This window comes from Vogesella indigofera (genome assembly GCF_028548395.1).
Classification (GTDB): Bacteria; Pseudomonadota; Gammaproteobacteria; order Burkholderiales; family Chromobacteriaceae; genus Vogesella; species Vogesella indigofera_A.
In genome coordinates this window covers 1-110,738 of the sequence record NZ_JAQQLA010000004.1, presented here as the reverse complement: position 1 = coordinate 110,738, position 110,738 = coordinate 1, and the positions used below count along the sequence as shown (strand labels likewise).

The window sequence follows — 110,738 nt, the reverse complement described above, 5'->3', positions numbered from 1 at the left end:
GGTCAGTTGCTGTTGTGCTCTGGTGGCATCATTGTGCCGTGCTGCATGGCTGCTTCCAGCCGGCTGTCCAGGTAGTCAGCCCAGTGCTGCATCATGTCCCGTCGTTCTTGCATGTATTGCGCACGGTTGTAGGCCGCGCGGACGGTGTTTTTATCGATGTGGGCCAGCTGGCGCTCTACGGCGTCGGGGTTGAATCCGGACTCATTCAGGATGGTAGATGCTGTAGCGCGAAAACCGTGAGTAACGATGTGGCCATGTTCCTTGTTGGCGCCGCCGTAGCCCATGCGTTCCAGCGCTTTCAGTGGCGTGGCTTCGTTCATGTGTTGACGTGGCCGGCGGAAGCTGGGGAAAACATACGGGTTGTTTGGCCGGGCATGCTGGCGCAGCTGCAGGAATACAGCGACGATCTGGCGCGGCAGTGGTACCAGGTGCGGGTTAGCCATGGCTTTTAGCTTGGATTTCAACTTGCGGTTCTCGGGCGGAATAGTCCAGATACCGTTTTCAAAGTCAATGTGGGTCCACTCGGCCCTGACGGTTTCCCCCACCCGTGTGAAGCAGGTCATGAGTACCTGAAACAACAATCGCGTTTGCAGCAGCATTTGTGGGGCATCGTGCAACATAGCTAGAAAGCCCGGTAGCGCGTCGTTGCTCAGTGCCGGCCTAGGTTTGCTGACCGGTGCCTTCAATGCTTTAGTGAGGTCGGCTGCAGGGTTAAAGGTGCATAGGCCCGAGATGATGCCCAGCCGGAAAATGCTATTGCAGCGTTCGCGCAATCGCTTGGCGGTATCCAGCTTGCCGGTGGCCTCTACTTTGCGTAGCACCTCCAGAAGTTCGAACGGTGTGATCTCGCTTACCGGCCGGCGCCCCAGCGACGGGAACAGGTAGCTGTCCAGGCTTTTCAGTACCGATGCGGCATGGCGTTCAGTCCATTCTGCAGCACTAACCCGGTGCCATTCTCTTGCCACCATTTCAAACGAGCCGCGCTCTGCTTTGAGCCGTGCCATGCGGTCGTTTCTGCGCTTTGCGCTAGGGTCGGTGTCTTTTGCCAGCAGGCGGCGGGTGCTGTCCCGCTTCTCTCTGGCATCTTTCAGCGTCAGGTCGGGGTAGCGACCCAGTGCCAGCATTTTCTCTTTGCCATCCCAGGTGTACTTGAAGCGCCAGACTTTGCTGCCTGTTTTCAAGACCCACAGATACAGCCCTTGTCCATCGTATAGCTTGAGCGGTTTTCCGTCGTCCCGAGGCTTGGCCTTGTCGATCTGTAGCTTGGTAATGGGCATGTCCTCTCCTGTAGAGGGTGGGGTATCACGACACTCTACTACAGAAAGATACCCCAGTTGGTACCCCACTTTTACGCCGGATTCTGGCGGATTTTCTCGGACTTGTCCGGATATAAAAAAACCCGCAAAGCCTTTAGCCATGCGGGTTATAGCGGATTATGTCGGATTACTGCGGAAGTGTCTCAAGGCGCATCTGCGGGAACAGGATGACATCGCGGATAGAAGGCGAGTCGGTCAGCAGCATCACCAGACGGTCGATACCGATACCGCAGCCGCCGGTCGGTGGCAGACCATATTCCATGGCACGGATGTAGTCGGCGTCGTAGTGCATTGCCTCGTCGTCGCCGGCGTCCTTCTGCTCGACCTGCGACAGGAAGCGCGCGGCTTGGTCTTCCGGATCGTTCAACTCGGAGTAGCCGTTGGCGTGTTCGCGGCCAACGATGAACAGTTCGAAACGCTCGGTGATCGACTGGTCGGCATCGGAGCCGCGCGCCAGTGGCGACACTTCTACCGGGTAGTCGACGATGAAGGTCGGGTTCCACAGCTGGCCTTCGGCACACTCTTCGAACAGCGTCAGCTGCAGGCTGCCCAGGCCCGGTGCCGGTGGCAGTTTGCCGCCCAAGCGCTGGATCTCCGCGGCTACCCACTCGGCATCGAACAGCTGCGCGTCGGTGTACTGCGGGTTGTAGTGCTTGATGGCGCCAACGATGGTGAAGCGGTCGAACGGCTTGCCGAGGTCCACTTCCTTGCCGTGGTAGGTCACGGTGGTGTGGCCGGTGGCGGCGATGGCGCACTGGCGGATGATGTGCTCGGTCATCTGCATCATGCGCTGGTAGTCGCTGTAGGCCTCGTAGAATTCGATCATGGTGAACTCGGGGTTGTGGCGCGTGCTCATCCCCTCGTTGCGGAAGTTGCGGTTGATCTCGAACACGCGTTCCAGGCCGCCGACCACCAGACGCTTCAGGTATAGCTCCGGGGCCACGCGCAGGTACAGCGACATGTCCAGCGCGTTGTGGTGGGTCACGAACGGCTTGGCGGTGGCGCCACCCGGGATCGGGTGCATCATCGGGGTTTCCACTTCCAGATAGTGCTGGGCGACCATCACTTCACGGATGGTCTGCACGATCTTGGAGCGCTTGATGAAGGTGTTGCGGCTGTGTTCGCTGGTGATCAGGTCGACGTAGCGCTGACGGTATTTCTGTTCCTGGTCGGTCATGCCGTGGAACTTGTCCGGCAGCGGGCGCAGCGATTTGGTCAGCAGGCGCAGCTCGCTGACGTTGACCGACAGCTCGCCCTTGTTGGTCTTGAACAGGGTGCCGCGCGCGGCGATGATGTCGCCCATGTCCCAGTGCTTGAACGCGGCGTGGACTTCCGGACCGACGCCCTGGTCGTTGATGTACAGCTGAATCTGGCCGGTCACGTCCTGGATGGTGGCGAAGCTGGCCTTGCCCATCACGCGCTTGAGCATCATGCGGCCGGCAACGGCAACCTGCACGTTCAGCGGCTCCAGCTCTTCCTTGCTGTTGTCGTTGTAGCGGGTGTGCAGATCGCCGCTGAAGTCTTCGCGCTTGAAGTCGTTGGGGAAGGCAACGCCGGCTTCGCGCAGCGCTTTCAGTTTGTCACGGCGCTCGGCCATGATGTGGTTTTCGTCGTGCTGCGGCTGGCTGGATTCGTGTTCCGACATGGTATCTCCATCAATGTAAAAGGTTGGCCGCATCGCGTGCGGCCAACCTTGGGTATCGTTTAAACGCCCTGTTTCAGGCTGGCTTCGATAAAGCCGTCCAGATCGCCGTCCATCACGCCCTTGATGTTGCCAACTTCATAGCTGGTACGCAGGTCCTTGATGCGCGACTGGTCGAATACGTAGGAGCGGATCTGGTGGCCCCAGCCCACGTCCGTCTTGCTGTCTTCCAGCGACTGCTTGGCTTCGTTGCGCATTTTCAGTTCGCGCTCGTACAGCTTGGCGCGCAGCATCTGCCACGCTTCGTCGCGGTTGCGGTGCTGCGAGCGGTCGTTCTGGCACTGCACCACGATATTGGTCGGGATGTGCGTCAGGCGCACCGCCGAGTCGGTCTTGTTGATGTGCTGGCCGCCGGCACCGGAGGCGCGGTAGGTATCGGTGCGCACGTCGGCCGGGTTGATGGTGATCTCGAAGCTGTCGTCCACTTCCGGATACACGAACACGGAGCAGAACGAGGTGTGGCGGCGGGCGTTGGAGTCGAACGGCGATACCCGTACCAGGCGATGGACGCCGACTTCGGTGCGCAGCAGGCCGTAGGCGTACTCGCCCTCGATCTTGATGGTGGCGCTGGAAATGCCGGCCACTTCGCCTTCCGACTCTTCCAGAATGTCGACCTTGAAGCCCTTGCGTTCGGCGTAGCGCACGTACATGCGCAGCAGCATGCCGGCCCAGTCCTGGGCCTCGGTGCCGCCGGCGCCGGCCTGGATGTCCAGGAAGCAGTGGTTGGGGTCCATCGGGTCGTGGAACATGCGGCGGAATTCGAGCTTGGCCAGCTTGGCCTCGACCTCGTCCAGGTCGGCCTTCACCGCCAGGATGGTGTCGTCGTCGCCTTCGGCGCGGCCCATTTCAAACAGTTCGGCGCAATCGGCGAGGGTGGCGGCGATGCCTTCGATCACCAGTACCACGTCTTCCAGCTGCTTGCGCTCACGGCCCAGTTCTTGTGCCTTCTTGGGGTCGTTCCAGATATCGGGATCTTCGGTCAGGCGGGAAACTTCTTCCAGACGGTCTTTTTTACCGTCGTAGTCAAAGATACCCCCGGATATCAGTGTTGCGGGTAGCCAGATCGTCGATCTGTGCCTGAATTTGATTGAGTACTTCGGCTTCAATCATGGTGTTTCGACCTCCAAAAAGAGCGGGATTGCGTTGTGATTCGGTAATTCGGTAAAGACAAAAAGCGCACCTTGCGGTGCGCTTTTGCCGGAACGCTCAGTCATCAACCCAGCAGGTGGGCAACGCCGGCGCGTTCTTCTTCCAGTTCGTTCAGGGTGACATTGATGCAGTCACGGCTGAACTGATCGATTTCCAAGCCTTCGACCATCTTGTACTCGCCGTTTTCGCAAGTCACAGGGAAACCGAACATCACGTCTTTAGGGATGCCGTAGGAACCGTCGGAAGGGATACCCATGGTAACCCACTTGCCGTTGGTGCCCAGTACCCAGTCGCGGATGTGGTCGATGGCAGCGTTGGCGGCCGAGGCAGCCGAGGACAGACCGCGTGCTTCGATGATGGCGGCGCCACGCTTGCCCACGGTCGGCAGGAACACGTCGCGGTTCCATTCGTGGTCGTTGATCATGTCTTTTACCGACTGGCCATCGATGGTGGCGAAGCGGTAGTCGGCGTACATGGTCGGCGAGTGGTTACCCCACACGGCCAGTTTCTCGATGGCAGCAACCGGCTTGCCGGTCTTGGCGGCAAGTTGCGACAGTGCGCGGTTGTGGTCCAGACGCAACATGGCGGTGAAGTTTTTCGGATTCAGGTCCGGTGCCGACTTCATCGCGATGTAGGCGTTGGTGTTGGCCGGGTTGCCGACTACCAGCACCTTGACGTTGCGGTCAGCCACCTTGTTCAGGGCGGCGCCCTGCACGGTGAAGATTTCAGCGTTGGCGGTCAGCAGGTCCTTGCGTTCCATGCCTTTGCTGCGTGGACGGGCGCCAACCAGCAGGGCAACCTGTACATCCTTGAAAGCCACTTCCGGGTCGTCGGTCGCAACCATGCCGGCCAGCAGCGGGAACGCGCAGTCTTCCAGTTCCATCATCACGCCTTTAACGGCGGTCTGGGCTTGTGGCAGGTCCAGCAGTTGCAGGATGACTGGCTGGTCCTTGCCCAGCATTTCACCACTGGCAATGCGGAACAACAGGCTGTAACCAATCTGACCGGCTGCACCAGTGACGGCGACGCGAACGGGGGCTTTCATCGATGTACTCTCCTTTAGAACTTTGGAATGACTGCTCTTTGGATGCTGCTTTGCAACAGTTTCAGCGAGTTTAGCATGCTGCACCGCCTTTGTGCTGCCCTTGCACCGCTCTGTGCAATCAGGACGTGACTTTTTGTCTTATGTCTTATATAAGACTAGTGTTTACCTTGATCGCGTTTGGTGTTAAAAAGTCCATGAACAGCAAGAGTCTCAATCGTATCCCTTTGTATAGACAGGCAAGACAGCAGATTCTGGAGCGTCTGTGCGACGGGGAGTGGCAGGTGGCGGAGTCGCTGCCCAGCGAGTGGGAGCTTGCCGAACAGCTGTCCGTCAGCCAGGGCACGGTGCGCAAGGCGCTGACCGAGCTGGTGGCCGACGGGGTGCTGTACCGGCAGCAGGGCAAGGGCACGTTTGTGGCGCCCGGTGCCGATGACTGGGCCGGGATGTCGATGATCTCGCCGGGGCTGTTGTCGGAGAGTCCGGACCGTCTGCAGCGCGAGTTTCTCGGTATCGCGCGCGGCAATGCGCCGGACGATGTGTCGGCGGCGCTGGGTTTGCGCCGTGCGGCGCCGGTGTTCCGCATTCGCCTGTTGTGGCGGCTGCGCGGGCAGGCGGTGGCGCTGGACGAGGTGCTGTTGTCGGCCGAGCGTTTTCCGGCGCTGGATTCGCGCTGGCTGCGCCAGTCGCCCGGGGTGTGGGCAGTACTGCAGCAGCACTTCGGCGTCCGCCTGCGGGTGGCCACCGAGCAGTGGCGGGCGGTGGTGCTGGAACGCGACGAGGCGCAGTTGCTGGCGATGGTGTCCGGCACGCCGGTGCTGTCGCATCTGCGGCTGGCGGTGGATGTCAACGGCGCGGCGGTGGAGTGGCGGCAGCGCTTGTGTCTGACCGATAGGCTGGCGTTGACGCTGCAGCATTTGCCGGCATGACGATGTGTCGCAAACGCGGTTCTATGTGTCGCATTTCGGATAGCCCGGTCGGCAGCGACGCGCAGATTTGGTAGAATCTTCAGATTATGTTGCACGTGCAGCATCGTGCAGCATGATCTTGATGGATCAGGGGTGGCCCCTGGCTCCTAACGGCGACGGCAGTTTTCGGGCCGCCGCTAACGTAAAAAACCACTTGGTTCATGCACATCCAAGGAAGCTATATGCAGAAGCAACGACCAAAGCACTTAGATCTGAGCAAGATCAGACTGCCCGTGCCGGGCATTGTCTCGATCCTGCACCGGATCAGCGGTGTGGCACTGTTTTTCTCCCTGCCACTCCTGATTTACCTCCTCAGCGGTTCGCTCAGTTCCGCCGACGCCTTTGACAGCTACCGTGCTGTTGTCGCCCATCCCCTGGTGAAATTGATCCTGATCGGCTTGCTGTGGGGCTTCCTGCACCACGTCGCCGCCGGTATCCGTTTCCTGCTGCTGGATATCCACAAGGGACTTGAGCTGCAAACTGCCCGCGCTACCGCGAAAATGGTTCTGGCCGTCAGCCTGAGCCTGACCGCCATCATCGGAGGCATCCTATGGTAAACCGTCAAGTTGTCGGTGCTCACTACGGCCTGAAAGACTGGATCGTCCAGCGTGCCACGGCCGTAATCATGCTGGTGTATACCGCCGCGCTGATCCTGTTCCTGCTGGCGATGCCTTCCGGCTATGAAGGCTGGAAGCTGCTGTTCGGCCAGACCTGGGTAAAAGTGCTGACTCAGACCACCTTGATTGCGCTGTTCCTGCATGCATGGGTAGGCATTCGCGATCTCTGGATGGACTACATCAAACCGGTTGGCGTGCGTTTGACCATGCACACCCTGACTGCGGTTTGGCTGGTGTCCTGTTTTATTTATTCGCTTAAGGTTGTATGGGGGCTGTAATGACCATTCCCGTTCGTCGATTTGATGCAGTAATTGTTGGCGGCGGTGGCGCAGGTCTGCGTGCTGCCTTGCAACTGTCCGAGTCCGGCCTGAAAACTGCCGTACTGTCCAAAGTATTCCCGACCCGTTCGCACACCGTTGCCGCACAAGGTGGTATCTCCGCCTCGCTGGGCAACGTGCAGGAAGACCGCTGGGAATGGCACATGTTCGATACCGTGAAGGGTTCGGACTGGCTGGGTGACCAGGACGCCATCGAATTCATGTGCCGCAAGGCGCCTGAAGCCGTGATCGAGCTTGAGCACTTCGGCATGCCGTTCGATCGTCTGGAAAACGGCAAGATTTACCAGCGCCCATTCGGCGGCCACACCCAGAATGAAGGCGAAGCGCCAGTGCAGCGTGCCTGTGCCGCGGCCGACCGTACCGGTCACGCCATGCTGCACACCCTGTACCAGCGTAACGTGCGTGCCAACACTCAGTTCTTCATTGAGTGGATGGCACTGGACCTGATCCGTGACGAAGACGGTGACGTGATTGGTGTGACCGCACTGGAAATGGAAACCGGCGAGGTTTACAACTTCCACGCCAAGGGCGTGCTGTTCGCCACCGGCGGTGCCGGCCGTATCTACGCCGCCTCCACCAACGCCTTCATCAACACCGGTGATGGCCTGGGCATGAGCGTGCGTGCCGGCATCCCGCTGGAAGACATGGAATTCTGGCAGTTCCACCCGACCGGCGTGGCCGGCGCCGGCGTGCTGATTACCGAAGGCGTGCGTGGCGAAGGTGGCATCCTGCTGAACAGCAACGGCGAGCGTTTCATGGAACGCTACGCGCCGAACCTGAAAGACCTGGCCCCGCGTGACTTCGTGGCCCGCTCGATGGAGCAGGAAGTGCTGGAAGGCCGTGGTTGCGGCCCGAACAAGGATCACGTTCTGTTGAAACTGGACCACCTTGGTCCGGACATCATCAAGCAGCGTCTGCCTGGCATCCGCGAGATCGCCATCAAGTTTGCCGGTGTCGACCCGATCAAGGAACCGATCCCGGTGATCCCGACCTGCCACTACATGATGGGCGGTATTCCGACCAACTACCGTGGCGAAGTGGTCATCCCGAAAGGCGACAATCCGGAAGCCCGCGTCAACGGCTTCTACGCCGCCGGCGAATGCGCGTGCGCCTCTGTGCACGGTGCCAACCGTCTGGGTACCAACTCCCTGCTCGATCTGGTGGTGTTCGGCAAGTCGGCCGGTGACAGCATGGTCGAATTCATCAAGAACGAAATGCCGACCTGGAAGCCGTTGCCAGCCAACGCCGGCCAGATCTCGCTGGATCGTATCGCGCGTCTGGACAACCAGACCGGCGGCGAAGAAGTCGCCGACGTACGTGCCGCAATGCAGCGCACGGTACAGGCTCGTGCCGCCGTGTTCCGCAACTCGGAAAACCTGGCGCTGGGCGTCAAGGAAATCCAGGAAGTGGCCGAGCGCGTGAAGCGCACCCAGATCAAGGACAAGTCCAAGGTGTTCAACACCGCCCGCGTGGAAGCGCTGGAACTGGAAAACCTGATCGAAGTGGCCGTGGCGACCCTGATCTCCGCCGATGCGCGCAAAGAGTCCCGTGGCGCCCACGCCCACGCCGACTTCCAGGAGCGCGACGACGAAGTCTGGATGAAGCACACCCTGTACTACGGTGAAGATCGTCGTCTGACCTACAAGCCGGTACACACCAAGCCGCTGTCGGTTGAGTACATCGCACCGAAAGTGCGTACCTTCTAAGCGCCGGCCGGAGACTTATATGAAAACAGCACGTTTTTCCATCTATCGCTACGATCCGGACAAGGATGCCAAGCCTTACATGCAGGATTACGAGGTCGAGCTGTCGCCGACCGACGTGAAGCTGCTGGACGTGATCGTCAAGCTCAAGGCGATGGACGACACCCTGTCGTTCCGCCGCTCCTGCCGCGAGGGCATCTGCGGCTCCGACGCGATGAACATCAACGGCAAGAACGGTCTCGCCTGCGTGACCAACGTCGCCGACCTGAAACAGCCGATCGAGCTGCGTCCACTGCCGGGCCTGCCGGTCATCCGCGACCTGATCGTGGACATGACCCAGTTCTTCAAGCAGTACCACTCGATCAAGCCGTACGTGATCAACGACACGCCGCCGCCTGAGCGCGAGCGTCTGCAGTCGCCGGAAGACCGCGAAGAGCTGGACGGCCTGTACGAGTGCATCCTGTGCGCTTGCTGTTCCACATCCTGCCCGTCGTTCTGGTGGAACCCGGACAAGTTCGTCGGCCCGGCCGGTCTGCTGGCGGCGTATCGCTTCATTGCCGATACCCGTGACCTGGCGACCAACGAGCGTCTGGACAACCTGGAAGACCCGTACCGTCTGTTCCGCTGCCACACCATCATGAACTGTGTTGACGTATGTCCTAAGGGTCTGAACCCGACCAAGGCCATCGGCAAGATCAAAGACCTGATGGTCAAGCGTGCGGTATGACCGATTTTGATCCGATCGAACTGAAACGGATCCGCTGGCGCTCGCGCCGTGGCCTGCTTGAACTCGACCTGGTGCTGGAGCGTTTCCTCGCCAACGGTTTCGAGCAGCTCACCACGGCCGAGCTGTTTGCGTACCAGAAATGTCTGGATCTCGGCGATAACGACTTTCTGGACTACGTGAACGGCAAGGCGGAAGTGGATGATCCCGAGCTGGCGCACATCATCGGGATCTTGCGGGCAGCCTGACGCCCGCAGCAGCAAACAATTATTACAACGACCACAAATTAGACTGGGAGTATTGCTGTGGAAAACAATCGTAAAGTGACGCTCACCTACAACGACGGCAAAGACACGCTGGAAATGCCGGTCCTGAAGGGCACCCTGGGTCCGGACGTCGTTGATATCCGTGCCTTCTCCAAGACCGGCATGTTCACCTTTGACCCGGGCTTCCTGGCTACCGCCAGCTGCGAATCCGCCATCACCTTTATCGACGGTGATATCGGTCAGCTGTACTACCGCGGTTACCCGATCGAGCAACTGGCCGAAAAGAGCGACTACCTCGAAGTCTGCTACCTGCTGCTGAACGGCGAACTGCCGACCGCGGCACAGCGTGCCGAGTTCGAACGTGGCGTGATGCGCCACAACATGCTGCACGACCAGATCATCAGCTTCTACAAGGGTTTCCGTCGCGATGCGCACCCGATGGCCGTGATGGTGGGCGTGGTCGGCGCGCTGTCCGCGTTCTATCACGACTCGCTGGACATCAATAACTCCGAACATCGTCGCATCTCCGCGCACCGCCTGATCGCCAAGCTGCCGAACATCGCGGCCCAGGCCTATCGCTACAACAAGGGCCTGCCGTTCTCCTATCCGAAGAACGGTCTGACCTACGCCGAGAACTTCCTGCACATGATGTTCTCCACCCCGTGCGAAGAGTACAAGGTGAATGCGGTGACCGCGCGCGCGCTGGATCGCATCTTCACCCTGCACGCCGACCACGAGCAGAACGCCTCCACCTCCACCGTGCGTCTGGCCGGCTCCTCCGGTGCCAACCCGTTCGCATGTATCGCCGCCGGTATCGCCTGCCTGTGGGGCCCGTCGCACGGCGGCGCCAACGAGGCTGTGCTGAAGATGCTGGACGAAATCGGCTCCGTGGACAACGTGGCCGAATTCATGCAGGGCGTGAAGGACAAGCGTTACAAACTGATGGGCTTCGGCCACCGCGTGTACAAGAACATGGACCCGCGCGCCGCCATCATGAAGAAGACCTGCGACGAAGTGCTGACCGAACTGGGCCTGCAGAACGATCCGAAGTTCAAGCTGGCGATGGAACTGGAAAAGATCGCACTGTCCGATCCGTACTTCATCGAGCGCAAGCTGTACCCGAACGTCGACTTTTACTCCGGCATCGTGCTGTCCGCGATTGGTATCCCGGTGTCGATGTTCACGCCGATCTTCGCGCTGGCACGTACCGTGGGCTGGATCTCGCACTGGACCGAAATGATCGCCGACCCGGCGATGAAGATCGGCCGTCCGCGCCAGCTGTACACCGGTGCTCCGCGTCGTGACTTCATCGAAGAAGGCAACCGCTAAGCAGTAGACAAGGTTGGCCGCAGGCTTGCGGCCAACCTTTTTCTGCCCGCCGGGGCAGGGCAGAGCGTTCTGTCAAAGGGAGCGGGGGTGTCAAGCGCCCACTCTCTTTGTCAAAACGGTTTTTGCAAAGCAGCAACGCAGACAAAAGGGTCGAATAATGATGCAATCCATGTACAGTCATTCCTACCTGTTTGGTGGGAATGCACCGTTCATCGAGGATCTCTACGAGCAGTACCTCGCTGATCCGACAGTCGTTTCGCAGGAATGGCGGGACTACTTCGACAAGCTTTCTACCGCGCCTGGTGCTGCCGACCGTGATGTCGCTCACCAGCCGATCCAGGAATCCTTCATCCAGCTGGCCAAGCGTCCGCCGGTAGCACCGCGCAGCAGCGCCGCGACCGACTGGGAGTCGATGCAGAAACAGGTGGCGGTGCTGAAGCTGATCTCGGCCTACCGCGTACTGGGTTCGCGCCAGGCCAACCTCGACCCGCTGAAGCGCATGGACCAGGCGACGCTGCGCGAGCTGGATCACGCCACTCACGGCCTGACCGATGCCGACATGGCGGTGCACTTCAATGTCGGCTCGCTGGTGGCCCCGCAAAAGCTGCCGCTGTCCGAGATCATTGCCCGTCTGAAGCAGACCTACTGCGGCAATATCGGCGTTGAGTACATGCACATCACCAACTCCGAAGAAAAGCACTGGGTACAGAAGCGCTTCGAGGGTGATCTGTCGACCCCGCACTACAACGCCGACAAGAAAAAGCGCATCTTCAAGCAGATCACCGCTGCCGAAACGCTGGAGCGCTACCTGCACACCAAGTACGTCGGCCAGAAGCGTTTCTCGCTGGAAGGTGGCGAATCCGCCATCGCCGCGCTGGACCACCTGATCCAGAACGCCACTTCGGTCGGCGTGGAAGAGCTGATCATCGGCATGGCCCACCGTGGCCGCCTGAACGTGCTGGTCAACACCCTGGGCAAGCAGCCGCGCGACCTGTTCGCCGAGTTCGAAGGCAAGGCGGCGCAGGAGCTGGCCTCCGGCGACGTGAAGTACCACATGGGCTTCTCCTCCGACATCCCGACCGCCAACGGCCCGATGCACGTGTCGCTGGCGTTCAACCCGTCGCACCTCGAGATCGTCAACCCGGTGGTCGAGGGTTCGGTGCGGGCACGCCAGGATCGCCGCAAGGACAGCGAGCGCAAGGCCGCGGTACCGGTGCTGATCCACGGTGACTCCGCCTTTGCCGGTCTCGGCGTCAACCAGGGCACCTTCAACCTGTCGCAGACGCGCGGTTACGGTACCGGCGGCACGCTGCACATCGTGATCAACAACCAGGTCGGCTTCACCACCTCCGATACCCGTGACATGCGTTCCACGCTGTACTGTACCGACGTGGCGAAGATGATCGAAGCGCCGATCTTCCACGTCAACGGCGACGATCCGGAAGCGGTGTGCTACGTGATGCAGGCGGCGCTGGACTTCCGCATGAAGTTCAACAAGGACGTGGTCATCGACCTCGTCTGCTACCGCAAACTGGGCCACAACGAGGGCGATGACCCGTTCCTGACCCAGCCGATGATGTACAAGAAGATCGCCAAGCACGGCGGCGTGCGCGCGATGTACGCCGAGCGCCTGGTTGGCGAAGGCGTGCTGACTGCCGCCGAGGCTGACAACTTCATCCAGGCCTACCGCGACGCGCTGGACAAGGGCGAACACGTCGAGCAGACCGTGCTGTCCAACTACCGCCGCGAACACGCGCTGGACTGGTCGCAGTACCAGGGCACCCACTGGGCACACCCGACCGACACCTCGCTGCCGCACGCCGACATCCAGCGTCTGGCCGAGAAGTTCACCTCGGTACCGGAAAACTACAAGCTGCACCCGACCGTGAAGCGGGTGCAGGATGCCCGTCGCGCGATGGCTGCCGGCGAGCAGGCGATGGACTGGGGCATGGCCGAAACGCTGGCCTACGCAAGCCTAGTGACCAACGGTTACGGCGTGCGCATCTCCGGTGAAGACTCCGGTCGCGGTACCTTCTCGCACCGTCATGCCGTCGTGCACGACCAGAATCGCGAGCGCTGGGACCAGGGCACCTACGTGCCGCTGCGCAATATGTCGGACAACCAGGCCGACTTCCTGGTGATCGACTCGATCCTGAACGAAGAAGCGGTGCTGGCCTACGAGTACGGCTACGCCTGCTCGGCACCGGACCAGCTGGTGATCTGGGAAGCGCAGTTCGGCGACTTCGCCAACGGCGCCCAGGTCGCGATCGACCAGTTCATCTCCTCCGGCGAAACCAAGTGGGGCCGTCTGTGCGGCCTGACCACCATCCTGCCGCATGGCTACGATGGTCAGGGTCCGGAGCACTCCTCCGCACGTCTGGAACGCTGGCTGCAGCTGTGCGCCGAGCACAATATGCAGATCGTGATGCCGTCCGAAGCCAGCCAGATGTTCCATGTGCTGCGCCGCCAAGTACTGCGTCCGTTCCGCAAGCCGCTGGTGATCTTCCTGTCCAAGCGCCTGCTGCGCTACAAGGATGCGATGAGCCCGCTGGAAGACTTCACTTCCCACAGCTTCCGTCCGGTGATCGGCGATGCCGGCATCAGCGACGCCAAGGCAGTGAAGCGCGTGATCCTGTGTTCCGGTCAGGTCTACTATGATCTGGTCAACGGCCGCAAGGAACGCGAGCTGGACAGCGAAGTGGCGATCATCCGCGTCGAACAGCTGTATCCGTTCCCGACCGAACAGCTGCAGGCCGAGCTGGCACGCTTCTCCCACGTGAAGGAAATCATGTGGGTTCAGGAAGAGCCACGCAACCAGGGCGCCTGGTACCAGATCCGCCACCGTCTGGAGGCGCTGCTGGGCGCCAAGCAGACCCTGCTGTTTGCCGGTCGTCCGTCGTCGGCATCGCCGGCCGTGGGTTACATGAGCAAGCACGTTGCGCAACTGAAGGGCTTCATCGAAGAAGCCATGTCGGTTAACAAATAACACCTGTAGAACAAAGGGCGGCTGCCAGCCGCCCCAAAACGGAGAAGAACATGGCCATTATCGAAGTGAAAGTGCCGCAGTTGCCGGAATCGGTTTCCGAAGCCACCCTGATGTCCTGGCACAAGAGTGTCGGTCAGGCAGTTGCCCGTGACGAAAACCTGATCGATCTGGAGACCGACAAGGTCGTGCTGGAACTGCCGGCACCACTGGCCGGCGTGATCGTCGAAATCATCGAGCAGGATGGCGCGACCGTGGTTTCCGGTCAGCTGATCGCCCGCATCGACACCGCGGCCACCGCCGGCGATGCCGCACCGGCCGCAGCAGCAGCTGCCCCGGCCCCGGTTGCCGCAGCACCGGTACAGGCTGCAGCGCCAGGTGGCGCGGCGATGCCGTCGGCTGCCAAGCTGGCTGCCGAAAGCGGCGTGGACCTGGCTGGCGTGGCCGGCTCCGGTCGTGACGGTCGCATCCTGAAAGAAGACGTGGCCGCTGCCGCCGCCAAACCGGCTGCCGCCGCTGCTGCCAAGCCGGTAGCTCCGCTGCCACCGGTTGCTGCCGATGCTTCCGGCCGTCCGGAGCAGCGCGTGGCGATGTCCCGCCTGCGCCAGCGCGTGGCCGAGCGCCTGCTGCAATCGCAGCAGACCAACGCGATTCTGACCACTTTCAACGAAGTGAACATGAAGCCGCTGATGGACCTGCGCGCCAAGTACAAGGACAAGTTCGAGAAAGAGCACGGCGTGAAGCTGGGCTTCATGGGCTTCTTCGTCAAGGCCGCGGTAGCCGCGCTGAAGAAATTCCCGATCGTGAACGCCTCGGTTGACGGCAACGACATCATCTATCACGGCTACTTCGACATCGGCGTCGCCGTTGGCAGCCCGCGTGGTCTGGTCGTGCCGGTGATCCGCAACGCCGACCAGCTGTCGCTGGCCGACATCGAGAAGCAGATCGCCGAATTCGGCAAGCGTGCGCAGGAAGGCAAGCTGACCGTGGAAGAGCTGACCGGCGGTACCTACACCATCTCCAACGGCGGTACCTTCGGCTCGATGATGTCGACCCCGATCATCAACCCGCCACAGTCCGCCATCCTCGGCATGCACGCGACCAAAGAGCGTGCGGTAGTGGAAAACGGCCAGATCGTGATCCGTCCGATGATGTACCTGGCGCAGTCCTACGACCACCGCATCATCGACGGCCGCGAAGCGGTACTGTCGCTGGTGGCGATCAAGGATGCGATCGAAGATCCGGCCCGTCTGATCCTCGACCTGTAAGCCTGTCCGGGACGGCTGGTCCCGCTTTCCCGGTTGCGGCCAACCTTGCGAGGTTGGCCGCAATGAATACAAGGAACAATCATGAGTCAACAGTTTGACGTGGTGGTCATCGGTGGCGGCCCAGGCGGCTACGTCGCCGCCATCCGTGCTGCCCAGCTGGGTTTCAGCACCGCTTGCGTGGACGCCACCAAGAACCCGGAAGGCAAGCCTTCGCTGGGTGGTACCTGCCTGAACGTCGGTTGTATTCCGTCCAAGGCGCTGCTGCAGTCGTCGGAAAACTTCCACGCGGTACAGCACGACTTCCAGAAGCACGGCATCAGCGTCGACGGCGCCCAGATGGACGTGGCCAAGATGCTGGCGCGCAAGAACGACATCATTACCAAGAATGCCGGCGGCATCGCCTTCCTGTTCAAGAAAAACAAGGTGGCCAACGTGCACGGTCTGGGTAGCCTGAAAGGCCGCCAGGGCGAGAAGTGGGTCATCGAAGTGACCGACAACGGTGCCGTGGTCGACACCCTGGAAGCCACGCACGTGATCGTGGCAACCGGCTCCAGTCCGCGTCAGCTGCCGGGCCTGCCGACCGACAACCAGATCGTGCTGGACAACGAAGGCGCGCTGGCGCTGGCAGAAGTGCCGGCCCGCCTGGGCGTGATCGGCGCCGGCGTGATCGGCCTGGAAATGGGTTCGGTATGGAAGCGCCTCGGCGCCGACGTCACCATCCTCGAAGCGATGCCGACCTTCCTCGCCGCTGCCGACCAGCAGATCGCCAAGGAAGCGTTCAAGACGCTGACCAAGGATACCGGTCTCGACATCAAGCTGGGCGTGAAGATCGGCGAGATCGTCAAGGGCGACAAGGGCGTGACCGTGAACTACGAGCTGAACGGCGAAGCCGTGAAGGCCGAGTTCGACAAGCTGATCGTGTCCATCGGCCGCCTGCCTCACACGGCTGGCCTCGGCGCCGAAACCGTCGGCCTGCAGCTGGACGAGCGCGGCTTCGTGGTGGTCGATGACCACTGCCAGACCAACCTGCCGAACGTGTGGGCGATCGGCGACGTGGTGCGTGGCCCGATGCTGGCGCACAAGGCGTCGGAAGAGGGCGTGGCGGTGGCCGAGCGTATCGCCGGCCAGAAGCCGCACGTGGACTTCGGCGTGATTCCGTGGGTGATCTACACCTCGCCGGAAATCGCCTGGGTCGGCAAGACCGAAGAGCAACTCAAGGCCGAAGGCATCGAGTACAAGAAGGGCACTTCCGGCTTTGCGGCCAACGGTCGCGCGCTGGGTCTGGGTCAGGCACAGGGCACCGTCAAGCTCCTGGCCTGCGCCAAGACCGACCGCATCCTCGGCCTGCACATGATCGGCCCGATGGTGTCCGAGCTGGTGACCGAAGGCGTGGTGTCGATGGAGTTCAAGGCGGCCAGCGAAGACCTGGCCCGCATTGTCCACGCCCATCCAAGCCTGTCCGAAGTGGTGCACGAGGCAGCGCTGGCTGCCGACAAGCGCGCGCTGCACGGCTAAGCAAGCTGCACGATTAAACAAGACCGCCCGCACCGCGGGCGGTACAATCGCAGAATTACAGGCATAGCAAGGTTGGCCGCAAGGCTTGCCGACTATCCAACCGAAAGGAAACTCAATGAACCTGCACGAATACCAAGCGAAAGAGCTGCTGGCCAAGTACGGCCTGCCGGTGCAAAAGGGCATCCTGGCGAACACGCCAGAAGAAGCCGCTGCTGCTTACGACACTCTGGGCGGCAAATTTGCCGTTGTTAAGGCCCAGGTCCACGCCGGTGGCCGTGGTAAGGCCGGTGGCGTGAAAGTGGTGAAAAGCCGCGAAGAAGCCGCTGCCGAAGCTCTGCGCCTGATCGGTACCAACCTGGTGACCTACCAGACCGACGCCGCCGGCCAGCCGGTAAACAGCGTACTGGTCTGCGAAGACATGTACCCGGTGCAGCGTGAACTGTACCTGGGCGCCGTGGTTGACCGTGGCTCCCAGCGCGTGGTGTTCATGGTTTCCACCGAAGGCGGCGTGGAAATCGAAAAAGTAGCGGAAGAAACCCCGGAAAAAATCATCAAGGTGGAAGTGGATCCGCTGGTCGGCATGCAGCCGTTCCAGGCACGCGATTGCGCGTTCGCCCTGGGCCTGTCCGGCAAGCAGATCGCCGAGTTCAGCAAGCTGATGCTGGGCGCTTACGATGCCTTCGTTGAAAACGATTTCGCGCTGTTCGAAGTGAACCCGCTGGCACTGCGTGAAAACGGCGAACTGGCCTGCGTCGACGGCAAGATCAACCTCGACTCCAACGCCCTGTACCGTCACCCTGAGCTGCTGGCACAGCGCGACAAGTCGCAGGAAAACGAGCGCGAAGTGAAAGCTTCCGAGTTCGACCTGAACTACGTGGCTCTGGAAGGCAACATCGGCTGCATGGTGAACGGCGCTGGCCTGGCGATGGCCACCATGGACATCATCAAGCTGAAAGGCGGCCAACCGGCCAACTTCCTGGACGTGGGCGGCGGCGCGACCAAAGAGCGCGTGATCGAAGCGTTCAAGCTGATCCTGGCCGATACCTCGGTCAAGGGCGTGCTGATCAACATCTTCGGCGGTATCGTTCGTTGCGACATGATCGCCGAAGCGATTATCGCTGCCGTTAAAGAAGTGAACGTGACCGTTCCTGTCGTTGTCCGCCTGGAAGGCAACAACGCCGAACTGGGCGCCAAGATCCTGGACGAATCCGGTCTGAAACTGACCTCCGCCCAAGGCCTGAACGACGCAGCCGAGAAGATCGTTGCTGCCGTTGCCGCGCTTTAATCACCTGCACCGCATAAGGATTTCAAAATGAGCGTATTGGTAAACAAAGATACGAAAGTGCTGGTGCAAGGCTTCACCGGCAAGAACGGTACTTTCCACGCCGAACAGGCGCTGAAAGTCGGCACCAAGGTTGTCGGTGGCGTGACTCCGGGCAAGGGCGGTTCCGAGCACCTGGGCCTGCCGGTGTTCAACACCATGAAAGACGCCGTACGCCAGACCCAGGCTGATGCCTCGGTCATCTACGTACCGGCAGCTTTCGCCAAGGATTCCATTCTGGAAGCCATCGATTCCGGCGTGAAGCTGATCGTGTGCATCACCGAAGGCGTGCCGACTCTGGACATGCTGTACGTGAAGAAAGCCGTCGACGAAGCCGGCATCCGCCTGATCGGCCCTAACTGCCCAGGCATCATCACTCCGGGCGAGTGCAAGATCGGCATCATGCCGTGGCACATCCACAACCCGGGCCGCATCGGTATCGTGTCCCGTTCCGGCACCCTGACTTACGAAGCCGTGGCACAAACCACCGCACTGGGTCTGGGCCAGTCGACCTGCATCGGTATCGGCGGCGACCCGATCCCGGGCACCAGCCACATCGACGCGCTGAAACTGTTCCAGGACGATCCGGATACCGACGCCATCGTGATGATCGGTGAAATCGGCGGCTCCGCAGAAGAAGAAGCGGCCGAATTCGCCAAAGCTTACGTGACCAAGCCGGTTGTTGGTTACATCGCCGGTGTGACTGCCCCTAAAGGCAAGCGCATGGGCCACGCTGGTGCCATCATCTCCGGCGGCAAGGGTACTGCCGAAGAGAAGTTCAAGGCTTTCGAGCAGGCAGGCATCGCCTACACTCGCAGCCCGGCCGAAATCGGCAAGACCATGTTCGAACTGCTGAAAAGCAAGGGCATGATCTAAGTCGTCAAGACTGCCTGATCCAAGCACAACGCCACCGTTCGCGGTGGCGTTTTTCATTGTGTCGTGGAAAAGGCGCGGTGACTATGGTGCGGCGCGGGCGCGCTCGTGTTGCGACAGCAAGGTTGGCCGCATGCCTTGCGGCCAACCTTGCGATGTCCGTGGGCCGGCTGCGGTGCGCGGCTCAGTGTCCCGGCAGCAGGATTTCGCGGGTCAGCGTGATCCAGGCGCGGGCGGCGTGCGACAGGTAGCTGTCCTTCTTCCAGATCAGGCCGATGTGCCACATGATGCGCTCCTCGTCGACCGGCACCACATCGAAGCGGTGCGGCTCCAGGTGGCTGGCGACCACCTCCGGCAGCAGCGCGATGCCGAGCCGCGCCTCCACCATCGCGGCGATGAAGTCCCAGTGCGCACTGCGCCCGGCGATGTGCACGCTCTTGCCGAGCAGGCGGAAGGCGTCGGTGATGCGCGCGCTGAGCGAGAAGTCCTCCGGATAGAACACCAGCGGCCGGTCGGCGATATCGAGCAGGGTAACGCTGCTCATGCCGTGCCACGGGCTGCCGGTGGGGGCGATCAGGCACAGCCGGTCGCGTACCAGGCTCAGGCTTTCGAACACGCTGTTGTCCACCGGCAGCACCGCGGCGCCGATTTCCAGCAGGCCGTTGCGCACGCTGCTTTCGATGGCGCGGGCGCCGTCTTCCACCATCTTCAGCTCGACATTGGGATAGCGGTCGCGGAAGGCGCCGACCACCGGCGCGAAGAAGGCGCCGCCGGTCATCGGCGGCAGGCCGACCACCAGCTCGCCGCGCGCCAGCTCCGCCAGTTCCGCCAGCTGGCTGTTGAGGCGTAGCTGTGCCGCCAGCACGTCCTGGCCACGCTGGTACACCACGCGCCCGGCGTCGGTGAGGTGAAAGCTCTTGCCTTCGCGGATCAGCAGCGGGCTGCCGATCTCGTCCTCCAGCTGTTTCACCATCTTGCTGATGGTGGGCTGGGTGACAAACAGCGCCTCGGCTGCGCGGGTGAAGTTCTGCTGGCGCACCAGCTCGGTAAAGTAACGCAGCGCCTTGATGTCCATCTTGACTATTCTTTAATGGAATTGATTTGATAATTTTAATTCATTTCCAGAATGGACGGGCGCTCCCTATACTGCAATCACTCTCTGTGTTGTGTTGTGGCTCGTAACGACAACCGAGCGCTGGCATCCAGGCTGCAGAACGGATTCTCCTCCCGACTCGCGCCGCCAGTGACAGGTTGTGACAGTGGTAGCGATACCGCTGAAAGGCATCAGCCGAGTGCTGAATCAGAATTGACTGATGCCTCGTACATCCGGGGATTGTGTACGAGGTTTATTCCTTGGATTCCCCTTACGAGTATGTTAGGCCGGCTACTTAGCCGGCTATTTTTTTGCCTGCCGTTTATTGATTCCGTATTGGAATGATTTTGATAATTTTAATTCATTTCCGGAATGGATAACGCCTGCTTATACTGCACTCACTCTCTGTGTTGTGTTGTGGCTCGTAACGACAACCGACCGCTGGCACCCAGGCTGCAGAACGGATTCTCCTCCCGACTCGCGCCGCCAGTGACAGGTTGTGACAGTGGTAGCGATACCGCTGAAAGGCATCAGCCGAGTGCTGAATCAGAATTGACTGATGCCTCGTACATCCGGGGATTGTGTACGAGGTTTATTCCTTGGATTCCCCTTACGAGCATGTTAGGCCGGCTACTTAGCCGGCTATTTTTTTGCCTGCCGTTGTTTGATTCCATATTGGAATGATTTTGATAATTTTAATTCATTTATGGAATGACTAACGCCTGCGTATACTGCACTCACTCTCTGTGTTGTGTTGTGGCTCGTAACGACAACCGACCGCTGGCATCCAGGCTGCAGAACGGATTCTCCTCCCGGCTCGCGCCGCCAGTGACAGGTTGTGATCAGTGGTAGCGATATCGCTGAAAGGCATCAGCCGAGTGCTGAATCAGAATTGACTGATGCCTCGTACATCCGGGGATTGTGTACGAGGTTTATTCCTTGGATTCCCCTTACGAGCGTTGTTAGGCCGGCTTTTTAGCCGGCTATTTTTTTGTCCGTCGCCGGCGGATGGCAGACGCAGGGCTCGCCGCTGGAGGCGTCTTCCAGCGTCTTCAGGATGCCGCAATCGGCCAGCGTGTGCGGACTGTGGCAGCGCCCGCGCAAGGCCAGCAACTGCTGCTCCAGCTGTTGCAGCGTCTCGATCTGGCTGTGCACGCGGCGGATCTGGTCGTCGATCAGCGCATTGACGCGGTCGCACGGCTCCGGTGCCGGATGCTGGTGGTAGTCGGCCAGCTGGCGGATGTCGGCCAGCGACATGCCCAGCGAGCGGCAGTGGCGGATGAAGTTGAGCTGCTCGACGTGGCCCGGTTCGTAGCGGCGATAACCGCTGGCGCTGCGCGCCGGTGCCGGTAGCAGCCCCTCGCGCTCGTAGTAGCGGATGGTTTCCACCTCGCAGCCAGTCTGTCTGGCCAATTCCCCGATTTGCATCAGCCTGCTCCCGCCATCATCAATTCGTGTTTGACCCTATAGTAGCTACAGGGTGTGCAATACACGAATGAAATCTGCGGGAGCCCGCCATGTCCTCTTGTTGCAAGCACCAGCCCGATGCCGGCGCGGCCGTATCCTGCGCCACGCCGGAACACGCCGGCCACGATCACAGCGGTCACGATCACACGGGCCACGATCATGCAGCCCATGACGAGACGCCGCCGCCGGCCAACGCTGACGGCACCCGCCTGCAACTGGCGATCCCGGCGATGGACTGCCCGACCGAGGGCCAGCTGATCGCCAAGGTGCTGCGGCCGCTGGCCGGCGTCAACGACCTGTCCTTCAACTACATCGAGCGCACGGTGACGCTGTACCACGACGGTGTGGTGGAGACCGAGGTGCTGGTGGCGCTGTCCGCGATCGGCATGCCCGCCACGCGGCACGAGAGCGCCAGCCCCGCCGCCGCAACCGCGCGCGGACAGGCCGGCTGGCAGCTTTGGCTGGCCGGCGGCTTGGCGGTGCTGGCCGAGGCGCTGGCCTTCGGCGGCGCCGGCGACGCCAGCTTGCCGGTGGTGGCCTGCGCGGTGCCGTCCATGCTGCTGGCCGGGCGCAGTACGGCGCGCAAGGGTTGGTTCGCGCTGAAGACGGCGACGCTGAACATCTATTTCCTGATGAGCCTGGCGGTGCTCGGCGCGATGCTGCTGGGGCAGTGGCCGGAAGCGGCGATGGTGCTGTTCCTGTTCGCACTGTCGGAAAAGCTGGAGGCGCGGGCGCTGGCGCGCGCCGGCGACGCGGTGAAGGCGCTGATGGCGCTGCGGCCGGAAACCGCCTGGGTGCAGCAGGACGGTGGCTGGCAGGAGGTGGCGGTGGCGACGGTCAAGGTTGGCCGCATCGTGCGCGTGCGCCCCGGCGAGCGGGTACCGCTGGATGGCGAGATCAGCGCCGGCCACAGCCAGTTCAACGAGGCGCCGATCACCGGCGAGAGCCTGCCGCTGGACAAGGGGCCGGGCGACGCGGTGTTCGCCGGCGCCATCAATGGCGGTGCACTGGTGCAGCTGCGCGTCACCGCGCCGGCCGACGGCAGCGTGCTGGCGCGCATTATCCGCAGCGTGCGCGAGGCGCAGGCCGGCAAGGCGCCGACGCAGCGCTTCATCGACCGCTTCGCCGCGCGTTACACGCCGCTGGTGGTGGCGCTGGCCGTGCTGCTGGCGGTGGCGCTGCCGATGCTGGGGCTGCTGGGCTGGCAGGCGGCGCTGTACAAGGCGTTGGTGCTGCTGGTGATCGCCTGCCCCTGCGCGCTGGTGATCGCCACCCCGGTGACGCTGGTGTCGGCGCTGGCCGCCGCCGCGCGCCACGGCATGCTGATCAAGGGCGGTGCCGCGCTGGAGGCCGCCGCGCGCATCCGCACCGTGGCGCTGGACAAGACTGGCACCCTCACCAGCGGCACGGTGGCGGTGACGCGTGTCGAGCCGCTGGCCGACGGCCACGACGAGGTGACGGTGCTGGCGCTGGCGGCGGCGCTGGAGCAGCACTCCACCCATCCGCTGGCGCGGGCGGTGTGCCAGCGCGCGGCTGCCGCCGCCGTGCTGCAGGGCGCGGTGACGGAGTTGCCGGGGCAGGGCATGCTGGGTTGCGTCGGTGGTCGGCGTCTGGCGCTGGGCAATCGCCGTCTGGCGCTGGCACAGGGCGTGGCGGCGGCACAACTGGACGCGTTGCTGGCGCCGCTGGAGGCGCAGGGCGAGGGCTACTTGTTGTTGCTGGCCGATGGTGTGCTACTGGCGCTGCTGCACGTCAATGACACGCTGCGGCCACAGGCCGGGTACACCATGGCCGCGCTGCAGGCGCAGGGGCTGCGCGTGCTGATGCTGTCCGGCGACCAGCCGGCGGTGGTGCGCCGCGTCGCCGCCGAACTGAAGCTGGACGAGGCGCACGGCGGGCTGTTGCCGGACGACAAGCTGCAAAGCTTGGCCGCCGCGCAGCGCCACGGCTCGGTGGCGATGGTCGGCGACGGCGTCAACGACGCGCCGGCGCTGGCGCAGGCCGAGCTGGGGATTGCGATGGGCGCGGCCGGATCGGATACCGCGCTGGAGACGGCGCAGGTAGCGCTGATGGACGACCGTCTCGACAAGCTGCCGCTGCTGTTTGCCCACGCACGGCGCAGCATGGCGGTGCTGCGCGCCAATATCGTGATCGCGCTGGCGGTCAAGCTGCTGTTCTTCGTGCTGGCGCTGGCCGGGGTCGCCACACTGTGGATGGCGGTGTTCGCCGATGTCGGCGCCAGCCTGCTGGTGATCGGCAACGGCCTGCGCCTGGCGCGGGCGCGGCTGGGCGACAAACATGAGGAGGTGACACCATGATGCGCTGGCTGGAGTGCCGTATCCCGCCGCCACTGGTCGGGCTGATGTGTACCGCGCTGATGGCGGCGCTGACGTGGTGGCGCGCTGGCTGGCCGCCGCCGCCGGCGCTGTCGTGGCCGCTCTGGCTGCTGCTGGTGCTGGCCGTGCTGCTGGACGGCAGCGCGGTGCTGGCCTTCGTGCGCCAGCACACCACCGTCAATCCGCTAACGCCGCAAAACAGCTCGGCACTGGTGGTCAGCGGCTTCTATCGTGTCAGCCGTAATCCGATGTATCTGGGCATGCTGTGCCTGTTGCTGGCCTGGGCGTGGTGGCTGCAGCAGTGGCCGGCGCTGCTGGGGCCGCTGCTGTTCGTGCTGTGGCTGAACCGTTTCCAGATCGCGCCGGAGGAGCGGGCGCTGGCGGCGCATTTCGGCGAGGAGTATGCCGCCTATTGCCGCCGCGTCAGGCGCTGGTGCTGAGCAGCAGCCCGCTGGGCAGCGGCTCGTCGGCGCGGTAGGCGCGTTGCAGCCTGGCCTGTTGCGAACTGCCGCCGGTGGCGGACTCGCTGGCCCGCAGCTGTAGCTCGGCCTGCTGTGCCATGCGGGCGGCCTGCTGCGCGACGGCGAGATCTTGTGCCGACGGCTGCGCCGGTGCCAGCGCCGCGTTGCGGATGGTGCGCGCCTTGTCCAGCGTCTGCTGCGGGGTGCGGCCGGGGCTGACCTCGATGCTGACCTCGCCGCCGACGGCGTAGCGCTTGCCGTCCGGCCCGGTCTGGTACTGGTAGCTGGCGCCGCCGCGCGCCAGCCCGCCGCTGGCGGCCAGATGCGCCTGCTCGTGGCGGCGGACCTCGTCGTCGCGCTGTTGCAGCCGGCTGAGCTGCTGCTGTTCGGCGCGGCTCAAGGGCTCGCCGGCGCGGTTGCGGCCAACGTTGGCCGCAACGGTCGTAGCCTGGCGCTGGCAGGCCGGGCACGGACAACCCGCCGCGTGGCGGGCGAGGCTGCTTGCCGAATAGGGGATGCCGGAGCCGGAAATGTCCATGAGCGCTGCCCGCCAGATGGAGACCGGCTTGCAGTATAGAAAACAGCCCGGCGAAATGCCGGGCTGTTGTCATGGAAATAGCTGCCGGATCAATGGCTTGCTGTGCGTGGTGGTTTACGCAGTCTTGTCGGTGCTGCGCTCGCCGGTCTGCAGCCGCCACAGCGCGGCGTAGCTGCCGTCCTGCGCCAGCAGCGTGTCGTGGGTGCCGGATTCGATCAGGCGGCCGTGCTCCATCACGTGGATGCAGTGCGCGTGGCGCACGGTGGACAGGCGGTGCGCGATCACCACCGTGGTGCGGCCGCGCGACACCACGTCCAGCGAGCGCTGGATGGCGGCTTCGGTCTCGTTGTCCACCGCGCTGGTGGCCTCGTCCAGGATCAGGATCTTCGGGTCTTTCAGGATCGCGCGCGCCAGTGCCAGCCGTTGGCGCTGGCCGCCGGACAGCTTCTGGCCGCGTTCGCCGATCGGCGTGTCGTAGCCCTGCGGCAGGCGGTCGATGAACTCGTGTGCCTCGGCGGCGCGCGCGGCGGCGACGATGGCGTCGCGGCCAACTTCCGGCATGCCGTAGGCGATGTTCTGCGCCACGCTGCCGTCGGTGAGGAACACGTCCTGGCTGACATAGCCGATGGCGCGGCGCAGGTCGGTCAGTGCCAGCTGGCGGATGTCCTGGCCGTCGAGGCGGATCTCGCCGTGCTGCGCGTCGTAGAAGCGCAGCAGCAGCTTGACCAGCGTGCTCTTGCCGGAGCCGGTGGCACCGACAAAGGCCACCGTGCGCCCCGGCGGGATGGTCAGCGAGATGTCGTGCAGCACGGTGAGGTCGCCGTAGCCGAACGACAGGTGGCTGAAGCTGAGCTGGCCGCTGACGCTGTCGTGCGGCAGTGCACGGCCGTGGTAGTCGATGTGCAGCGGCGCCTGCAGGATGTCCAGCACGCGGTCGATGGCGGTCATCGAGCGCTGGTACAGGTCGGCGATGTCGGCCAGCCCGGTCAGCGGCCACAGCAGGCGCTGGGTCAGGAAGACCAGCACCGAATAGCTGCCGACGCCGATGGCGCCGGTGAGTGCCAGGTGGCCGCCGTACACCAGCGTCACCACGAAGCCGGACAGGATCGCCATGCGGATCACCGGGATGATGGCCGACGACAGGCGGATGGCGGCGGCGTTGGTGGCGCGGTAGTGCTCGCTGGCGTCGCGGATGTGCGCCGCCTCGAATGCCTCGGCGGTAAATGCCTTGATGGTGGCGACGCCGAGCAGGTTGTTGTTGAGACGGCCGCTGATCACCGCCGCCGCCTCACGCACCGCGGCGTAACGCGGCGCGATGCGGCGCTGGAACCAGAAGGTGCCGTACAGGATCAGCGGGATCGGCGCCAGCGCGATCACCGCCAGTGTCGGCGCCAGGTAGAAGAACACTGCACTGACCATCACCGTCGAGCACAGCACCTGGATGATGCTGTTGGCGCCGCCGTTGAGGAAACGCTCCAGCTGGTTGATGTCGTCGTTGAGCACCGACATCAACTTGCCGGTGCTCTTGTCCTCGAAGTAGGACAGCGGCAGCTTCTGCATGTGCTGGTAGGCATCCAGCCGCAGGTCATGCTGCAGGTTCTGTGCCAGGTTGCGCCAGCGCAGCTGGTACAGGTATTCGAACAGCGATTCGCCGCCCCAGATCAGCACCGTCAGCAGGCCCAGCCACATGAGCTGGCTGAAGGCATCGGTCACGCCCAGCGCCGCCAGGAACGACGCGTCGCGGTTGACCACCACGTCCACCGCCACGCCGATCAGCACCTCGGGCAGGATGTCGAAGAACTTGTTGACCACGGAAAAACAGCTGGCCAGGTACACGTCGCGGCGATATCGCCGCGCGTACTGGAACAATCGGGACAGGGATGACATGATGGCGACAGCACAAACAAGAGGGCGGGCAACGATTGTACGCTGCCGTGCCACAAAAATGCATAAAGGATAGGAAGCAATGCTTGAACACACTGTAAACCAGCGCGAACTCACCATGTCGGTGCTGATGACGCCGGATATGGCCAATTTTTCCGGCAACGTGCACGGCGGCGTGCTGCTGAAACTGCTTGACCAGGTCGCCTACGCCTGTGCCAGCCGCTACGCCGGCTGCTACGTGGTGACGCTGTCGGTCGACCAGGTGCTGTTCAAGCAGCCTATCCACGTCGGCGAGATGGTGACCTTCCTCGCCAGCGTCAACCACGTTGGCCGCACCTCGATGGAGGTTGGCATCAAGGTGATCGCCGAGGACATCCAGAAGCGCAGCGTGCGCCACACCAACAGCTGCTACTTCACCATGGTGGCGTTCGACAACGGCAAGGCGATGCCGGTGCCGGCGCTGTCGCTGGACAGCGATACCCACAAGAAGCGCTTCCGCGAGGCGGAAATCCGCAAGAAGATGCGCATGGAAGCGGAACAGCACATGCAGGCCGCCGCGCAGTGAGCCACGGCGGCGCGCTGCAGCCGCTGCTGGCTGGCGAGCAGCCGGCCGCCTACGCGCTGTACCGCGACGCGATGATGGCCGGGCTGCGCCGCATCGCACGCTGGGACGAGGCACTGCAACGGCAGCGCTTCGCCGCCAGCCATCAGGCAGCGTCGCTGTTCTGGTTTCATCATGACGGCGCCAACCGCGCGCTGCTCAGCCTGCGGCGTGACGATGCCGGCCTGATCGTCGATCTGCTGGTGGTGCCGCCGGCACAGCAGCGTCGCGGCAGCGGCCGGCGCGTGATGCGGCTGGTGCAAGCGCTGTGCCGCCCCGGCGAGCAGGTGCGGCTGAGCTGTTTGCGCCGCGACCGCCGCGTGCGCGCCTTCTATGCCGCGCTCGGCTACCGCATAGCCCACGCCGACGCCGATTTCCTCGAACTGGTGTGGCAGGCGCCGGCCTGAGCCGTTGCGGCCAACCTTGTTCCGCTCGCGCACCGCTAGCCGTACAATGCCCCCTTGCCGCCCACCCCTTGTCCCCGACCATGACCGCACCGCTTGCTGACTTCCAACTCACCGCGCCCGAACTGCCGCCGGCGCTGCCGATCGCGCACGTGTTCGGCCAGCCGGTACTGGAAATCCCGCAGGACCTGTTCATCCCCCCCGACGCGCTGCAGGTGATCCTGGACAGCTTCGAAGGCCCGCTCGACCTGCTGCTGTACCTGATCCGCAAGCAGAACCTCGACGTGCTCAACATCCCGATGGCCGACGTCACCGCGCAGTACATGGGCTATGTCGAGGTGATGAAGGCAGGCCAGTTCGAGCTGGCGGCGGAATACCTGCTGATGGCGGCGCTGCTGATCGAGATCAAGTCGCGGCTGCTGCTGCCACGGCCGCCGGTGGAAGGCGAGGACGATCCGGACGACCCGCGCGCCGAGCTGGTGCGCCGACTGCTGGAATACGAGCAGATGAAGCTGGCGGCGCTGGCGCTGGACAAGCTGCCACAGGCCGACCGCGACTTCGCCTGGCTGGCGGTGCTGGTGGAACAGTCGGCGGAGCAGCGGCTACCGGAAGTCAGCGCGCTGGACCTGCGCCAGGCGTGGCTGTCCATCCTGTCGCGCGCCAAACACAACCGCCACCACAAGGTGAAGCAGGACGAGCTGTCGGTGCGCGAGCAGATGAGCTGGATCGTGCGTTACCTCGACGGCCGCGACTACGTGGCCTTCGAGGAGCTGTTCGACATCGGCAAGGGTGTCGCCCACCTGGTAGTCAACTTCATCGCGGTGCTGGAGCTGGTGAAGGAGGGTATGGTCAGGGTCAGCCAGGACGAGCCGTACCAGCCTATCTACGTGCGGTTGGCGTTGGTGTAGGGTGGGTATCTAACGTTCGAATTAAGGGGCGCCGTTAGGCGTCCTTTTGAATGAAGGGTTAGCCTTTAGGGAGCAAGAAGAGATTCATCAAACCAAACATCCTCATAGTTTGGTGCTAGTAGTACGCGCCAGCCTGCGGGTAATGCTAAGTACTTCTGGATGCCCGGGACGTACTCATCAAGATGCGATACATGTATTGGCTGAAAGAAATCGGGGTCCTGATGTAATGTCCCTCCTCCCCAAATGTACCAACCACAGGTTCCATTTTCAGCTTTATGGCGCACTGCGTTCAGTGGAAGCAGATGTAAAGTTACAAGTGCGATGCCTACTTTTTCTTGAGGAAATGGAAATTCGACTTGTACATTGAAGCGTTTGCATATCTCAATAGCTTCATATTTTGGATAGTTCATGGTGGTTTACGGGTTGGATGGTGTGCTTAATTTAGGCTTGTCATGTCAATCACCATGCAACATCAATAGGTTGCGGCATGCCTGAAAGTATCATAGGTTGGGCTGAGCTTGCGGGGTCCAACGTTTGCCGCATTTATTCATTCAGATACTGCATCCTTTTGCTCAAGAGTAGTCGAGCTGACCTGCCCCACTTCCCAAGGCAATGACAGCATGCGGCCAACTTGGGTGCGCGCTGAATGTTGAGCTTCATTGCATTCAGCTCAACATGCCGTGCTTAAGCATAACCCTCAATTACTCAAAATATTTTTCAATAAAACAAAATTAAAAACCTATTGGCAACACTCAAGGAAATAGGAATAATTTTTCAAATTAAGCTTTGTAGGTATTTTTTTCTCAAAATAACAAACTGACAAATCATTATCGATTGGATAAACATGGCATATAGGGTCATTTTCAGACAAGTTAAGAATATTTCTTAGTTCACCAATATCAAGTTGGCAATCAACCTCATAGTCGCCAACATGTTCTTCAGTTTCTTTATCAAACCAACTAATGACCCACTTCATAATCACCTCTCAATCTATGGATACACGTGACCTTTAGGAGCCGTTGGCTTTGTTTGCTCTCAAGTTTTAGGATCAAACTCACCCATATGTCGACCTCGGTTATTATGCATTTCTAATGCTCCATGCTGGCTATCCCACTTGTAGATATTACCATCTTGGTCCTTGAAGCGATTTCTCATCTCCCCTCCACCTTGCACAGGTGTTTTAGGCTTCATTTTAACCATATCAGCGAGCCGTCACTGAATCTACCCTTGGCCAAGTTCATAACCAGTAACTCCAGAATAACCACCACGATTTGCATAACGTTCCATTGCTGCTCCTTGAGGCTGAAGTGAGATAAACACGCACCAAGGGCGTATAACTGGTTGGGCGGAGTGCCCAATGCGGGTCTGTCATGTGAATTGCCATGCAACATCAACAGATTGCGGTATAGCCCTTCCTTCGGTGAATGAGCTTTTGATGATAGTAAAAAATGCCATGTGGGCAATTTGATTTTTCTGGTCGTTTGTTTGGCATCAAGGATGCGGTCAACCCTGTAGCAGGAGCCGCGCATCACGCGCCAGTTTCCGTCACGTTGTGGCATCATGCCGCCCCATCGCAAGCGACGTCGCAGGCAAACAAGGTTGGCCGCAAGCGCAGCGCCATACCGGCCGTAGCAACGGCTTGCCATCGCTCCTGCAATCAACACGACATCAGTAAAGGACACCCCATGCACACCTTCGGCCTGTTCGTGCTGACGGCGCTGGCCGAGATCGTCGGCTGCTATCTGCCGTGGCTGTGGCTGAAAAAAGGCGGCTCGCCGTGGCTGCTGCTGCCGGCGGCGATGAGCCTCGCGCTGTTCGCCTGGTTGCTGACCTTGCATCCGGACGCGTCGGGGCGCATCTACGCTGCCTACGGTGGTGTTTACGTCAGCGTGGCGCTGGGGTGGCTGTGGGCGGTGGATGGCGTGCGGCCAACCTTGTGGGATGTGGCTGGGGTCGGGCTGTGTCTCGCCGGCATGGCGGTGATCATGCTGGCGCCGCGCTCATGATTTATTCCGCTCGCGGGCAAAAAATCGTGTAAAATCCGCACCTTCCGTTCTGTTGTGCCCGTTGTTTCGGGGCTGTCATGTCGACCATTACCGACCTTAATTACCTCAAGATCGTGCTGGAAACCGCGCTGTTGACCGCGCAGGAGCCGCTTACCGTCGGCCAGCTGAAAAAGCTGTTCACCGAAGATGTGAAGGCGGCGCTGATCAATGACATCCTCGACGAGATCCGGCAGAACTGGAAGGGCAGGGGTGTGGAGCTGGTCAAGCTCGCCTCCGGCTGGCGCTTTCGGGCGCGCGCCGAGTTCACCCCCTACCTTGCGCGACTGACGCCGGAAAAACCGCCGCGTTATTCGCGTGCCGTGATGGAAACACTGGCCATCATTGCCTATAAACAGCCGGTCACCCGCGGGGATATCGAATCCATCCGCGGCGTGTCGGTGTCGACCAGTGTGATGCAGACCCTGCTGGAACGGGGCTGGATCGAAGTGATCGGGCATAAAGACGTGCCCGGCCGGCCTGGGCTGTACGCCAGCACCCACAAGTTTCTCGATGATCTGGGTTTCAACACCCTGCGCGACCTGCCGCCGCTGGCGGAGCTGGGCACGCTGGTGTTGCCGGAGCAACTTGCGGCCAACGTGGATGAGGACGGTGAAGTGCCCCTCGCTGATGAGGCGCCCCAAAATACTGAACAGGAATCATGATGTCTAAAGGACAACGCAATCACGCGCGCCAACCCGTCGCCCGCGTCCGTGGCCAGGAATCCGGCCAATCCCGCAACCCGTCCAGCGATCGTCCGACCTTCGGCGGCAAACCGCTGCAGCCCAAGGCCCCGGCCAGCTTCAACCCGCGCAGCACGCCTGCTGCGGCACCAAGCGGCAAGCCGCTGCCGAAAACCGTGATGAAAACCCGTCGTGACGGCAGCACCTACCCCGCCGATGCCCGCAACGTGGCCCCGGCCGCGCAGAGCCGCCGCGACGCGAGCGCGCCCGATAGCCGCCGTGCACCCGCCACCAGCCGCCGTGACGGCAAGCCGCTGGACCCGGATACCCGTCCGGCCACCCGCCGCGATGGCCAGGCCTTCCACCAGGACGACCGCCGCAATGCCGGCCGTGGTGAAGCCGCGTTCAAGCACGAGCGCCAGTTCGGCAACAAGAATTTCGCGGTTCCGGGCGGCGCACCGTCGCCGGACGGCCGTGGCAGCAACGAATTCGGCAAGGCGCGCCGCGAGGCGCCGGCGGTGAAGGTACCGCGTGCCAAGAAACTGGCGCTGCGTGCGCCGAAGCAGGAAATCGCCGAGCGTTCCGCCCGCCTGCGCGAAACCCGCGTCGACTACAGCAATATCGAGCCGGTGCGGCTGCAGAAGGCGCTGGCCGCCTCCGGCGTTGGCTCGCGTCGCGAGATGGAAGAGTGGATCGAGGCCGGCTTCATCACCGTCAACGGCAAGAAGGCGGAGCTGGGCGACAAGGTCGGTCCGCAGGACCGCGTGACCGCCAAGGGCAACCCGATCAAGCTGAAGTGGGCCGACCGCCTGCCGCGCGTGATCATGTACCACAAGCAGGAAGGCGAGATCGTGTCGCGTGACGACCCGGGTGGCCGCATCACCGTGTTCGACCGCCTGCCGCAGGCCAAGTCCAGCCGCTGGGTGGCGATCGGCCGTCTCGACGTCAACACCTCCGGCCTGCTGCTGGTGACCACCAGCGGCGAGCTGGCCAACCGCATGATGCACCCGAGCTTCGAATTCGACCGCGAGTACGCGGTACGGGTGCTGGGCGAGCTGACCCGCGAGCAGATGAAGGAAATGACTGCCGGCATCGAACTGGAAGACGGCACCGCCCACTTCCAGCGCATCAGCGAGCAGGGCGGCGCCGACGAGGGTGCCAACCGCTGGTACAAGGTAGTGATCCGCGAAGGCCGTAACCGCGAAGTGCGCCGCATGTTCGAGCACTTCGGCATTACCGTCAGCCGCCTGATCCGTGTCCGTTTCGGCAATATCGGCTTGCCACCGCGCCTCAAGCGCGGTCAGTATTACGAGCTGAACGAAGCCGAAGTGGCGGCGGTGATGAAGTGGGCCGGGCTGACCTCCACCGGCCAGGTCAAGGTACGCGGCGGCGACGCGGCCAAGTAAACCTGTTGCCGACCATCAACGCCTCCTGCTCCGGCTGGGGGCGTTTTTTATTCCGGGATCTCCATCATGAGCAAAGCCTTTACCCGCGAGCAGGACGACGAACACGACGACGAGCTGCCGGCGGAACAGCGGCTGCCGGCCGCGAGCAAGAACTACATCACGCCGGCCGGCTGGCACCGCCTGCGCGAGGAGCTGAACCAGCTGGTCAAGCACGAGCGCCCGCACATGACGCAGGTGGTGAACTGGGCGGCCAGCAACGGCGACCGCTCGGAAAACGGCGACTACCTGTACGGCAAGCGCCGCCTGCGCGAGATCGACCGCCGTATCCGTTTTCTCACCAAGCGGCTGGAAATCGCCGAGGTGGTCGATCCGGAGCTGCGCGAGGCCACAGACCAGGTGTTCTTCTCGGCCACGGTGCTGATCCAGCGTGGTGACGGCAAAGAGCAGCTGCTGCGCATCGTCGGCGTCGACGAGATCGATCTGGCGCGCGGCCACATCAGCTGGATTTCGCCGATTGCGCGCACGCTGATCAAGGCGCGCGAGGGCGACACGGTGTTCTTCCGTGGTCCGGACGGCGAGGAGGAAATCGAGATTCTGGAGGTGCGCTACGAGCGCATAGCCTGAGGGGCGGGGAGAGGGTGCTTGCGGCCAACGTTGGCCGCATGGCGTGTCAGCTGCGCGGGATGTCGGACTTGCTGAGCAGGCTCATCGCCTGGTTGACCTTGAGCCAGCCTTCGGTGGCATCCTGGCCGGCCTCGGCGAATGCCTGCATCAGCAGGCGCGCCTGTTCGCGGTGCAGTGCCTCTTCCAGCTTGCGGCCTTCCTCGGTCAGGCGCAGCTCCTTCACCCGCTTGTCGTGGCTGGCGGTGTCGGTGGCGATCAGCCCCATCTCGATCAGCTGCCGTAGCGGGATGTTGATCGCCTGTTTGGTGACGTCGAGACAGGCCAGCAGGTCCTTGATCGACAGCGCGGGATACAGTGCCACGAAGAACAGGATGCGGTGATGCACCCGCGCCAGGCCGCGCCGCGCCAGCATTTCGTCCGGCTTGTCGGTAAAGGCCTGGTAGGCATGAAAAAACGCCTTCATGGCGTCGCGCAAAACAAAGGAATCTGGCAAGGAAATCATGGTTGACGTAAAGGTCATTAAGCGTTAAGTTGGTCAAACAATTTGACTAATAAAAACCTGTCTTCCAGAGGAGAGTAACATGTTTTCAGAGCGCGTCGAACGCCTGTCCGGTTCACTGATCCGCGAGATCCTGGCTGCGGCACAACGCCCGGAAGTGATCTCGTTTGCCGGCGGCCTGCCGGCCGCGGATTGCCTGCCGGCACTGGATTTCAAGGGCGTACCGCCAGCACTGGCGCAGTACGGCACCAGCGAGGGCGAACCGGAACTGCGCGAGCAGATCACCCGTGAAGCGGCCCGTATCGGCCTGCAGTGCGACCCGTCGCAGGTGCTGGTGCTGTCCGGCTCGCAGCAGGCGCTGGACCTGGCCGCCAAGCTGTTCATCGATCCGGGTACACCGATCATCACCGAAGGCCCGACCTATCTCGCGGCACTGCAGGTATTCAAGCTATTCGGTGCCGACATCACCACCGTGCAGCAAGTAGACGGCCAGCTGCCGGCGGCCACGCTGGCCGCGGCACTGGACAGCAGCAAGGCCCGCCTTGCCTACCTGATCCCGACCTTCCAGAACCCGTCCGGCGCCTGTTACAGCGTGGACACGCGCCAGGCGCTGGCCGAGGTCATCGATGCCGCCGGCACCGTGCTGATCGAGGATGACCCGTACCGCGCGCTGTCCTACGACGGCGACGCTCCGGCACCGCTGGTCACCCACCTGAAGTCGGCGTCGTGGATCTACTGCGGCTCCTTCTCCAAGACGCTGGCACCGGGCTTGCGCATCGGCTACCTGATCGCCTCGCCGGATCTGATGCCCTACCTGCTGAAGCTGAAGCAGGCGGTGGATCTGCACTCCAACCGTCTGGGCCAGTGGTTCATCAGCGAATGGCTGAAGAGTGGCAACTACCCGGCGCATCTGGCCGGGCTGCAGGCCAAGTACAAGGTTGGCCGCGACGCGATGCAGGCTGCGCTGGAGAAACACTTTGCCGATCTCGCCGACTGGCAGGTGCCGCAGGGTGGCCTGTTCTTCTGGCTGAAGCTGAAAACCACGCGCGACACCCGCGAGCTGCTGAAGGTGGCGCTGGGCGAGCACAACGTGGCGTTCATGCCCGGCGAGCCGTTCTACGCCAACCAGGCCGACGGCATCGGCCGGCTGCGGCTGAACTTCAGCCACGCCACGCCGGATCGCATCGAGGAAGGCGTCGCCCGTCTCGCCAAGCTGATCCGCGACACGCAGTAAGCACTAGCCTCGCCGCCACGGCGGCCCGCAAAAAAGGCACCCGTCAGGGTGCCTTTTTCATTGCGGCCAACCTTTGGCCATGGCCGCGGGCGGCTTATTCCTCGTCGTCACCGTGGTGCAGTGCGGCGTCCACTTCCTTGCGGTGCAGGTGCGGCGCGAACAGCTCGATGAAGGTGTAGGCGTAGCCGCGCAGGTAGGCGTCCTTGCGCAGTCCGATCTTGGTCACCGAGGCGTCGAACAGGTGGCTGGCGTCGCGCGCCTGCAGCCCGATGTCGCGCTCGGTCTCGAACGCCATGCTGGCGATGATGCCGATGCCGAGGCCGAGCTTGACGTAGGTCTTGATCACGTCGGTGTCGATCGCGGTCAGCACCACGTTCGGCGTCTTGCCGATGCTGGTGAAAGCCTGGTTGATCTTGGAGCGTCCGGCAAAGGCGAAGTCGTAGGTGATGATCGGGTGGGCGACGATGTCGTCCAGCGTCAGCGGCCGCTGCAGCGCCAGGAGCGGGTGGCCGTCCGGCGCCACGATGCTGCGGTTCCACTCGTAGCAGGGCAGCATCGCCAGTTCCTTGTATAGCGAGATGCCTTCGGTGGCGATGGCGAGGTCGGCCTCACCGGACACCACCATGTCGCAGATCTGCGTCGGGCTGCCTTGCTTGATCGACAGCCGCACTTTCGGGTAGCGCTGCACGAATTCGGCGATCACCTTGGGCAGCGCGTAGCGGGCCTGGGTGTGGGTGGTGGCGATGGTGAGCGCACCTTCCGCTTCCTTGGAGAATTCGTCGCCGACGCGCTTGAGGTTCTGCGCCTCGCGCAGGATGCGCTCCGAGATGCGCAGCACTTCCTTGCCCGGCTCCGACACCGCGACCACGCGCTTGCCGTTGCGGATGAACACCTGGATGCCGAGTTCGTCTTCCAGCAGGCGGATCTGCTTGGAGATGCCCGGCTGCGAGGTGTGCAGCTTTTCGGCCGCTTCGGACACGTTCAGGCCCTGCTTGGCGACTTCGACCAGATAGCGTAACTGCTGGAGTTTCATCGTGCGCTCCTTAAAACCTAAAGTAATTAAATACTAACACAATATTCTTTTCGGCTTTAAAGGCTTTCGCTACCATGGCAGACTTCAGACCGAACGCCCATGGAGGCCCCACGATGAGCCTTGCCGACAAGCTAGCGCATACCGAAGCCCTGCTCGATACCATCGCCCGCGACCACGCGCCCGTTGCGCTGGCCAACAGCTTTGGTGCCGAAGACATGGTGCTGATGCACCTGATCGCCAGCCGCAACCTGCCGATCGGCATTTTCAGCCTCGATACCGGGCGCCTGCCGGTGGAAACCTACACCCTGATGCAGCAGGTCGGCGAGCGCTACCCCAGCCATCCGATCCGTGTTTACTATCCGGATGCGACGGCGCTGGAAGCCTACGTCAACCAGAACGGCATCAACGCTTTTTATAACAGCGTCGAGCTGCGCAAGTCCTGTTGCCATATCCGCAAGATCGAGCCGCTGAAACGCGCGCTGGGTGGCCTGTCGGCGTGGATCACCGGCCTGCGCCGCGAACAGTCGCCGACGCGGCAGGATCTCACCGATCGCGAGTTCGACGCCGACAACGGCCTGATGAAGTTCAACCCGCTGATCGAGTGGACCGAAAAAGAAGTGTGGGAATATATCCGCGCTAACGACGTGCCCTACAACAGCCTGCACGACAAGCATGTGCCGTCCATCGGCTGTGCGCCCTGTACCCGGCCGATTTCCGTCGGCGAGGACATCCGTGCCGGTCGCTGGTGGTGGGAAAACCCGGAATCCAAGGAATGTGGCCTGCACGTGAAGGCCAGTCCGCTGAAACGCCCGAATGCCTGACAAGGTTGGCCGCAGCCAGTGCGGCCAATACCGCTTGAGGAAACAGAAGCATGTACAAGTACGATGAAGTGGATCACCGCCTGGTGCGCGAGCGCGTCGAGCAGTTCCGCGACCAGACCCGCCGCTACTTGGCCGGCGAGCTGTCGGAAGACGAATTCCGCCCGCTGCGGCTGATGAATGGTCTCTATGTGCAGCGCCACGCACCGATGCTGCGCGTCGCCATTCCCTATGGCCACCTGTCCAGCACCCAGCTGCGCAAGCTGTCCCACATCGCCCGTACCTACGATCGCGGCTATGGCCACCTGACCACGCGCCAGAACATCCAGTTCAACTGGCCGGCGCTGGAGCGGGTGCCCGACATCCTTGCCGAGCTGGCCGAGGTTGAGATGCACGCGATCCAGACCTCCGGCAACTGTGTGCGCAACACCACCACCGATGCCTTTGCCGGTGTCGCCGCCGACGAGTACCTCGACGGCCGCGCCTACTGCGAAATCATCCGCCAGTGGAGCACGCTGCACCCGGAATTTGCCTACCTGCCGCGCAAGTTCAAGATCGCCGTCTCCGGCAGCGCCGACGACCGTGCCGCCACCCAAGTGCACGACATCGGCCTGCACGTAGTGAAGAACGACGCCGGTGAAGTCGGCTTCAAGGTCATCGTCGGCGGCGGCCTTGGCCGCACCCCGCTGGTGGGCAAGACCATCCGCGAGTTCCTGCCGACCCGCCACCTGCTGACCTATCTCGATGCCGTGCTGCGCGTGTACAACCGCTTCGGCCGTCGTGACAACAAGTACAAGGCGCGCATCAAGATCCTGGTGCAGGCGATGACGCCGGAAGCCTTCGCCGCCAAGGTGGAAGACGAGTGGGCGCACCTGAAGGACGGCCCGGCGACGTTGCGCGACGAGGACGTGGCGCACTACGCCAGCTTCTTCACCGACCCAGCCTACGAGCAGCTGGCCGCCAACCCGGAAGCCTTCACCGTGCCGCTGGTCAGCGATGCCGCGTTCGCCAAGTGGGTGGCGCGCAATACCCGCAGCCACAAGCAGACCGGCTACCGCTCGGTGGTGCTGTCGCTGAAGAAGACCGGCGTGCCGCCGGGTGATATCACGGCCGAGCAGATGGACGCCGCCGCCGACTGGGCCGACCGTTTCGGCTTTGGCGAGCTGCGCGTGGCGCACGAACAGAACCTGATCCTGCCGGACGTGAAGGAAAGCGACCTGTACGAGGTGTGGCAGCTGGCACGCCAGCACGGTTTCGCCACCCCGAACGTTGGCCTGCTCACCGACATCATCTGCTGTCCGGGCGGCGACTTCTGCTCGCTGGCTAATGCCCGTTCCATTCCGGTGGCGGAAGCGATCCAGTTGAAGTTCGACAACCTCGACTACCTGTTCGACCTCGGCGACATCGACTGCAACTTCTCCGGCTGCATGAATGCCTGTGGCCATCATCACATCGGCAACATCGGTATTCTTGGCGTTGATAAAAATGGCGAAGAGTGGTACCAGATCACCCTCGGCGGCAGCCAAGGCAACCACACCGCCATCGGCAAGGTGATCGGGCCGTCGTTTGCCCAGGCCGACGTGCCGCTGGCGTTCGAGAAAATCATGAACCTGTATGTCGAGCAACGCCTGGCTGGCGAACGCTTTATCGAGACCGTACGCCGTATCGGGCTGGAGCCATTCAAGGAGCGCGTGTATGCAAAATCTCATTAAGAACGACGCGGTTACGGAAGATGCATGGCGCCTGATCCGCAGCGAGGACGAGAGCTATGACGCGGCGGAGGATGTCATCCTGCCGCTGGCCGCTTGGCTGGCGGTCGATCCGGCCGCCCGCAGCGGCCAGGCCGCGCCATGGCTGGCACCGGATGCCGACCTGAGCCTGCTGCGGCCGGTGCTGGCGCAGCTGCCGCTGATTGCCATCGACTTCCCCGCCTTTACCGATGGCCGTGGCTATAGCCTTGCCCGATTGCTGCGTGAGCGCTACGGTTATCAGGGAGAGCTGCGCGCCATTGGCGACGTGCAGCGCGATCAGCTGGCGTACCTGGCGCGGGTCGGTTTCACCGTGTTCGCGATCCGCGACGACCGTCCGGCCGAGGCGGCACTGGATGGCCTGCGCGATTTCAGCGACCAGTACCAGGCCACCGTACTGCAGCCGGAGCCGTTGTTTAAAAGACGCACTCAGCGCTAAATTGTTGCTTGTTAGCAACTGAAAGTGTGGTGTTTCGATAGAATGGTCCGCTTTTGTGTTGCTTTTTTTGTCGCATTCCATTGAGCTAAAGTTGACATGGTGGTGATCGACTACCTATAGTCACTCCAACTATCTGGCAACGGATGAATTTCGCGTTTGTCTTAAAGCTTGACGTGCTGTGCTTGTCATGAGCAGTTTTGCGAAGCTGGTAGACTTATCCAACAAAGAGGAAATGCTATGAATAAATCGATCAAACTGAGCGCACTGGTTGTTGCCATGATGCTGTCCAGCGGCGCTTTCGCTGCCAAGGCCGGCTACGCGACTGACGGCGTGCTGGATAACGTGGCTCGCAACGCCTACGGCGAATGCTGGAAAGACGGCTACTTCAACAAGGAAGCCAACGGTCTGGTTGAGTGCGGCGACAAGGAAGCTCCTAAGCCAGTTGCGGTAGCACCTGTTGCTCCGGCTCCTGCGCCAGTAGTTTCCCAGATCAAGTCCTTCTCCCTGTCGGCTGCCGGCCTGTTCGCCTTCGACAAGACCGTGATCACTTCCGGCAACGCGGCGCTGGACGGCGTGGTTGCGGAACTGAAGGGCGACAAGTACCTGAAGTCGGTTGCCATCGTTGGCCACACTGACTCCATGGGCGCCGAAGCCTACAACCAGAAGCTGTCCGAGCGTCGTGCCAATGCCGTGAAGGACTACCTGGTTGCCGGTGGCATCCCTGCCGAGAAGATCACTGCTTCCGGCGCTGGCGAATCGCAAGCCAAGATGACCGAGCAGTGCTCGAAGATCAAGGCTCGCAACCAGCGCATCGCCTGCATGGAGCCGGATCGTCGCTTCGAAGTGACTGTAGAAACTGCCAAAGAAGTGAAGATGTAAGTCTCGCTTCTTGCCAGAAAGCCCCGGCTCCTGCCGGGGCTTTTGTTTTTTGGCTTTGGGCTGGCGCGGCTCAGGGTGGCTGGTTAAAATCACCGTTTGTTTCTTTTCGAGCACGACTGTCCATGCGAGCGTTTCTGGGCGACCCGCGTCGCCATGACTTGTTGCCCTGTGCGCTGACCATCGGTAACTTCGACGGTGTCCACCTCGGCCATCAGAAGATGTTGGCCCGCTTGCGGCACGAGGCTGCCGCCCGTGGCTTACCCACCGCGCTGCTGACTTTCGAGCCGCATCCGCGCGAATTCTTCGCCCGCAGCCAGCCACCGGCACGGTTGTCGGTACTGCGCGACAAGCTGCAATTCCTGGCGGAGGAAGAACGGGTCGACTATGTGTTTGTCTACCGCTTCAACCACGCCTTTTCGCGCATGCCGGCCGAGTTGTTCATGCGCGAAGTGTTGCTGCAGCAATTGCAGACCCGTTACCTGCTGATCGGCGATGATTTCCAGTTCGGTGCCGACCGCAAGGGCAATTTCGAGCTGCTCAGCGCCTGTCCCGATTTCGTCACCGAAGCGATGCCGTCGGTGCTGGTGGCCGGCGAGCGCGCTTCCAGTACCCTGGTGCGCGATACCCTGGCCGCCGGTGACCTGCAACGCGCGGCCGAATTACTCGGACGGCCGTACCAGATCAGTGGCAAGGTGATGCACGGCCAGAAACTGGGGCGCACCATCGGTTTCCCGACCGCCAACGTGCACCTGCCGCATCTGCGCCCGGCGCTGCAGGGGGTATTCGTGGTGGAAGTCGATACGCCGCAGGGGCGGCTCGGCGGTGTGGCCAGCCTCGGCAAGAACCCGACGGTCACCGACAGCCAGCACTACAAGCTGGAAGTGCATTTGTTCGATTTTCACGGTGATCTGTATGGCCAGCGTGTTTCGGTGCACTTTCTGAAAAAATTGCGCGATGAAGCGCGTTATGATGATTTGAACGAGCTGGTGGCGCAGATTGAACGCGACGCCGCCAGCGCCAAAACCTATTTGACCAGTTTGCAACGAGATCAGGCATGAGCATCGACTATCGCAAGACCGTAAACCTGCTGGATACCCCGTTCCCGATGCGGGGTGATCTGGCCAAACGTGAACCCGCTTGGCTCAAGCGCTGGACCGAACAGCAGCGCTACCAGAAACTGCGTAAAGTCGCTGCCGGCCGTCCCAAGTTCATCCTGCACGACGGCCCACCGTACGCCAACGGCGACATTCATATCGGTCATGCCGTCAACAAGGTGCTGAAGGACATCATCGTCCGCTCCAAGACGCTGTCCGGCTTCGATGCGCCCTACGTGCCGGGCTGGGACTGCCACGGCCTGCCGATCGAGCTGATGGTGGAAAAACTGCACGGCAAGGACATTCCTGCCGCCAAGTTCCGCGAACTGTGCCGCGAATACGCGCACGAGCAGATCGCGCGCCAGAAGAAGGACTTCATCCGTCTGGGCGTGCTGGGTGACTGGGACAACCCGTACCTGACCATGGATTTCAAGACCGAGGCCGACATCGTGCGCACCCTCGGCAAGATTTACGAGAACGGCTACCTGTTCAAGGGCGAGAAGCCGGTGCACTGGTGCATCGAGTGCGGTTCGGCACTGGCCGAGGCGGAAGTCGAATACGAAGACAAGACCTCGCCGGCGATCGACGTCGGCTTCAAGGTGCTGGAAGGCGACAAGTTGGCCGCAGCCTTCGGTCTGACCGGCAGTGTGGATGATGCCTGCGCGGTGATCTGGACCACCACGCCGTGGACGCTGCCGGCCAACCAGGCGGTGTCGGTCAATGCCAAGCTGGTGTACCAGCTGCTGGACACCGCCAAGGGCAAGCTGATCCTGGCCAAGGATCTGGCCGAAGTGACCCTCAAACGCTACGGCGTGGACGGCACGCTGCTGGCGGAAACCAGCGGCGACAAGCTGGAACTGATCCGTCTGCAGCATCCGTTCTACGACCGTCAGGTGCCGATCATCTGCGGCGAGCACGTCACCACCGACGCCGGTACCGGTCTGGTGCACACCGCGCCGGCGCACGGTCTGGAAGACTTCCAGGTCGGCCAGCAGTACGGCATCCCGGTGGACAATCCGGTGGCTGACAATGGCCGCTACAAGTCCACCACCGAGCTGTACGCCGGCCTGTCGGTGTGGGAAGCCAATCCGAAAGTGATTGAGACACTGGTCGAGCAGGGCGGGCTGATCCATCAGGAAAAGCTGCTGCACAGCTACCCGCACTGCTGGCGTCACAAGACCCCGATCATCTTCCGCGCCACCGCGCAGTGGTTCATCGGCATGGACAAGTCCGGCAAGGACAGCGAGGTGCTGCGCGAGCGTGCCAAGCACGCGGTGGACAGCACCGAATTCTTCCCGGCCTGGGGCCGTGCCCGTCTGGAAGCGATGATCAGCAACCGCCCGGACTGGTGCGTGTCGCGCCAGCGTAACTGGGGCGTGCCGATGACCTTCTTCGTGCACAAGGAAAGCGGCGAGCTGCATCCGGACTCCGCCTCGCTGCTGGAACAGGTGGCGCTGCGTATCGAGCAGCAGGGTATCGAAGCCTGGTTCAGCCTAGATGCCGCCGAACTGCTGGGCGACGATGCGGCCAACTACCGCAAGCTCAGCGACACGCTCGACGTATGGTTCGACTCCGGCTCCACCCACTTCGCGGTGCTGAAACAGCGTCCGGAACTGGCGTGGCCGGCCGACCTGTACCTGGAAGGCTCCGACCAGCACCGCGGCTGGTTCCAGTCGTCGCTGCTTACCGGCTGCGCCACCATCGGCCGTGCGCCGTACCAGCAATTGCTGACCCACGGCTTCGTGGTCGACGGCAAGGGCCTGAAGATGTCCAAGTCCAAGGGCAACGTGGTTGCGCCACAGAAGGTCAACGACAGCCTGGGCGCCGACATCCTGCGCCTGTGGGTGGCGTCCACCGACTACTCCGGCGAGCTGGCGATCTCCGACGAGATCCTCAAGCGCGTCACCGAGAGCTACCGCCGCCTGCGCAATACCTTCCGCTTCCTGCTGGCCAACCTGTCGGACTTCGATCCGATGGAGCACGCGGTGCCGTTCGGCAACCTGCTGGAGATCGACCGCTACGCGCTGCTGATGGCCAAGGAAATGCAGGAGAAGGTGACCGGCGAGCTGTATCCGCGTTACGCCTTCCACCACGCGGTGCAGGAAATCGTCAACTACTGCTCCGAGGACCTGGGCGCCTTCTACCTCGACATCCTCAAGGACCGCCTGTACACCACCAAGGGCAACAGCCACGCGCGCCGCAGTGCACAGACCGCGCTGTACCACATCACCCGCAGCCTGCTGCTGCTGGTGTCGCCTATCCTGTGCTTCACCTCCGACGAGGCGTGGGAAGTGCTGGTCGGCAGCGACGAGGAGTCACCGCTGTTCCACGTGTGGCACGAGTTCCCGCTCACCGGCGAACAGCAGGAAGCGGACCTGGTCGGCAAGTGGCAGGCCATCCGCGCCTTCCGCGCGCAGCTGAACAAGGATATCGAGGCGCTGCGCAGTGCCGAGCAGCTCGGCTCCGCGCTGCAGGCCGAGGTCGATGTCGTGGCCGACGAAGTGCTGTTCCCGCTGCTGGCCAGCCTCGGCGACGATCTCAAGTTCGTACTGATGGTGTCGCGCGTCAGCGTCAGCGAAGGTACCGCGCTGAGCATCACCGTCACGCCGTCGGCGCATGCCAAGTGCGACCGTTGCTGGCACTACCGCAGCGACGTCGGCAGCCATGCCGGTCACGGCAATGTCTGCGGCCGTTGCGTCGACAACATCGATGGTAAAGGTGAGGCCCGTGTCCACGCCTGACGTTGAACTGCAAACGGCAGGGCCGGCCACGGCCCTGCGTGACAGCCTGAAGTGGTTCGCGCTGGCGCTGCTGATCATCGTGATCGACCAGCTCAGCAAGATCCATTTCAATTCCACTTACCAGTTCGGCGAGTACCGTGCGGTGATCCCGGGTTATTTCGGCTTCACCCTGCTGTATAACCCGGGAGCGGCGTTCAGCTTCCTCGCCGATGCCGGGGGCTGGCAGAAGTTCTTCTTCACCGCGCTGGCCTTCGCCGTCTCCGGCTGGCTGGGCTGGCAGATGGTGAAAGGGCGCTTCAGCACGGTGATGAGCCTGGCGGCGTCGTTCATCATCGGCGGCGCGCTGGGCAATGTGATCGACCGCCTGCTGCACGGCCACGTCATCGATTTCATCCAGGTGCACTACTACAACAGCTGGTACTACCCGGCGTTCAACCTCGCCGACAGTTTCATCTGTGTCGGTGCCGTGCTGATGGTGATCGACAGCTTCCGCCACCCGCAACCATGACGACAACGTTGGCCGCAGCCTTGCGGCCAACCTTTTAGCTACTGAAGGATACCCGATGACGAAGACCATCATGCTGGCCAACCCGCGCGGTTTCTGCGCCGGCGTCGACCGTGCCATCGCCATCGTCGAGCGTGCGCTGGAAATCTACGGCGCCCCGATCTATGTCCGCCACGAGGTGGTGCACAACCGCTTCGTGGTCGACAACCTGCGCGACAAGGGCGCCATCTTCATCGAGGAGCTGCAGGACGTGCCGCCCGGCGCCACCCTGATCTACTCGGCGCACGGAGTGCCGCAATCGGTGCGCCAGGAGGCGGAAGCCCGCGGCCTGACGGTGTACGACGCCACCTGTCCGCTGGTGACCAAGGTGCACGTCGAGGTCAAGCGCATGCACCAAGCCGGCATGAGCATCATCATGATCGGCCACAAGGGCCACCCCGAGGTGGAGGGCACCATGGGCCAGGTCGAGCACGGCATGTACCTGGTGGAGACGGTCGACGATGTCGCCACGCTGCAGCTGCCGGACGAGTCGCGGCTGTCTTACGTCAGCCAGACCACGCTGTCGGTGGACGAGACCCGCGACATCATCAACGCGCTGAAGGCTCGCTTCCCGCAGATTACCAGCCCGAAGAAGGACGACATCTGCTACGCCACGCAGAATCGCCAGGATGCGGTGAAGGTGCTGTCCGACGAGTGCGACATCGTGATCGTGGTCGGCTCGCCGAACAGCTCCAACTCCAACCGCCTGCGTGAAGTGGCGGGCTTGCGCGGCGTGACCGCCTACATGGTCGACAACGCCACCCTGCTGCAGCAGGCGTGGTTCGACGGCAAGCAGCGTGTCGGTGTCACCGCCGGTGCCAGCGCACCGGAGGTATTGGTGCAGGCGGTGATCGAGCAGATCCGCCTGTTCGGCGCCACCAGCGTCAGCGAGCTGAACGGGGTGGAGGAAAGCATCGTGTTCGCGCTGCCGCCCGGCCTGCGCGAGAAAAAGGACGGCGCCGGCGCCTGACGCAGGCGTCCGCCAACCCGAAACCCGGCCACCGACAGGTGCCGGGTTTTTTCATGGCTGCGGCCGGTCGCACCGGCCGGCTCTTGAAGAATCTGCGCCTGCCGCCATCTTGTCCTCTGTTATCAACTCTTCATTCAGACATAGCCATGAGCGCACAGAAAGAAACCCTGGGTTTTCAGACCGAAGTCAAACAGCTGCTGAAACTGATGATCCATTCCTTGTACTCCAACAAGGAAATCTTCCTGCGTGAGCTGGTGTCCAACGCCAGCGATGCGGCCGACAAGCTGCGTTTCGAAGGGCTGAACAATGCCGCCCTGTTCGAGAATGATCCCGAGCTGAAAATCCGCATCAGCATCGACCAGGATGCCAAGACCATCACCATCGCCGACAACGGCATCGGCATGAGCCGCGACGAGGTGATCGCCAACATCGGTACCATCGCCAAGTCCGGCACCAAGGCCTTCTTCGAGCAGCTGTCCGGTGACGCCAAGAAGGACGCTAACCTGATCGGACAGTTCGGTGTCGGCTTCTACTCCGCCTTCATCGTCGCCGACAAGGTGACGTTGACCACCCGCCGCGCCGGCGCCGCCGCCAGCGAAGGTGTGCGCTGGGAGTCGGCCGGCGAGGGCGACTTCACCCTGGAGCCAGTGGACAAGGTTGGCCGCGGCACCGAGATCGTACTGCACCTGAAGGATGGCAACGACGACTTCCTCAACGACTGGTCGCTGAAGCGCATCGTGCGCACCTATTCCGACCATATCTCGATCCCGATCGAGATGAAGAAGGGCAACAGCTACGGCGAGAACGGCGAAGTGATCGTCAGCGACGATTTCGAAGTGGTCAACGAAGCCTCCGCGCTGTGGACGCGCAGCAAGAACGACATCAGCGACGAGCAGTACCAGGAGTTCTACAAGCACGTGGCGCACGACTTCACCGCGCCGCTGGCGTGGAGCCATGCCCGCGTCGAAGGCCGCCAGGAGTACACCGAGCTGCTGTACATCCCGTCGCGCGCCCCGTTCGACATGTGGGACCGCGACCGCAAGCAGGGCGTGAAGCTGTACGTGCGCCGCGTGTTCATCATGGAAGACAGCAACAAGCTGATGCCGCAGTACCTGCGCTTCGTGCGCGGCGTGATCGACAGTAACGACCTGCCGCTGAACGTGTCGCGCGAGATCCTGCAGGAGTCGAAAGACATCGACGCCATCCGCGCTGGCTGCGTGAAGAAGGTGCTGGGCCTGCTGGATGACCTCGCCGCCAACGACAAGGACAAGTACGCCGCGTTTTGGCAGGAATTCGGTCAGGTGCTGAAAGAAGGCGTCGGCGAAGACTTCGGCAACAAGGAGCGCATCGCCAAGCTGCTGCGCTTCGTGTCCACCGCCAGCGAAGGCGATGTGCCAGACGTGTCGCTGGCCGACTACGCCTCCCGCATGAAGGAAGGCCAGGACAAGATCTACTTCATCACCGCCGACAGCCTGTCCGCGGCGCGCAACAGTCCGCATCTGGAAGTGTTCAAGAAGAAGGGCGTGGAAGTGCTGCTGCTGACCGACCGCGTCGACGAGTGGGTGACCGGCTCGCTGACCGAGTTCGACGGCAAGCAGCTGCAATCTGTCGCCAAGGGCGCGCTGGATCTGGGGGCGCTGGAAGACGACGCCGACAAGGAAGCGCAGAAGCAGGTGGAAGAAGCCGCCAAGCCGGTGGTGGAACTGGTGCAGAAGGCGCTGGGCGAGCGCGTGAAGGACGTGCGTGCCACCGCGCGGCTGACCGACAGCCCGGCCTGCCTGGTGGTGGGCGAGCACGAGATGAGCGCGCATCTGGAGCGCATGCTGAAGGCTGCCGGCCAGCCGGTGCCGGAAGGCAGCAAGCCGACACTGGAGATCAATCCGGAGCACGTGCTGGTCAAGCGTCTGGCTGCGGAAAGTGACGACAGCCGCCGCGAAGACCTGGCGCACGTGCTGTACGATCAGGCATTGCTGGCGGAAGGCGGCAAACTGGAAGACCCGGCCACCTTCGTGAAGCGGATCAACAAGCTGATGCTGGAGTTGTCTGTCTGATCCGGAACATTGCGGCCAACGTTGGCCGCAGTGGCTTGCCCGTTACAAACCGTCCTGCCCAGTGGCAGGGCGGTTTTTTATTGGGGTGCCATCCGGTAGTAGGCGCTGCGCTGGCAGCGTGTGGCAGTCGGCGCGCTTAGCGGGCCGCGGCGATGTAGGCATCGCCCTGATAGTGTGCACTGGACAATCCCAGTGCCGAGTTGAAAGTCACCATGAAGCGGCGGCCAACCTGGCGGATGGCAATGACTTCGTAGGCAACAGTGTGGTCAAGACGTTGTTCGGTGATGCGATCACCTGGTTGCAATTCCTGGATTTTCATTAAATTCCTTGTTCAATTCTCAATATCAGCGGCGGTAGTGCTGCGGAGCACCTTCCGGACGCGCTGTCGGGTGGCGGAAGTTGATCCGTCCCTTGCTCAAATCATACGGTGACATTTCTACGGTGACGCGGTCACCCATCAGCACGCGGATGCGGTGCATGCGCATTTTGCCGGAGCCGTAGGCGAGGATTTCCACGCCGTTATCCAGCAGTACACGAAAGCGCGATTCAGGCAGCATTTCGGTAACGACACCTTGCAGTTCGATCATATCTTCTTTAGACATTGTATTCTTTCGGGTAGCTGGTTCCGTGCCCGGTCATCAGACCATGCACCAAGGCCCGTTCATAAGCGGCATGAACGGGAAAGAAATGTGAAACCGTGTTGGGGAGTGTCGCCTGCGAGGTAGGGCAGGGCAGGCAAAAACAGACGGCAGCAGTACGAAAACTGTGCCAGCAAGACGGAAACAGACAGTACTATACCGCTAAATCCATGATTTGTCAGTTTTTTCGTGCCACAGGACGACAAGCCCCAGTCAGCGATCGCAGGTCAGCTAAAAAGCAGGCGGATGCCGCACTGGCATCCGGCCGCTTTTGACGGACTGGCTTTAGCTGGATAGCTGCTTCATTGCACTGCGAAAGCGCGCATGCGCGCGTGAAACGGTAGAGAGACTGATATCGAGTTGGCGCGAGGCGGCATAACCGGTCATGCCGTCGATCTCCATCAGGCAGACTGCTTCACGGGACTTTTTCTTCAGGCCGATCATGTCCGCGATGCGTTTCATTTGTTCCAACCGCATGATGATTCTCCTTGCTGGATAACAGGCGACAGCGCATGCCTGATATAAGCTTAGACCGTATTGCCCGAATTACCATGCTGCATGGCACCAGCCGCTTAGGGCCTGTTCACGAGCTGCCGCAACTTGATCTCAATGGGGGATACGGCGTTAAAAACGGCGTCGAAATGCTTGTTTATCTCCAGATAAATGCCGCTTCCTCAGCCGTTTTCGCCTTGTCTCGCGTGAGCATGCGAGATCGTAAACACGCTCTTACGCCGGTGGCAGCGTGTCGCTGAAGCTGGCGCGCTGCTGCAGGCGCAGCGCCAGACTGGCCAGGTTCGGATGCAGCGTGCGCCAGTCGAAATCGGCAAAGCGGAAGTCGAGGTAGCCCAGGCAGCAACCGACGCTGATGTCGGCAATGCCGTAGCTGTCGGCGCAGCACCAGTTGCGCTCGCCGAGGTCGTGCGCGAGGGCGGCCAAGCCGCGGATAATCTTGTCGTGCTGGCGGTTGATCCAGTCGGCGCTTTGCAGTGTCGGCGGGCGGCGCCGTTCGATCACGATATTGGCGGCGGCATCGCAGATGCCATCGGCCAGCGCCTCCCAGCGGCGGGCTTCGATCAGCTGGCGGCGTTCCTGCGGGAACAGCCGTGCTACCGGGGAAATGCTGTCCAGATACTCGACGATGACGCGGGAATCAAACAGTGTGCTGCCGTCGTCCAGCAGTAATACCGGCACCTTGCCCAGCGGGTTGAACTCGGCGACCCGGCTGCCGGCCTCCCAGGGCATGTCCAGTTCCAGCGGGCAGTCGATCTTTTTCTCGGCCAGCACCACGCGCACCTTGCGGGCAAACGGGCTGGTCAGTGAGGCAATCAGTTTCATGATGGTGTGTGTGCTTGGCGGCTTGTTTCGCGGGAGTGCGATATTGTAAGCGCAGTATCAGCAACGGCGGGATGAGCGTCAATCTCGCCGTTGCCGGACACGGTCTTATTGCAGCTCGATGCGGCCGCTGACATTGAGCTGGATGGTGCTTTTACCCGGTTGCCATTCCGGCGTAGTCACCTCGGCCACCGCATCGGCCGTCATCGTCTTGGCGCGCATCAGCATCGGTGGCATGTTCGGCTGGCTTTCGCCGATGGTCAGCTCGCGCACCTGCTGTTGTGGCTTGCCCAGTGCCTTGCCGGCAGCGGTGGCCTGGTGCTGCAGCAGGGCAATCGCCTCCGGAATCAGCGTCTGCTCTGTGGCCTTGCGCGTGCTGTCGGCAACGCTGAACTGCACGCCCTCCAGCAGCATGTATTTCTGCAGCTGTGCGATCAGCTCGGCGGCGGTAGTAAAGTCGCGGCTGTGCAGGCGGATGTCGGCGCGGCCTTGCCAGCCGTTGATCTTGCCGTTCTTGTCGTAGCTGGGCCAGCTATTGTAGTTGCCGCTGCTGATGGTCACTTTCGGGTAGCCAGCGGCATCGGCCTTGGCTCGGTTGAGGGCGCGGTTCAGCTTGTCGGCCAGCTGCGCTGCCTGTGGCTGCCGTTCCTGGATATAGAGCGTTGCGTTCAGCTGGTCATTCGGCAACTCGCGCTGGGCACTGGCGCTGAGATGGAGGATGGTGGCGGGCTCGGCCGCCTGGACCGGTGCCAGCTGGCTCAGCAGCAGGGTGACGCCGAGCAGCAAGGGACGGGAAGAACGCAGGAATAGGGACATGATGGGGCCTTTCGCGGTGAAAACAGCGCTGTGACTGTGGCGATGCGTGATGGTTGCAATCGTACCGGCTAATTATGGCTGTTGAATGTAACGCTGTCGCGCGGCGGGCGAGCCGGCATGAAAAAGCACGGCCCGCGGGCCGTGCTGTCGGGAGGGCTCGCCGGCTTCAGCCCAGTAGCAGCGCGTCGTCGTCGATCTGTTCGCCGCGGGTCTTCTCGAACATCGCTAGCAGGTCGCTGACCTGCATCTGCTTGCGCTGCTCGCCGCTGACATCCAGCACCACGCGGCCCTGGTGCAGCATCACGGTACGGTGGCCGTGATCCAGCGCCTGGCGCATGGAGTGGGTGACCATCATCGCGGTGAGCTTGTTTTCCTGCACGATGCGGTCGGTCAGCTCCAGCACGAAGGCGGCGGTTTTCGGGTCCAGCGCCGCAGTGTGCTCGTCCAGCAGCAGGATGCGCGACGGTTGCAGCGAGGCCATCAGCAGGCTGACCGCCTGGCGCTGGCCGCCGGACAGCAGGTCGATGCGGTCGGCGAGGCGGTTTTCCAGCCCCAGCTTCAGCATCGCCAGCTTGTCGCGGAACAGCTCGCGCTGCTCGGCGCGGATGGCGCGGCCAAAGCCGCGGCTACGGCCACGGTGCCACGCCAGCGCCATGTTTTCCTCAATGCTGAGGCCTTCGCAGGTACCGGCCATAGGGTCCTGGAACACGCGCGCCACCATGCCGGCGCGCTGCCAGGCCGGTACGCGGGTGACGTCCTGCTCGTCGATGTGCAGGCTGCCGTTGTCGACGAACAGGTCGCCGGAGATGGCGTTCAGTAGCGTGGATTTGCCGGCGCCGTTACTGCCGATCACGGTCACGAACTGGCCGGATTCGATGGTCAGCGACAGGCCGCGCAGCACCGGATTCTCGATCGGGGTGCCGGGGTTGAAGGTCTTGAACAGCTGTTCGGCGCGCATCATGATGCTTTACCTCCTTTACGGCGCAGTTTGGCTTTCAGTTGCGGCAGCACCAGCGCGCCACCGACCAGCAGCGCGGTGATCAGGTTCAGATCCTGCGCCTGCAGGCCGATGAAGTCGGCGTTCAGCGCCACCGCAATCAGCAGGCGGTAGAGCAGGGCGCCGATGATGGTGGCCAGCGTGATCACCCACAGCTTGCGCGACGGCAGCAGGGTTTCGCCGATGATCACCGCGGCCAAGCCGACCACGATGGTACCGACGCCCATGGAGACATCCGCGCCGCCCTGGGTCTGCACGTACAGTGCGCCGGCCAGCGCGATCAGCGCATTGGACAGCGCCATGCCGGACAGCACCATGCGCTCGGTGGCCACGCCTTGGGCGCGCGCCATGCGCGGGTTGGCGCCGGTGGCGCGCATCGCGAGGCCGGTCTGCGACGCAAAGAACAGGTCCAGCGCGATCTTGGCGGCGACGATGATCACCGCCAGCACCGCCGGCTGCACCAGCCAGCTGTTTTCCAGTGCCTCGCCGATGAACGGGGCAAACACCGTCGGCGAGCCGATCAGCGGCATATTGGGCGCGCCCATGATGCGCAGGTTGATCGAGTACAGCGCGATCATCACCAGGATACTGGCCAGCAGCTGCAGGATGTTGAGGCGCACGTGCAGCCAGGCGGTGACCAGGCCGGACGCGGCGCCGGCCAGCGCGCCGAAGCCGCAGGCCAGCCACGGGTCGTGGCCGCCGGCGATCAGGGTGGCGGCGACGGCGCCGCCCAGCGGGAAGCTGCCGTCGGCGGTAAGGTCGGGGAAATCAAGGATGCGGAAGGAAATCAGCACGCCCAGCGCCACCAGCGCAAAGATCAGACCGATTTCCAGGGCACCCATCAACGCGATTGGGGTCATGGCTTACCTGCAATAACAAGCGCTCCTGTGCGCCAATCGGTAATCGGGCATCGCGGAGCGCGGGGTGAACAAGGTTGGCCGCAACGGTGGCTGCGGCCAACGTTGGCATTACTTGATGATTTCCTTGGCTTCCTTCAGCAGCGCCGGCGACAGGGTGACGCCCTGTTTCTGCGCCGCGCCCTGGTTCAGCGTCAGCGACAGCTTCTCGCCGACCTGCGGCGCGATGGCGGCGGCTTTCTCGCCCTTCAGGATACGCACCACCAGCTTGCCGGTCTGGCGGCCGATGTCGTAGTAGTTCTGGCCCAGCGCTGCGGTGGCGCCACGCTTCACCGAATCGGTATCGGCGGCCACCAGCGGAATCTTGGCCTGTTGTGCCACGCCGACCAGCGACTCGTAGGTCGACACCACGTTGTTGTCGGTGCTGGTGTAGATCACGTCGACCTTGCCGATCAGGCTCTTGGCCGCCGGGGCCACATCCACGGTGCGTGCCGCCGGTGCTTCCACCAGCGTCATGCCGCGCTTGGCCAGCTCGGCCTTCAGTTCCTTGGCCACGATCACCGAGTTGACTTCACCCGGGCTGTACACCATGCCAACGCGCTTGGCGCCCGGCTTCACCTTGCTGATCAGGTCAACCTGCGACGACAGCTTCAGCATGTCAGAGACGCCGGTGACGTTGCCGTTGCCGGCTTTCCAGCTTTTCACCAGCTTAGCGGCGACCGGGTCGGTGACCGCGGTGAACACCACCGGAATGCTGCGGGTGCCGGCGACGGCGGCCTGCGCGCTCGGCGTGGCGATGGCCACGATTACGTCCGGACCGTCACCGATGAACTTGCGGGCGATCTGCGCTGCGGTGGCCGGGTTGCCCTGTGCGCTCTGATACTGGTACTTGATCTGCTTGCCGGCCTCGAAGCCGGCGGCCTTCAGTTCGTCTTCCACGCCCTTGCGCGCGGCATCCAGCGCCGGGTGATCCACAATGGCGGTGACGGCGACCGATTTCATGTCGGCGGCAGTGGCGAACGGGCTGAGGCTGGCGGCCAGCAGCGCGGCCAGTACGGTGCGGCGAGGGAAGTTCATCATGGCGATACCTTTGTTCTGGATGGTATTGTTGACTTGGTAATGCAGCTTTTGCGCAATGATATTGCAAAACATCGCTTATTTCAGTTTGTGCAAAGCAATAATATTTCAAATATTGTATCCATGAGAAGCAATCTGCCACCGCTTGGTGCATTGCGAAATGAAAAGGCCCCATAACGGGGCCTGGGCGCTGTTTGCTATCAAAATGAGCAGGGCGGCGGCTCAGTCCAGATATTCGTTGCCGGGCAGGGTCAGGAAGTCGATGAATTCGTCGCTGCTGATCAGCAGGTCGAACAGCTGCGCCGCGTCCTCGAACTGGCGGCGCCAGCGGCTGCCGTACTCGGCGCGCAGCTTGTTGATCTCGTCGGCGGCCAGGTCGCGGAACAGTCCCAGCGTCACCTTGCGGCCGTCGTCCAGCACCCCTTTCGGGCTGCGTATCCACTGCCAGATCTGCGAGCGGGCGATCTCGGCGGTAGCGGCCTCTTCCAGCAGGTTGTGGATCGGCACGCAGCCGTTGCCGCTGAACCAGGCGCCGAGATACTGGATGCCGACGTTGATGTTGTTGCGCAGGCCGTGCTCGGTGATCGGCGTTTCCGGCTGGAAGTTGAGCAGGTCGGCGGCGGTGATCAGCACGTCGTCGCGCTGGCGCTGCCACTGGTGGACGGCACTGCCCAGCACGCTGCGGAAGGCCTCGTGCGCTAGCGGCACCAGACCGGGATGGGCGACCCAGCCGCCGTCGTAGCCGTCGCGCGCGTCGCGCTCCTTTTCGGCGCGGATTTCGGCCAGCGCCAGCTCGTTGCTGCTGGGGTCGTGCTTGATCGGGATCAGCGCCGACATGCCGCCGATGGCCGGCGCGCCGCGCTGGTGGCAGGTCTTGATCAGCTGCAGGGTATAGGAGCGCATGAAGGGCACGCGCATGGTGATGCGCTCACGGTCGGCAAGACAGAACTCGCGATTGTGGCGGAAGTGCTTGATGCAGCTGAAGATGTAGTCCCAGCGGCCGGCATTGAGTCCGGCGCTGTGCTCGCGCAGCTCGTACAGGATTTCGTCCATCTCGAAGGCGGCGAGGATGTTCTCGATCATCGCGGTGGCCTTGATGCTGCCGCGCGGCAGCTGCAGCAGCTCTTGGGCGTAGATGAAAATATCGTTCCACAGCCGTGCCTCAAGGTGCGACTCCAGCTTGGGCAGGTAGTAGTAGGGCGCACGGCCAACCTTGTGCAGGGCGGCGGCACTATGAAAGTACGACAGCGCGAAATCGAACAGGCCGCCGTTGACCATCTGGCCGTCGACCAGCAGGTGTTTTTCCGGCAGGTGCCAGCCGCGCGGGCGCACCATCAGCGTGGCGATGTCGTCATTGAGGCGGTAGTGGCGGCCGTCGTGGCCGTGGTAAGCCAGCGTCTTGCGCCAGGCGTCGCGCAGGTTGATCTGGCCCTGCAGCTGGTTGTCCCAGCTCGGGCATTGGGCATCCTCGAAATCGACCATGAACACGCTGGCGCCGGAGTTTAGCGCGTTGATCATTACCTTGCGCTCGGCGGGGCCGGTAATCTCGACGCGGCGGTCGTGCAGGTCGGCCGGCAGCGGCGCGATCTGCCAGTCGCCCTGGCGGATGGCGGCGGTTTCCGGCAGGAAGTCGGGCAGGGCACCGGCATCGAGGCTGGCCTGGCGCTGCTGGCGGCGCTGCATCAGCTCGCGGCGTTGCGGCTCGAAGCGGCGGTGCAAGGCGGCGACCAAGGCCAGCGCCTCGGGGGTAAGGATGCTGGCAAACGAGCCGGTGACCGGGGCGTTGATGTCCACGCCTTGCGGCAGTGCCTGCGTCATGGATGTTCTCTCCTGTGCTTGTCGGGTGGTGGCGGCAAGTTTCTGTTTTTATTTGCGATCTTGCTTAGCAACTGCTTGCTTTGTGGTGGCAGTTTAGCATGTGGCAGTGTGGGAAAATCCGGTAATATCGCGAAACATATTTTACTTTTTGTGAGGTAATGCCGGTGCTGAAGCAGATGGAAACCTTTGTCGCGGTGGTCAATCTGGGCAGCCTGTCGGCGGCGGCTCGGCAGGAGGGGGTGGTGGCGGCGATGATAGGCCGGCGGCTGGATGCGCTGGAAGAGCGGCTGGGCGTCAAGCTGCTGGTACGCACCACGCGCAGCGTGACGCTGACGCAGGAGGGCACTGCCTTTTTCGAGGACTGCCAGCGCATCCTGGCCGAGCTGGCCGAGGCCGAGGCGGCGGTGGCCTCCGGCAGCGGTCGTGCCCGCGGCCACCTGCGGCTGTCGGCGCCGGCCGGTTTTGGCCGCCGCCACGTCGCGCCGCACATCGCCTCCTTCCAGCAGGCGCATCCCGATCTGCGCGTCACGCTGGACCTGTCCGACCGGCTGGTGGATCTGGCGCGCGACCGCATCGACTGCGCCATCCGCATTTCCGATCTCGCCGATTCCTCGCTGGTGGCGGTGCGGCTGGCGGAAAACCGGCGCGTGGTGGTGGCGGCACCGGCCTACCTGGCACGGCACGGCATCCCGCGCACGCTGGAGGACCTGGCCGGCCACAACTGCCTGTCGCTGGGCGAAAGCCAGAGCCGCGGCTGGACCTTCAAGGTCGACGGCGAGCTGCTCAACCTGCGCGTGCGCGGCGTGCTGGAGTGCAATGACGGCGCGGTACTGCACGACTGGGCGCTGGCCGGGCTGGGGCTGGCGTGGCGTTCGCTGTGGGAGGTGAAGGACGACCTGTCCGATGGCCGGCTGGTGACGGTGCTGGAACGCTTTTCGTCGCCGGATTACCCGGTGTACGCGGTGGTGCCGCAGCGGCGTTTCCTGCCCGGGCGGGTACGGCTGTTCATCGACCACCTAAAGGCCCGCTACAGCAGCCCCGGCTACTGGGACTAGCGGCGCCGGCTTGCGGCCAACCTTGGGGGGACGGGTCCGCGATTGGGGTGCGTAGTCAGGGGCGGGGGGGGCGCGACGGAGGATGAGCAGGGCGGCTGGCACTGGCGCGGCCGCCCGTCAGGCAGGGCTAGGGCGTTTCCGCCGATAGGGTGCGGTTCTTGCCTGCCAGCTTGGCGCGGTACATGGCGCTGTCGGCGCGTTCGATCACGTCGGTATCGCACTCGCCGAGATGCCACAGCGCGACACCGGCGCTGAAGGTCACCACCAGCCTATCCTGGTTGGCGAGGTAGAAGTTCTTGGTCAGCTCGCGCTGCAGGCGTTGCACCAGCTCGACCGCCTCGTTGATGCCGGTGTCCGGTAGCAGCACCACGAACTCCTCGCCGCCGAAGCGGGCGACGATGTCGGAGCTGCGCATCGAGCGGTGCATCAGCTCCACCAGATACTTCAGCACGTCGTCACCGGTAAGGTGGCCGTAACGGTCGTTCAGCTGTTTGAAGTTGTCGACGTCGATCAGCGCCACCGACAGCGGCTGGCCGCTGCGCTTGGCGCGGCTGATCTCGCGCTCGAAGTGTTCTTCCAGGCCGCGGCGGTTGTAGGCGCCGGTGAGCTGGTCTTCCTTGATCTTGGCACTGGCCGCTTCCAGCGCGTGTTCCAGCTCGCTGATGCGCTGCTGCGCGCTGTGCACCTCGTTGCGGGCCGCCAGCAGTTCGCCGTGTGATTCGCTGAGGTTGGTCTGCATGTTGGCGGTATCGCTCAGCAGCAGTTGCAGGATGTCGTTCAGCTGGTTGACGTCCTGAGTGCCGCGGATGCTCTCGCTGTGGCTGTGCAGTCGTTGCTGGAAGTCGCCGGTGCTGTTGCTCATCAGCGACAGCTTGTCGAGGAAGGTGTCCAGCAGCGCGCGCAGCGAGCTGGTGGCCTCGTCCAGCGAGTGTTTCAGCGTACCCTGCTTGTGGATCACTTCCTTGAGGCTGGCTTCCAGCTGGTAGATGTGCTGGATCGAAATGTTCGGCTGCGCCAGGATCTGCTGCAGGCCGCTGATCTGGCCGAGCAGATAGCTGTCGGACTGGTTCAGCTCGGCGACATTCTGCAGCATCAGCTGCATCAGGTTGGACAGGCCGGTGACCAGCCGTTCGTCGTCCTGCGACTGCAGCTCGAGGCGGATCAGGAAGCTGCGCAGCTGCGGGAAGAAATTGTCGACATCGTGGCTGTTGTGGATGCTGCCCAGCGCGCTGCGGGTGTCGCTGAAGTGCTGCGACAGTTCCGGGTAGTGCACCAGTCGCGGCTCGATGCCGAACTTGAGGGTGTAGTCGAAGACATCCTTCCACACCTGGCAGCGGTCGCCGTCGTCCGCCTCGTCGCTGGCGGCTGCCGGGCTAGGCTCCGGCGCGCTGCCGGCGAGCGGGGTGTCGGCATCCACTTGCGCGGCCTGGCTGGTTGCCGGCTGCAGCCAGCTTTTCACCAGGTTGTGCAGCTTTTCGTTGAGTTCGTCCGGGGTGTTGCCGAAGGACAGCAGTACCCGTTCCAGTGCCGACTGCTTGTAGTTCTGGCTCAGGGCCGGATTGCGGATTTCCCAGGCCTTCATCAGGTCCTGGATCAGGCTGCCCCAGTTTTGCGCCAGCTGGCGGTTGCGGCCGTTGAGTTCGGCCAGCTCCAGCGTCAGCTGTGGTACCAGCTCCCATTTTTCATCGTCGATGGCACGGCGCAGCTTGGCGATGGCAATCTTGCTGCTCGCTTCTTCCGCCGGGAGGCTTTCGTAAGCGCGCAGCAGCAGGTCGGCCAGCTTGTTGGTGCGGGCCTCGGCCGGCACGCCCATGATTTCGCTGTAAACGCGTTCGAAATTGTCCGGTGTCGGGAGGAGTTTGCGCAGAGTCAGCTGTTTCAGCGTCTCGCGCGCGGTGTCGATTGGATTGTGCGTCGTCATGGACCAGACCCGGGAGCTTTTATGAGCAGCCATTATGTTTTTTTGAGCCTGCAGTGAAGGTCAGAACCGATGCGGTTATGGCGTCTCCGAGGCGGTGCTATTGTCCAGTAGCTGGAAAAACACCTCGTTGTTCCGGATCATACCAAGTTCATTACGCGCACGCTCTTCGATTGCGGCAGAACCTTGCTTCAGGTCACGCACTTCGGCGTCGAGTGCGGCGTTGCGGCCAACCAGGACTGCGTTGGCCGCACGTTGTTCCTCGACCTGGGAGTCGAGTTGCCAGACCCTGAGCCAGCTGCCCTTGCCTAGCCAGAGTGGCCATTGCAGGGCAGCGATCAGGACAATCAGCGTCAGGGTCAGCCAGCGCATTGCTTATTTCAGGTGGTAGAAGGCGGCACGGCCCGGGTACCAGGCGGCATCACCCAGCTCTTCTTCGATACGCAGCAGCTGGTTGTACTTGGCCATGCGGTCGGAACGCGACAGCGAGCCGGTCTTGATCTGCATGCAGTTGGTGGCCACGGCCAGGTCGGCGATGGTGCTGTCTTCGGTTTCGCCGGAGCGGTGGCTCATCACGCTGGTGTAGCGCGAGCGCTTGGCCAGGTCGACGGCTTTCAGCGTTTCCGACAGGGTACCGATCTGGTTCACCTTCACCAGCAGCGAGTTGGCGAGGCCGCCTTCGATGCCTTTGGCCAGGATCGCCGGGTTGGTGACGAACAGGTCGTCGCCGACCAGCTGCACGCGGTCGCCCAGGCGCTCTGTCAGGATCTTCCAGCCGTCCCAGTCGTGCTCGCTCATGCCGTCCTCGATCGAGATGATCGGGTACTTGTTGGCCAGCGTTTCCAGGTAGTCGGTGAACTGCTCGGAGGACAGCGACAGGCCTTCGGCGGTCAGGTGGTACTTGCCGTCCTTGTAGAATTCGCTGGAGGCGCAGTCCAGTGCCAGCATCACGTCCTGGCCGGCCACATAACCGGCGGTGTCGATGGCTTCCAGAATCAGCGTGATCGCTTCTTCGTGGCTGGTCAGGTTGGGTGCAAAGCCGCCTTCGTCACCGACGGTGGTGGCGTAGCCCTTGCTGTCGCACAGCTTCTTCAGCGCGTGGAAGATCTCGGCGCCGCAGCGCAGTGCTTCGCGGAAGGTGGCTGCGCCGACCGGCAGGATCATGAATTCCTGGATGTCGAGGGTGTTGTTGGCGTGCGCGCCACCGTTGATCACGTTCATCATCGGTACTGGCAGTGCCATCGGGCCGGCACCGCCGAGGTAGCGGTACAGCGGCAGGCCGGCGTCTTCGGCAGCGGCGCGGGCCACGGCCATCGATACCGCCAGCATGGCGTTGGCGCCAAGGCGGGACTTGGTTTCGGTGCCGTCCAGCTCGATCAGGGTCTTGTCGATGAAGGCCTGGTCGGAAGCGTCGAGGCCGATGATGGCTTCGCAGATTTCGGTGTTGATGTTTTCCACGGCCTTGAGCACGCCCTTGCCGAGGTAGCGGCCTTTGTCGCCATCGCGCAGTTCCAGTGCTTCCTTCTCGCCGGTGGAGGCGCCGGACGGTACAGCAGCGCGGCCCATCACGCCGGAGTCCAGCAAGACGTCGGCTTCAACTGTCGGGTTGCCACGGGAATCGAGGATTTCGCGGGCAATCACGTCGATGATCGAACTCATGAATGTTTCCTTCAAGGGGTCTAGGTTAGTCAAACCGGAATACGGTGCGGCCAACCTTGCAACAGGTTGGCCGTGAAATCAACCTGTTACAGCGTTTGTTCGGCAAACGGCTGGCCCTTGACCAGCGCATCGATCTGCTTGAGCGTGTGCAGCAGCTCTTTCATGCGCGGCAGCGGCCAGGCGTTGGGGCCGTCGGACATTGCCTTGGCCGGGTCCGGATGGGTCTCCATGAACAGGCCGGCGATGCCGGTGGCCACCGCGGCGCGCGCCAGTACCGGCACGAATTCGCGCTGGCCGCCGGAGCTGGTGCCTTGGCCGCCGGGCAGCTGTACCGAGTGGGTGGCGTCGTACACCACCGGGCAGCCGGTTTCGCGCATGATCGCTAGCGAGCGCATGTCGGACACCAGGTTGTTGTAGCCGAAGGAGGCGCCGCGTTCGCAGGCCATGAAGCTGTCCGGATCGAGGCCGGCTTCCAGCGCGGCTTCGCGTGCCTTGTTGGTCACGTGCTTCATGTCGCCCGGCGCCATGAATTGGCCCTTCTTGATGTTCACCGGCTTGCCGCACACGGCGACGGCGCGGATGAAGTCGGTCTGGCGCGCGAGGAAGGCCGGGGTCTGCAGCACGTCGACGACGGCGGCGACGTGCGGCACCTGTTCCTCGGTGTGCACGTCGGTCAGCACCGGCACACCGATCTGGCGGCGTACTTCGGCCAGGATGCGCAGGCCTTCTTCCATGCCGAAGCCGCGGAACGACTTGCCGGAGGAACGGTTGGCCTTGTCGAAACTGGACTTGTAGATGAAGTTGATGCCCAGTTCGCTGGTGATTTCCTTCAGCTGACCGGCGGTATCCAGCGCCATCTGTTCGCTCTCGATCACGCAGGGACCGGCGATCAGGAACAGCGGGTGGTCAAGACCGACTTCGAATCCGGCGAGTTTCATGGTGTGTGTCCTTCAGCTGGAAACAGGGTTGGCCGCAGTGCTGCGGCCAACCCTGGATGGCATCAAGCCTTGGCTGTATCAGCCTGGTAGGCGAGCGCCGCTTTGACGTAGGCGATGAACAGCGGGTGGCCGTCACGCGGGGTGGAAGTGAATTCCGGATGGAACTGGCAGGCGAAGAACCAGCGGTGGTTGCCCAGCTCGATGGTTTCCACCAGCTTTTCGTGGCCGGCGGACAGGCCGCTGATGGTGAGACCGGCTTCCTGCAGGCGACCAACGTAGTGGTTGTTGACTTCGTAGCGGTGACGGTGACGCTCGGTGATCTCGGTGTTGCCGTACACGCGTGCCGCCAGCGAACCGGCGGCCAGCTCGCACTGCTGGCTGCCCAGACGCATGGTGCCGCCGAGGTTGGAGTTCTCGTCGCGGGTTTCGATCTTGCCGTCGTGGTTGACCCACTCGTCGATCAGTGCCACCACCGGGTAGTCGGTTTCGAGGTCGAATTCGGTGGAGTTGGCGCCAGCCATGCCGGCTACGTCACGGGCGTACTCGATCAGCGCGATCTGCATCCCCAGGCAGATGCCGAGGTAGGGGATGTTGTTTTCGCGGGCAAATTTCACCGCCTTGATCTTGCCTTCCACGCCGCGCTTGCCGAAGCCGCCCGGTACCAGGATCGCGTCCATGTCCTTCAGCGATTCGGCGCCGTCACGCTCGATTTCTTCCGAGTCGACGTAGATGATGTTGACGTTGGTGCGGGTGTGCACGCCGGCGTGTTTCAGTGCCTCGGTCAGCGACTTGTACGATTCGGTCAGGTCGACATACTTGCCGACCATGGCGATGTTGACCGCGTGCTGCGGGTGCTCGATGGCGTCGATGATGCCGTTCCACACCGACAGGTCCGCCTTCGGCAGCTCCAGCTGCAGCTGTTCGCAGATGATGTCGTCGATACCCTGCGCGTGCAGCATGCCCGGTACCTTGTAGATCGAGTCGGCGTCGTAGCAGCCGATCACCGCGTTCTCTTCCACGTTGCAGAACAGCGCGATCTTGCGCTTTTCGTCTTCCGGCAGTTCGCGGTCCATGCGGCACAACAGGATGTCCGGCTGGATGCCGATTTCGCGCATCTCCTTCACCGAGTGCTGCGTCGGCTTGGTCTTGATCTCGCCGGCGGTGGCGATATAAGGCACGTAGGAGAGGTGCACGAACAGGGTGTTCTTGCGACCGTGGTTGGAGCGCATCTGACGAATCGCTTCCAGGAACGGCAGCGATTCGATGTCGCCGACAGTGCCGCCGATTTCCACGATGGCCACGTCCACGTCACCGGCGCCTTCGCGTACCTTCAGCTTGATCTCGTCGGTAATGTGCGGAATCACCTGCACGGTGCCACCGAGGTAGTCACCACGGCGTTCCTTGGTGATTACCGACTCGTAGATCTGGCCGGTGGTGAAGTTGTTGCTTTTCTTCATCTTGGCTTTGATGAAGCGCTCGTAGTGACCCAGATCCAGGTCGGTTTCCGCACCGTCTTCGGTCACGAAGACTTCGCCGTGCTGGAACGGGCTCATGGTGCCCGGATCGACGTTGATGTAAGGGTCGAGCTTCAGCATGGTGACTTTAAGCCCGCGAGACTCAAGGATAGCGGCGATGGACGCAGCGGCGATGCCCTTGCCGAGGGAGGACACCACACCGCCGGTTACGAAGATGTACTTGGTCATGGGAATGCAACTCTGTTGGAATCTGTGATTTTAACCGAAAGTCGCACTTTTTTGAATGGGCAATGCGCGACTGTTTGCCGTTTGCCCGCAATTACTTGCCGGCGGCACGCCGGGCGGGCGGCGCGGGTTTTCGTGATGCAAGCCACAGTTGCCCGCCGCCGCCGCGCTTCATGACAATTAAAGCGTGCGTGCGCCGGAGCCTTGTTGTATTATTGCGGATTCTTTTGGCCGCTCTAGCATGGCGGGTGATACTGTCGGGTTCCATCACCGGCAGGGCACCGTCTTGTCGAATGGCTTCTTAATATGGTATAAGTTTACCTTTTACCGGCTTTTGGGAGTGATGAACCATGGCGCGTGTTTGCAAAGTCACCGGCAAGCGTCCGATGACCGGGAACAATGTGTCCCACGCCAATAACAAGACTAAGCGTCGTTTTCTGCCTAACCTGCAATATCGCAAGTTCTGGGTAGAGAGCGAAAATCGTTGGGTGCGTCTGCGTATTTCTAACGCAGCACTGCGTACCATCGATAAGGTAGGCATCGACGCCGTTCTGGCCGACCTGCGTGCTCGCGGCGAGCTGTAATTTTTCGACCGACGAAATCGACAATAAGGAATAGCCATGCGCGACAAGATCAAGCTGGAATCGACCGCAGGTACCGGTCATTTCTACACTACCACCAAGAACAAGCGTACGATGCCTGAGAAAATGGAGATCAAAAAGTTTGATCCCGTTGCTCGCAAGCATGTTCTGTACAAGGAAATCAAACTGAAGTAATTCAGTCTGGTTGTCTTGTTGAAAAAAGCCCTTTGATTCGTCAAAGGGCTTTTTGTTTGGCTGCGGCCACCATGCGGTGGCGTTGATGCGCTGCGGCCTGGGTTGGCCGCAGCGGGTTGCTCATTTGCCGGGCAGGGCGATGCGCAGGCCGCGTGCCAGCGGTGATAGGCCCAGAGCGTAGCGCACCACCTCCTGTTTCAGCCTGCCGGGGCGGTTGGCCAGCTTCAGCGCCAGATTGCGCAGTAGGCGCAGCGGCGGGGCGCTGTTGCCGAAGCCGTAGCAGAAGGCATCCATCAGCCGCTGCATGGCGTGGTTGGGCAGCATGCGCTGGCGCTGGTAGCGTTGCAGTAGTGCCGGATCCGCCGGGTCCTGCCCCAGGCGGAAGGCCTCGTGCAGCAGCGCGGACAGCGCCTGCACATCCTGGAAGCCGAGGTTGACGCCCTGTCCTGCCAGCGGGTGGATGGTGTGTGCAGCGTCGCCGGCCAGCACCACGCGGCCGCGATGGTAGTGCTGCGCGTGGCGGCGGGTGAGGGCGAAGCTGCCGCGGCTGACCAGCTGGCGCAGCACCGGTAGCCGGGCGGGGAATTTGCGCTGGAAGGCGGCGATCAGTGCCGCTTCGCTGAGGGTTTCCAGCTCGCGTACCCGTGCCGGCTGGTGATACCACACCAGGGAGGCGTAGTCGCCGGGCAACGGCAGCAGCGATTGTGGGCCGTTGGCGGTGAATTGCTGCCAGGTGATGTCGCGTTCGCCGCCCTCGATGGCGAAGGTGGCGACAAAGGCGTGCATCGGGTAGTCGTGACTGTTGATGCCGATGCCGGCCAGCCGGCGCGCGGCGGACTGGGCGCCGTCGGCAGCGACCACCAGCCTGGCGGCAAACTGGCGACCGCTGCCCAGCGTCACCAGGCAGTGATCACCCTGTTCGCTCAGCGATTGCAGCAGGTCGGGGCAGATCAGCTCGATATTGTCATGCTGCGCCAGCGCCTGCTGGCAGGCCAGCTGCACGATGCGGTTCTCGATGATGTGGCCCAGTTCCGCCTCGCCCAGCTCGGCGGCATCGAACAGCGTGCCCTCGCGCTCGTCGTTTTCCCACACCAGCATGCGCTGGTACGGCGCGCTGCGCATCGCCTCGATATACGGCCAGGCGCCGATGGCGGACAGCAGTTGCCGCGATGCCGGGCTGATGGCGGACACGCGCAAGTCCGGCGCGCTGGCCGGATCGAAGGCGGCAGGCGCCTGTTGCTCCAGCACCACGATGCGGCGGCCGCTGTCGGCCAGCGCCGCGGCCAGTGCCGCCCCGACCATGCCGCCACCGACGATGAACAGATCAGCTTGTTCGACCATGTTTAGCCTCTTGTACTGAATAAAATCGGGGCCGACTGTAGCAGTACGCCTTGCGGCCAACCTTGGTCTGGGTCAAATCCCGTCCAGCGCCGCCTGCAGCCGCGGGATGATGAAGGAGATGAAGGCCTGGTGCTTGCGCGGCATCGGCTGGTGGTAGGCAAACACCAGGAACACCGGCCAGCCGGCGGCGCGCCACTGCGGCAGCACCGCGACGATGTCGCCTTTTTCCAGCAGCGGCTTGGCCATGTAGCTGGGCAACAGGCCGATGCCGTGCCCGGCCTGGATGATGCTGGACACCACTGCGTACTGGTCCACCACTAGCGACGGACAGATGTTGAGGGTGGCGCTGGTGTCGTCGCAGGCCAGCCGCCATTCGCTGCCCTGCTTGCCGTAGTAGGCATTGCTGATCAGGCGGTGCTGGTGCAGCTGTTCGGTGCTGGCCGGCGCCGGGTGCTGCGCAAGGTAGGCCGGGCTGGCGTACAGCGCCTCCCACACCAGTCCCACCGGGCGCGCCACCAGCCGGTCGTCGTGGACATTGCGCGTGCGTAGGGTAAAATCCAGCCCCTCGCCGACCGGGTCCTGGATGCGGTTTTCCACTTTCAGCTCGATGCGCAGCGCCGGGTACAGCATCGCCATCTCCGCCAGCAGCGGCCCCAGCAGCTGTTGCGCGAGGCCGGCGGAGCAGCCGATGCGCAGCACGCCTTCCACGCTGTCGCGCGCCTGTTCGATGTCGTGACGCACGCTGTCCAGCAGTTCGCGCAGGCGGGTGGCGTGCGCGGCCAGGCGCTGGCCGCTTTCGGTGAGCGCCACGCGGCGGGTATTGCGCAGCACCAGCACGGTGCCCAGTTCCTGCTCCAGTTCCTTGATCAGCTGGCTGATGCGGCTCTTGGCGCAGTGCAGCGCCTCGGCGGCGGCGGTGAAACTGCCGTGGCGGGCGAGGGCGTCGAAAGCTAGGAGCGCGTCAGGCGAAAGGGTAGGCGTTGTTTTCATTGCAGAACAATCTGTTTAGCATTGTGTGGTGTTCAGTAGTGTAACGCGGGATTAAGCTGTCGTTCACCTCGCTGTCATGGTTTCGCAACCTGCGCGACGGTTGATGCACTCCAGTGTGACCTATGGCCGACCGCCCATGTCGGCCATTTTTTTTGCAGCCGCGCCGGCTGCCAGACGGAAAATCATGTTGCCCTATATCGCCTTGACCACGGCCATGCTGCTGTGGGCCAGTTCCTTCATCGCCCTGAAAATCGTGTTCCAGGTATTCGACCCGTTGTTCGTGCTGTTCTGCCGCATGGTGATCGCCACCGCGCTGCTGCTGCCGCTGATGGCGTGGCAGGGCTCGCGCTGGCACTACCGTGCCGGCGACTGGAAGTGGATCCTGCTGCTCGGCCTGTGCGAGCCGTGCCTGTATTTCCTGTTCGAGGCGCAGGCGCTGCTGTACACCAGCGCCTCGCAAGCCGGGCTGATCACCGCCACGCTGCCGGTGCTGGCCGCGCTGGGCGCACTGCTGTTCCTGCGCGAGCGGCTTGGCCAGCGTGCCTGGTGCGGCATCGCCATCTCGCTGCTGGGCGTGGCGTGGCTGACGCTGACCAGCGAATCCTCGGCCGCGGCGCCCAATCCGCTGCTGGGCAACACGCTGGAATTCCTGGCCATGGTCTGCGCCACCGGTTACGTGCTGATGGCGAAGAAGCTGTCCAGCCGCTATTCGGCGCTGGCGATTACCGCGATCCAGACGGTGATGGGCTGTGTCTGGTTCGGCATCAGCCTGTTGACGCCGTGGGCCAGCTGGCCGCAGGCGTTCCCGGCCGACGCGGTGTTCTGGGTGGTGTACCTCGGCGCCTTCATCACCCTTGGTGCCTACGGCCTGTACACCTGGTCGGTGTCCAAGGTGCCGGTGGCGATGGCGGCGGCGTTCATCAACCTGATCCCGGTGTTCACCCTGCTGCTGGCCGGCCTGTTGCTGGACGAGCGCCTCAACGGCTGGCAATGGCTGGCCTGCCTGCTGGTGCTGGGCGGGGTGATGCTGAGCCAGAGCAAGCGCCCTGCCACGGCGGCTTGAGTTTGCCGCCGGGCGATAGTGTATTACCCTTGCGCTTTGGCATTATTCACCGGTGGCTTTTTATGACGTCTTCTCTCGCGGCGCTCGCCGCCGCTTGTTGCCTGCTGCTGCCGGCGCTGTCCCTGGCCCAGACTCAGACCCAGACGCCGGCCATCGCGCATGGCGCGGCCGAAGCGGCCACTCCGGCCGCCTCTGGCCACGAAGCGCCAAACGAGGCGCCACACGAGAAATTGTCGCCGTCGATGCGGCCGCTGTCGCCGCCGGTGCGGGTCAATCATCCGCCACGGCGCCTGCCGCAACAGGCCGCGCCCTACGCCAGGCCAGCGCTCAAGCAGCGCCAGCCTCACGCGCCCGCGCGCCGGTCGCCGGCGATGGCGGCGCCGTTGCGTGCCGCCGCCGCGCTGGCTAGCCGGCTGTTGCCTGCCCAGCATGGCGACAAGTCGCCGCGGCTGACGGTGCTGGCCTGTGCCGACGGTGCGCCGCGTCACGGCGCGCAGGGCACGCTGTACCTGGTGCAGAACCCGGGCAACCAGCTGCTGCTGGGCGAGGCGGGCGTCAGCCACGCGGTGCGCCAGTTGCGCACGCCGCTGCTGCTGGTGCTGGCCAGTGCCGACTGCAAGGCGGTCAATACCGCGCGCAGCGATTTTTCGGCATTGCCGCTGGCCGAGCAGCGCACGCTGCTGAGCATCAATGTCGACAAGGGGGGCACGCCGCTCTCGGCGCAGCTGGACAACCTCGACAACCAGGTCGAGGCGGCGGTGCTGCACTACGGCGGCGAGGTCGAGGCCGGCCGGCTGTCGGTGATCGGCGCCTATTACGATGCCGCCGGCCAGCTGGGCAAGCGCGGCCAACTGGTGGTGACCAGCATCAACGGCGAACGCGACAAGGCCGCCATCGCGCGCCTGCTGCGGCAGCGGGCGGTGTTCAATGCCGCCACCGGCATCGGTACGCCACTGGCCAGCAGCAGCCACTGATTCTTGCTGCGTTGCGGCGATTGCGGCCAACCTTGCACTGCAAGGTTGGCCGCAATGCCTTGTGGCGTAGCTCGCGCCAGCCGTGGCGGCGCGGCTGTACTACGCTACACAGCAACAGCCTGTCGAAAGTCGCGCTATGTCCGCCTCTGCCCGCCGTATCCTGAAACGACGACTTGCCCGCTATCGCCGCGACATCCTGCTGGCACGGCAGCAGCTGAGCGCGGCCGACAATGGCGAAGCGCTGCACCAGCTGCGCATCGGCCTGCGCCAGTTGCGCAGCCTGCTGCGCGGCCTGAGTACCTTGCCCGGCGCGGCGCCGCTGTTGCGGCTGTCGGTGCAGTTGCGACAGCTGGCCTGCGCCGGCAATGACTGGCGCGACCGCGAGGTACGGCTGGCACTGCTGCAACAGGCGGCCGGCGCGGCCGACAGCCGCGCCTTTGCCGCCTGGCGCCGGCGCGAGGTGACGGCGCTGCAGGCCGGGCGGCTGGACGTGCAGCAGCAGGCGATGGTGCTGGACCAACTGCTGCCGGCCTTGCGGCGCGCCTGCGCTCCGCTGCTGGCCCAGCGCAACCGGCGCCTGCGGCGCACGCTGCGGCGGGCGCTGTTGCAGACGCGGCGCCGCTATCGCCGCGCCCGTCGCGACTGGCAGCGGCAACCGGGTGATGCCTTGCTGGCGCACCGGTTACGGCTGCTGGCCAAGCGGCTGCGTTACCAGATCGAGGCCGGCGGCAAGCTGTTGGGCCAGCGCTGGCGGCAGCGAGCACAGCGTGCCCGCGACTGGCAGCAGCAGCTGGGTGACGAGCGCGACCGGCAGCTGCTGTTGCAGAGCATCGAGCGCGATCACATCCCGCTGCCGGCGGCGGCGCGGCGCTGGCTGGAGCAGGGTACTGGCACCAATCTTGGCGGCTTGCTGCAGGCGGCCAGCGCATCCTGAAGACGCGGCCTGGCCGGTTCCGGAGATGAACTGTCTGCGGCCAAGCTTGCGCGCACGCTACGTCGTCAGCGGTGGATGGTGACTGGCGATCTGGCGACACATCGTCTGGTGCGGCCGCCTGCATAGTTGGCCGCGGTTCTCCCGGCGCAGCCCTGGCCCAACGCTGGCCAACCTAATCACGCCCAATCCAAGCCGGCGTGCACCATGCCCAGGCGTTCCGTCGCGCTGCCGTCACTCGCTTTTCTTGGCGCGCGGCTTGCGCGGCGCGGTGGTCGGCAGCCCTTGCTGGATGCGGTGCAGGCGGCGGCGGATGTCATCGGTATCGAGCCAGATGTCCTCGCCGCGGAAAATGCGCTCCAGCTCCTCCGCGCTGAGGAAGGGCATGCACACGTGGCGCATCACCTTCTCGAACCACTTGCCGCTGGCCATCACCTGCGCCTGCTGCTCGTTGCCCTTGCCGATCAGCGCCGACGAGTAGTTGTGGAACATCAGCTGGCAGGTGTCGTGCACGATCAGCTCGTCGCCGGCGAGGAAGATCAGCGCACCCATCGAGTAGGCGCGCGCCTCCAGGATGGTGATCACGTGCGCCGGGCTGGCGGCGATGTTGTTGATGATCTGCAGCCCGGTATCGAAATTGCCGCCCTGGGTGTTGAGGTGCAGGAAAACGATGTCGGATTCGCTGGTGCTGCGCAGCGTGTACAGCAGGTCGGTGTAGTGGATAGGCGAGCCGATCTCGCCGGACAGGTAGAACGAGATCTGGCGGATCACGCCCTGGGTTTCGTAGCGGCGGAACAGCGGCACCTTCTTGCTGTCGTCGTCTTCGTCTTCTTCCAGCGTGGCGCTTGGGATGAGGTGTGGCTGGTGCATCGCGGCTCCTTGGGGTGCGGCAGCAGGGACGGCTTTATCTGGATAGTAGCCGGCGGTGCGCACTTTTGTCGGCGAGCTGCGGGGCGCTGGCGGCAACCGCGCTTACAACAGTGATCCCCGGTGGCGTGACGCTGCGGGTGACACGGCGGCTGACCGTGCGTTGCGGCCAAGCCTGGTCTGCGGTTGCGGCGATGGCTGGCGAATCTGGCGGCAGGCAGTAAGCTGAACCATGTTGGCCGCATTTCATGCGACCATGCTTGACCGTATGGTGGATGAGGAACGGGATGAAACAGACACTGCGGCACGGCTGGCCGCTGCTGCTGGCCATGGCGTCGTGGCCGGTGGCGGCACAGCCGCCGATCACGCTGCACTACTACGAGCGGCCTCCGTTCATGCTGCGGCAGGCGCATGGCGGTGTCAGCGGGCTGACCGCCGATCGCGCGCGGCGCGCCTTTGCCCGCGCCGGCATCCCGATCCGCTGGGCGCTGACGCCGGCCAAGCGCCAGCTCGCCCTGCTGCGCGCCAATGGCGGCCACGACTGCGCCGTCGGCTGGTTCCGTACTCCGCAGCGGCAGGCCTACGCGCTGTTCAGCCGCGCCATCTACCAGGATCGCGGCGTGGTGCTGATCGCGCGCAGCCAGCTGCTGCCGCCGGCCGGCAGCACGCTGGAACAGCTGCTGGCCAATGACCGCCTGCACCTGCTGTACAAGGACGGGCTGACCTACGGCAGCTATGTGCAGAGCAAGCTGGGCATGGCCAAGGCCGATATCCACTACAGCACCATGGAACAGACGCAGCTGCTGCGCATGGTGGCGGCCGGCCGCGCCGATGCCATGTTCGCCACCCGCGAAGAAGCGGAAATGCTGCTCACCAGCGGCGAAACCGGCCACGGCGCGCTGCAGCTGTTGGCGTTTCCCGACGTCGGCGCCGGTGACACGCGCCACATCCTGTGCAGCCGCCGCGTCGGCGACGCGCTGATGCAGCGGCTGAATGCCGCCATCGCAACCGAAATCCGGCTGGCGCTGCGCTAAACGCTTGCGGCCAACCTTGGCAACAAGGTTGGCCGCAACGATTGCTGCCGCGCCGAATGGCCGCGTGGCTACATGTCCAGCTTGGTGATGCGGGTGCCTTCCAGCGTCAGGTTGGCCATCAGCCCGCTGTTGGTCATCACGAAGCCGATCACCGGCTGCATCGCGGTATTGAGGTCGATCTCGCCGTTGGCACCGACATTGAGCAGCGCGACAGAGGCATCGGCCCCCACGGTCCAGCCGTTGCCGGTGCGGAATTTGTTGAGCGCGTCCTGGGTCATGAACAGGAAGATCACCGCCTTGGATTGCGCGCCGATCTGCCAGCCAAAGGAGCCGCTGACGGTCTGGTAGTAGCCGGCGGGTTTGCCGTCCATGCGCAGTGCGCCCTTGCCGTATTCGGCGCCCACCACCAGCCCGGCGGCGATCACCGACGGGAACACCAGCACGCCCTTGGCCTTGGCCACCAGTTCCTGCGAGCCGCGCGCGTTGCCGTACAGCCGGGTCAGGGTGCTGTCGTAGGCGCTGTCGATCTCGCGTTTTTCATTAGCGATGCTGGTGGCGTCGCGGTTGGCCTGCGTGGTGGTGAGATGGCCGCCGCCGGTGGTGGTGCAGCCGGCCAGTAGCGACAGGGCGACGCCGAGCGCGACGCCCAGTTTGCGAACTTGCATGATGTTCTCCTGATGGCTTGCCATTCGGCGCGTTGCGGCGCGTCCATGCGGTGCAACGCTGTGCGTGCTGTTGCCGTGGGGCGTCCGGCGGCGCGGGAAAAGGGCAAGGCCGGTGCCGGTGGCGGATCAGGCCGGGCAACAGGGGGCGGATGGCGTGGGGGTAAAGGTAAACGGCTCTCCTGAAGGGTGTGGAATGACACCAGCCCGGCCACCCGAGCACGAGCGGCATGACGCGGCATAAGGGAGAAGTGGCTCACGGCTGGCGGCCGGGTGTTGTCGGACTGGTGCATTCCTTCCGTCGTTATAGGCGATGGAGGTAGCGATAGCCCGTTGATTCGGCAAACAATTCATTTCGGGTGCATTGTTTTGCATTTCATGCCTTATCGCTAAAAAAGCGCCGGTTTGGGGCGCTGTGGCATGGCGGGCGGCGGCGCCCAAACGCCTTGCGGCCAACCCTGGTGACAAGGTTGGCCGCAAGGGGCGGGCAGTACGCGGGGGCGGCGATGGCTCAGCCCAGTTCCTTCAGCAGCTCCTTCACCCGCACGATGCGCATCGCCACGTCCGGGATGCTGCTTTCCACCCGCAGCTTGTCCTGGCCGGCCAGCTTGTAGTTACGCTTGGTCTGGATCAGCTGGATGATCTTCATCGGGTCGATGGGCGGGTTCTTGATGAAGGTCAGCTGCAGCGCCACCTCGCTGGCGTCCAGCTTCTGGATGCCGATCACCTTCGCCGCCAGCCGCAGGCGGTGGCTTTCGATCAGCGTCTTCACGCTTTGCGGCGGCAGGCCGAAGCGGTCGATCAGCTCCTCGTGGATGGTGTCGATCTCGTCGTCGGCGTCGCAGGTCGCGAGGCGCTTGTAGATGATCAGCCGCTCGTGCACGCCGGGGCAGTACTCGTCCGGCAGCAGCGCCGGGCTGTGCAGGTTGATCTCGGTGGTGACGCCCAGCGGCGCGTCCAGATCCGGCTCGCGGCCCTTTTTCAGGTCGCGCACCGCCTGCTTCAGCATCTCGGTAAACAGGCTGAAACCGACTTCCTGCATCTCGCCGGACTGGCCCTCGCCCAGCACCTCGCCGGCGCCGCGGATTTCCAGATCGTGCATCGCCAGATAGAAGCCGGCGCCCAGCTCTTCCGAGGCCTGGATCGCTTCCAGCCGTTTCTGCGCGTCGCGGGTCATGCCGTCGCCGGACAGCAGGTAGGCGTAGGCCTGGTGGTGGCTGCGGCCAACCCTGCCGCGCAGCTGGTGCAGCTGGGCGAGGCCGAACTTGTCGGCGCGGTTGATCAGGATGGTGTTGGCGTTGGGGATGTCGATGCCGGTCTCTATGATGGTGGAGCACAGCAGCACGTTGAAGCGCTGCTGCAGGAAATCGCGCATCACCTGTTCCAGCTCGCGCTCGCGCAGCTGGCCGTGGGCGACGGCGATGCGCGCCTCCGGCACCAGCTCGGCCAGCTTCTCGCGCATGTTCTCGATGGTGTCGACCTCGTTGTGCAGGAAGAACACCTGCCCGCCGCGCTTGAATTCGCGCAGCATCGCCTCGCGGATGATGCCGTTGCTGATCGGGCTGACGAAGGTCTTCACCGCCAGGCGGCGCGACGGCGCGGTGGTGATGGCGGAGAACTCGCGCAGCCCTTCCAGCGCCATCGACAGCGTGCGCGGAATCGGCGTCGCGGTCAGCGTCAGCACGTCGACGTTGGCGCGCAGCCGTTTCAGCTGCTCCTTCTGCCGCACGCCGAAGCGGTGCTCCTCGTCGATGATCACCAGCCCGAGGTTGTGGAAGCTGACATCCGGCTGCACCAGCTTGTGGGTGCCGATCACGATGTCGATGCTGCCGGCGGCCAACCCTTCCATCGCCTGCTTCACTTCCTTGGCGCTCTTGAAGCGCGACAGCTCGGCGATGCGCACCGGCCAGTCGGCAAAGCGGTCGGAGAAGTTCTGGAAGTGCTGCTCGGCCAGCAGGGTGGTGGGCACCAGCACCGCCACCTGCTTGCCGCCCATCACCGCGACGAAGGCGGCGCGCAGCGCGACCTCGGTCTTGCCGAAGCCGACGTCGCCGCATACCAGCCGGTCCATCGGCCGGCCGCTGGTCATGTCGCCGATCACCGCCTCGATCGCCGCGGCCTGGTCGATGGTTTCCTCGAAGCCGAAGCCGGCGGCGAAGGCGTCATAGTCGTGGTGGCTCAGCGTGAAGGCGTGGCCCTCTCGCGCGGCGCGCTGTGCGTACAGGTTGAGCAGCTCGGCGGCGGTGTCGCGTGCCTTCTCGGCGGCTTTTTTCTTGGCCTTTTCCCACGCCGGATTGCCCAGCCGGTGCAGCTGCACGTCGTCGCTGGCGCGGCCGGCGTAGCGGCTGATCAGCTGCAGCTGCGCCACCGGCACGTACAGGGTGGCGCCTTCGGCGTACTCCAGCTGCATCATCTCGGTCTGGCCGTCGCCGAGGTCGATCGACACCAGGCCCATGTAGCGGCCGATGCCGTGCGCCTCGTGCACCACCGGATCGCCGACCTTGACCTCAGCCAGATCGCGCAGCATGGCGTCGGAGCTGGCCGCGCTCTTGCGGCGCTTGCCGTGGCTGCGCGCGATGTGCTGGTACAGCTCGGCCTCGGTGACGATGGCGATGGCGGCGTGGTGCAGCTCGAAGCCGTTGAACAGCGGCGTGGCGGCCAGCGCCAGCGGCTGGCGGCCGTCGGCGAACTGCTGCCAGTTGTCCACCGGCTGCGGCTGGATGCCGTTGTCGCGCAGGAACTGGAACAGCGTCTCGCGGCGGCCGAGGCTCTCGGCGGCGATCAGCACCCGGCCGCCGTAGCGGCGCAGGAACAGGTCGAGCTTGGTCAGCGGGTTGTCGGCGCGGCGCTCGACGCCGAGATCGGGTAGCGGCAGGTAGTCACCCAGCGGCTCGCCGTCGTTGGCCAGCTCGATGCGCGGGTAGGGCTTCAGCGCCCCCATCAGCTCGTCCGGACGCAGGAACAGCTCACCCGGCGGCAGCACCGGCCGTTCCGGATTGCCGCCGGCCATGTTGTAGCGGCTCTGCGCGTCGCGCCAGAAGCCTTCCGCCTCGGCCAGCACGTCGCCGTGCACGATCACGTTGGCCGCCGTGCCGAGGTAGTCGAACAGCGTGGCGCTGTGCTCGAAGAACAGCGGCAGGTAGTACTCGATGCCGGCCGGCCACAGGTTGGCGGAGACATCCTTGTAGATGCGGCTCTTTGACGGGTCGCCTTCCATCTTCTCGCGGTAGTGCTGGCGGAAGGCGGTGACGCCGGCCTCGTCGGTGGGGTACTCGCGCGCCGGCAACAGGCGGATCTCCGGCACCGGGTACAGCGTGCGCTGGGTGTCCGGATCAAAGGTCTTCAGGCTGTCGATCTCGTCATCGAACAGGTCGATGCGGTAGGGCAGCGTGCTGCCCATCGGGAACAGGTCGATCAGGCCGCCGCGCAGCGAAAACTCGCCGGGAGCGACCACTTGCGATACGTGCTGGTAGCCGCCGGTGACCATGTCGGCGCGCAGCTTGTCCACGTCCAGCCGCTGCTTCTGCTTCAGCCAGAAGGTGCGCGACAGCAGGAAGCTGACCGGCGACAGGCGGGTGATGACGGTGGACACCGGCGCGATCACCACGTCGCACTCGCCATTGCGGATTTGCCACAGCGTGGCCAGCCGTTCCGACACCAGGTCGCTGTGCGGCGAAAAGTGGTCGTAGGGCAGCGTTTCCCAGTCCGGCAGCAGGGCGATGCGCAGCTCGGGGCGGAAGAACGGCAGCTCGGCCTGCAGCCGCTGCGCGTCCTGCGCGCTGGCGGTGAGGATCAAAACCGGCTGTCCCGGATGCGGCAGCGCAGCAATGAGCGCGCTGTCGGCACTGCCCGCCGGCCGTGCCAGCCGGGTTCTTTGCCCGCTGGCGGGCCACGATCGCAAAGAGGAGGTCATATCGCTATACATTCGCAAAGAGGCGGGTATTATAGCAACGCCACCGGGTTACATGGCCGCGCAAGACGGCCAGCCAATACCGATAAAGTCCGGGGCATTACCCGCGTACGTTTTCACTCAGGAAACACTGTTTTCCCGGCCCTTTGCCGGGCAGGCAGGCTATACGCCATCAGCTGATAAGGGTAGGGGAGCAGTGGAGAGACAGACTCGGAACGCCTTGCTGGCGTTCGCCGTTTTCGTGGCCGGCATTTATGCGTGGCCCGCGCAGTTGGCCGCACCGTTGTTGCCGGCGATGTTCCTGTCGCACGGGGCGCTGGCGTGGCGCGCCGGCAGTGCCGGCCTGCGCGCCGGCCTTGCCTGGTGCGCGCTGGGCGTCGTCGCCGCGTTGTGGCTGCTGCCGCCGTTGCCGGCACTGGTGTGGAGCACCACGCTGTGCCTGCCGTTGCTGGTGTTGCGCCAGGTGCTGCCGCCGCGCCATTTCCGTCTGTACAGCGCCTTCGGCATCGAGCGGCTGATGCTGCGCCTGTGCCTGCCGGCGCTCTTGATCGTGCTGCCGCTGGCATTGGCGTCAATGGCGCCTCCGCTGCAGTGGCTGGGCTGGTTTGCGCTGGCGTGGCTGTCGCTGCTGCTGTTCTGCGGCCTGCTGTTCACGCCGGCACCGAGCAGCGCGATGCAGCTGCGCACGCTGTGGCTGGGCGCGCTGATGGCCGGCGGTTTTGCGCTGTTGTGGCTGCCGTTTGGCCAGCCGCAACTGCTGTACAGCCTGATCCTGCTGCTGCCGCTGCTGGTGTTCGCCGCGCCGCGCTACGGCAGCGTCGGCCAGAGCGGGCTGCTGGCGCTGGGATTGCTGCTGCTGTCGCTGCCCTTGCGCCTGGGCGTGCCGGGCTGGGCGGTGCTGCACGACACCCAGGCGGCGCTGACCATGGCGCTGTGCGCCGGCCTGCTGTGCGGTGTGGCGGTGATGGGTGATCTCTACCGCCGCCGCGAACGCCTGCTGCGCGACGTGCGCGCGCAGTTCGAATCCCTGCTCAACCAGAGCACCAGCCTGATGACGCTGAAGGACACCAACGGCCGCTACCTGCTGGTGAACCTCAACTTTGCCCGCCTGTTCGGCCTGCCGGCCGAGCACTTCAAGGGCAAGACCTCGCGCGACGTGTTCGACGCCGACGAGGCGGCCCGCATCAACAGCCATGACCTGCAGGTGATGCACAGCCTGGAGTCGCGCCAGTTCGAGCAGCGCATCAGCAGCGGCGGCAAGCACTACCTGATGCTGTCCAGCGTGTTCCCGCTGTTCGACAGCGACGGCCTGCCGGCCGGCGTCGGCAGCATCTCGGTCGACATCAGCCAGCGCGAGGAAGAAGAACGCCAGCGCCACGAGGCGATGGAGAAATACCGCGCGGTGGTGGAGCAGTCGCTGATCGGCATCTACATCGTGCAGGGCGACACCCTGGTCTACGTCAATCCCAAGCTGTCCGACCTGGTCGGCTACGCAGCGGACGACTTGCTCGGCCGCTCGATCACCTCGGTGCTGGTGGCCGGCGAGGACGAGCGCATCCGCCAGCAGATCCGCCGCCGCATGCGCGAGAACATCCTGGTAATGCACTACACCACGCGCCTACTGCACCAGAGCGGCGACATCGTCGATGTCGAGATCCACAGCCGGCTGTTCGACTACCAGGGCAAGAAGGCGATCATCGGCGTGGTGATGGACATCTCTGAGCGCGTGGCTGCCAGCGCCGAGCTGAGGTTGGCCGCAACGGTATTCGACAACGCCACCGAAGGCATCCTGGTCACCGACGGTGACGGCGCGGTGGTGATGGTCAACCAGGCCTTTACCCGCATTACCGGCTTTGCTTCCGACGAGGCCATCGGCCGCACCTCGCGCATGCTGAAAACCGCCAACCGCGAGCGCAACAAGCCGCTGATCGACGCCCTCAACCAGCAGGGCTTCTGGAAGGGCGAGATGTTCGACCGCCGCAAGTGCGGCGAGCCGTACACCGCCGAGCTGTCGATCAGCGCGGTGCGCGACGGTCACGGCGCACTGTCGCACTACGTCGGCGTGTTCTCCGACATCACCGGCCGCAAGCAGGCGGAAGACCGGCTGCAGTTTCTCGCCAGCCACGACCCGCTGACGCGGCTGCCGAACCGCTCGGCGCTGATCGAGGCGCTGGACAGCGCCATCGCCAGCCCGGACGAGGCGCTGCCGACCATGGCGTTGATGTTCATCGACCTCGACCGTTTCAAGCTGATCAACGACTCCTTCGGCCACCAGGCCGGCGACGAGGTGCTGCACGAGATCGCGGGGCGGCTGCTGCAGGCGGCGGAGCGCTTCGGCATGGTGGCGCGCCTGGGCGGCGACGAGTTCACCCTGCTGGTACGCGATTTCGACAACCACGAGACGCTGGCGCGAATGGCGGAAGAGGTGCTGCACGCGCTGGCGCGGCCGATGCGGGTGGAAAGCCACGAGGTGTTCGTCAGCGGCAGCATCGGCATCAGCGTCTACCCCAACGACGGCGTCGACGCCGCCGCGCTGCTGAAGAACGCCGACGCCGCGATGTACCGTGCCAAGGAGGCCGGCAAGAACACCTACCAGTTCTTCGACGCGCAGATGAACGCGCAGACCTTCGAGCGGCTGCTGATGGAAAGCGGCCTGCGCCAGGCGCTGGAGCGCGGCGAGTTCGAGCTGCACTACCAGCCGCAGGTGGCCGGCGACGATCACCAGCTGGTCGGGGTCGAGGCGCTGATCCGCTGGCGCCATCCGCATCTGGGGCTGGTGTCGCCGGCACGCTTCATCCCGCTGGCGGAGGAGACCGGCCTGATCAAGCCGATCGGCGCCTGGGTGCTGCGCGAGGCCTGTCGCCAGATGATGGCGTGGGACGCGCAGGGGCTGGCCATTCCGCGGCTGGCGGTGAACCTGTCGGCGCGCCAGTTCGAACAGCAGAGTCTGCTGCACGACGTGGCCGAGGTGCTGGCCAACACCGGGCTGGAGCCGGCGCGACTGGATCTGGAGATCACCGAGAGCATGCTGATGCAGAACCCGCAGGAAGCGGTGCTGCTGCTGGGCGAGCTGAAGGCGCTGGGGGTGAAGCTGTCGATCGACGACTTCGGCACCGGCTACTCCTCGCTGTCCAACCTGAAGCGCTTCCCGCTGGACTACCTGAAGATTGACCGCTCCTTCATCGAGGGCCTACCCGGCGACGAGGACAGCGCCGCCATCACCGAGGCCATCATCGCCATGGCGCGCAAGCTGCACTACACCGTGATCGCCGAAGGCGTGGAAACCGCGGAGCAGGGCGCCTTCCTGCGTCTCAACGGCTGCGCCATCCTGCAGGGCTACTACTTCAGCAAGCCGCTGCCGGCGGCCAACCTTGCCAGCTGGCTGCTCAAGCACCAGCAGCGCTGCCAGGCCAGCCTGGCCTGAGCAGCGGCTCACAACCGGCGGCGCCTTCGTGATCCGGCGTTGGCACTGGTCAAAACATGCGTGTTGATCTCAACCGCCACGCACTTTTCTGACCGCTTCCGCCGGGTCCGGCCTTGGCTCGCGGGAGTGTGAACAGCTCCTGAGCACGGCTGTCATGCGTGGGCGAATAAAGCGCTACAATGCGCGCTTGATTTTTACTGGTGATGCCTCATGAGCAACAAGAAACTCATTCACGGCTTCCATGCCGTCAATGCCCGCCTGTGGCAAAACCCGAAAAGCGTACTGGAAATCTTTCTGGCCGGCGGCCGTCAGGACGTGCGCGCGCAGGCGGTGCTGGAGAAAGCCGCCGCCGAGGGCGTGAAGGCGCATATCGTCGACAAGGAGCGCCTGGACAGCATGACCGGCAAGGCGCGCCATCAGGGCGTGGTGGCGATGATCGACGCCAACCAGAACTTCGTCACCCTCGACGACGTGCTGGAAAACCTGTCCGAGCCGCCGCTGCTGCTGATCCTCGACGGCGTCACCGACCCGCACAATCTCGGTGCCTGCCTGCGCGTGGCCGACGCCATGGGCGCGCACGCGGTGATCGCGCCGAAGGACCGCTCCGCGACGCTGAACGCGACGGTATCCAAGGTAGCCTGCGGCGCCGCCGAGGTGGTGCCCTACATCACCGTCACCAACCTGGCGCGCACGCTGCGCGACCTGAAGGACGCCGGGGTGTGGATTGCCGGCACCGACATGGAGGGTAGCACCGACCTGTACCACTTCGACGGCAGCGGTCCGCTGGCGTGGGTGATGGGCGCCGAGGGCGAGGGCATGCGCCGCCTGACGCGCGAACACTGCGACGTGCTGGTGTCGATCCCGATGTTCGGCACTGTCGAGAGCCTGAACGTGTCGGTGTCCGCCGGCATGGTGCTGTCCGAAAGCCGCCGCCAGCGAGTGCTGAAGGCGTCGTAAGCCGTCGCCGCGAGCGACAAGGTTGGCCGCAACGTGCAAGCGTTGCGGCCTTTTTGTTGCCTTGCCTTGCACGACGACCAGCCGGGCGCCTGAACTTGTTGCCACCCGTTTGGTCATTGCTTATATACCTTATGGGGGTATAAGATAATGGTCATTGAACAGGAGCCAGTCATGAAGCGTCGCTTTTTCCTGCAGGCCGGCAGTGTGCTGGCCGGTCTGCCGTTTGTCAGTCGTGGCGCGTGGGCCGACAGCAGCGTGCCCGATCACGCCGCCATGGATCATGCGGCGATGGATCACGCGGCCATGGGCCACAGCATGGCGCCAGCCGCCGCCGCCAAGAGCGGCAGCGGCTTGGAGCTGCCGCGTGGCGAGCCGTTGCCGGCCTTGCAGCCGCTGGCCAACCAGGCCGTCGTCGCCGGACAGTTTTCCGGCCGTCTTGCCGCCGCGCCGGTATCGGTGGCCTTGTGGGGTGACCAGCGTCGTACCGGGTTCTGGGCTTACAACGGCAGCGTGCCCGGCCCGCTGCTGGAGCTGTGGGAGGGCGACGAGGTCGAGCTCGCCTTCGACAACCGGCTGCCGCAGCCGACCACCATCCACTGGCACGGCATGCCGGTGCCGCCGGAGCAGGACGGCAACCCGCACGATCCGGTGCCGCCCGGCGGCAGTCGCCGTTACCGTTTCCGCCTGCCGGACGACTGTGCCGGCAGCTACTGGTATCACCCGCATCCGCACGGCCATACCGCGGAACAGGCCTACCGCGGCCTGGCCGGCGCCGTCATCATCCGTAGCAAGCGCGACCCGCTGCGCCACCTGCCGGAAAAACACCTGCTGCTGTCCGACCTCAAGCTGGACGACAACGGCCAGATCACGGGCAACGACATGGCCGACCTGCACGACGGTCGCGAAGGCCAGTTCCTGCTGATCAACGGCGCGTGGCAGCCACAGATCGCGCTGGCCCGCGGCGAGCGCCAGCGCTGGCGCATCTGGAACGCCAGCAGCAGCCGCATCATCAAGCTGGCGCTGCCTGCGCACGAGCTGCAGCTGGTCGGCAGCGACGGCGGCCTGCTGGCCGCGCCGCGCGACATCGATAGCCTGCTGCTGTCGCCGGGCGAGCGTGCCGAAGTGGTGGTCACCGGTCGTTTTCACGCCGGCAAGCCGGCCGGCCTCATCAGCCAGCCCTATGTGCGCGGCAAGCGCATGCACGCGGAGCAGATGCAGGACGAAACGCTGGCCAGTGTCGTCGAGCACGGCATGCGGCCAACCCTGGTGCTGCCGGCCACGTTGCGCGACATCGCGCCGCTGGGCGCACCCGGCCACCGCCGCCGCATCGTGCTGTCGGAAAACATGGCCGACGTCCGCGCGCCGTTCCTGATCAACGGCCGCAGCTACGACATGAATCGCATCGATGGCACCGGCGAGGTTGGCCGCATCGAAGAGTGGGAAGTGGTGGCCGACGCGCACATGGACCATCCCTTCCACCTGCACGGCACCCAGTTTCAGGTCCTGGCGCGCAGCGTGGACGGCATCTGGGAAGACGAGCCCTTCCTCGCCTGGCGCGACGTGGTCAACGTGCCGGCCGGCGAGATGGTGCGGCTGCGCTTCGTGCAGGCGCTGCCCGGCCTGCGCATGTATCACTGCCACATCCTGGAGCATGAAGACCAGGGCATGATGGCGCAAATCGACTTTTTGCCGAGGTAAACCATGGACGACTCGCAACATGACTGCTGCAGCGACAAGCGGGTAGTGCAGCCGGACAAGGCGGCGCTGCTGAAACGGCTGGCGCGGCTGGAAGGGCAGGTGCGCGGCGTGGCCGGCATGATCGACGCCGACCGCTACTGCGTCGATGTGCTGACCCAGATCGCCGCCGCGCGCTCGGCGCTGGACGCGGTGGCGCAGCAGCTGCTGGAAAGCCACCTCAAGGGCTGCGTGGCCCGTGCGGTGAACGAAGGCAACAGCGACGAGGCCATCGCCGAGGTGATGGCCCTGTTCAAGAAAATGCGCTAACGCAACTTTTATATCCGGACTGGAGAACGAATATGATAAACCTGATTCTGACTGTCGACGGCATGACCTGCGGCGGCTGCGCCAACAGCATCAAGAAGGCACTGGCCGGTGTGCCCGGCGTGGCCGAGGTGGAGGTCGATCTCGCCAGCAAGCGCGTCAGCGTGCAGCACGACGACCAGGCCGACGAGGGCGCACTGCGCAACGCCATCGAAAACGCCGGTTTCGACGTGATCGGCTGAGCGCTTTGCCACAGACGGCACGGCAAAAGCACGCAATACGTGCCGCGACATTGCGGCACGGCGCATAAGTCCGTACAATCTTCAGCTTTTAACCCTTGCCCTTCGCTATTACGCATGACGAAGGGTTTTATAGCCACAAGGAGTTCACATGCGGCACTACGAAATCGTGTTCATCGTCCATCCGGATCAGAGCGAACAGGTTGGCGCAATGGTCGAGCGTTACAAGGGCATGGTCCTGAACGCTGGCGGTCAGATTCACCGTCTGGAAGACTGGGGCCGTCGTCAACTGGCTTACCCAATCCAGAAAGTTCACAAAGCTCACTACGTGCTGATGAACGTTGAATGCGCTACCGAGACTCTGGCTGAAATCGAACACGCCTTCAAGTTCAACGACGCCGTTCTGCGTCACCTGACCATCAAGATGAATCACGCTATCGTCGAAGCATCCCCGATGATGAAGGACGAAAAGGCAAAGAGCCTGCTGGAAAACCAGCCAGCTGCAGCCGAGGCTGAAGTTTCTGCCTAATTGGCGGTAACCGATTCCTTGCAGAACCGAATTGAACTGACCGCGACGGTCGAACGCGAAGACTCGCTGAGATGCACGCCCGCCGGCTTGCCGGTGCTGGAAATGTGGCTCAGACATCAATCCCGCCAAAGTGCGGCCAACCTTGAACGTGATGTGGTCTGTGAAATACAGGCTGTGCTGCTGGGGGAGGGTGCCAGAAAAATGGCAGGAAAGATGGCAGGAAATGTGGTGCATTGCACCGGTTTTCTCAGTCAGCGTAGTTTACGTAATCCCCGGTTGGTTCTGCATATCGAACACGTTGAATTTGTAAAAGGTTAATCAAATGGCACGTCAACTCTTCAAGCGCAAGAAGTTCTGCCGCTTCACCGCGGAAGGCATCAAAGTAATCGACTACAAGTCTGTCGATCTGCTGAAAGACTTCATCGCCGAAAACGGCAAAATCATCCCGGCTCGTATCACCGGCACCAAGGCTGGCTACCAGCGTCAACTGACAGAAGCTATCAAGCGCGCGCGCTTCCTGGCTTTCCTGCCATTCACTGACCAGCACTAAGACCGGGAAAGGACCGACAAGATGCAAATCATTCTGCTCGAACAAGTCGCCAACCTGGGTACCCTGGGTGACGTGGTAAACGTGAAGAACGGCTACGCCCGTAACTTCCTGATCCCACAAGGCAAAGCCAAGCGTGCAACTGAAGCCAACCTGAAAGAATTCGAAGCTCGCCGTGCCGAGCTGGAAGCCAAACAGGCTGAAATTCTGGCAGATGCCAAAGTCCGCGCTGAAAAACTGAACGAAGCTACTGTTACCATCGCGCAAAAAGCCGGTGTTGACGGTCGCCTGTTCGGCTCCGTAACCAACGTTGACATCGCTGAAGCCGTTACTGCTTCCGGCGTTGCCATCAAGCGTTTCGAAGTTCGTCTGCCAAACGGCCAGCTGAAGGCCATCGGCGAGTACGACGTCGAAATCGCTCTGCACCACGACGTTGTGGTTGCGATCAAGGTTGTGGTTGTTCCTGCCGTTTAAGCAAGACAGCACTGCCCGCAACAAAGAAAAGCCGCCCTCGGGCGGCTTTTTTCATGACCACCTGCCGGCGACGCCGTTTTATGTCGCATTGCACAACGTCAATGTCCTGTTCTCGAACGCCCGTTTGCCTCGCTTGGCGCATAATGCCAACAGATCAATGGAGGGCGCGATGATGGAACTGGTAATTGCTGCAGTATTGTTATTATTCTTTGTTTTTCCGCTGTTTGGTGGCGTGCTGGCCTTTGTCAGCGGCGCGATCCGGCCGCGTTTTCAGCACGGCAAGGTGCTGTCCGGCTGGCATCCGCTGAACCCGTACTACAAGCTGTCGCCGTATCACTTCGGCAAACGCTGAGCCGATCCCGTCCGCTGCAGAATGGCCCCGCCCGCGCGGGGCTTTTGTTTTGCGGCCAACCTTGGCCGCTGCCATGGCTGGCCGGCCTTGTCAGTCCCGTTCTACATCTCCCAGCCGGCGCGCCTCCACCTCGAACGGGTTGTCTAGGTACGGCCGCCTGCCGCGCAACCACAGCCACAGGCTGGCGGCGGGGTAGGCGAGCAGAAACAACACTCCCCAGCGCTGGTACTGGCGCACATGTACCTGCTCGTGCGCGCGCAGCCGCGCCAGCAGCAGCCGGTTCTGGCCGATGATCACGTGGCCGAAGGTGATGGCGGCGAACGGCAGCCGTCGCACTTTGTCATCTGGCCACAGCGCGATCTCCAGCGCGCCGTGCTGCCGGCTGGCACGGGCGCCGCACAACAGCAGCGGTAGCGCCAGCAGCAGCCCCAGCAGCGAGCAGGGCGCCGCCCACAGATAGGCGGCGAGACGACGCAGGCGCATGGCTACTTTACTGCCCGCGCCATCAGCAGGCTGTCGTGATAGCCGCCATGGCGCAGGCCGTCGCCGCGCAGCAGCGCCTCGGTCACGAAGCCGTGTTTTTCGTACAGCGCAATCGCCGGCACGTTGTCGCTGAACACTTTCAGCTGCAGCCGGCGGTAGGGCAGGTAGTCGGTGGCCTGCCGCAGCAGCGCCTGAAATAGCGCACTACCCACGCCCTGACCGTGCTGCGCCGGGTGCACGATGATGCCCAGCTCGGCAATGTGCGCCAGCCGCGGGTTGTCGCTGGGTTGCCAGATGGCGGCATTGCCGACGATGCTGCCATCCTCCGTTTCCGCCACCAGGCCGAGGTCGCCGCCGTCCAGGCGCTGCCGCCAGCTGCGCTCGTCAGGATAGGGCAGTTGCAGGGTATTGCTCTGGGTGCTGTCGTGTGCCATCAGCGCTGCCACGCCGGCTGCGTCGTCCAGCTCGCTGTGGCGCAGGCTGAATGCCTGGCGCGGCGTGTCCTGCCGCGGCGCCGGCCGGGTGGCGGGTTCGGCGGGCTTGGTGCTGGCCGCATGCTCTCCGGGGCGAAAGCGCAGCCGCGCCATCAGTACCGCATCCTCGTACAAGCCTTCACGCAGATTGAAGCCGCGTGCCACGCCCTCGTGCGCAAAGCCGTAGCGTTCATACAGTGCGATGGCGCGATGGTTGTCGTGCACCGCGTCCAGCTCGATGCGCTTCAGATCCAGCCAGTTGTCGGCGTAGTCCAGCAGCGCGGACAGCAGCGCGCCGCCGACGCCCTTGCCCTGCCAGTCGTCGCGTACCATCAGGAACAGCAGCGCTGTATGCCGGCGCCGTGGCGGGATGGTCAGATGCAGGCCGCTGCAGGCCACCAGTTCACCATCCGGCGTGCAGGCCACCAGCGCGTGGATGTGGGGCGGAAAGTTGTCCAGCAATTGCTGCACGCTGGCCAGCGACTGGAACGGCTGCTGCAGGGTATTGCGCACTACGCCGGGGCTGGTGCGCAGGCGGTGCAGGGCGGTGGCGTCGGTCGGGGCGAGGCGGCGGATGTGGTAGTGCATGGGCGGCTTTCGCTGTTACCGGGCGCGACAGCGGTTGGCCGCACCCCAAGACAGCCACCATGGCATGAGGATGGGCGCGGTGACAACTGCCCGTGCGGCCAACGTTGTGGCCGCAAGTGGGGCGTGGCTACGGCTTAGCGCAGCGGCTGCGCCGCGCTATCCACCAGCACCATCAGGTGCTGGTAGGGGATGCCGCTGTGGCTGGACAGGCCGATCTCGCAGGTGGCGCTGGTGGAGAAGCCGCCGCAGCAGCCGGAAACCTGTTGTTTCAGCCCGCTCAGCGCGCTCTCGTTCAGCTCCGGGTGCGAAAAACCCTTGTCGCCGGCAAAGCCGCAGCAGGTGATGCCGGCCGGCTCGATCACCGTCTTGGCGCAGCGGCGTGCCAGCGCGTTGAGGGTGGCGGACTGGCCTTTCTTGCGCATCGAGCACACCACGTGCAGCGCCACGGTCTCGTCCTGCGGGCTGAACTGCAGGTACTGCGCCGCTTCCTCTTGTACAAACGTCGTCACATCCACAATGCGCAGCCGCGGGTCCTGCACGCCGTCCAGCAGCGCCGCAGTGCACACGCCGTTGTCGATCAGCACCGGCCAGCGACCATTGTCGCTGGCGGCCAGCAGCGCGGCCTCCACTTCGTTGATTTTCTTCTGCGCCGCCTCGGTGGCACCTTTGGACTTGAACGGCGTGCCGCAGCACAGATTGGCCAGGTTGTCCGGGTACAGCAGCTGATAGCCGGCCTTGTTTAGCACCGAGGCCACCACTTCGTTCAGCGGCCGCGCATCCGGCGCCTTGGCGGACGGCACGAAGGTGCGGGTCAGGCAGGACGGCAGGTACACCACCTTGCGTGCGCTGCCGGCCTGGCCGCTGGTCAGCTGCAGCTTGCCGGCGGCGCGCGGGAAGTACGGCGTCCAGCGCGGAATCTTGCGGCCAACCACCTTGCGCAGGCCGCGCATGATGGCGCCGGTGGCGGCATCGCCGGCCACCGCGTGCAGGGTGTCCAGCGCCTTCAGCCCCAGCTTGGCGCCGCTGGCGGCGGTGGCGAAGTTGTCGGCCAGGGTGTTGGCGGTGGCCCAGCCGATGTCGGAGAGCTGCGCCTCGCGAATCAGGCTGGTCAGGCTGCCGGTGTTGATGCCCACCGGGCAGGCGGTTTCGCACAGGCCGCAGGTGGTACAGGTTTCATCGCCGGCGTACTGGTAGGCGGCCTGGATCTCGGCCAGCCGCTCGCTGTCGCCCTGTTTTTCCAGCAGCGCCATCTCGCGGTTGGCGACGATGCGCTGGCGCGGGGTGAGGGTGATGGCGCGGCTGGGGCACATCACCTCGCAGAAGCCGCACTCGATGCACTTGTCGATCAGCGGATTGGTCGCCGGGATCGGCTTCAGGTCGCGGATATGTAGCTGTTTGTCACGGGTGATGATCACGTCCGGGTTGAGGATGCCCTGCGGGTCGAACAGCGCCTTGATCTCCTGCATCAGGCGATAGGCGGCCGGGCCCCATTCCATTTCCACGAACGGCGCCATATTGCGGCCGGTGCCATGCTCGGCCTTCAGCGCACCTTCGTACTCCACCGCCACCAGCTGGCACACCGCGTCGATAAACGCCTCATAACGGGCGATTTCCTCCGCGCCGCTGAAGTTGGGGGTAAACACGAAGTGCAGGTTGCCTTCCAGCGCGTGGCCGAAAATGATCGCCTCGTCGTAGTGGAACTGCTTGAACAGCGCCTGCAGCTTCAGCGTGCCCTCGGCCAGATGCTCGATCGGGAAGGCCACGTCCTCAATGATTACTGTGGTTTCCGCCGCGCGCATGGCGCCGACGCTGGGGAACATGCCCTTGCGGATGTTCCAGTACTGGGTGTACTCGGCCACGTCGCTGGTGAAGCGGATGCCGGTTGCGGTGGCGATGTGCTGGATAAAGCCGCTGATGGCCGCCACGTTGGCCGCAATCGCCTCCGGGCTGGCGCCACGGGTTTCCATCAGGATGGCGGCGGCGTCCGGCCCCAGCGTCTTGATGAAGTCCGGCACCCCGGCCTTGTTCTCCACCGATTTCAGGCTGGCGCGGTCCAGCAGCTCGGCCGACGACACCACGTCCTTGTGCTGCGCCAGGATGGCAATCGCGTCGCAGGCGGCCTTGATGCTGTCGTAGAACACCAGCGCCGACGCCTTGTGCGGGTGCTCCACCACGCTGTGGTAGGTGACCTCGGACACGAACGCCAGCGTGCCTTCGCTGCCCACCAGCAGGTGCGTCAGCATCTCCAGTGGGTCGGCAAAATCCAGCAGTGCGTTCAGGCTGTAGCCGGTGGTGTTCTTCATCTTGTACTTGCGGCGGATCTTGGCGGCCAGATCGGCATCGTCCAGCACGCGCTGGCGCAGCGCGGCCAACTGTGCCAGTAGGCCGGCGTGGCTGACGCGGAACGCCGCCACGCTGGCGGCGTCACCGCTGTCCAGCAGCGTGCCGTCGGCCAACAGCAGGCGCAGCGATTTCAGCGTCTGGTAGCTGTTCTCGGCGGTGCCGCAGCACATGCCGCTGGAGTTGTTGTTGACGATGCCGCCGATCATGGCGGAATTGATGGTGGCCGGATCGGGGCCGATCTTGCGGCCGTACGGCAGCAGCGCGGCATTGGCCTCGGCACCGATCACCCCCGGTTGCAGGCGGATGGCGGCGCCGTCATCCAGCACCTGCAGGCCTTTCCAGCCGTGGCTGGCCACCACCAGGATCGAATCGCTCACCGCCTGGCCGGACAGCGAGGTGCCGGCGGCGCGGAAGGTGACCGGCAGCTGCAGGCTGGCGGCCTCGCGCAGGATGGCGCGCACCTCGTCCTCGTGCTCAGTCTTGATGACGATCTTGGGCGTCAGCCGGTAACAGGAGGCATCGGTGCCGTAGGCCAGCGTCGACAGCGGGTCGCTGAACACCCGGCGCGCGGGCAGCACTTCCAGGATGCGTTGATGGAATTCGCGATAGGCACCTTGCAGCATGAGACTCTCCGTGTGGCCGCGGCCGGCCTGTTCTGTTCTGGTCAGCCCCGATGTTGCCACAACACAAACGCTTTCCCATCAGGGGTTTGCCCTTGTTTATGGCAAGCGGTTAAGCTGTTTGCAGCCATGGAGGACAAATCATGCTGATCGACAAGGAACGGGCCACCCTGTTGGTGGTGGACATCCAGGAAAAACTGCTGCCGGCGGTGCTGGATGCCGAAGGGATGCTGGCGCGCTGCCGCTGGCTGATTGCGGCGGCGCACGACGTCGGGCTGCCGGTGGTGTTTTCCGAGCAGTATCCGCAGGGACTGGGGCATACCTCGCCGTTGCTGCTGGCTGCGGCACCGGGTGCGACGGTGGTGAGCAAGCTGCACTTTTCGTGCGTCGCCAGCCAGTGCCTGCCGCCGGACTTGCTGCAGCGGCCGCAGGTGGTGGTGTGCGGCATGGAGACCCATGTCTGCGTGCTGCAGACGGTGCTGGACTTGTTGGCGCACGGCAAGCAGGTGTTCGTGGTGGTGGATGCGGTGTCCAGCCGCAGCCAGATTGATCGCGACGTCGGCCTGCAGCGCATGCGCGATGCCGGCGCGGTGCTGGTGACGCGCGAGATGGTGTTGTTCGAGGCGCTGAAGGTGTCCGGCACCGAGCTGTTCCGCCAGATGAGCAAGCGTTACCTGGTGGGCGCGCAGCCGTCCTGAGGGAGCGCCGCCGGCCGATGCGCCGTCGGCCCCAAAAAGGAAAAGGTTGGCCGCAATCGCTTGCGGCCAACCTTGCCTTGTTGAGATGACGGCTGAGCCGTTCTGGTTCTCCCTCTATCTAACCCTGCACGTCGTCGTGCCGACGCCGTGTGACTATCCGGAAAAGAAGCCCCGAATTGGCGCATTGCACCAATTCGGGTGGCTTAGCTGCACCACTATTGTGCAAAAAAGCTTCGTCAACCGAGCGTTTGGTCGATCGGACCACGCGGTAAACGAAGAACAACACCTGTCGCTCCGTGGAGCAGGGTAGTACTTAGCAAGGGGTGTGCCAGCTCAGGGGGCTTGTATCCGGCTGTTATCGCTGATGCCGGTCCGGTGCGATGACCGCCTGTGAAAAACGGCCCTGACAGGTGCTTTCCTGCCGGGCCGTTTACCAGGCTGATGTCGCGCAACACCTGTTCCGATGGGCCGTCCGGATCCGCCGCGGCTGCCGCCGGCAGGCAGCGACGTGTCAGGCCGGCGCTGCAGCAGAACCGGGCGACGGCGCTAGCTGGCGCGGAAGGCGATATGGTAGATGTGGCCGTCCTGGTGCAGGTCCAGCAGCCAGTCCGGGCTGCCGGTGACGCAGGCCGGCAGCGTGACGCGCGCCTGCCAGTGATCGCCATCATCGACGAAGCGGTAGCGGTTGAAGCCCATGTCCATGTCGCGCATCGAGAACTCCGCCGTCGGCGCCTCGCCGCCTTGCTTGCTCAGCGTCAGCGTGAACGGGCTGCGCTGGCGCGGGCCGTCGACAAAGCGCAGCACGCTGCCGTCCGGCAGCGGGCAGCCCTGCTGCAGCTTGCTGCAGCTGACGCTGGTGACGGCCGGCGCCGCCGGCTGGCGCTGCTGCAGATACCAGCTGATCAGCGCCACCTTGAGCGCGGCGAATACCAGCAGTGCCAGCGCGATGAACTGCCATTGCCTGCGGCTGAGCGCCTTCATCGCCACGCTCCCCGCATCAGCGCGATGCCGTGTGCGCCGTGCTGGCGGGCGTGCGCCAGATCCGCCGCCTGCAGGCCGCCGATGGCGAATACCGGCAGCGGGATCTCGTCCTGCAGCAGTCGGGCAAAGCCGTCCCAGCCCAGTGCCGCTTGCTGCGGGTGGCTGGCGGTAGGCTGCACGTGGCCGAGCAGCGCGTAGTCGAGGCCGAGTGCGGCGGCGCGTGCCAGTTCCGCGCTGCTGTGGGCGGAGGCGCCGACCCAGGCCAGGTGCGGCGGCCGTTCGTCCAGTGCGGCCAACCTTTGGCTGTTCAGGTGCAGGCCGTCCACCGGCCAGCCCTTGATCCACGCCGGATCGGTGTTGACCAGCAGCTTGCCGCCTCTGGGGTGGACGATGTCGGCCACTTCGGCGACAAAGTCGGCCAGCTGTTCGCGGCTCTTTTGCGGCTCGCGCACCATGACCCAGCCCGGATTGTCGCGTTGCGCCAGGACTTCCAGCGTGTGGTCGCGGCCGCACTCGCTGACACAGCTGATCTGCAGCACGTCCGGCAGTTGCAATGAGCGCAGCACCGGGTCGTTGGCCGGCAGCATCGGCGTGACGCTGTGATGGCCCGGCGTCTGCCAGGCAAAGGACTGCCCCTCGTGCGGCTGCGGTGTGCCTTGCCACGCCCAGATGCGGAAGAAGCGCAGGTGCACCGAGGCGTGCTCGTAGTGGTGGGTGCGTGTCAGCCACGGCGTGGCGTGGCGGACCTCGATACCCATTTCCTCGCGGAATTCGCGCACCAGTGCGGCCAGCGGCGTTTCGCCGGGCTCGACCTTGCCGCCGGGGAATTCCCAGTAGCCGGCGTAGGGTTTGCCGGCCGGCCGGCTGCCGAGCATGAAGCTGCCGTCGGCGTGCATCAGCGCACCGGCGACAACGGAAATGACAGGTTTGGATTCAGACATGATCGGGATCCCGGATGAGGTATTGCAATGGGGAAGGGCAGCATGCAAAACGCCGCCGCTGACAGGCAGCGGCGGCGTCGCGGGCTAGCCGGATCATTTGGCGCCTTTGACGTGCTGCTCCAGCTCGTTGAACGACGGGCGTTCGGTGGAGTACAGCACCTTGCGGCCGAATTCGATCGCGCTTTGCGGCGCATAGCCTTGCAGGCTGGCCAGCAGCGTGGTCTTGATGCACTGGAATTCCTTGGTGCTGTCCTCGACCTTCTGTTCCAGCAGCGAGCCCAGCGGCGACACCACGCCGTAGGCCAGCAGAATGCCGAGGAAGGTACCGACCAGCGCACTGCCGATCATTCCACCGAGAATGGCTGGCGGCTGGCCGACCGAGCCCATGGTGTTGACCACGCCCAGCACCGCCGCCACGATACCGAAGGCCGGCAGCGCATCGCCCAGCTTGGTCACCGCCGAGGCCGGCATCGCCGCCTCGTGGTGGTGGGTCTCGATCTCGTTGTCCATCAGGTTCTCGATCTCGAAGGCGTTGAGGTTGCCGGACACCATGATGCGCAGGTAATCGGTCAGGAATTCGATCACGTGGTGGTCGTTGGCGATATTCGGATACTTGCTGAACAGCGGGCTGTCGTGCGGGTGTTCGACGTCGTTCTCGATCGCCATCAGGCCCTCCTTGCGGATCTTGACCATGATCTCGTACAGCAGCGACAGCAGCTCCATGTAGCGCGCCTTGGTGTACTTGGAGCCCTTGAACGCGCCCGGCAGCGCGGCCTTGACCGCTTTCAACGTCTTGCCCTGGTTGCTGACCACGAAGGCGCCGATGGCGCCGCCCAGAATCGCCAGCATCTCGGTAGGCAGCGCCTTGATGATGACCGTCATGTTCCCGCCGTGCACGATGTAGGCGCCGAAGATACAGCCCAGCGTGATCACATAACCAACGATGACATTCATAAGCAAGACTTCCTGAAATGGGGCGGTGAGGATGGTTGTTCGGCTGCGCACTGGCGCAGGGTGTCGGGCGGCGGCAGAACGCAGGCCCGCCGGTACCGGATCGCTGACATGATATTGCATCGCGGCAAGCGCCGTGCATTTTTACCGCGCGGCGCCCGAATTGCGTTGCATATGCCGCGCTGCCCGGACTCAAGACTAGGGAACGGCCCGGCAATCGGCAAGAGGCTCACTCGGCGCGGCGCTCCTTGCTGCTGCGTCCGGCCCAGTCGCAGGCAAACTGGTATGCTACCCGGCCGGAGCGGCTGCCTCGCAGCTGGCTCCACTGCAGGGCGGCGCGTTCGCTGTGCTTGCCGTGCTTGAGGCCGAAGTGCGCCAGCCAGCCGGCCACGGCGGCGAGATAGGCGTCCTGGTCGAACGGGTAGAACGACAACCACAGCCCGAAACGGTCGGACAGCGACACTTTTTCCTCGGTGGTTTCACCGGGGTGGATCTCGCCGTCCTTGAGCCAGCCTTCGCGGTTCTCGCTGGCCTTTTCCGGCATCAGGTGGCGGCGGTTGGAGGTGGCGTACACCAAAAGGTTGGCCGCACGGTGGCTGAGGCCGCCGTCCAGCGCCGATTTCAGCGCCTTGTAGCTGTCTTCGCCTTCCTCGAACGACAGGTCGTCGCAGAACAGGATGAAGCGTTCCGGTCTTGCCGCGACGGCATCGACGATCTGCGCGAGGTCAGGCAGCTGCGCCTTGTCGACCTCGATCACGCGCAGGCCCTGCGCCGCGTACTGCCCCAGCAGCGCCTTGATCAGCGACGACTTGCCGGTGCCCCGTGCGCCGGTGAGCAGCACGTTGTTGGCGGGGCGACCGGCGAGGAACTGCTCGGTGTTGCGCAGCAGCCGCTGCTTCTGGCGTTCGATATGGATCAGCTCCTCCAGCGCCACGCTGTGCGGCTGGTGGATGGCCTCCAGCCAGGCGCTGGCACCGAGGCGGCGCCAGCGGAACGCCGGCGCGCTCCAGTCGGTGGCCGGTACGGCCGGTGGCAGCAGTGGCTCCAGCCGTGCCAGCATCGCTTCGGCGCGGGTGAGAAAGGCTTCGAGTCGGTCCATCGGGGGCCCTTGATTCAGTCGGTCAGGGTTTTGCGCAGCACTTCGATCCGCAGGTCGGCGCGCAGCGGCGTGCCGGCGTTGGCGTCGTGCGGGAAGGGCTGGTACTCACCGGTCTGGTGGTAGCCGCGGCGCAGATAGTAGGCCAGCAGCTCCGGCCGTGCCGACAGCACCGTCATGTGGCAGTAGCTGGCCTGGAAGTGCTGCCGCGCGAACTGTTCGGCGTGGGCCAGCATCTGCTTGCCCAGCCCGCTGGCCTGGAGTGCCGGGTCCACCGCCAGCATGCCGATATAGCAGCCGTCGCCGTCCGCCATCACGTTGACGCAGGCACACAGCCGCGTCTGCTGCAGCCCCAGCAGGATGTGGGAGTTGTGTTGCGCCAGCGTGAGCCGCACTTGTCCGGCATCGATCCGCGCGCCGGCGACCAGCTCGCTTTCATGCGTCCAGCCGGCCGCACCGGCTGGCGGGCGGTAGGCACGGTTGACGAGATCGGCGATGGCATCGGCATCGTCGCTGGTGGCGGTACGGAAAGTGTCGATCGGCATGCTGGCTCCGGGTCGTGTCAGTCGCGCAGGGTGATTACCGGCCAGCCGTGGGCTTCGGCGTGCGCCTTCAGGGTGTCGTCGGCATCGACCGCCACCGGGTTGCTGACGATGGACAACAGTGGCAGGTCGTTGCGCGAGTCGCTGTAGAAGAACACCTTGTCGTAGCTGTCCAACGTTTCGCCGCGTGCGGCCAACCATTCGTTGAGACGGGTGATCTTGCCGGCCTGGAAGCTGGGGGTGCCGCTCGGCTTGCCAGTGAAGTTGCCGTTGCCGTCTTCTTCCAGCTCCACCGCGATCAGGTGTTCCACACCCAGTTCGCGGGCGATGGGGCCGGTGATGAAGCGGTTGGTGGCGGTGATGATCATTACCTCGTCGCCCTGGGCAAAGTGCGCCGCCAGCAGCGCACGCGCCTTTTGCGGGATGATGGGCTTGATGTGCTCTTCCATGTACTCGGCGTGCAGGGTGTCCAGCTCGCTGCGCGAGAAGCGGGTCAGCGGCGCCAGCTGGAAGTCGAGGAATTCGTAGATGTCCAGCGTGCCGGCTTTGTACTGCTCGTAGAAGTAGTCGTTCTGCCGCGCGTGGTGCTCGGCGTCGAGGATGCCGCGTTTGATCAGGAATTTCGGCCATTCGCTGTCGGAGTCGCCAATGATCAGGGTGTTGTCCAGGTCAAACAGGGCAAGATTCATAGTGCTTCAGCTTTCGGTGGGGGCGGTTTGTAACACGTTCTTGACCAGCGGCACCGTGATCGGGCGGCGCATGGCCAGCGAGTAGCGGTCGAGCATGTCCAGCATACCGATCAGGCTGGACAGGTCGCGGCGCCAGTGGGTGAGCAGGTAGCGGAACACGTCGTCGCCGATGGCCAGCTGGCGTTCGGCGGCGTGGTGGCGCAGCGCCGCCAGCTTGTCGTCGTCGGACAGCGCCTTGACTTCGAACACCAGGCCCCAGCCGAGGCGGGTGCGCAGGTCGTCGCGCACCGGTGCCTGCATCGGCGGCTGGTGCCCGGCCATCAGCAGGCGGCCTTCGCCGCTTTGCTTCAGCGAGTTGTAGATCGAGAACAGCATGATCTGGTCGTCCGGCGCCAGTTCGTCGACATGGTCGACGGCGATGAAGCTGGCCTCGCGGGCGAAGTCGGGCAGCTGTTCGTGCTTGGCATCGAGGTAGATCGAGGCGCGGCCGAGCAGTTCGGCGTGGGCGATCCACGCCTGCAGCAGGTGGGTCTTGCCGCAGCCGGGTTCGCCCCACAGGTAGACGAAGCGCTCCCCGCCTTCCGCGGTCAGCGCGGCGATGATTTCGCTGTTGCGCTGGGCAAGAAAGTTGTCAAACCCGGGCAGGGGCGTGGGGCTGAGGTCGAGGACGAGCTGATCCAACATGCGGCAAGGTTCTAAATAGAGTCAGGAATCGATTTTACGCTGATAAAAGCCGCTGTTGAAATAACGCTGCACCAGATAACGCGCCAGCACCACGCTGATGGCCGCCAGCGGCAGTGCCAGCAGCACGCCGACGAAGCCCATCAGCTCGCCGAACGCCATCAGCGCGAAGATCACCGTCACCGGCGACAGGCCGATGCGTTCGCCCACCAGGTAGGGCGTGATCAGGAAGCTTTCCAGCGTCTGGCCGACCACGAACACGCTCCACACCAGCACGAGGCCGTTGAAGCCGTTGTACTGCAGGACGGCGGCCAGCGTCGCCAGCAGCAGGCCAAGAAAGGCGCCGACGTAGGGGATGAACACCAGCAGGCCGGCGATGATGCCGATGGCAAGGCCGGACTCCAGCCCCACCAGCGCCAGGCCGCCGCCGTAGATGATGGCCATCAGCAGCATCACCGACAGCTGGCCGCGCAGGAACTGGCCCAGCACTTCGTCCAGCTCGCGGGCGATGCGGCCAACCGCCGGCGCCCAGCGCCGCGGCACCAGCGTGCCGACGCGCACCACCATCTGGTCCCAGTCGTGCAGGAAGTAGAACAGCAGTACCGGCAGCAGGCTGAGGTTGGCCAGCATGCTCAGCAGCAGCGCGCCGCCGTAACCCAGCTGCGGCGCCAGCTTGGCCAGCAACTGGCGCAGGTTGCCGGTGTTGCTGCTCAGCGCGTTGCGCCAGCTTTGCGTGTCCAGGCTCAGCTTGGTGCCGAGCAGCTGGTTCAGCCACGGCAGCGCCTGCTGTTGGATGAAATCCACCACCGCCGGCAGCCTTTCCACCAGTGCATGGCCCTGGCTGACCAGCATCGGGATCACGATCAGCAGTAGCGCGAGGATGGCGAAAAATCCGGCAAACATCACGCAAACAAGCGACAAGATGCGTGATAAACCGTGTTTTTGCAGGTAATCGACGGCCGGGTCGAGGATGTAGGCGAGCACGACGGCGGTGACAAACGGGGTCAGCACCGCGGACAGCCGGTCAAGCAGCCATACCGCGCCGGCGAGGGTGATAGTGACAATCAACCACGGAAGATAGTTTGTGCGGGAGCGTTCCATCAGCTTTTCAGTTAAAATACAGGCGCTTCGGGCCAAGAGCCCGTTTGCCGCAGCAGGAAAACGATCACGTTAGCAGAAAGCGAGTAGACCTTGAATACCACGTCCCTCAGTTACCGCGATGCCGGTGTCGATATTGATGCCGGTGACGCGCTCGTCGAAAACATCAAGCCGTTTGCCAAACGCACCATGCGTCCCGAAGTCCTCGGTGGCCTCGGCGGTTTCGGCGCACTGGTGGAAATCTCCAAGAAATACAAGGAGCCGGTGCTGGTTTCCGGCACGGACGGTGTCGGTACCAAGTTGAAGCTGGCCTTCGACTGGAACCAGCATGATACCGTCGGCATCGACCTGGTGGCCATGAGTGTCAACGACATTCTGGTACAGGGCGCCGAGCCGTTGTTCTTCTTGGACTACTTTGCCTGCGGCAAGCTGGATGTGCCGCAAGCCACCGATGTGATCAAGGGTATTGCCCAGGGTTGCGAACAAGCGGGCTGCGCACTGATCGGCGGTGAAACCGCCGAAATGCCGGGCATGTACCCGGTGGGTGAATACGACCTCGCCGGCTTTGCCGTCGGCGTGGTGGAAAAGAGCAAGGTCATCACCGGTCGCGACATCAAGCCGGGCGACGTTGTACTCGGCCTGAAATCCAACGGCGTGCACTCCAACGGCTACAGCCTGGTACGCAAGATCATCGATCGCGCGCAGCCGGATTTGGACGCCGAGTTCGACGGCGGCAAGACCCTGCGTCAGGCCGTCATCGCGCCGACCCGCATCTACGTCAAGCCGCTCTTGGCGCTGATGGAGAAGCTGACCGTGAAGGGCATGGCGCACATCACCGGTGGCGGTATCACCGAAAACACCCCGCGCGTGCTGCCGGAAAACACCGTGGCGCAGATCGACGCGGGCAGCTGGGAACTGCCTAAGCTGTTCCAGTGGTTGCAGGCGGAAGGCAATGTCGATGCCCAGGAAATGTATCGCACCTTCAACTGCGGTATCGGCATGGTGGTGATCGTGGACGCGGCCGATGCCGACGCCGCGGCCGCCTTCCTGACCGAGCAGGGTGAAACCGTATCGCGCATCGGGGTGATCCGTGCGCGTAACGGTGACGAGCATCAGACCCAGGTTGCCTGAGCGCCTGAACTGATGTGACCGGCGCCGCTGGCACTGCTGGCGGCGTTTGTCATTTATCGGGCACGCCCGATGTGGTTTGTTATTGAATGCGGTGTTGCCCGCTGCCGGCGACGGTGCCCCTAGGTGTGGCGCGTGCCAGCCGGCAACACCTACGCTGAATTGCTGACATGAAAAACATCGTAATCCTGATCTCCGGCCGCGGCTCCAACATGCGGGCCATCGTCGATGCCGACATCCCCGGCGCCCGCATTGCCGCGGTGATCGCCAACCGTCCCGATGCCGCCGGCCTCGCCTGGGCGGCGGCGCGCGGCATCGCCACCGTCGGTCTGGATCACAAGCAGTTTGCCAGCCGCGAGGCGTTCGACGCGCAGCTGGCGGCCGAGATCGACGCCTTCGCCCCCGATCTGGTGGTACTGGCCGGCTTCATGCGCATCCTGACGCCGGCGTTCACCGCGCGTTACGAGGGGCGGATGCTGAACATCCACCCGTCGCTGCTGCCGTCCTTCCCTGGCCTGCATACTCACCAGCGCGCCATCGACATGGGCTGCAAGGTGGCCGGCTGCACCGTGCACTTCGTCACCGCCGAGCTGGACCATGGTCCGATCGTGGCGCAGGCGGTGGTGCCGGTGCTGGACGACGATACCGAAACCACGTTGGCCGCACGCGTGCTGCAGCAGGAACACCGGCTGTATCCGGAAGCGGTGCGCCGCTTCGCCGCCGGCGAGCTGCAGATCCGCAACGGCCGCATCGGCGGTGTAGATGCCGCCGCCGCCGGCCTGGCGCTGCAGGTGCCGGTGCTCTGAAGATGATGCCCGCGCGGCGGCGCCGGTGGTGGCCGCTGTTACTGGCGCTGCTGTTGTCGTTGCTGCTGCATCTGCTGCTGTTCGGCGGCAGCCTGTTGTCCTTCGATGGCAGCGCACCGGAGGACGAGGCGCCGCTGCGCAAGCTGACGATCTCGCTGCAGGCGATGGCGCCGGCACAAGACGATGCCTCGGCGCCGGCAGCGGTGGCGCTGGGGATGGTCGCCGCCACCGAGGATGGCGCAGCGGGCGACGCTTCGGCGCCTCCGGTGCAGGTGCCGCGGCCAGCCAAGCGTGCCAAGGCCAAGCCGCTACCAGCCAAACCCGTTGCCGTGCCATCGGGTGAGACCGCAGCGGTGACGCCGGCTGGCGGTGCCCAGCGCGCGGCCGAAGCATCGGCACCGGCGGCAGTCGCGTCACCGGGCGCGGAGCGAGGCGAGCCGGCTGCGTCGAAGCTGGCGCGCTTTCCCGATGCCGCGCGGCTGGAATACGCGCTGCTGAGCAGCGGCCTGCAGCTAGGGCGTGGTGAGATGAGCTGGCAGCGCAGCGGTGGCGACTATCGCATCGTCACCACGGTCAAGCCGCTGATCGGCCCGACGCTGCGCTACGAAGTGCACGGCGAGGTTGGCCGCAACGGCCTACAGCCGCAGCGCTTCAGCGCCAGCCGCAACGAGCAGCCGCGCGAATACGCCCGCTTCGACTGGGCCGGCGGCGTGCTGGACTACGGCGACAAGGAGGCGAAACAGGCGCCGCTGCAGCCGGGGGCGTTGGACTGGATGAGCCTCGCCTTCGAGCTGGGTCTGCGCGGTGAGCAGCCGGGTGCGGCGACGCGGCAGGTGACCACCGGCAAGAAGGTGTACCAGTTTGCGCTGCAGCTGGCCGGTGAAACGGATTTTGAGGCGGGGGGCGGCACGCTGCGAGTGCTGGTGCTGCGCGCCCGCAATGACAAGGATTTGTTCGAGTTCTGGCTGGCGCCGGACTTTGCCAATCTGCCCGTCCGCATCATGCTGGCGGATAACGACAAGCGCTTTGAATTGCGCGCGACACTGATTGAATTTAACGGTGCGGTAGTGTGGACACCGCCACCCCAAAGGTCTAGTAAATATGAAAATTAACCTGCAGCAATTCAACCAGATCGAACAGGTACTGTTCGCGATGGTGAAGTTCGACCGCCCGGCCGATGCCGTGCTCACCGCCCACTTCCGTGCCAACAGCAAGCTGGGCGCCACCGATCGTCACCTGATCGCGGAAACCGCCTTCGCCTGCCTGCGTCATCTGGAAACGCTGCGCGCGCTGTGCGGCCAACGTGCCAACACCCGCAAGCTGGCGCTGGCCACGCTGGTGCGCATCGGTGGCGCCAACCTGCGCGAGCTGGACGGCATCATCAAGGAAACCGAGCGCGAATGGCTGTCGTCGCTGAAGGGCGCGCCGCTGCCGGAAGAGCTGACCGCGCGTGCGGCGCTGCCGCAGTGGGTGCTGGACATGCTGCCGCCGCTGGCGGAAGAAGAAGTGGTGGCGCTGGGCAAGGGCCTGGCCTCTGCCGCGCCGCTGGATATCCGCGTCAACACCCTCAAGCTGAAGCGTGACGACGCGCTGGTGCAGCTGCAGGATTCCGGCGTCGCCTGCGAGGCGACACCGTACTCGCCGATCGGCATCCGCCTGAAGGGCAAGCCGTCGCTGGCCAAGCACCCGCTGTTCGTCGGCGGTGCCATCGAGGTGCAGGACGAGGGCAGCCAGCTGCTGGGCCTGCTCACCGGTGCCCGTCGTGGCGAAATGGTGGTCGACTTCTGCGCCGGCGCCGGCGGCAAGACCCTGCTGCTGGGCGCGCAGATGGCCTCTACCGGCCGCCTGTATGCGTTCGACGTGTCGGAAAAACGTCTCGCCAACTTCAAGCCGCGCATGGCACGTTCCGGGCTGTCCAACGTCAACACCACGCTGATCGCGCACGAGAACGACACCAAGGTGAAGCGTCTGGCCGGCAAGGCCGACCGCGTGCTGGTCGATGCACCGTGCTCCGGCCTCGGCACCCTGCGCCGCAATCCGGACCTCAAGTACCGTCAGAGCGCGGACAGCGTGGCCGAACTCAATGCCAAGCAGCAGTCGATTCTGGCCTCCGCCGCGCGGCTGGTGAAGGCCGGCGGCCGGCTGGTGTACGCCACCTGCAGCCTGCTGCCGCAGGAAAACCAGGCCATCGTCGAGGCCTTTCTTGCCGCCCACCCGGCGTTCGAGCTGGTGCCGGCCAACCAGGTGCTGGCCGAGCAGAAGATCGCGCTGGATACCGGCGACTATCTGGCACTGCGTCCGCACCAGCACAATACCGACGGCTTCTTTGCCGCGGTGCTGCAGCGCAAGGCCGGGGTGGCGGATGCCGCACTTGAGCCGGAAGCCGAAGCAGGTCTACAATAACCCATTGATTTAGTCGGGTATGCGCCCGGCGCGACCACTTGAAAGAGGAATACCATGTCGATCCAGGACACCATCCGTCAGACCGTGACCGAAAACCCTGTCGTGCTTTTCATGAAGGGCTCGGCGCAGTTCCCGCAGTGCGGCTTTTCCGGCCGTGCGGTACAGATCCTCAAGGCTTGTGGCGTGAACACCTTCGTCACCGTTGACGTGCTGGCCGATCCGGAAATCCGTCAGGGCATCAAGGACTACGCCAGCTGGCCGACCATTCCGCAGCTGTATGTCAACGGCGAGTTCCTCGGCGGCTCCGACATCATGTACGAGATGTACCAGTCCGGCGAACTGCAGGAAGTACTGAAAGACCTGGCCAACTAAGCCGTTCTTGCTACGCTTCGACAGCCCGTGTGCCTCGCGCCACGGGCTGTTTTGTTATTCGCCGCCCGTGCGGCGGGCAAGGGTGAACCCGGAGTGTGGCGTGCAGCGGGGCGTTTGAAATGATTGTATAATGTCGCCCCATACCTCACGCCTGCACCGCCTGGTGCAGCCGGTTTTATCGATTACCGAAAGCGGTTTGCCGGAACCCGGTTCCGGGGCCGCTTTTTGCCAAGGTCTGGGATCCTGCCATGAACATTACCGTCGTCAATCATCCCCTGGTGCAGCACAAGCTCGGCCTGCTGCGCGAGGGCGACATCAGCACCATGAAATTCCGCCTGCTGACCCAGGAGCTGGCGCGCCTGCTGGCCTATGAAGCCACCCGCGATTTCGAACTGGAAACCGTCACCATCAACGGCTGGTGCGGCCCGATGGAAGTGCAGCAGATCAAGGGCAAGAAAGTGACCGTGGTGCCTATCCTGCGCGCCGGCATCGGCATGCTGGACGGCGTGCTCGATCTGGTGCCGTCGGCCAAGATCAGCGTGGTGGGCCTGGCGCGCAACGAGGAAACCCTGGAGCCGGTGTCCTACTTCGAGAAATTCGTCGGCAACCTCGACGAGCGCATCGCCATGATCATCGACCCGATGCTGGCCACCGGCGGCTCGTTGATCGCCACCATCGACCTGCTCAAGCGCAACGGCTGCAAGCACATCAAGGCGGTAGTGATGGTGGCGGCGCCGGAAGGCGTCAAGGCCGTCAACGACGCCCATCCAGACGTGCAGATCGTGGCCGCGTCGCTGGACAGCCACCTCAACGAGCACGGCTACATCATCCCGGGCCTGGGCGACGCCGGCGACAAGATCTTCGGTACCAAACACGCCTGACGACCAGGCGCCGCCTGCCTGAGCCGGCAGTGGCGCCACGGTTGCGGCCAACCTTGTGCGGGGGGAATGTCGATGCAGCACAATGCTTATCAACAGCTGGAACATGATTTTCTGTTGCGCTTCCCGCACGCTCTGCAGGACGAGGCGTGGCTGGCGCTGGGCAGGAAGCACCGCGGCATCGACCGCGTGCTGCAACTGTGCCGCGACGGCCTGAGCGAGCCGCTGCTGCGCGCCGCCATCGACAGCGGCAATACGGCGACGGTGATCGACTGCTGCCGCCAGATCGTCGCCCGCTGCAGCACGGTCAGCACCTTCGAGCGCATGGCGTTTCGCAACTACCTGGCGTTCAGCGACGTGCACCGCCCGTTCGTGGCGGCGCTCTACGCGCTGCTGTACCGCTTTGACGAAACCAGCTTTGCCGATTTTGTCGACGTGCTGCAGCTGTGCCGCCACGACGGCAAGGCCAATGCCGCCAAATGGCCGCTGGTAAGCTGCTTCCTCGCCTACAGCGACCCGCAACAGCACGTCTGCATCAAGCCGACCACCATCAAGAAGTTGGCCGCACGACTGGACGTCGACATCCACTACCGGCCGTTGCCCAATTACGACACCTACCGCCGGGTGCAGGCGATGGTGCAGCAGTTTCGCGCGCACAGTACGCTGGCGGCGGGGCAGGACAATATCATTGCCCAGGCGATCATGTATTGCGCGACAGCCTGAGGCGTCGGCCGCGCGGCGCACAATTTCAACAACAATAAGGAAAACACAGCATGTTTCAACAACTGAAGACGGTGGTATCTGGTGCCCAGATCCTGTTCGTCGCTTTCGGCGCGCTGGTGCTGGTGCCGCTCTTGACCGGCCTCAATCCGGCGATGGCGCTGCTGGGCGCCGGTGTCGGCACGCTGGTGTTCCAGCTGTGCACCGGCCGCCAAGTGCCGATCTTCCTCGGCTCCTCGTTCGCCTTCATCGGCCCCATCATCTACTCGATGCAGACCTGGGGGCAGGGCGCCACCATGTTCGGCCTGTTCTGCGCCGGTTTCATGTACTTCGTGTTCGCCGCCATCGTGCGCTGGCGTGGCATGGCGATGGTCAATCGCCTGCTGCCGCCGGTGGTGATCGGGCCGGTGATCATGATCATCGGTCTCTCGGTGGCCAGTGCTGCATCGAATATGGCGATGGGCCGTGCCGGTGGCAACCAGATCATGCCGTACGAGACCTCGCTGCTGCTGGCGGCGGTATCGCTGGCCACCACCATCGTGGTGTCGATCTTTGCGCGCGGCATGTTCAAGCTGGTGCCGATCCTGGCCGGCGTCACCGTCGGCTACATCGTGGCCGCCTTCATCGGCGTGGTGGATTTCGACAAGCTTGCCAACGCGCCGTGGTTCGTGGTGCCGGCCTTCGGCAGCATGGAAGTGAACTGGGCGGCGGCGCTGTTCATGTTGCCGGTGGCGATCGCCCCGTCGATTGAGCACATCGGCGGCGTGATGGCGATTGGCGGCGTGACCGGCAAGGACTACACCAAGACCCCGGGCCTGCATCGCACCCTGGCCGGCGACGGCCTCGGCGTGTGCATCGCCGGTGCCATCGGCGGCCCGCCGGTGACCACCTACGCCGAAGTGACCGGCGCGGTGATGATCACCCGCAACTTCAACCCGGTGGTGATGACGTGGGCGGCGGTGTTCGCCATCTGCATGGCCTTCTTCGGCAAGTTCAACGCGCTGCTGCAGTCGATCCCGATGCCGGTAATGGGCGGCATCATGGTACTGCTGTTCGGCACCATCGCCTCCATCGGCCTGAAGACGCTGATCGAGGCCAAGGTCGACCTGATGGAGCCGCGCAACCTGGTGATCATCTCGGTGGTGCTGACCTCCGGCATCGGCGGGCTGGAGCTGACCTTCGGCTCGTTCAGCCTGGTCGGCGTCGGCCTGTGCTCGGTGCTGGCCATCCTGCTGAACCTGATCCTGCCGCAGCAGGCCGCCAGCCACGACGGCATCGTCGAAGGTCAGGACGTGTAGAGGCTGTAACAGCCAGGGTTGGCCGCAGCTTGCGGCCAGCCTTGGCGCATGACGCGCCGCGGGGGAGTGCCGCCGCGCGTTGCCATGAAAAAACCCGCCAGCAGTGGCGGGTTTTTTTGCGGCCGAGCGGATCAGCCCTCGGCGCTGTCGTCCAGCACGATGCGCACGCGCAGGCCGGGCGCGTCCTGTTCGGTAATCGCCAGCAGACGGTCGATATTGGGGTGCTTGCCGGGGTGGGCGCGAGCGTCGTCGGTGTGTTCGGCGTACAGCGCCAGGCCTTCGCGCGCCGCCGCCTTGTCGATGTGGCCGAAGCGTTTTACCAGCGCGTGATAGACGCGCACCGAGCCGGCGGTACCCGGCTTGTTGTCGAGGCGTTGCAGCGGTTCGCCGGCGGCATCCAGCAGCATCAGCGCGGCAATGCCGTCGATGGTGGGCAGGGTGGCGAGAATGTCGGCAAATTTCATGATGATCAAAGCTCCGTGGGCAAGATGTTTCGTAGAATGGAATCAGACCTTTCTCTATTCCCCGAGTTTACCTGACATGACGCGCCGCAAAATCCTGCTGTTCCTGTTTTTGCTGTTGCCGCTGCTGGCTGTCGGCTACTGGTGGTGGCGGCCGGCGGTGGTGACGGTGGTGACGCTGGCGGCGCAGGACGTGGTGCGCACGGTGGTCACCAGCGGCCGCGTCGAGGCCAGCCATCAGAGCCGGCTTGGCGCCACCATCGGCGGCCGGGTGGTGGCGACGCCGGTGGCCAAGGGCCAGACGGTGACCGCCGGCACCGTGCTGCTGCAGCTGGAGCCGGAAGAGCTGCTGGCGCAGTTGCAGCAGACCCGCGCCCAGCTGGAGGATGCCGGCCAGCAGCAGACCGATGCCGAGCGCCAGTTGCAGCGCCAGCTGGCGCTGTTCCGCCAGGGCTTTGTCAGCCAGGCGGCGCTGGATGGCCAGCAGCGCAGCCGCGATCAGGCTCGCTTGCGGGTGGCGCAGCTGCAGGCACAGCTGGCGCAGTATCAGGCGCGGCTGGCGCAGGCGCAGATCCGTGCGCCGGCCGACGGCGTGCTGCTGGAGCGCGAGGTGGAGGTCGGCGACCTGCTCACCGCCGGCAGCGCCAGACTCAGCTTTGCCGCCGCCGGCCCGAAACACGTGCTGCTGGATGTCGACGAACGCCAGCTGGCGCAACTGGCCAGCGGCCAGCCGGCGCTGATCGCGGCCGATGCCTTTCCGGCGCGGCGGGTGGCCGGCAAGGTTGGCCGCATCGCGGCACAGGTGGATAACGACCGCGGCACGCTGGAGGTGGAGGTGCTGCTGGGCGAGGACGGCGGCTTCCTGCTGCCGGGGATGACGGTGTCGGCGGAGATTGAGACCGCGCGCTTGCGCCAGGTGCTGCTGCTGCCGGCCGATGCGGTGAAGCGCGGCCAAGTGGCGCTGGTGCAGCACGGGCGCCTGCAGCTGCATCCGGTACAGGTCAGCGCGGTGGTGGAAGGCAAGGTGCAGATCCTGCGGGGGCTGCGGGCCGGCATGGCGGTGGTCACGCCGTTTCCGTTGCTGGCGGCCAGTAGCCGCGTGCGGATCGTGGAGGCGGCGCCATGAACTTCGTGTGGACGGTGGCGTGGCGGCTGCTGCGCGAGGGTCGCTTCCAGACCGCGCTGATCCTGGCCGGGGTCAGCATCGGTGTCGGCGTCATCGTCTACATCACCGCCATCGTCAGCGGCCTGCAGGCCAACATCATCGACCGTACCTTGTCGACCCAGGCGCACGTAGTGCTGCGCCCGGCCGACATCGTCAACCAGGCGCCGCTGACGGTGCCGGGCAGCGTCAAGCTGGCCGACATCGCCAAGCGCACGCAGCACGAGAACACCATCGCCAACTGGAGCGGCATCGTGACACGGGCGCGCGGCACGCCCAATGTCAGCGCGGTGGCGGCGATGGCCAGCGGCCCAGGCGTCGCGCAACAGGGCGGCGTGCGCAAGTCCATCGTGCTGATGGGGGTCGAGCTTGACGACTACAGCCAGGTGGTGCGGCTGGACAACAAGCTGCAAGCCGGGCGCCTGCTGCTGCCGACCGGTACCGCGCTGATCGGCAAGGAGCTGGCTGCGGATCTGGGCCTGCAGCCGGGCGGGCGCTTGCGCCTGCAGACCGCAACCGGCGGCAGCCAGAGCATGACGGTGGGGGCGATTCTCGATTTCGGCCTCAAGGACCTCAACAAGCGCTGGGTACTGTTGCCGCTGCGCGAGGCGCAGAACCTGCTCGGCTTCCAGCGCGACATCACCGAAATCTACGTCAAGAGCGAGCGCCTGTTCGAGGCGGAAAGCCTTGCGGCCAACCTGGCACTGGCCACCGGCCTGACCGCGGACAGCTGGCAGTCCAGCAACGGTCAGCTGGTGACGGCGCTGAAAAGTCAGACCGCCTCCAGCCTGATGATCCGCGTGTTCGTCACCTTTGCCGTGGCGCTGGGCATCGCCAGCGTGCTGGTAGTGACGGTGGTGCAGCGTCAGCGCGAGATCGGCATCCTGCGCGCGATGGGCACGCCGGCGTCGCGCATCCTGGCGGTGTTCCTGCTGCAGGGGGGGCTCGTCGGCCTGTTCGGCTCGCTGTTCGGCTCGCTGCTGGGGGCGGTGATGGCGGAGGGCATCAGCCGGCTGGCTAAGACCGAGGACGGCAGCCCGCTGTTTCCGGTGGTGCTGGACGGCGAGCTGTTCATCACCACCGCGCTGATTGCGACCCTGGTCGGGGTGCTGGCGGCACTGCTGCCGGCGCTGCGCGCGGCCAGACTGGACCCGGTGGTGGCGATCCGTGGCTAAAATCATGACGCTGGAAAGGGTGAAGAAAAGCTACGGCGGCGGCAAGTCGCCGCTGGTTGAGGTGCTGCACGGTATCGACTTGCAGCTGGCGGAAGGCGAGTTTGCCGCGTTGCTGGGGCCGTCCGGCTCCGGCAAGTCGACACTGCTGAACATCATGGGGCTGCTGGAGACGCCGACTGCCGGTGAGCTGCGCATTGCCGATACCGCCACCGCCAGCCTCGACGACGCGGCGCGCACCGCCTTGCGCAATCGCTATCTGGGTTTCGTGTTCCAGTTCCACCATCTGCTGCCGGCATTCTCGGCGCTGGAAAACGTGATGATGCCGCTGTTTGCCGGCCAGGGGCGGGTCACGTCGCAGGACCGGCAGCGCGCGGCCATGCTGTTGCAGCGCGTCGGGCTGGCCGAGCATGCCGCCAAGCAGCCGGTGCAGTTGTCGGGCGGGCAGCAGCAGCGCGTCGCCATCGTGCGGGCGCTGATGAATCGCCCGCGGCTGGTGCTGGCCGATGAACCGACCGGCAATCTCGATACCCAGACGGCGAACGAGGTGTTTGCGCTGCTGCATGAGCTCAATCGCGAGGATGGCACCACCTTCCTGATCGTCACTCACGACCAGCGACTGGCCGATGGCTGTCCGCGCCAGATCCGGCTGCTGGACGGCCAACTGCAGCCGGACGGGCTCGTCAGTCCAGTGCCTTCAGCCAGTGACCGCTGATGGTGGCAAACAGGGCCGGCACGTGCGCCACCGGGCCGGACAGGTTGAAGGCATTGCTGTCACTCATGAAGTGGCCGTTCAGCGACAGCAGGTATTGCATGGCCGGGCCAAACAGCGTGCGCTCTGCTTCCTGGTGGCGCGACACGTTCATCTGCATCGCCACGTGCTGGCCGGAAAGGTGGAATTGCCCCTGATAGCGCGAGGTGGCATCGGTGCCCTGCAGCGAATGGTTGTCGATTACCCACTGGCCATCGCTGTGCTGGCCGTCGCTGGTGGATACCGTGACGTGATAGATACCGTTAATCATGGTGCGTCTCCTTCGAGGGGAAGATCTGCTGTCTGCCGGCAGGCAGCTACCTGTTTCAACTTAGACCACAAATCACGACAGATAAATCTGGATGCGGCCGCCAGCCGGCCGGCGCGGCGGCAAAACAAAGCGGGCAGCCAGTGGCTGCCCGCTTTGCGTGTCACGGTGTGCCGCTTCAGCGCAGGCAGTAAGCCAGCACCAGCCCGGCAAAGATCACCGCGCCGACGCGGTTGTTGTCGAGAAAGGCCTTGAAGCACAGCGCACGGTCGCGGTGGCGGATGTCCAGGTACTGGCGCCCGATCAGCAGCACCGACAGCAGCAGCGACAGGTAGTACGGCCAGCCGAGGCCGAGACTGTAGCCGATACCGGTCATCAGCGCGATGAAGGCGGCGTGGCACAGCATCACCGCACGCACGTCGTGATCGCCAAAGGTGATCGCCGAGGTCTTGATGCCGATCTTCAGGTCATCCGGCTTGTCGGTCATCGCGTAGGCGGTGTCGTAGCCTATGGTCCACAGCGCCTTGGCCAGGAACAGCAGCCACGCCAGCAGCGGTACGTCGCCGGTCACCGCGGCAAACGCCATCGGGATGCCGAAGCCGAAGGCCAGTCCGAGATAGGCCTGCGGCAGCGGGAAGAAGCGCTTGGTGAACGGGTAGCTGGCGGCGAGGAACACCGCCGGCAGCGACAGCAGCAGGGTCAGCCGGTTCAGCGGCAGGATCAGCAGCAGGCTGAGCAGGGCCAGCAGCGCGGCCAGCAGCAGCGCTTCCTTGCTGCTCACCGCACCGCGGGCGAATGGCCGCTGTTTGGTGCGCGCCACATGCATGTCGATGTGGCGGTCGGCAAAGTCGTTGATCACGCAGCCGGCGGAGCGCATCAAAAAGGTGCCGAGGGTGAAGATCAGCAGCAGCTGCCAGTCCGGCTGGCCGGCGGAGGCGATCCACAGTGCCCACAGCGTCGGCCACAGCAGCAGCAGGGTGCCGATCGGCTTGTCGATACGCATCAGCTGGCCGTAGACCGTCAGCCGCTCCTTGATAAAGTCCATGCTCATCACAGCAACTGCTCCAGTTCCGGCAAGAAGATTTCACAAACCAGCAGGCGCTGCCCGTCCAGCTCGAAGAGGCAGCGGCGAGCCAGATAGCGGCTGCTGGCATAGGGATCATGCGCCTGCGCCAGCGCAAACAGCGGGTGTCCGGCGTGCAGCTCGGCAAAGTCCAGCGTGCCGCGCCGCAGTTGCGGCAGGTCGCCAAACAGGGTCAGTCCCAGCGAACGGCTGCCGCGTTCCAGGATAGGGCGCCACACCGGGCATTCCGGCAGGCACACGCTGCGCGCCACCACCACCGGCTTGCCGGCCAGCGTCAGGCAAACGTGTCTGGCATGCAATTGGCTATCTGGGGTAAGCTCGAACAGGGCGGTTTCGTCGGCATGAACCGCGTCGCTGCCTTGCTGCAGCACGCTGACGGCGAAGTCGTGGCCGGTTGCCATCAGGTAGTTGGTGAGCGAACCGCTGACGGTGATGCACTCTGCCAGCAGCGGTGAAGTTGGCGGCAACTGGGCCGACCAGTCAGAAAAAGGCGTCATGCGGCGCATTATGCCAAAACCCGTCCGATCCCGCCGCAGTTGCGTGCGGCCAACCTTGTGACCACCCTGTGAGTTGTCGATGATCGAAACCTTCCTGTGGCTGCTGGGCTACCAGTTTGCCGGCGAGTTGCTGGCGCGCAGCCTCGGCTGGCCCATTCCCGGTGCCGTGCTCGGCATGCTGTTCCTGTTCCTGACGCTGTGCCTGCGCAAGGGCATTCCCGACACGCTGCGCCACAACGTGCCGCGGCTGATGACGCACATGTCGCTGCTGTTCATTCCCGCCGGTGCCGGCATCCTCGCCTTCTGGCCGCTGCTGGCCGAGCGACCGCTGGCGATGGCGGCGGTGTTGCTGCTGTCGACGCTGGCAACGCTGCTGATCAGCGCGCTGACGCTGACCTTGCTGTTACACCGTCAAAAAAGCAGAAAGATCAGGTCATGACGCCGACGCTATATGAATGGTTGCGCCAGTCGCCGCTGACCGGCATCTTCCTGACGCTACTGGCCTACCGCGTCGCGCTGAGTGTCAGTCGCCGCTATCACGGCCATCCACTGGCCAACACGGTACTGGTCGGTGCCGGACTGCTGATCGTCAGCCTGCTGGCGTTGGGCTTGAGTTTCGACGAGTACTTCCGTGGCGCCAGCTTTATCCAGTTCCTGCTCGGGCCGGTCACCGTCGCGCTGGCGATTCCGCTCTACAACAATCTGGCGCGGCTCAAACGCAGCGCCTTCGCCATCCTGAGCAGCATCGTGGTCGGCAGCGTCACTGGCGTGGCCAGTGCGGTGCTGATTGCCGTCGCCTTCGACATGCCGCCACAAATCGTGCTCAGCCTGGCGCCGCGTTCGGCCACCACGCCGATTGCGATCGGTGTGGCCGAGGCCATTGGTGGCATCCCCACCCTGGCTGCCGCCTTTGTCATCGTCACTGGCATCATCGGTGCGGTGCTGGCCAAGCCGCTGCTGACGCTGTTGCGCATGAACGATGACGTGGTGCTGGGTGTCGCCACCGGCATCGCTGCGCACGGCATCGGTACCGCTCGCGTATTCCAGATCTCTGAAACTGCCGGCGCCTTTGCCGGTCTGGCAATGGGGCTGACCGGTTTTGTCACCGCGGTGGTGGCACCATTGTTGGTGCATTTCTTGCTGTCGTAATACACATGGCACAGCATATGGCGGCCAAACAATAAGACTAAGGAAAGATATGGATCTCATCTTGTGGCGTCATGCCGAAGCCGAGGAAGGCTCTGACGACATGCAGCGCGCGCTGACCCGTCGCGGCCAGAAACAGGCGAGCGCGATGGCAACTTGGCTGCGTAAGCAGTTGCCCGATGATTTTGCGCTGCTCGCCTCCGAGGCGCTGCGCTCGCAACAAACCGCGGCACTGTTTGCCAAGAGTTATGAGGTCGTGCCGGCGCTGAACCCGGATGCCTCGGTCGAACAGGTGCTGACGGCCATCGACTGGCCGCGCAGCGGCAAGACCATCGTGCTGGTCGGTCATCAACCCTACATCGGTCGTCTCGCCGCCACATTGATGAGCGAACAGCCGCTGCTGTGGAGCGTCAAGAAAGGTGCCATCTGGTGGCTTAGCCATCGTGAACGCCACGGCATCGAGCAAGTTCGTCTCAAGGCGATGATGACACCTGCGATGCTGGGCATCGATTAATACGATTGTCGCGCTTTATTCTCGTGCTAAAGGTTGGCCGCAAGCGTTGCGGCCAACCTTTTTCATTTTTGTTGGCAGTGGGGTGGCTGTAAAATCAAGGGGTTGTCGGTTTTGCACCAAAAAGTCCGCTTTGGGGTGTTGACGCGGGTGGTCGGCTTCGCTATAGTTCGCCTCCTCAGCTGACGCCGCAAACGAAACGCGGTTCAGCACTGCTCTTTAACAGAACGAATAACCGATAGGTGTAAGTGTCTGGCCAAGCCAAATACTTGCACTGCAATGATTCTTAGGAACGATGTTTCTTTGAACTTGCGTGCCAAAAAATTGCTATGAGATTGAACTGAAGAGTTTGATCCTGGCTCAGATTGAACGCTGGCGGCATGCTTTACACATGCAAGTCGAACGGTAAC

Annotated in this window: 111 protein-coding genes and 1 rRNA gene; 64 read left to right on the top strand and 48 right to left on the bottom strand. The window is 63.8% G+C overall.

Translation table 11 applies throughout. The features are described 5' to 3' along the window. Positions 1 to 2: 2 nt before the first annotated feature. From PQU89_RS06185 to PQU89_RS06170, 4 genes are all read right to left on the bottom strand, one after another. Entirely contained in the window at positions 3 to 1,277 is a 1,275-nt protein-coding gene (locus PQU89_RS06185) for a tyrosine-type recombinase/integrase (RefSeq protein ID WP_272765085.1), read from the bottom strand. Between the two features lie 166 nt (positions 1,278 to 1,443). After that, positions 1,444 to 2,961, bottom strand: coding sequence for a lysine--tRNA ligase (gene lysS / locus PQU89_RS06180; RefSeq protein ID WP_272765084.1), 1,518 nt, complete (start codon positions 2,959 to 2,961; stop codon positions 1,444 to 1,446). A gap of 59 nt (positions 2,962 to 3,020) precedes the next feature. Continuing rightward, positions 3,021 to 4,125, bottom strand: a protein-coding gene (prfB, locus tag PQU89_RS06175) for a peptide chain release factor 2 (RefSeq protein ID WP_120810658.1) whose coding sequence is annotated in 2 segments (ribosomal slippage) — positions 3,021 to 4,043 and positions 4,045 to 4,125 — 1,104 coding nt in all. Because the reading frame shifts where the segments join, the coding sequence is not laid out codon by codon here. 106 nt (positions 4,126 to 4,231) lie between these two features. Next, complete coding sequence (locus PQU89_RS06170; RefSeq protein ID WP_272765083.1) at positions 4,232 to 5,212, bottom strand: malate dehydrogenase; 981 nt, start codon at positions 5,210 to 5,212, stop codon at positions 4,232 to 4,234. A gap of 194 nt (positions 5,213 to 5,406) precedes the next feature. Here PQU89_RS06170 and PQU89_RS06165 point away from each other — a divergent pair, with 194 nt between their 5' ends. The 12 genes from PQU89_RS06165 to sucD all read left to right on the top strand — a co-directional run bounded on the left by PQU89_RS06165 (position 5,407) and on the right by sucD (position 19,117). Continuing rightward, entirely contained in the window at positions 5,407 to 6,138 is a 732-nt protein-coding gene (locus PQU89_RS06165; protein WP_272765082.1) for a GntR family transcriptional regulator, read from the top strand. Between the two features lie 221 nt (positions 6,139 to 6,359). Then, entirely contained in the window at positions 6,360 to 6,734 is a 375-nt protein-coding gene (gene sdhC / locus PQU89_RS06160) for a succinate dehydrogenase, cytochrome b556 subunit (RefSeq protein WP_272765081.1), read from the top strand. Next, complete coding sequence (sdhD, locus tag PQU89_RS06155; protein ID WP_047966807.1) at positions 6,728 to 7,072, top strand: succinate dehydrogenase, hydrophobic membrane anchor protein; 345 nt, start codon at positions 6,728 to 6,730, stop codon at positions 7,070 to 7,072. Before sdhC ends, sdhD begins: the two co-directional genes overlap by 7 nt. Beyond that, a complete protein-coding gene (gene sdhA / locus PQU89_RS06150; RefSeq protein WP_272765080.1) occupies positions 7,072 to 8,838 on the top strand; it encodes a succinate dehydrogenase flavoprotein subunit in 1,767 nt (588 codons plus the stop codon). The genes sdhD and sdhA overlap by 1 nt, the downstream gene beginning before the upstream one ends. Before the next feature lie 19 nt (positions 8,839 to 8,857). Next, positions 8,858 to 9,562, top strand: coding sequence for a succinate dehydrogenase iron-sulfur subunit (locus tag PQU89_RS06145; RefSeq protein WP_047966805.1), 705 nt, complete (start codon positions 8,858 to 8,860; stop codon positions 9,560 to 9,562). Next, a complete protein-coding gene (locus PQU89_RS06140; protein ID WP_047966804.1) occupies positions 9,559 to 9,807 on the top strand; it encodes an FAD assembly factor SdhE in 249 nt (82 codons plus the stop codon). The genes PQU89_RS06145 and PQU89_RS06140 overlap by 4 nt, the downstream gene beginning before the upstream one ends. A 57-nt stretch (positions 9,808 to 9,864) precedes the next feature. Beyond that, positions 9,865 to 11,154, top strand: a complete 1,290-nt coding sequence (gltA, locus tag PQU89_RS06135) for a citrate synthase (protein WP_272765079.1) — start codon at positions 9,865 to 9,867, stop codon at positions 11,152 to 11,154. 157 nt (positions 11,155 to 11,311) lie between these two features. Then, a complete protein-coding gene (locus tag PQU89_RS06130) occupies positions 11,312 to 14,140 on the top strand; it encodes a 2-oxoglutarate dehydrogenase E1 component (RefSeq protein WP_272765078.1) in 2,829 nt (942 codons plus the stop codon). Between the two features lie 50 nt (positions 14,141 to 14,190). Further along, complete coding sequence (gene odhB, locus PQU89_RS06125; RefSeq protein ID WP_272765077.1) at positions 14,191 to 15,405, top strand: 2-oxoglutarate dehydrogenase complex dihydrolipoyllysine-residue succinyltransferase; 1,215 nt, start codon at positions 14,191 to 14,193, stop codon at positions 15,403 to 15,405. A gap of 81 nt (positions 15,406 to 15,486) precedes the next feature. Further along, the gene (gene lpdA, locus PQU89_RS06120) at positions 15,487 to 16,920 is read left to right on the top strand and encodes a dihydrolipoyl dehydrogenase (RefSeq protein ID WP_272765076.1); all 1,434 of its coding nucleotides are present in this window, start codon (positions 15,487 to 15,489) and stop codon (positions 16,918 to 16,920) included. A gap of 115 nt (positions 16,921 to 17,035) precedes the next feature. Next, complete coding sequence (sucC, locus tag PQU89_RS06115; RefSeq protein WP_272765075.1) at positions 17,036 to 18,205, top strand: ADP-forming succinate--CoA ligase subunit beta; 1,170 nt, start codon at positions 17,036 to 17,038, stop codon at positions 18,203 to 18,205. Positions 18,206 to 18,232: 27 nt separating this feature from the next. Beyond that, a complete protein-coding gene (gene sucD / locus PQU89_RS06110) occupies positions 18,233 to 19,117 on the top strand; it encodes a succinate--CoA ligase subunit alpha (protein WP_189354411.1) in 885 nt (294 codons plus the stop codon). A 181-nt stretch (positions 19,118 to 19,298) separates the two neighbouring features. Here sucD and PQU89_RS06105 read toward each other — a convergent pair whose 3' ends face one another. Beyond that, positions 19,299 to 20,189 (bottom strand): LysR family transcriptional regulator, encoded by an 891-nt coding sequence (locus PQU89_RS06105; RefSeq protein WP_047966797.1) that lies wholly within the window; start codon positions 20,187 to 20,189, stop codon positions 19,299 to 19,301. 993 nt (positions 20,190 to 21,182) lie between these two features. Next, on the bottom strand, positions 21,183 to 21,635 hold the full coding sequence (gene cadR, locus PQU89_RS06100; protein WP_272765074.1) for a Cd(II)/Pb(II)-responsive transcriptional regulator: 453 nt from the start codon (positions 21,633 to 21,635) through the stop codon (positions 21,183 to 21,185). An 89-nt stretch (positions 21,636 to 21,724) separates the two neighbouring features. Between cadR and PQU89_RS06095 the strand changes: the two genes are divergently transcribed. Beyond that, entirely contained in the window at positions 21,725 to 23,992 is a 2,268-nt protein-coding gene (locus tag PQU89_RS06095) for a heavy metal translocating P-type ATPase (RefSeq protein WP_272765073.1), read from the top strand. Next, the gene (locus tag PQU89_RS06090; RefSeq protein WP_272765072.1) at positions 23,989 to 24,450 is read left to right on the top strand and encodes a methyltransferase family protein; all 462 of its coding nucleotides are present in this window, start codon (positions 23,989 to 23,991) and stop codon (positions 24,448 to 24,450) included. Before PQU89_RS06095 ends, PQU89_RS06090 begins: the two co-directional genes overlap by 4 nt. Here the strand turns inward: PQU89_RS06090 and PQU89_RS06085 are convergent. Beyond that, a complete protein-coding gene (locus tag PQU89_RS06085; RefSeq protein ID WP_272765071.1) occupies positions 24,434 to 25,009 on the bottom strand; it encodes a putative metalloprotease CJM1_0395 family protein in 576 nt (191 codons plus the stop codon). The genes PQU89_RS06090 and PQU89_RS06085 overlap by 17 nt on opposite strands. A 114-nt stretch (positions 25,010 to 25,123) precedes the next feature. After that, on the bottom strand, positions 25,124 to 26,896 hold the full coding sequence (locus tag PQU89_RS06080; protein ID WP_272765070.1) for an ABC transporter ATP-binding protein: 1,773 nt from the start codon (positions 26,894 to 26,896) through the stop codon (positions 25,124 to 25,126). A gap of 79 nt (positions 26,897 to 26,975) precedes the next feature. Between PQU89_RS06080 and PQU89_RS06075 the strand changes: the two genes are divergently transcribed. From PQU89_RS06075 to PQU89_RS06065, 3 genes are all read left to right on the top strand, one after another. Beyond that, positions 26,976 to 27,458 carry an acyl-CoA thioesterase gene (locus PQU89_RS06075; RefSeq protein ID WP_047967315.1) on the top strand — a complete coding sequence of 161 codons (483 nt, stop codon included), beginning with the start codon at positions 26,976 to 26,978 and terminating at the stop codon, positions 27,456 to 27,458. Beyond that, positions 27,455 to 27,901 carry a GNAT family N-acetyltransferase gene (locus PQU89_RS06070; protein WP_272765069.1) on the top strand — a complete coding sequence of 149 codons (447 nt, stop codon included), beginning with the start codon at positions 27,455 to 27,457 and terminating at the stop codon, positions 27,899 to 27,901. The genes PQU89_RS06075 and PQU89_RS06070 overlap by 4 nt, the downstream gene beginning before the upstream one ends. A gap of 80 nt (positions 27,902 to 27,981) precedes the next feature. Continuing rightward, positions 27,982 to 28,806, top strand: a complete 825-nt coding sequence (locus tag PQU89_RS06065) for a segregation and condensation protein A (protein ID WP_272765068.1) — start codon at positions 27,982 to 27,984, stop codon at positions 28,804 to 28,806. Positions 28,807 to 28,871: 65 nt separating this feature from the next. Here PQU89_RS06065 and PQU89_RS06060 read toward each other — a convergent pair whose 3' ends face one another. The 4 genes from PQU89_RS06060 to PQU89_RS06050 form a co-directional block, all read right to left on the bottom strand. After that, a complete protein-coding gene (locus PQU89_RS06060; RefSeq protein WP_272765067.1) occupies positions 28,872 to 29,216 on the bottom strand; it encodes an immunity protein Imm33 domain-containing protein in 345 nt (114 codons plus the stop codon). Positions 29,217 to 29,545: 329 nt separating this feature from the next. Continuing rightward, positions 29,546 to 29,782, bottom strand: a complete 237-nt coding sequence (locus PQU89_RS06055; protein WP_272765066.1) for a DUF7683 domain-containing protein — start codon at positions 29,780 to 29,782, stop codon at positions 29,546 to 29,548. Positions 29,783 to 29,841: 59 nt separating this feature from the next. Next, complete coding sequence (locus PQU89_RS17150) at positions 29,842 to 29,961, bottom strand: colicin E3/pyocin S6 family cytotoxin (protein ID WP_373322800.1); 120 nt, start codon at positions 29,959 to 29,961, stop codon at positions 29,842 to 29,844. A 32-nt stretch (positions 29,962 to 29,993) separates the two neighbouring features. After that, positions 29,994 to 30,488 (bottom strand): hypothetical protein, encoded by a 495-nt coding sequence (locus PQU89_RS06050; protein ID WP_272765065.1) that lies wholly within the window; start codon positions 30,486 to 30,488, stop codon positions 29,994 to 29,996. 3 nt (positions 30,489 to 30,491) lie between these two features. On the opposite strand from PQU89_RS06050, the gene PQU89_RS06045 reads away from it, so the two are divergent. The 4 genes from PQU89_RS06045 (at position 30,492) to greB (ending at position 33,561) form a co-directional block, all read left to right on the top strand. After that, complete coding sequence (locus tag PQU89_RS06045) at positions 30,492 to 30,812, top strand: YnfA family protein (RefSeq protein WP_272765064.1); 321 nt, start codon at positions 30,492 to 30,494, stop codon at positions 30,810 to 30,812. Positions 30,813 to 30,889: 77 nt separating this feature from the next. Further along, complete coding sequence (gene scpB / locus PQU89_RS06040; RefSeq protein WP_120810590.1) at positions 30,890 to 31,513, top strand: SMC-Scp complex subunit ScpB; 624 nt, start codon at positions 30,890 to 30,892, stop codon at positions 31,511 to 31,513. Beyond that, the gene (locus tag PQU89_RS06035) at positions 31,513 to 32,937 is read left to right on the top strand and encodes a pseudouridine synthase (RefSeq protein WP_373322785.1); all 1,425 of its coding nucleotides are present in this window, start codon (positions 31,513 to 31,515) and stop codon (positions 32,935 to 32,937) included. Before scpB ends, PQU89_RS06035 begins: the two co-directional genes overlap by 1 nt. Before the next feature lie 66 nt (positions 32,938 to 33,003). Then, a complete protein-coding gene (gene greB / locus PQU89_RS06030) occupies positions 33,004 to 33,561 on the top strand; it encodes a transcription elongation factor GreB (protein ID WP_255907858.1) in 558 nt (185 codons plus the stop codon). A 46-nt stretch (positions 33,562 to 33,607) separates the two neighbouring features. Here the strand turns inward: greB and PQU89_RS06025 are convergent, their stop codons facing one another. Next, on the bottom strand, positions 33,608 to 34,063 hold the full coding sequence (locus tag PQU89_RS06025; protein ID WP_272756901.1) for a MarR family winged helix-turn-helix transcriptional regulator: 456 nt from the start codon (positions 34,061 to 34,063) through the stop codon (positions 33,608 to 33,610). A gap of 79 nt (positions 34,064 to 34,142) precedes the next feature. Here PQU89_RS06025 and PQU89_RS06020 point away from each other — a divergent pair, with 79 nt between their 5' ends. Next, a complete protein-coding gene (locus PQU89_RS06020; protein ID WP_272765063.1) occupies positions 34,143 to 35,294 on the top strand; it encodes an aminotransferase-like domain-containing protein in 1,152 nt (383 codons plus the stop codon). Between the two features lie 94 nt (positions 35,295 to 35,388). On the opposite strand, the gene cysB is transcribed toward PQU89_RS06020, so the two are convergent. After that, on the bottom strand, positions 35,389 to 36,327 hold the full coding sequence (gene cysB, locus PQU89_RS06015) for an HTH-type transcriptional regulator CysB (protein ID WP_120810593.1): 939 nt from the start codon (positions 36,325 to 36,327) through the stop codon (positions 35,389 to 35,391). Positions 36,328 to 36,440: 113 nt separating this feature from the next. Between cysB and PQU89_RS06010 the strand changes: the two genes are divergently transcribed. From PQU89_RS06010 to htpG, 9 genes are all read left to right on the top strand, one after another. After that, on the top strand, positions 36,441 to 37,148 hold the full coding sequence (locus PQU89_RS06010; protein ID WP_272765062.1) for a phosphoadenylyl-sulfate reductase: 708 nt from the start codon (positions 36,441 to 36,443) through the stop codon (positions 37,146 to 37,148). Between the two features lie 50 nt (positions 37,149 to 37,198). Next, entirely contained in the window at positions 37,199 to 38,857 is a 1,659-nt protein-coding gene (locus PQU89_RS06005) for a nitrite/sulfite reductase (RefSeq protein ID WP_272756905.1), read from the top strand. Further along, complete coding sequence (locus PQU89_RS06000) at positions 38,841 to 39,332, top strand: DUF934 domain-containing protein (RefSeq protein WP_272765061.1); 492 nt, start codon at positions 38,841 to 38,843, stop codon at positions 39,330 to 39,332. Before PQU89_RS06005 ends, PQU89_RS06000 begins: the two co-directional genes overlap by 17 nt. Positions 39,333 to 39,569: 237 nt before the next feature. After that, positions 39,570 to 40,211, top strand: a complete 642-nt coding sequence (locus PQU89_RS05995; RefSeq protein ID WP_272756907.1) for an OmpA family protein — start codon at positions 39,570 to 39,572, stop codon at positions 40,209 to 40,211. A gap of 122 nt (positions 40,212 to 40,333) precedes the next feature. Then, positions 40,334 to 41,269 (top strand): bifunctional riboflavin kinase/FAD synthetase, encoded by a 936-nt coding sequence (locus PQU89_RS05990; RefSeq protein ID WP_272765060.1) that lies wholly within the window; start codon positions 40,334 to 40,336, stop codon positions 41,267 to 41,269. Beyond that, complete coding sequence (gene ileS / locus PQU89_RS05985) at positions 41,266 to 44,046, top strand: isoleucine--tRNA ligase (RefSeq protein WP_272765059.1); 2,781 nt, start codon at positions 41,266 to 41,268, stop codon at positions 44,044 to 44,046. The genes PQU89_RS05990 and ileS overlap by 4 nt, the downstream gene beginning before the upstream one ends. Positions 44,047 to 44,053: 7 nt before the next feature. Then, on the top strand, positions 44,054 to 44,554 hold the full coding sequence (lspA, locus tag PQU89_RS05980; protein WP_373322799.1) for a signal peptidase II: 501 nt from the start codon (positions 44,054 to 44,056) through the stop codon (positions 44,552 to 44,554). A 55-nt stretch (positions 44,555 to 44,609) separates the two neighbouring features. Beyond that, a complete protein-coding gene (gene ispH, locus PQU89_RS05975; protein ID WP_272765057.1) occupies positions 44,610 to 45,560 on the top strand; it encodes a 4-hydroxy-3-methylbut-2-enyl diphosphate reductase in 951 nt (316 codons plus the stop codon). 146 nt (positions 45,561 to 45,706) lie between these two features. Further along, entirely contained in the window at positions 45,707 to 47,611 is a 1,905-nt protein-coding gene (htpG, locus tag PQU89_RS05970) for a molecular chaperone HtpG (protein ID WP_272765056.1), read from the top strand. 136 nt (positions 47,612 to 47,747) lie between these two features. Here htpG and PQU89_RS05965 read toward each other — a convergent pair whose 3' ends face one another. The 9 genes from PQU89_RS05965 to aceB all read right to left on the bottom strand — a co-directional run bounded on the left by PQU89_RS05965 (position 47,748) and on the right by aceB (position 55,146). Beyond that, on the bottom strand, positions 47,748 to 47,930 hold the full coding sequence (locus PQU89_RS05965) for a hypothetical protein (protein WP_047967330.1): 183 nt from the start codon (positions 47,928 to 47,930) through the stop codon (positions 47,748 to 47,750). 25 nt (positions 47,931 to 47,955) lie between these two features. Next, entirely contained in the window at positions 47,956 to 48,213 is a 258-nt protein-coding gene (gene infA / locus PQU89_RS05960) for a translation initiation factor IF-1 (RefSeq protein WP_047967331.1), read from the bottom strand. Positions 48,214 to 48,534: 321 nt separating this feature from the next. After that, positions 48,535 to 48,726: an RNA polymerase sigma factor gene (locus PQU89_RS05955; RefSeq protein ID WP_047967332.1), complete on the bottom strand. Its 192-nt coding sequence runs from the start codon at positions 48,724 to 48,726 to the stop codon at positions 48,535 to 48,537. A 249-nt stretch (positions 48,727 to 48,975) separates the two neighbouring features. Next, complete coding sequence (locus PQU89_RS05950) at positions 48,976 to 49,584, bottom strand: glutathione S-transferase (protein ID WP_272765055.1); 609 nt, start codon at positions 49,582 to 49,584, stop codon at positions 48,976 to 48,978. Between the two features lie 105 nt (positions 49,585 to 49,689). Continuing rightward, positions 49,690 to 50,397, bottom strand: coding sequence for an SIMPL domain-containing protein (locus PQU89_RS05945; RefSeq protein ID WP_272765054.1), 708 nt, complete (start codon positions 50,395 to 50,397; stop codon positions 49,690 to 49,692). A 166-nt stretch (positions 50,398 to 50,563) separates the two neighbouring features. Beyond that, a complete protein-coding gene (locus PQU89_RS05940; RefSeq protein ID WP_272765053.1) occupies positions 50,564 to 51,358 on the bottom strand; it encodes an ABC transporter ATP-binding protein in 795 nt (264 codons plus the stop codon). Then, complete coding sequence (locus tag PQU89_RS05935) at positions 51,355 to 52,254, bottom strand: ABC transporter permease (protein WP_272765052.1); 900 nt, start codon at positions 52,252 to 52,254, stop codon at positions 51,355 to 51,357. The genes PQU89_RS05940 and PQU89_RS05935 overlap by 4 nt, the downstream gene beginning before the upstream one ends. A 108-nt stretch (positions 52,255 to 52,362) precedes the next feature. Beyond that, positions 52,363 to 53,328: an ABC transporter substrate-binding protein gene (locus PQU89_RS05930; protein ID WP_373321284.1), complete on the bottom strand. Its 966-nt coding sequence runs from the start codon at positions 53,326 to 53,328 to the stop codon at positions 52,363 to 52,365. A 222-nt stretch (positions 53,329 to 53,550) separates the two neighbouring features. Continuing rightward, positions 53,551 to 55,146: a malate synthase A gene (gene aceB / locus PQU89_RS05925; protein ID WP_272765050.1), complete on the bottom strand. Its 1,596-nt coding sequence runs from the start codon at positions 55,144 to 55,146 to the stop codon at positions 53,551 to 53,553. Positions 55,147 to 55,304: 158 nt separating this feature from the next. On the opposite strand from aceB, the gene PQU89_RS05920 reads away from it, so the two are divergent. Beyond that, on the top strand, positions 55,305 to 56,201 hold the full coding sequence (locus PQU89_RS05920; protein ID WP_272765049.1) for a LysR family transcriptional regulator: 897 nt from the start codon (positions 55,305 to 55,307) through the stop codon (positions 56,199 to 56,201). Between the two features lie 127 nt (positions 56,202 to 56,328). On the opposite strand, the gene PQU89_RS05915 is transcribed toward PQU89_RS05920, so the two are convergent. The 5 genes from PQU89_RS05915 to pyrG form a co-directional block, all read right to left on the bottom strand. After that, entirely contained in the window at positions 56,329 to 58,122 is a 1,794-nt protein-coding gene (locus tag PQU89_RS05915; RefSeq protein ID WP_272765048.1) for a GGDEF domain-containing protein, read from the bottom strand. A 75-nt stretch (positions 58,123 to 58,197) separates the two neighbouring features. Beyond that, positions 58,198 to 58,491, bottom strand: coding sequence for a cell division protein FtsB (ftsB, locus tag PQU89_RS05910; RefSeq protein WP_047967340.1), 294 nt, complete (start codon positions 58,489 to 58,491; stop codon positions 58,198 to 58,200). A 3-nt stretch (positions 58,492 to 58,494) separates the two neighbouring features. Further along, a complete protein-coding gene (gene eno, locus PQU89_RS05905) occupies positions 58,495 to 59,778 on the bottom strand; it encodes a phosphopyruvate hydratase (RefSeq protein WP_272765047.1) in 1,284 nt (427 codons plus the stop codon). An 86-nt stretch (positions 59,779 to 59,864) separates the two neighbouring features. Further along, on the bottom strand, positions 59,865 to 60,716 hold the full coding sequence (kdsA, locus tag PQU89_RS05900; protein ID WP_272765046.1) for a 3-deoxy-8-phosphooctulonate synthase: 852 nt from the start codon (positions 60,714 to 60,716) through the stop codon (positions 59,865 to 59,867). 62 nt (positions 60,717 to 60,778) lie between these two features. Next, a complete protein-coding gene (gene pyrG / locus PQU89_RS05895; RefSeq protein ID WP_120810606.1) occupies positions 60,779 to 62,419 on the bottom strand; it encodes a CTP synthase in 1,641 nt (546 codons plus the stop codon). Between the two features lie 347 nt (positions 62,420 to 62,766). Between pyrG and rpmB the strand changes: the two genes are divergently transcribed. Then, positions 62,767 to 63,000 (top strand): 50S ribosomal protein L28, encoded by a 234-nt coding sequence (rpmB, locus tag PQU89_RS05890; RefSeq protein ID WP_026107616.1) that lies wholly within the window; start codon positions 62,767 to 62,769, stop codon positions 62,998 to 63,000. Between the two features lie 36 nt (positions 63,001 to 63,036). After that, entirely contained in the window at positions 63,037 to 63,192 is a 156-nt protein-coding gene (gene rpmG / locus PQU89_RS05885; protein WP_047967345.1) for a 50S ribosomal protein L33, read from the top strand. Between the two features lie 120 nt (positions 63,193 to 63,312). On the opposite strand, the gene PQU89_RS05880 is transcribed toward rpmG, so the two are convergent. Together PQU89_RS05880 and PQU89_RS05875 are read right to left on the bottom strand one after the other, a co-directional pair. Continuing rightward, positions 63,313 to 64,533, bottom strand: coding sequence for an FAD-dependent monooxygenase (locus PQU89_RS05880; RefSeq protein WP_272765045.1), 1,221 nt, complete (start codon positions 64,531 to 64,533; stop codon positions 63,313 to 63,315). Between the two features lie 72 nt (positions 64,534 to 64,605). Beyond that, complete coding sequence (locus PQU89_RS05875) at positions 64,606 to 65,523, bottom strand: LysR family transcriptional regulator (protein ID WP_047967347.1); 918 nt, start codon at positions 65,521 to 65,523, stop codon at positions 64,606 to 64,608. 184 nt (positions 65,524 to 65,707) lie between these two features. Between PQU89_RS05875 and PQU89_RS05870 the strand changes: the two genes are divergently transcribed. From PQU89_RS05870 to PQU89_RS05860, 3 genes are all read left to right on the top strand, one after another. Then, positions 65,708 to 66,586, top strand: coding sequence for a DMT family transporter (locus PQU89_RS05870; RefSeq protein WP_272765044.1), 879 nt, complete (start codon positions 65,708 to 65,710; stop codon positions 66,584 to 66,586). A gap of 62 nt (positions 66,587 to 66,648) precedes the next feature. Next, positions 66,649 to 67,560 carry a hypothetical protein gene (locus tag PQU89_RS05865; RefSeq protein ID WP_272765043.1) on the top strand — a complete coding sequence of 304 codons (912 nt, stop codon included), beginning with the start codon at positions 66,649 to 66,651 and terminating at the stop codon, positions 67,558 to 67,560. A gap of 136 nt (positions 67,561 to 67,696) precedes the next feature. Continuing rightward, positions 67,697 to 68,494: a CHAD domain-containing protein gene (locus PQU89_RS05860; protein ID WP_272765042.1), complete on the top strand. Its 798-nt coding sequence runs from the start codon at positions 67,697 to 67,699 to the stop codon at positions 68,492 to 68,494. Positions 68,495 to 68,725: 231 nt separating this feature from the next. Here PQU89_RS05860 and PQU89_RS05855 read toward each other — a convergent pair whose 3' ends face one another. Next, a complete protein-coding gene (locus PQU89_RS05855; RefSeq protein ID WP_272765041.1) occupies positions 68,726 to 69,361 on the bottom strand; it encodes a Clp protease ClpP in 636 nt (211 codons plus the stop codon). A 284-nt stretch (positions 69,362 to 69,645) separates the two neighbouring features. Here PQU89_RS05855 and PQU89_RS05850 point away from each other — a divergent pair, with 284 nt between their 5' ends. Beyond that, positions 69,646 to 70,392 carry a substrate-binding periplasmic protein gene (locus PQU89_RS05850; protein ID WP_272765040.1) on the top strand — a complete coding sequence of 249 codons (747 nt, stop codon included), beginning with the start codon at positions 69,646 to 69,648 and terminating at the stop codon, positions 70,390 to 70,392. Positions 70,393 to 70,460: 68 nt separating this feature from the next. On the opposite strand, the gene PQU89_RS05845 is transcribed toward PQU89_RS05850, so the two are convergent. Continuing rightward, on the bottom strand, positions 70,461 to 71,057 hold the full coding sequence (locus tag PQU89_RS05845; RefSeq protein ID WP_272765039.1) for a BPSL1445 family SYLF domain-containing lipoprotein: 597 nt from the start codon (positions 71,055 to 71,057) through the stop codon (positions 70,461 to 70,463). Positions 71,058 to 71,565: 508 nt separating this feature from the next. Continuing rightward, positions 71,566 to 74,967 carry a transcription-repair coupling factor gene (mfd, locus tag PQU89_RS05840; RefSeq protein ID WP_272765038.1) on the bottom strand — a complete coding sequence of 1,134 codons (3,402 nt, stop codon included), beginning with the start codon at positions 74,965 to 74,967 and terminating at the stop codon, positions 71,566 to 71,568. 238 nt (positions 74,968 to 75,205) lie between these two features. Between mfd and PQU89_RS05835 the strand changes: the two genes are divergently transcribed. From PQU89_RS05835 to PQU89_RS05790, 10 genes are all read left to right on the top strand, one after another. Then, the gene (locus PQU89_RS05835) at positions 75,206 to 78,388 is read left to right on the top strand and encodes a sensor domain-containing protein (protein ID WP_272765037.1); all 3,183 of its coding nucleotides are present in this window, start codon (positions 75,206 to 75,208) and stop codon (positions 78,386 to 78,388) included. A gap of 210 nt (positions 78,389 to 78,598) precedes the next feature. Then, positions 78,599 to 79,345 carry a 23S rRNA (guanosine(2251)-2'-O)-methyltransferase RlmB gene (gene rlmB / locus PQU89_RS05830; protein ID WP_047967355.1) on the top strand — a complete coding sequence of 249 codons (747 nt, stop codon included), beginning with the start codon at positions 78,599 to 78,601 and terminating at the stop codon, positions 79,343 to 79,345. 171 nt (positions 79,346 to 79,516) lie between these two features. After that, entirely contained in the window at positions 79,517 to 81,043 is a 1,527-nt protein-coding gene (locus PQU89_RS05825) for a multicopper oxidase family protein (RefSeq protein WP_272765036.1), read from the top strand. 3 nt (positions 81,044 to 81,046) lie between these two features. After that, positions 81,047 to 81,349 carry a metal-sensitive transcriptional regulator gene (locus tag PQU89_RS05820; protein WP_272756938.1) on the top strand — a complete coding sequence of 101 codons (303 nt, stop codon included), beginning with the start codon at positions 81,047 to 81,049 and terminating at the stop codon, positions 81,347 to 81,349. Positions 81,350 to 81,381: 32 nt separating this feature from the next. Continuing rightward, positions 81,382 to 81,588 carry a heavy-metal-associated domain-containing protein gene (locus PQU89_RS05815; RefSeq protein WP_272765035.1) on the top strand — a complete coding sequence of 69 codons (207 nt, stop codon included), beginning with the start codon at positions 81,382 to 81,384 and terminating at the stop codon, positions 81,586 to 81,588. Positions 81,589 to 81,736: 148 nt separating this feature from the next. Further along, the gene (gene rpsF / locus PQU89_RS05810; protein WP_272765034.1) at positions 81,737 to 82,114 is read left to right on the top strand and encodes a 30S ribosomal protein S6; all 378 of its coding nucleotides are present in this window, start codon (positions 81,737 to 81,739) and stop codon (positions 82,112 to 82,114) included. Beyond that, entirely contained in the window at positions 82,115 to 82,432 is a 318-nt protein-coding gene (priB, locus tag PQU89_RS05805) for a primosomal replication protein N (protein ID WP_272765033.1), read from the top strand. Between the two features lie 4 nt (positions 82,433 to 82,436). Beyond that, entirely contained in the window at positions 82,437 to 82,664 is a 228-nt protein-coding gene (gene rpsR, locus PQU89_RS05800) for a 30S ribosomal protein S18 (protein WP_047967360.1), read from the top strand. Positions 82,665 to 82,685: 21 nt separating this feature from the next. After that, a complete protein-coding gene (gene rplI / locus PQU89_RS05795) occupies positions 82,686 to 83,135 on the top strand; it encodes a 50S ribosomal protein L9 (RefSeq protein ID WP_047967361.1) in 450 nt (149 codons plus the stop codon). Beyond that, a complete protein-coding gene (locus PQU89_RS05790; protein WP_272765032.1) occupies positions 83,119 to 83,487 on the top strand; it encodes a hypothetical protein in 369 nt (122 codons plus the stop codon). Before rplI ends, PQU89_RS05790 begins: the two co-directional genes overlap by 17 nt. 90 nt (positions 83,488 to 83,577) lie before the next feature. Here the strand turns inward: PQU89_RS05790 and PQU89_RS05785 are convergent, their stop codons facing one another. From PQU89_RS05785 to PQU89_RS05775, 3 genes are all read right to left on the bottom strand, one after another. Beyond that, positions 83,578 to 83,970, bottom strand: coding sequence for a hypothetical protein (locus tag PQU89_RS05785; RefSeq protein ID WP_272765031.1), 393 nt, complete (start codon positions 83,968 to 83,970; stop codon positions 83,578 to 83,580). 2 nt (positions 83,971 to 83,972) lie between these two features. Further along, the gene (locus PQU89_RS05780) at positions 83,973 to 85,031 is read right to left on the bottom strand and encodes a GNAT family N-acetyltransferase (RefSeq protein ID WP_272765030.1); all 1,059 of its coding nucleotides are present in this window, start codon (positions 85,029 to 85,031) and stop codon (positions 83,973 to 83,975) included. Positions 85,032 to 85,165: 134 nt separating this feature from the next. Next, positions 85,166 to 87,997 carry an FAD-binding and (Fe-S)-binding domain-containing protein gene (locus PQU89_RS05775; RefSeq protein WP_272765029.1) on the bottom strand — a complete coding sequence of 944 codons (2,832 nt, stop codon included), beginning with the start codon at positions 87,995 to 87,997 and terminating at the stop codon, positions 85,166 to 85,168. A 140-nt stretch (positions 87,998 to 88,137) separates the two neighbouring features. Between PQU89_RS05775 and PQU89_RS05770 the strand changes: the two genes are divergently transcribed. Continuing rightward, a complete protein-coding gene (locus PQU89_RS05770) occupies positions 88,138 to 88,692 on the top strand; it encodes a hydrolase (protein ID WP_272765028.1) in 555 nt (184 codons plus the stop codon). 546 nt (positions 88,693 to 89,238) lie between these two features. Here the strand turns inward: PQU89_RS05770 and PQU89_RS05765 are convergent. From PQU89_RS05765 to PQU89_RS05730, 8 genes are all read right to left on the bottom strand, one after another. Continuing rightward, positions 89,239 to 89,673 carry a hypothetical protein gene (locus PQU89_RS05765; protein ID WP_272765027.1) on the bottom strand — a complete coding sequence of 145 codons (435 nt, stop codon included), beginning with the start codon at positions 89,671 to 89,673 and terminating at the stop codon, positions 89,239 to 89,241. Further along, the gene (locus PQU89_RS05760) at positions 89,670 to 90,614 is read right to left on the bottom strand and encodes a Nudix family hydrolase (RefSeq protein WP_272765026.1); all 945 of its coding nucleotides are present in this window, start codon (positions 90,612 to 90,614) and stop codon (positions 89,670 to 89,672) included. Before PQU89_RS05760 ends, PQU89_RS05765 begins: the two co-directional genes overlap by 4 nt. A gap of 93 nt (positions 90,615 to 90,707) precedes the next feature. Further along, positions 90,708 to 91,568 carry a flagellar motor stator protein MotA gene (gene motA / locus PQU89_RS05755; RefSeq protein WP_272765025.1) on the bottom strand — a complete coding sequence of 287 codons (861 nt, stop codon included), beginning with the start codon at positions 91,566 to 91,568 and terminating at the stop codon, positions 90,708 to 90,710. Between the two features lie 226 nt (positions 91,569 to 91,794). Then, positions 91,795 to 92,664, bottom strand: a complete 870-nt coding sequence (locus PQU89_RS05750; RefSeq protein WP_272765024.1) for an ATP-binding protein — start codon at positions 92,662 to 92,664, stop codon at positions 91,795 to 91,797. Between the two features lie 14 nt (positions 92,665 to 92,678). After that, positions 92,679 to 93,206, bottom strand: a complete 528-nt coding sequence (locus PQU89_RS05745) for a GNAT family N-acetyltransferase (RefSeq protein WP_272765023.1) — start codon at positions 93,204 to 93,206, stop codon at positions 92,679 to 92,681. A 17-nt stretch (positions 93,207 to 93,223) separates the two neighbouring features. Then, positions 93,224 to 93,892 (bottom strand): histidinol-phosphatase, encoded by a 669-nt coding sequence (locus PQU89_RS05740; RefSeq protein WP_272765022.1) that lies wholly within the window; start codon positions 93,890 to 93,892, stop codon positions 93,224 to 93,226. A 6-nt stretch (positions 93,893 to 93,898) separates the two neighbouring features. Then, positions 93,899 to 94,576, bottom strand: a complete 678-nt coding sequence (hda, locus tag PQU89_RS05735) for a DnaA regulatory inactivator Hda (RefSeq protein ID WP_189372719.1) — start codon at positions 94,574 to 94,576, stop codon at positions 93,899 to 93,901. Positions 94,577 to 94,597: 21 nt separating this feature from the next. Beyond that, positions 94,598 to 95,677, bottom strand: a complete 1,080-nt coding sequence (locus PQU89_RS05730; protein ID WP_373322798.1) for an AI-2E family transporter — start codon at positions 95,675 to 95,677, stop codon at positions 94,598 to 94,600. 87 nt (positions 95,678 to 95,764) lie between these two features. On the opposite strand from PQU89_RS05730, the gene purM reads away from it, so the two are divergent. The 8 genes from purM (at position 95,765) to PQU89_RS05690 (ending at position 103,276) form a co-directional block, all read left to right on the top strand. Further along, positions 95,765 to 96,802 (top strand): phosphoribosylformylglycinamidine cyclo-ligase, encoded by a 1,038-nt coding sequence (gene purM, locus PQU89_RS05725; protein WP_272765020.1) that lies wholly within the window; start codon positions 95,765 to 95,767, stop codon positions 96,800 to 96,802. 167 nt (positions 96,803 to 96,969) lie between these two features. Then, positions 96,970 to 97,605, top strand: a complete 636-nt coding sequence (gene purN, locus PQU89_RS05720; protein WP_272765019.1) for a phosphoribosylglycinamide formyltransferase — start codon at positions 96,970 to 96,972, stop codon at positions 97,603 to 97,605. A gap of 2 nt (positions 97,606 to 97,607) precedes the next feature. Continuing rightward, positions 97,608 to 98,717, top strand: a complete 1,110-nt coding sequence (locus PQU89_RS05715; protein ID WP_272765018.1) for a DUF3108 domain-containing protein — start codon at positions 97,608 to 97,610, stop codon at positions 98,715 to 98,717. After that, positions 98,713 to 100,008, top strand: coding sequence for an RsmB/NOP family class I SAM-dependent RNA methyltransferase (locus PQU89_RS05710; RefSeq protein ID WP_369793050.1), 1,296 nt, complete (start codon positions 98,713 to 98,715; stop codon positions 100,006 to 100,008). The genes PQU89_RS05715 and PQU89_RS05710 overlap by 5 nt, the downstream gene beginning before the upstream one ends. A gap of 54 nt (positions 100,009 to 100,062) precedes the next feature. Beyond that, a complete protein-coding gene (gene grxD / locus PQU89_RS05705; protein WP_272765017.1) occupies positions 100,063 to 100,380 on the top strand; it encodes a Grx4 family monothiol glutaredoxin in 318 nt (105 codons plus the stop codon). Positions 100,381 to 100,628: 248 nt separating this feature from the next. After that, positions 100,629 to 101,261 (top strand): uracil phosphoribosyltransferase, encoded by a 633-nt coding sequence (upp, locus tag PQU89_RS05700; protein ID WP_047968469.1) that lies wholly within the window; start codon positions 100,629 to 100,631, stop codon positions 101,259 to 101,261. A gap of 72 nt (positions 101,262 to 101,333) precedes the next feature. Further along, positions 101,334 to 101,981 carry a hypothetical protein gene (locus PQU89_RS05695; protein WP_272765016.1) on the top strand — a complete coding sequence of 216 codons (648 nt, stop codon included), beginning with the start codon at positions 101,334 to 101,336 and terminating at the stop codon, positions 101,979 to 101,981. 50 nt (positions 101,982 to 102,031) lie between these two features. Beyond that, positions 102,032 to 103,276, top strand: a complete 1,245-nt coding sequence (locus PQU89_RS05690) for a uracil-xanthine permease family protein (protein ID WP_272765015.1) — start codon at positions 102,032 to 102,034, stop codon at positions 103,274 to 103,276. Positions 103,277 to 103,407: 131 nt separating this feature from the next. On the opposite strand, the gene PQU89_RS05685 is transcribed toward PQU89_RS05690, so the two are convergent. Further along, complete coding sequence (locus PQU89_RS05685) at positions 103,408 to 103,740, bottom strand: DUF2322 family protein (RefSeq protein WP_272765014.1); 333 nt, start codon at positions 103,738 to 103,740, stop codon at positions 103,408 to 103,410. 76 nt (positions 103,741 to 103,816) lie between these two features. Here PQU89_RS05685 and PQU89_RS05680 point away from each other — a divergent pair, with 76 nt between their 5' ends. The 3 genes from PQU89_RS05680 to PQU89_RS05670 are packed head-to-tail and all read left to right on the top strand — an operon-like array spanning position 103,817 to position 106,786. Then, entirely contained in the window at positions 103,817 to 104,863 is a 1,047-nt protein-coding gene (locus PQU89_RS05680) for an efflux RND transporter periplasmic adaptor subunit (RefSeq protein ID WP_272765013.1), read from the top strand. Continuing rightward, positions 104,860 to 106,074 carry an ABC transporter permease gene (locus PQU89_RS05675; protein ID WP_272765012.1) on the top strand — a complete coding sequence of 405 codons (1,215 nt, stop codon included), beginning with the start codon at positions 104,860 to 104,862 and terminating at the stop codon, positions 106,072 to 106,074. Before PQU89_RS05680 ends, PQU89_RS05675 begins: the two co-directional genes overlap by 4 nt. Before the next feature lie 4 nt (positions 106,075 to 106,078). Next, complete coding sequence (locus PQU89_RS05670) at positions 106,079 to 106,786, top strand: ABC transporter ATP-binding protein (protein ID WP_272765011.1); 708 nt, start codon at positions 106,079 to 106,081, stop codon at positions 106,784 to 106,786. Here PQU89_RS05670 and PQU89_RS05665 read toward each other — a convergent pair. The 3 genes from PQU89_RS05665 to PQU89_RS05655 all read right to left on the bottom strand — a co-directional run bounded on the left by PQU89_RS05665 (position 106,755) and on the right by PQU89_RS05655 (position 108,671). Then, complete coding sequence (locus PQU89_RS05665; RefSeq protein ID WP_272765010.1) at positions 106,755 to 107,093, bottom strand: GrlR family regulatory protein; 339 nt, start codon at positions 107,091 to 107,093, stop codon at positions 106,755 to 106,757. The two genes, PQU89_RS05670 and PQU89_RS05665, sit on opposite strands and share 32 nt — an antisense overlap. 175 nt (positions 107,094 to 107,268) lie before the next feature. After that, entirely contained in the window at positions 107,269 to 108,141 is an 873-nt protein-coding gene (ubiA, locus tag PQU89_RS05660) for a 4-hydroxybenzoate octaprenyltransferase (RefSeq protein WP_373322783.1), read from the bottom strand. Beyond that, on the bottom strand, positions 108,141 to 108,671 hold the full coding sequence (locus tag PQU89_RS05655) for a chorismate--pyruvate lyase family protein (RefSeq protein WP_272765009.1): 531 nt from the start codon (positions 108,669 to 108,671) through the stop codon (positions 108,141 to 108,143). Before PQU89_RS05655 ends, ubiA begins: the two co-directional genes overlap by 1 nt. 79 nt (positions 108,672 to 108,750) lie before the next feature. On the opposite strand from PQU89_RS05655, the gene PQU89_RS05650 reads away from it, so the two are divergent. From PQU89_RS05650 to PQU89_RS05635, 4 genes are all read left to right on the top strand, one after another. Beyond that, positions 108,751 to 109,110 carry a CidA/LrgA family protein gene (locus PQU89_RS05650; RefSeq protein WP_272765008.1) on the top strand — a complete coding sequence of 120 codons (360 nt, stop codon included), beginning with the start codon at positions 108,751 to 108,753 and terminating at the stop codon, positions 109,108 to 109,110. Further along, a complete protein-coding gene (locus tag PQU89_RS05645; RefSeq protein ID WP_272765007.1) occupies positions 109,107 to 109,820 on the top strand; it encodes an LrgB family protein in 714 nt (237 codons plus the stop codon). The genes PQU89_RS05650 and PQU89_RS05645 overlap by 4 nt, the downstream gene beginning before the upstream one ends. A 49-nt stretch (positions 109,821 to 109,869) precedes the next feature. Beyond that, the gene (locus PQU89_RS05640) at positions 109,870 to 110,331 is read left to right on the top strand and encodes a SixA phosphatase family protein (protein WP_272765006.1); all 462 of its coding nucleotides are present in this window, start codon (positions 109,870 to 109,872) and stop codon (positions 110,329 to 110,331) included. A 334-nt stretch (positions 110,332 to 110,665) separates the two neighbouring features. After that, positions 110,666 to 110,738: ribosomal RNA gene (locus PQU89_RS05635) — 16S ribosomal RNA — on the top strand; the annotation flags it as partial.

Bases quoted from the DNA above. Each gene is read 5' to 3' on its own strand.
- grxD (WP_272765017.1), top strand. From the start codon at position 100,063: ATGTCGATCCAGGACACCATCCGTCAGACCGTGACCGAAAACCCTGTC.
- sucC (WP_272765075.1), top strand. From the start codon at position 17,036: ATGAACCTGCACGAATACCAAGCGAAAGAGCTGCTGGCCAAGTACGGC.
- PQU89_RS06130 (WP_272765078.1), top strand. From the start codon at position 11,312: ATGATGCAATCCATGTACAGTCATTCCTACCTGTTTGGTGGGAATGCA.
- PQU89_RS05845 (WP_272765039.1), bottom strand. From the start codon at position 71,057: ATGCAAGTTCGCAAACTGGGCGTCGCGCTCGGCGTCGCCCTGTCGCTA.
- ftsB (WP_047967340.1), bottom strand. From the start codon at position 58,491: ATGCGCTGGCTGACCCTGACGCTGATTGTCCTGATCGCTGCCCTGCAA.
- PQU89_RS05930 (WP_373321284.1), bottom strand. From the start codon at position 53,328: ATGAACTTCCCTCGCCGCACCGTACTGGCCGCGCTGCTGGCCGCCAGC.
- rpsF (WP_272765034.1), top strand. From the start codon at position 81,737: ATGCGGCACTACGAAATCGTGTTCATCGTCCATCCGGATCAGAGCGAA.
- infA (WP_047967331.1), bottom strand. From the start codon at position 48,213: ATGTCTAAAGAAGATATGATCGAACTGCAAGGTGTCGTTACCGAAATG.
- PQU89_RS05645 (WP_272765007.1), top strand. From the start codon at position 109,107: ATGACGCCGACGCTATATGAATGGTTGCGCCAGTCGCCGCTGACCGGC.
- PQU89_RS05965 (WP_047967330.1), bottom strand. From the start codon at position 47,930: ATGAAAATCCAGGAATTGCAACCAGGTGATCGCATCACCGAACAACGT.
- PQU89_RS05875 (WP_047967347.1), bottom strand. From the start codon at position 65,523: ATGAAAACAACGCCTACCCTTTCGCCTGACGCGCTCCTAGCTTTCGAC.
- PQU89_RS06170 (WP_272765083.1), bottom strand. From the start codon at position 5,212: ATGAAAGCCCCCGTTCGCGTCGCCGTCACTGGTGCAGCCGGTCAGATT.
- PQU89_RS05945 (WP_272765054.1), bottom strand. From the start codon at position 50,397: ATGTCCCTATTCCTGCGTTCTTCCCGTCCCTTGCTGCTCGGCGTCACC.
- PQU89_RS05715 (WP_272765018.1), top strand. From the start codon at position 97,608: ATGATGCCCGCGCGGCGGCGCCGGTGGTGGCCGCTGTTACTGGCGCTG.
- PQU89_RS06085 (WP_272765071.1), bottom strand. From the start codon at position 25,009: ATGGACATTTCCGGCTCCGGCATCCCCTATTCGGCAAGCAGCCTCGCC.
- PQU89_RS05995 (WP_272756907.1), top strand. From the start codon at position 39,570: ATGAATAAATCGATCAAACTGAGCGCACTGGTTGTTGCCATGATGCTG.
- PQU89_RS05870 (WP_272765044.1), top strand. From the start codon at position 65,708: ATGTTGCCCTATATCGCCTTGACCACGGCCATGCTGCTGTGGGCCAGT.
- PQU89_RS06045 (WP_272765064.1), top strand. From the start codon at position 30,492: ATGCACACCTTCGGCCTGTTCGTGCTGACGGCGCTGGCCGAGATCGTC.
- PQU89_RS05860 (WP_272765042.1), top strand. From the start codon at position 67,697: ATGTCCGCCTCTGCCCGCCGTATCCTGAAACGACGACTTGCCCGCTAT.
- PQU89_RS06010 (WP_272765062.1), top strand. From the start codon at position 36,441: ATGAGCCTTGCCGACAAGCTAGCGCATACCGAAGCCCTGCTCGATACC.
- odhB (WP_272765077.1), top strand. From the start codon at position 14,191: ATGGCCATTATCGAAGTGAAAGTGCCGCAGTTGCCGGAATCGGTTTCC.
- sdhC (WP_272765081.1), top strand. From the start codon at position 6,360: ATGCAGAAGCAACGACCAAAGCACTTAGATCTGAGCAAGATCAGACTG.
- PQU89_RS05695 (WP_272765016.1), top strand. From the start codon at position 101,334: ATGCAGCACAATGCTTATCAACAGCTGGAACATGATTTTCTGTTGCGC.
- sucD (WP_189354411.1), top strand. From the start codon at position 18,233: ATGAGCGTATTGGTAAACAAAGATACGAAAGTGCTGGTGCAAGGCTTC.
- pyrG (WP_120810606.1), bottom strand. From the start codon at position 62,419: ATGACCAAGTACATCTTCGTAACCGGCGGTGTGGTGTCCTCCCTCGGC.
- PQU89_RS05815 (WP_272765035.1), top strand. From the start codon at position 81,382: ATGATAAACCTGATTCTGACTGTCGACGGCATGACCTGCGGCGGCTGC.
- PQU89_RS05855 (WP_272765041.1), bottom strand. From the start codon at position 69,361: ATGCACCAGCCACACCTCATCCCAAGCGCCACGCTGGAAGAAGACGAA.
- PQU89_RS05775 (WP_272765029.1), bottom strand. From the start codon at position 87,997: ATGCTGCAAGGTGCCTATCGCGAATTCCATCAACGCATCCTGGAAGTG.
- PQU89_RS05690 (WP_272765015.1), top strand. From the start codon at position 102,032: ATGTTTCAACAACTGAAGACGGTGGTATCTGGTGCCCAGATCCTGTTC.
- PQU89_RS05950 (WP_272765055.1), bottom strand. From the start codon at position 49,584: ATGAAACTGATTGCCTCACTGACCAGCCCGTTTGCCCGCAAGGTGCGC.
- PQU89_RS06075 (WP_047967315.1), top strand. From the start codon at position 26,976: ATGCTTGAACACACTGTAAACCAGCGCGAACTCACCATGTCGGTGCTG.
- PQU89_RS05820 (WP_272756938.1), top strand. From the start codon at position 81,047: ATGGACGACTCGCAACATGACTGCTGCAGCGACAAGCGGGTAGTGCAG.
- PQU89_RS05655 (WP_272765009.1), bottom strand. From the start codon at position 108,671: ATGACGCCTTTTTCTGACTGGTCGGCCCAGTTGCCGCCAACTTCACCG.
- aceB (WP_272765050.1), bottom strand. From the start codon at position 55,146: ATGACGCAGGCACTGCCGCAAGGCGTGGACATCAACGCCCCGGTCACC.
- sdhA (WP_272765080.1), top strand. From the start codon at position 7,072: ATGACCATTCCCGTTCGTCGATTTGATGCAGTAATTGTTGGCGGCGGT.
- ispH (WP_272765057.1), top strand. From the start codon at position 44,610: ATGACGAAGACCATCATGCTGGCCAACCCGCGCGGTTTCTGCGCCGGC.
- eno (WP_272765047.1), bottom strand. From the start codon at position 59,778: ATGAGTTCGATCATCGACGTGATTGCCCGCGAAATCCTCGATTCCCGT.
- PQU89_RS05915 (WP_272765048.1), bottom strand. From the start codon at position 58,122: ATGACGACGCACAATCCAATCGACACCGCGCGCGAGACGCTGAAACAG.
- PQU89_RS05880 (WP_272765045.1), bottom strand. From the start codon at position 64,533: ATGGTCGAACAAGCTGATCTGTTCATCGTCGGTGGCGGCATGGTCGGG.
- scpB (WP_120810590.1), top strand. From the start codon at position 30,890: ATGTCGACCATTACCGACCTTAATTACCTCAAGATCGTGCTGGAAACC.
- rpsR (WP_047967360.1), top strand. From the start codon at position 82,437: ATGGCACGTCAACTCTTCAAGCGCAAGAAGTTCTGCCGCTTCACCGCG.
- PQU89_RS06090 (WP_272765072.1), top strand. From the start codon at position 23,989: ATGATGCGCTGGCTGGAGTGCCGTATCCCGCCGCCACTGGTCGGGCTG.
- ileS (WP_272765059.1), top strand. From the start codon at position 41,266: ATGAGCATCGACTATCGCAAGACCGTAAACCTGCTGGATACCCCGTTC.
- PQU89_RS05780 (WP_272765030.1), bottom strand. From the start codon at position 85,031: ATGCACTACCACATCCGCCGCCTCGCCCCGACCGACGCCACCGCCCTG.
- PQU89_RS06060 (WP_272765067.1), bottom strand. From the start codon at position 29,216: ATGAACTATCCAAAATATGAAGCTATTGAGATATGCAAACGCTTCAAT.
- PQU89_RS06095 (WP_272765073.1), top strand. From the start codon at position 21,725: ATGTCCTCTTGTTGCAAGCACCAGCCCGATGCCGGCGCGGCCGTATCC.
- PQU89_RS06140 (WP_047966804.1), top strand. From the start codon at position 9,559: ATGACCGATTTTGATCCGATCGAACTGAAACGGATCCGCTGGCGCTCG.
- kdsA (WP_272765046.1), bottom strand. From the start codon at position 60,716: ATGAAACTCGCCGGATTCGAAGTCGGTCTTGACCACCCGCTGTTCCTG.
- cysB (WP_120810593.1), bottom strand. From the start codon at position 36,327: ATGAAACTCCAGCAGTTACGCTATCTGGTCGAAGTCGCCAAGCAGGGC.
- mfd (WP_272765038.1), bottom strand. From the start codon at position 74,967: ATGACCTCCTCTTTGCGATCGTGGCCCGCCAGCGGGCAAAGAACCCGG.
- PQU89_RS05650 (WP_272765008.1), top strand. From the start codon at position 108,751: ATGATCGAAACCTTCCTGTGGCTGCTGGGCTACCAGTTTGCCGGCGAG.
- sdhD (WP_047966807.1), top strand. From the start codon at position 6,728: ATGGTAAACCGTCAAGTTGTCGGTGCTCACTACGGCCTGAAAGACTGG.
- PQU89_RS05685 (WP_272765014.1), bottom strand. From the start codon at position 103,740: ATGAAATTTGCCGACATTCTCGCCACCCTGCCCACCATCGACGGCATT.
- PQU89_RS06080 (WP_272765070.1), bottom strand. From the start codon at position 26,896: ATGTCATCCCTGTCCCGATTGTTCCAGTACGCGCGGCGATATCGCCGC.
- PQU89_RS06185 (WP_272765085.1), bottom strand. From the start codon at position 1,277: ATGCCCATTACCAAGCTACAGATCGACAAGGCCAAGCCTCGGGACGAC.
- PQU89_RS05765 (WP_272765027.1), bottom strand. From the start codon at position 89,673: ATGAAGGCGCTCAGCCGCAGGCAATGGCAGTTCATCGCGCTGGCACTG.
- PQU89_RS05940 (WP_272765053.1), bottom strand. From the start codon at position 51,358: ATGATGCGCGCCGAACAGCTGTTCAAGACCTTCAACCCCGGCACCCCG.
- PQU89_RS05760 (WP_272765026.1), bottom strand. From the start codon at position 90,614: ATGTCTGAATCCAAACCTGTCATTTCCGTTGTCGCCGGTGCGCTGATG.
- PQU89_RS05990 (WP_272765060.1), top strand. From the start codon at position 40,334: ATGCGAGCGTTTCTGGGCGACCCGCGTCGCCATGACTTGTTGCCCTGT.
- PQU89_RS05640 (WP_272765006.1), top strand. From the start codon at position 109,870: ATGGATCTCATCTTGTGGCGTCATGCCGAAGCCGAGGAAGGCTCTGAC.
- rlmB (WP_047967355.1), top strand. From the start codon at position 78,599: ATGAGCAACAAGAAACTCATTCACGGCTTCCATGCCGTCAATGCCCGC.
- PQU89_RS06000 (WP_272765061.1), top strand. From the start codon at position 38,841: ATGCAAAATCTCATTAAGAACGACGCGGTTACGGAAGATGCATGGCGC.
- PQU89_RS06005 (WP_272756905.1), top strand. From the start codon at position 37,199: ATGTACAAGTACGATGAAGTGGATCACCGCCTGGTGCGCGAGCGCGTC.
- motA (WP_272765025.1), bottom strand. From the start codon at position 91,568: ATGAATGTCATCGTTGGTTATGTGATCACGCTGGGCTGTATCTTCGGC.
- PQU89_RS06020 (WP_272765063.1), top strand. From the start codon at position 34,143: ATGTTTTCAGAGCGCGTCGAACGCCTGTCCGGTTCACTGATCCGCGAG.
- greB (WP_255907858.1), top strand. From the start codon at position 33,004: ATGAGCAAAGCCTTTACCCGCGAGCAGGACGACGAACACGACGACGAG.
- PQU89_RS06165 (WP_272765082.1), top strand. From the start codon at position 5,407: ATGAACAGCAAGAGTCTCAATCGTATCCCTTTGTATAGACAGGCAAGA.
- PQU89_RS05680 (WP_272765013.1), top strand. From the start codon at position 103,817: ATGACGCGCCGCAAAATCCTGCTGTTCCTGTTTTTGCTGTTGCCGCTG.
- PQU89_RS06105 (WP_047966797.1), bottom strand. From the start codon at position 20,189: ATGGACATCAAGGCGCTGCGTTACTTTACCGAGCTGGTGCGCCAGCAG.
- PQU89_RS05750 (WP_272765024.1), bottom strand. From the start codon at position 92,664: ATGGACCGACTCGAAGCCTTTCTCACCCGCGCCGAAGCGATGCTGGCA.
- lpdA (WP_272765076.1), top strand. From the start codon at position 15,487: ATGAGTCAACAGTTTGACGTGGTGGTCATCGGTGGCGGCCCAGGCGGC.
- purN (WP_272765019.1), top strand. From the start codon at position 96,970: ATGAAAAACATCGTAATCCTGATCTCCGGCCGCGGCTCCAACATGCGG.
- lysS (WP_272765084.1), bottom strand. From the start codon at position 2,961: ATGTCGGAACACGAATCCAGCCAGCCGCAGCACGACGAAAACCACATC.
- upp (WP_047968469.1), top strand. From the start codon at position 100,629: ATGAACATTACCGTCGTCAATCATCCCCTGGTGCAGCACAAGCTCGGC.
- PQU89_RS05665 (WP_272765010.1), bottom strand. From the start codon at position 107,093: ATGATTAACGGTATCTATCACGTCACGGTATCCACCAGCGACGGCCAG.
- PQU89_RS05935 (WP_272765052.1), bottom strand. From the start codon at position 52,254: ATGACCCCAATCGCGTTGATGGGTGCCCTGGAAATCGGTCTGATCTTT.
- PQU89_RS05850 (WP_272765040.1), top strand. From the start codon at position 69,646: ATGAAACAGACACTGCGGCACGGCTGGCCGCTGCTGCTGGCCATGGCG.
- hda (WP_189372719.1), bottom strand. From the start codon at position 94,576: ATGTTGGATCAGCTCGTCCTCGACCTCAGCCCCACGCCCCTGCCCGGG.
- PQU89_RS05865 (WP_272765043.1), top strand. From the start codon at position 66,649: ATGACGTCTTCTCTCGCGGCGCTCGCCGCCGCTTGTTGCCTGCTGCTG.
- rplI (WP_047967361.1), top strand. From the start codon at position 82,686: ATGCAAATCATTCTGCTCGAACAAGTCGCCAACCTGGGTACCCTGGGT.
- PQU89_RS17150 (WP_373322800.1), bottom strand. From the start codon at position 29,961: ATGAGAAATCGCTTCAAGGACCAAGATGGTAATATCTACAAGTGGGAT.
- PQU89_RS05920 (WP_272765049.1), top strand. From the start codon at position 55,305: ATGCCGGTGCTGAAGCAGATGGAAACCTTTGTCGCGGTGGTCAATCTG.
- htpG (WP_272765056.1), top strand. From the start codon at position 45,707: ATGAGCGCACAGAAAGAAACCCTGGGTTTTCAGACCGAAGTCAAACAG.
- PQU89_RS06055 (WP_272765066.1), bottom strand. From the start codon at position 29,782: ATGAAGTGGGTCATTAGTTGGTTTGATAAAGAAACTGAAGAACATGTT.
- cadR (WP_272765074.1), bottom strand. From the start codon at position 21,635: ATGCAAATCGGGGAATTGGCCAGACAGACTGGCTGCGAGGTGGAAACC.
- PQU89_RS05675 (WP_272765012.1), top strand. From the start codon at position 104,860: ATGAACTTCGTGTGGACGGTGGCGTGGCGGCTGCTGCGCGAGGGTCGC.
- ubiA (WP_373322783.1), bottom strand. From the start codon at position 108,141: ATGAGCATGGACTTTATCAAGGAGCGGCTGACGGTCTACGGCCAGCTG.
- PQU89_RS05770 (WP_272765028.1), top strand. From the start codon at position 88,138: ATGCTGATCGACAAGGAACGGGCCACCCTGTTGGTGGTGGACATCCAG.
- PQU89_RS05955 (WP_047967332.1), bottom strand. From the start codon at position 48,726: ATGCGGTTGGAACAAATGAAACGCATCGCGGACATGATCGGCCTGAAG.
- PQU89_RS05670 (WP_272765011.1), top strand. From the start codon at position 106,079: ATGACGCTGGAAAGGGTGAAGAAAAGCTACGGCGGCGGCAAGTCGCCG.
- PQU89_RS05785 (WP_272765031.1), bottom strand. From the start codon at position 83,970: ATGCGCCTGCGTCGTCTCGCCGCCTATCTGTGGGCGGCGCCCTGCTCG.
- PQU89_RS06065 (WP_272765068.1), top strand. From the start codon at position 27,982: ATGACCGCACCGCTTGCTGACTTCCAACTCACCGCGCCCGAACTGCCG.
- PQU89_RS05740 (WP_272765022.1), bottom strand. From the start codon at position 93,892: ATGAATCTTGCCCTGTTTGACCTGGACAACACCCTGATCATTGGCGAC.
- PQU89_RS05825 (WP_272765036.1), top strand. From the start codon at position 79,517: ATGAAGCGTCGCTTTTTCCTGCAGGCCGGCAGTGTGCTGGCCGGTCTG.
- PQU89_RS06145 (WP_047966805.1), top strand. From the start codon at position 8,858: ATGAAAACAGCACGTTTTTCCATCTATCGCTACGATCCGGACAAGGAT.
- PQU89_RS05745 (WP_272765023.1), bottom strand. From the start codon at position 93,206: ATGCCGATCGACACTTTCCGTACCGCCACCAGCGACGATGCCGATGCC.
- rpmG (WP_047967345.1), top strand. From the start codon at position 63,037: ATGCGCGACAAGATCAAGCTGGAATCGACCGCAGGTACCGGTCATTTC.
- PQU89_RS06025 (WP_272756901.1), bottom strand. From the start codon at position 34,063: ATGATTTCCTTGCCAGATTCCTTTGTTTTGCGCGACGCCATGAAGGCG.
- rpmB (WP_026107616.1), top strand. From the start codon at position 62,767: ATGGCGCGTGTTTGCAAAGTCACCGGCAAGCGTCCGATGACCGGGAAC.
- PQU89_RS06035 (WP_373322785.1), top strand. From the start codon at position 31,513: ATGTCTAAAGGACAACGCAATCACGCGCGCCAACCCGTCGCCCGCGTC.